Raw genomic sequence first — 113,790 nt, forward strand, 5'->3', positions numbered from 1 at the left:
CACACATTGTTCGAACGTCCATCAAGCATCGAACATCTTGAGCACCGAAGGCAGAAGCGAACGGAGCAGAAGGCAGCTCAAGGCTGCCTTCTGCTATGACACAGGTTTTACCGGACACTAGTGACGCAGAGCGTGGGAACTATCGCTGATCAGGGAAGCGGCGAGAAAGGCGTACGCCCATCGGCGCTCTGCAATTCCATCAGGTATTTACGGAAAATTTGCCCGAGCACCTGGGTGGCGGTTTCGAGATCTTCGCGGGACATTTTTTCGGAGACCTCGTCGGCCGTGTCCAGCGCATCTTCAGCACCGTTGACCGCGGCCATCTTCAGCACGATATACGCCTGAATGTTGTTGGCCTGCACGCCTTCACCGTGGAAGAACATGGTGCCGAGCTTGAACTGCGCCTGAGCGTGGCCTTGCAGCGAGGCTTTTTCGAAATAGCTCAGGGCTTGATTGAGGTCGCGCGGCGCATTCTTGCCGTCGTAGTAGAACTCACCCAACTCGTATTGCGCTTGCGCATCCCCTTCGTCCGCCGCTTTCTGGCAGGCGGCCAGTGCCTGCGTGACGTCTTGCGGCTGAGTATTGAGGGTGCAACGACCCATCGCCGGGATCAACAACGAGTTGCCGCCTGCTTGTGCATGCGCGAGCAGGGGCTGAAGGAGCAACAGGCAGCCCAAGGCAAGGGTGCGGCCGGTGCGGTTCATGGGAATCGACTTACCTCTGAAGGGCACGCGGACCCATCGAGGGATCCAATAAGCGCGCATTATGAAATAAGCAGGGCCAACCTTACAAAGTCTTTACTCGTTTTTCTGCTGCGCGGGGAATATATCGCCCACTTTAGGGGAGATTTTTAGCAGGAGCATCGGAAAAACAGCGTGGGTGTAGGTGAATGCTGACGCTGGCGATAGCCAACGTCAGCGGTACGGCGATTACTTCAGTGCAGCGAAGGCGCGCTCGGCAGCGTCCAACGTCAGTTTCAACTCGGCTTCACCATGAGCGATCGAGGTAAAACCGGCTTCGAACGCGCTCGGTGCCAGGTACACGCCACCTTCCAGCATCAGGTGGAAGAAGCGCCCGAACAGGGCAGCATCGCTGGCCATCACGTCTTCAAAGGTGACGATGTCGTCAGCGCCGCTGAAATAAAGACCGAACATGCCGCCAGCCTGGGTGGTCACGAACGGAATACCCGCGGCATCGGCGCGTTGTTGCAGGCCGTCGAGCAAGCGCGTGGTGTAATCGGTCAGCTCAGCGTGAAAGCCCGGACGGCTGATCAAACGCAGGGTGGTCAAACCAGCGGCCATCGCCAGCGGGTTACCCGACAGCGTACCGGCCTGATACACCGGACCCAGCGGCGCGATGCGCTCCATGATTTCGCGCTTGCCGCCGAAGCAGCCAACCGGCATGCCGCCGCCGATGATCTTGCCGAAGGTGGTCAGGTCAGGATTGACCCCGTAGTACGCCTGGGCACCGCCGAGGGCGACGCGGAAACCGGTCATCACTTCGTCGAAAATCAGCACCACGCCATGTTTGTCGCACAGCGAGCGCAGGCCTTCGAGGAAACCCGGCGCCGGTGGTACGCAGTTCATGTTGCCGGCTACCGGCTCAACAATGATGCAGGCCACTTCCTCGCCAACTTCAGCGAGCATCTTTTCCACAGCGTCGATGTCGTTGAACGGCAGGGTCAGAGTGTGTTTGGCGAATGCCGCCGGTACGCCGGCCGAACTTGGCACGCCTTGGGTCAGGGCGCCGGAGCCGGCCTTGACCAGCAGGCTGTCGGAGTGACCGTGGTAACAGCCTTCGAACTTGATGATGCTGTCGCGGCCGGTGTAACCACGGGCCAGACGGATCGCGCTCATGGTTGCTTCGGTACCGGAACTGACCATGCGCACCATGTCCATCGACGGCACCAGCGAGCAGACCAGATCGGCCATCTCGGTTTCCATCGCGGTCGGCGCGCCGTACGACAAGCCGTGTTGCAGCTGATTGCGCACCGCGTCGAGCACGTCCGGGTGGCTGTGGCCGAGGATCATCGGGCCCCACGAGCCGACGTAATCGACATAACGCTTGTCGTCTTCGTCAGTGACGTAGGCGCCTTCAGCGTGCTTGAAGAACAACGGCGTGCCGCCAACGCTCTTGAATGCACGAACGGGCGAGTTCACGCCACCGGGAATGTGTTTCTGGGCATTGGCAAACAGGGTTTCGGAACGAGACATGATCGGGCTCTCAAATCAGACTTTCAGTAATTCATTGAACGCGCGGGCGCGGCGGGTCACTTCGGCGGTGCTCTCGGCACCGAACAAGCCATGGACTACGGCGAGCAGGTCGACCCCATGGGCAACCAGCGGCGCGGCGTTGTCGAGGCTGATGCCGCCAATCGCGCAGATTGGCAGGTGAAGCGTGCGCTTGGCTTCGTCGAGCAGATCGAGGCTGCAGGTCGGCGCGCCGGGCTTGGTGTTGGAGTTGAAGAAGCGGCCGAAGGCGACGTAACTCGCGCCTTCTTTGGCGGCTTGCTCGGCCAGCGCGATTTGCGCGTGGCAGGTCGAACCGATGATCGCTTTGGAACCGAGCAGGGCGCGGGTCGGCGACAGCGGGCCGTCGGTCTGGCCAAGGTGCACGCCGACGTTGAGGCGCGCGGCCAGTTCAGCGTCATCGTTGATGATCAACTGCGTCTTGTAGCGCTCGCACAGATCGCGCAGCGCTTCGGCCTCACGCAGACGGCGGGCCTCGTCGCTGCTCTTGTCGCGGTATTGCAGCAGGGTGACGCCGCCTTCCAGCGCCGCCTCCACGTAAGACAGAAACTTGCCCGCCAGCAATTGGCTGTCGGTAATGGCATACAGGCCACGTAGTTTCATCGGGCAGACCTCACGACGTTACGAGCAGAAATCCAGCGGCAGGCGACGCGGGACGAACTGGCCTTTGCCCAGTTGTTCGGCATCGCGCAGGGTGCGCCAGGTGTAATCCAGAGCACTGCGTACGGCGCTGGCCAGGTGTTCGCCTTGCGCCAGTCGACCGGCCAGCGCGCTGGCCAAGGTGCAGCCGGAACCGTGATAGCTGCCCGGCAGACGCTGGCAGATAAACGTTTCACGCAGGCCGTCGCGGCTGTACACGCGGTTGTGGATTTCAGTTTCGTCGCCGTGGCCGCCGGTGATCAGCAGGTTTTTGACGAACGGCAGGAGTTTTTCAGCGCACTCGTCGGCGGTGCCTTCGGGCAGTTCGGCGAGGATGCGCGCTTCAGGAAGGTTGGGGGTGGCAATGATCGATAGCGGCAGCAGACGCTCACGCATCGCATAGCCGACCTCGTCCTTGCCCAGACGTCCGCCGCCGCCGGCGCGCAGCACCGGGTCGCAGACCACTGGCAAGTGCGGGTGCGCCGAAAGCAGTTCGACAACGGTGTCGACCATTTCCAGCGAACCGAGCATGCCCAGTTTGACCGCAGCGACTTCGGAGTCGTTGAGTACGGCATTGGCTTGAGCCAACACCCACTCACGGTCGAGGACGCGGAAGTCAGTGACGTTGACGGTGTCTTGCACGGTCAGGGCGGTGACGGCCGGAGCCGCATGGCAACCCTGCGCGAGCAGGGCTTCGATATCTGCCTGCAAGCCGGCGCCACCACTTGGGTCGTGGCCGGAGAGACAGAGGACAACGGGGCGGGAGCTGTAGATATTCATGGTGCGCGAGCTTACCACCAAAGCTGATTTTCGGGTTCAGTGCCTTTGTGCCTGGCCGATAACCTGGCAAGAGAATCCGACCGTACTGTCACAACCTGACCAACCCAACAGCTCTATCTCGATGCTTTGCTCTGGAACGCCCGTTCTAGAGCCTTTGTAGGAAAAGTTTCGATGGTGCTCAATGGCCATCAACGGCTATGCTAGTCTGGATCCAAACCAATAACAGGTAATACCGGTTTTACGTCTACTCAAAGGGAATGGGGGGCTTCCTGACACAACCGGACGAGCCACGCTGGGGCTTCAATGCGCTATTTGCTGATGTTGCTGTTCTGCTTGCCCCTTATGGCGAGCGCCGTCGAATTCGACGAATTCACCCAGAGCCTCCCTCTGGGCCGGTCGCTGCAAGTGTTCGAAGACCCGAGTGGTCAGGCGAGCATTGCCGATGTTCGCGCGCAGGCTGCCGCCGGCAATTTCAAAGCCCACGATAAAGACGCGCTCAATGCCGGTTACTCGCGCTCAGCGTTCTGGCTGAAGATCGACCTGCATTACCGTCCGAGCAATCCCTCTGCCCAGCGTACCTGGCTGCTGGAACTGGCGTATCCACCGCTCGATCATCTCGACCTGTACATGCCTGATGCAACTGGCGACTACCGCCTCGTCCGGCAAACCGGTGATGCCTTGCCGTTCGCCAGCCGCGAGATCCGCCAGAACAATTATTTGTTCGGCCTTTCATTCAAACCGGACCAACAGCAAACCGTGTACTTGCGACTGGCGAGCGAAGGCTCGATCCAGGCACCGGTGACGTTGTGGTCGAGCACCGCGTATCTCGAAGACCAACCGGTGCGCCTGTATGTGCTGGGCATCATTTACGGCGTGCTGCTGGGGATGGTGGTCTACAACCTGTTCATCTTCCTCAGCGTGCGTGACACCAGTTATCTCTATTACATCTTCTATATCGCTTCGTTTGGCCTTTATCAGTTGTCGGTGAATGGCGCTGCCGTCGAGTACTTCTGGCCGGATAATCCTTGGTGGGCCAACGCAGCCACGCCATTTTTCATCGGCTGTGCGGGGCTGTTCGGCAGTCAGTTCGCCCGCAGTTTCCTGCAGACCAAAAACCATAGCCGCTGGCTTGATCGCTTGCTGATTGCACTGATCGCGTTCGGCGCGCTGGTGGTTGGTTTGTCGCTGATGACCAGTTACGCGCTGTCGCTGCGCTTGGCGACGATACTGGCGCTGACCTTCACTGTGGTGATTTTCGCCGCCGGGATTCTGGCCTGGTGGCGCGGCTTGCGCGTGGCGCGTTATTTCATCATCGCCTGGTCGGCGTTCCTGCTCGGCGGCATCGTTAACACGCTGATGGTGCTCGGCTTGCTGCCGAACGTGTTCCTGACGATGTACGCCAGCCAGATCGGCTCGGCGATCGAGGTGGCGCTGCTGTCGCTGGCACTGGCCGACCGCATCAACGCGATGCGCGAGCAACAGGCGCAGACGCTGTACGACGCCGGTCAGAAGCTCGAAGTGCTCAACCAGCAACTGGCGCACAGCAACAAGCTCAAAGATGAGTTTTTGGCGACCCTGACCCACGAACTGCGCACGCCGATGAACGGTGTGATCGGTTCGCTGGAGCTGATGCAGACCGTCGAGCTGGATCCGGAGCTGGAGCAGTATCAGCAAACCGCCGCAGGATCTGCCCGCGACATGATGCGCATGGTCAACGGCATTCTCACCCTCACCGAGTTGCAGGCCGGAAAACTCAAGGCCTCGCCGGGCAGCTTCAGTCTGCGCGCAGTAGTTGAAGCGTTGCGCGTGCAGTTCGACGGCAATGCAGCGAGCAAGTCGCTGGACTTCAAGGTCGATGTGCTGCCAACCCTGCCGGATCGCCTGCACGGCGACAGCGCCAAGCTCGCGCAATGTCTGGAGTGTCTTCTGGATAACGCGATCAAGTTCACCCGCGTGGGTGGGCTGGCATTGCGGGTTACTGGTAAGCCGTCGACGGATAATCGTCTGGCGCTGTCGTTTGCGGTGATCGACACCGGTATCGGTTTTACCGATCTGGGCGAAGCGACGATGTACCAGCGCTTCTTCCAGCTCGACGGTTCGATGACCCGCGAATACGGCGGCCTGGGCGTTGGTCTGGCGATTTGCCGGCAGTTGGTCGAGTTGCTCGGTGGCAAGCTCACACATCGCTCGGAGCCCGGGCGTGGCAGTCGCTTCCAACTGGACGTCGAGTTTGAACTGCCAGTGGTCGAAACTGCGCCGATCTGCGCGCCTTCGCGCGATTGCGTGCGTGCACCACAGGATTGCACGGTGCTGCTGGTGGACGACAACAGTGTCAATCAACTGGTGATGCGCGGCATGTTGCTCAAGCTCGGTTTTCGCGTGCGTACCGCCGACAACGGCGCGGCGGCATTGGATTGCTTGCAACGAGAGACCTTCGACGCAGTGCTGATCGATTGTCAGCTACCCGCTCACGATGGCGCATCGTTGTGCTGCCAGATTCACGCCTTGCCGGGCTGCACGAATTTGCCGGTGTTCATGCTCGCACTGACCGCCGACCGAGAGCTTTGCACCACGGGAGCCCCGGTCGATTACCTGAACAAACCGGTGAAATTCGAGGAACTGCAATCCGCACTGGAGCGTCGGGTGCTGTCCTGTTGATAGGGTAAAAGCGCCGCCAATTCGGCGCGTATGACACTTTGATCAGTCTGGGGGCGGTGCTTAACTGACCGCTCCGGTTGATTCAAGGAGCCTGTCATGAACCTGCATCAGTTCGCCGAAACCCACGAAGTCACCAACCAGCCACCGTCGCTGGACGGCACCAACCTGTACCGCATCGACCTGCCGCTGCAGGAATGGTCGCGGCGCTTTGGTGCCGGGTGGGCGGAGTCGCGGATCGATGCCTACGGCGCGCTCGCCGGTGGTCCGTTGATGGAAGCCGGCTTCCTTGCCAACCAGAACAAACCAACGTTCGCCAGCCATGACCGTTACGGCCATCGCATCGATCTGGTGGAGTTTCACCCGGCTTATCACGAGCTGATGCGCACGGCGATCGAACACGGACTGACGTCATTGCCGTGGGCGCATCCACAGGATGGCGCCCATGTCGCCCGCGCCTCGATGACTTATCTGCACAGCCAGGCCGAAGCGGGCAGCGGTTGCCCGTTGACCATGACCTTCGCCAGCGTGCCGGCCCTGCGTTTGCAACCGAACATCGCTGAGCAATGGCTGCCGAAAGTCCTCGCCAGCGAATACGATCCGCGTAACGTCGGCATGGCGCACAAGGCCGGCGTGACCATCGGCATGGCCATGACCGAGAAACAGGGCGGCACCGACGTGCGCGCCAACACCACCAAGGCTTACCCGGTCGGCGCCAGTGGTCCGGGGCAGGCCTATGAACTGGTCGGGCACAAGTGGTTCTGCTCGGCGCCGATGTGCGATGCGTTTCTCACGCTGGCGCAGACCGACAAGGGTTTGAGCTGCTTCCTGCTGCCCCGTCATCGCCCGGACGACACGCGCAATCAGTTCTATATCCAGCGTCTGAAAAACAAACTCGGCAACCAGTCCAACGCTTCCAGTGAAGTGGAGTTTCGTGGCGCGCTGGCGTGGATGGTCGGGGAAGAAGGGCGCGGCGTGCCGACCATCATCGAGATGGTGGCGATGACCCGATTCGATTGCATGGTCGGTTCCAGTTCACTGATGCGTCAGGCGCTGACCCAGGCCAGCCACCACTGCGCGCATCGCAAGGTCGGCGGCAAACTGCTCAGCGAACAGCCATTGATGCAGAACGTGCTGGCCGATCTGGCGCTGGAAAGCGAAGCCGCGCTGGCGCTGAGTTTGCGCATGGGCAAGGCGCTGGATCATCTGGATGATCGCCACGAAGCGCAATTTGCGCGGCTGGTGACGGCGGTGGGCAAGTATTGGATCTGTAAGCGCGCGCCGGGGATGATCAACGAAGCAGCGGAATGCATGGGCGGTGCCGGGTATGTCGAAGAGAGCATTCTGCCGCGTCTGTACCGCGAGGCGCCGGTGAACTCGACGTGGGAAGGTTCCGGGAATGTGCAGTGCCTGGACGTGCTGCGCGCGTTGTCGAAAGAGCCGGGTGTGCTGGACGTGTTGTTCAGTGAGCTAGGCGATGGGCATGGTGACAAACGGCTGGCCGCGCATATTCAGCAATTGCAGGCGCAGTTCAAGGATACCAGCGACATTCAGTATCGGGCACGGCAGTTGACTGAGGACATCGCGCTCGGATTGCAGGCCAAGCTGTTGCTGGAAGCCGGCAACTCGGTGGTCAGCGATGCGTTCATTGCCAGCCGATTGAGCGGTGCTGGTCGCGTGTACGGCGCCTTGCCGCGTGGGCTGGACGTCGAAGCCATCGTCGCCCGCGCAACGCCACAGATTCTCTGACCCACCACAAATCCCTTGTAGGAGTGAGCCTGCTCGCGATAGCGGTGTATCAGTCGACATTTTTATTGAATGACCCACCGCATTCGCGAGCAGGCTCGCTCCCACAGGTGATCTTCATTGATTTAAAGATTTGGGTACACCCACAACGCCACTGTTCCCGTGACGCCACGATGCAGGCAAGATGAAGCTCTGCAAGTCAGAACACAGGAAGCTGATCGTGACCGAAGCGTTTATTGTCGTTCAAACCGCCGAACAAGCCGTGGACCGTCTGGCCGAGCTGCATGAGCGGGCCACCACTGCGCTGAACTCGGCGCTCAAGCGTTACCTCAAGGATCGCGTCGAGCCCGACGCTGCGCAGCGTGCTCTGTTTCGTTATCCCGAACTGCGTCTGACCTATCACTGCCAGGGCGAAGTCCCGCAGACCACCCGCGCTTACGCCAAGGTGCAACTGCCAGGCACTTACAGCGTCACCGTCACCCACCCGGCGGCGTTCCGCAAATACCTGCTCGAACAACTTGTGCCGTTGATGCACGACTTCACGGTGACCGTGGAAGTCGGCGTCAGCCAGCAGAACATTCCGTATCCGTATGTGGTCGAGCAGGGCGATGAACTGGCCGGCTCCGGCGTCACCGCTGCCGTGCTGGCGCGGGTCTTTCCGAGTACCGATCTGTCCGCCGCCACCGATGGCATCGCCGACGGCCTGTACGATTGGGAAAACACCGATCCGCTGCCGCTGGCCTTGTTCGACGCGGCGCGCGTGGACTTCTCGCTGCGGCGTCTGGTGCATTACACCGGCAGCGACTGGCGCCATGTGCAGCCGTGGATTCTGCTGACCAACTATCACCGCTACGTCGACCAGTTCATCGTCCATGGTCTGGAGCAATTGCGCAGCGACCCGCGTTTCGTGCGCATGGTGTTGCCGGGTAACGTGATCATCGAGAAAGGCATGGATCACGGCGAGGCGTCGGCGATTGCTGCCGGTGTGGTCTGGCACCGTTACCAGATGCCGGCCTATCACCTGATCGCCAAAGATGGCCACGGCGTGACCTTGGTGAACATCGGCGTCGGTCCGTCCAACGCCAAGAACATCACCGACCACCTGGCGGTGCTGCGTCCGCATTGCTGGCTGATGATCGGTCACTGCGGCGGTTTGCGTCAGTCGCAGACCATTGGCGACTACGTGCTGGCTCACGCTTACATGCGTCGCGACGGCATTCTCGACCGTGTGGTGCCGCCGAACATTCCGATCCCGGCGTTGGCCGAGGTGCAAATGGCGCTGCAGCAAGCAGCGGCGAATGTCACCGGCGAGAAGGGCGACGACCTGAAAAAACGCCTGCGCACCGGCACCGTGCTGACCTACGACGACCGTAACTGGGAATTGCGTTGGGCGCAGGAACGGCCGTTGATCAACCTGTCCCGCGCGGTGGCGGTGGACATGGAAAGCGGCACGATTGCCGCGCAGGGTTATCGCTTGCGGGTGCCGTACGGCACGTTGCTGTGCGTTTCGGACAAACCGCTGCACAGTGAAATCAAGCTGCCGGGTTCGGCCAACGCCTTCTATGAACGCGCGGTCAGTCAGCACTTGAAGATCGGCATCGAAGCGGTGGACCTGCTGCGCACCGAACTCAACTCGCTGCACTCGCGCAAACTGCGCAGCTTCGACGAACCGCCGTTCCGCTGATTTGTTGATGGCCATTTAACGGTCAGGCTACTAGCATTGGCAGCCCTGACCGTTAGATGTTCTTTTCGCCATGTCCCGTCCCCCGCGTCCACCTTCCCGCCGCCCCGGCGCGAAGCCTCCGTCTGCTTCCCCGCGCCGTGTTGCCAAGGCACCACCGGCCGAACCGAAACTGATCCTGTTTAACAAACCGTTCGATGTGCTGACGCAATTCAGCGACGGCGAAGGGCGGGCGACGCTCAAGGATTTCATTGATGTGCCCGGTATTTACCCGGCCGGACGCCTGGATCGCGACAGCGAAGGCTTGTTGCTGCTGACCAATGACGGGCAGTTGCAGGCACGTATCGCCGATCCGAAACACAAACTGGCGAAGACCTATTGGGTGCAGGTCGAAGGCGTGCCGACGGCCGAGCAGTTGCAGCGCTTGCGCGAAGGTGTAGAGCTGAACGACGGCATGACCTTGCCCGCCGAAGCGCGGCAACTGGATGAGCCTGAGCTGTGGCCGCGCAATCCGCCGGTACGCTTTCGTGCGACCATACCGACGTCGTGGCTGGAGTTGGTGATTCGCGAAGGACGCAATCGTCAGGTACGGCGCATGACGGCGGCGGTCGGGCTGCCGACGTTGCGGCTGGTGCGGGTGAAGATTGGCGACTGGACGATCGAAGGACTTGATCAGGGCCAGTGGAAGGAAGTGCCGGCGCGCTTATAGAGCGCCGGATTCGATCAGGCCGATCACCACACTCTTGATGATGAACGCGGCCACGCCCAGGCCCAGCACGAAAAACAGAATGAACGAGCCAAAGCGCCCGGCCTTGGACTTCTTCGCCAGATCCCAGACGATGAAACCCATGAAAATGATCAGGATGCTGACCAGACCGGTCATCATCCATTCTTCTAATAGTGCTGGATCCATTGGGTTTCTCCGGCGCGCATGGGGCTAAAAGGGCGCGGCGAGTATACGCCAAGGTGTGTGGGGTGGCATTGATCTGGGTCTGATCCGGAACTGTTGCCCTCACCCTAGCCCTCTCCCGGAGGGAGAGGGGACTGACCGGGGGATGCTTGAGAACTACACCGACTTGATCCAGAAGTTGTGAATCCATAATCGACTCAATCTTTCAGGTCGATGTATGACAGCAGACACCTCGGTCGGCCCCCTCTCCCTTTGGGAGAGGGCTGGGGTGAGGGGCTTTTGATCAGCTGCGCAGGTGAGTCAAGGGCAGTTCCGTGCTGTTGAGCACCTGATTCAGCACAAAACTCGACCGCACACTGGTCACCCCTTCAATCCGGGTGAGGTGCCCCAGCAACAGCTTCTGATAGTGATCCATATCCGGCACCACCACTTTCAACTGGTAATCCGCATCCACGCCCGTCACCAGGCTGCACTCCAGCACCTGCGGCAACGTGCGAATCGCCGCCTCGAAGTTTTCGAAACGCTCCGGCGTATGCCGGTCCATGCCGATCAACACATACGCAGTCAGGCTCAGCCCGAGCATCTTGCGATCGAGCAACGCGACCTGACGCGATATATAACCGTCGTCTTCCAGTTGCTTGACCCGGCGCGAGCAAGGCGAGGGTGACAGACCGATGCGCTCGGCCAGCTCCTGGTTGGAGATGCGGGCGTCGCGCTGCAATTCCGCCAAAATACTCAGGTCGTAACGGTCGAGTTTGCTCATCAATCTGTCCTTGGTTGTAACTATTGCGGCAGATTATCTATCCAGGGTTAAAAATTGCGCAAGTGGTGTTTATTTCAGCAATCTTCGCAATCCTCTGTCGCCGCCTCAGGCCTATCCTTATCACCAGAATCACTGCTCGGTAACACAGTCCACGCGGCCCGCCCTATCCGGCCTGCCGCGGCCGCCACCCCCACCGGGGTTGTGCCGGCCCCCGAGCTGCACACTGTCCAGAAGACGGCGTGAGGTGAGCCGACGTCAAAAGCGTCGAGCCAGGACGAAGTTCTCTAGAAGGGAGGCCGACGGGTCTCCCTTTTTTCTTGCCTGCGATTTCATGTCGGGCGCTCAATAAATAAGTTGCGCGACTGATAACCTGTTGCAGAACCCGGTGTGTGTATTCCCGGTCTTAGTGACAAGTCCTCTTACATTTGCAGGCCCCGCAGTGAGAAAAAGCATGAATTCGCGCATCTGGCGTCTGGCTGGTGTTGGTTTGCTGTGTGTGAGTGTCAGTGTGCAAGCGCTTGCCGATGAGCCACAGAATCGCGGCCCGGATGGCGGAGGCCACGGCCAGGATCATCAGGGCAACAATCAGGGCCGTGGCGGCAACAATCAGCCGCGCCCGCAGAACAATCCATCGCAGAATCAGCCGCAACAGAATCAACCGCGTCCACAGAACAACGAGATCATTCGTGGCGACAACAGCCGCCAGTTCGAGCACAACGGCAACAACAATGGCCAGTGGCAGAACCGCGATCAGAATCGCCCGGCCTACAATCCCAATCCGGTGCGCCAACCGCCACCGCCGCCGCAACTGCCGGCCAACAGCCTGCCGATCCAGCCACGGCCCGACGCCGTGCGCCAGACCCAGGAACCGCGTCAGGGTTACTACCGCGACGAGCGCCCGCAGAACGGCTACAACAACCAGCATTGGCAGACCAACAATCGGCCCAACGACAATCGCTGGCCGGGCCGTCCGGACGGTCACGGCAACGGTTGGGGGCCTGGCCCGCAATACCGGCCGGGGCACGTGATCGACCGCTTCCCGGATCGCGATTACCGCGTGCCGTATCGCGGGCAGGATTACTTCTTTTCCGGCGGTTACTGGTATCGCCCGCAAGGCCCGCGCTACATCGTTGTGCAACCGCCGCGCGGGATCCGCATCCAGTATTTGCCGGATTACGCCCGTGAAGTGTGGATCGGTGGTTCGCTGCTGTTCCTCGCCGCTGGTTCCTACTATGCCTATCAGGAAGCGACGCAGGATTACGTGGTGGTCGAACCGCCGGTTCAGCAGCAGCCGCAACCGCAGTCTCAAGGCTATGACGTTGAAGCGTACCCGGCCAACGGCCAGTCGCCGGAGCAGGTACAGCAGGACGGTTACCAGTGCTATCAGTATGCGGTGCAGCAAAGCGGTTTCGACCCGCGCACCGCGACCTATCAGCCAGCGCCCGAGGTGGTTCAGGCCTACCGGCAGGCTCAGGGTAATTGCCTGAGCAGTCGCGGTTATCAGGTCAGATAGAAGCAGCTGCGAGCGGCAAGTGTCGAGCTACAAGCTTGAAGCTTGCGGCTCGCGACTTGTAGCTGCTTTTATCGGGTCGGCGTGCACCAGCACTTCGGCTCGCGGGTAGGCTTTGTGAATGGCATCGGCGGCTTGGTCGCTGATGCCGTGCGCCACCGACAAGGTCAATTCCCCCGGTAATTCCAGGTGCAACTGCACGAACCAGTGGTTGCCGGAGATTCGCGTGCGCAAGTCATGCGCGCCCAACACGCCGGGCACACTGCACGCCAGTTCGAGCATGTGCTGGCTGACGTCGGTTGGCAGTTCCTCATCCATCAACACCGAAAAACTTTCCCGGGCGATCTGGATTGCACTCCACAGGATATAGGCCGCAATGCCCAGACCGAACCACGCATCCAGTTGCTCAAAACCAAACCCGGCGAGGATCAGCGCAAGCAGAATGCTGCCGTTGAGCAGCATGTCCGAGCGATAGTGCAGCGAGTCCGCGCGCACGGCGTTGGAGCCGGTCTGCTTGATCACCCGATGCTGCAACACCAGCAGCGCCGCCGTCAGCAGCAACGAAAACACAATCACACCGATGCTCAGCCACGGTGCGCCGATCGGCTCTGGCGTCTTCAACCGTTCGAACGCCTGAAACGCGATCAACACCGCACTGCCGCCAATGAACAACGCCTGCGCCATCCCCGCCAGCGATTCCGCCTTGCCGTGGCCATAACGGTGATCGTCATCGGCCGGGCGCAGCGCGTAATGCACCGCCAGCAGATTGAGCAGCGAAGTGACGCCATCCAGCGCCGAGTCGGTGAGGCCGGCAAGCATGCTCACTGAACCGCTCAGCCACCAGGCGATGGCTTTGGCGACGATCAGCGTGCACGCGACCGCCACCGAGGCGCGGGTCGCCAGCCGTAGCAGGCGAGCGTGTTCGGGGCTGGAGGTCATTGAACGTCCTTTTTAAGCGGCGGGTTGCAGGCCGAACATCGCCAATTGTTGAGTGCTGCCCTTGTGTTGAATCAGGCGCGGATCGTCCAGTGGGAAATCTCTGCCCAACTCGCTTTCGAGAATAGCCTGCAGCTTGTGATTATCGACCTGACCGTCCGGGCCGATGGCTTGCTTGAGTTTGGCCGGGTCGATCTGCGCGGTGTGGCCCGGTTCGAAATAGATCGCGCCGGTGGCAAAGTCGACAGCAAACGCGATCAGGCCGGGAATGATGTAGAACAGCAGGCCCACGGCATCGAGCACAGCAATCGCCGGGTCGATCTTGCCGTCGATCTGACCGCGCCGGTCCGGGTAGAAAATCGAACCGCACGCGGTGATTTGCGTGAGCAGGGTGGCGACCAGTACACCGCCGATCAGGCGAAAAGGTAAGCGCATGGGGAAATCTCCTGAGTCATCTGATAACGAAGCTTCGTCTTGTGAAGTTAAGACCCTGACGAACGCCAAGCAGTTCGCCGTTATACTCGCGGCTGGCAGGGCGTGCCCACAGTAAATTGCGGCCTCGTCTCACCCCTACCGAAATACGTTGAGGATTGAAGTTGTTTTCTCCAGATCGACACCGCGTGAAGGCTAATGAATCCTATCGGGGTTCGGCCCTCCGGGCTAAAGCTGTGAGCGCGCCATGCTGCGTTGCGGGACTTGGCAAGGAAACGACCCTTACCTGCGTCCCGCGCCTTGCCTGGCACGCTCACAGCTTTAACGCGACTCGCAATTTACTGTGGGCACGCCCTGGGGAGCCAGCATGATTTCTTTGCCGATCGACGAAGTTTTACCCGCCCTGCGTGAAGCCTTGGCGACGCGCCACGAAGCCGTGCTCGAAGCACCGCCCGGCGCCGGTAAAACCACCCGCGTGCCCTTGGCCTTGCTCAATGAAGCGTGGCTGGCCGGGCAGACCATTCTGATGCTTGAACCACGCCGTCTCGCCGCGCGCGCAGCGGCGGAACGTCTGGCCAGCGAGCTGGGCGAGAAGGTCGGTGAAACCGTTGGTTACCGCATTCGTCTCGACAGCAAGGTCGGCCCCAATACGCGCATTGAAGTGGTCACTGAAGGCATTCTCACCCGCCGCTTGCAGGACGACCCGGCGCTGGAAGGCGTCGGCTTGTTGATCTTCGACGAATTCCACGAACGCAGCCTCGACGCCGATCTGGCGCTGGCGCTCAGTTTGAACGGTCGCGAGCTGTTCCGAGCTGAACAGCCGCTGAAGATTTTGTTGATGTCGGCCACGCTGGAAGGCGAGCGTCTGGCCGGGTTGCTCGATGATGCGCCGATCCTGCGCAGCGAAGGCCGCATGTATCCGGTGACGATGCGCTGGGGCCGGCCGCTTCAGCCCGGTGAATACATCGACCAACGTGTCACGCAAACCGTGCTTGAAGCGCTGCACGATGAAACCGGCAGTGTGTTGGTGTTCCTGCCGGGGCAGGCGGAAATCCGTCGTGTGCATCAACAATTGGCCGACGCCATTGGTGAGCGCGGCGATGTGTTGCTGTGCCCGTTGCACGGTGAACTCGACCTCAACGCACAACGTGCGGCGATCGATCCGGCCCCGGCCGGTCAGCGCAAAGTGGTGCTGGCGACCAACATCGCCGAGACCAGTCTGACCATCAACGGCGTGCGCGTAGTCATTGATGCCGGGCTGGCGCGGGTGCCGCGTTTCGATCCGGGCAGCGGCATGACGCGCCTCGATACTCAGCGGATTTCCAAGGCCAGCGCCACCCAGCGTGCGGGCCGGGCAGGGCGACTCGAGCCGGGCGTTTGCTATCGCTTGTGGTCGCAGGATCAGCACGAACAACTGGCGGCGTATGGCAGTGCGGAAATTCTTTCGGCGGATCTCGCCAGCCTCGCCCTGCAACTGGGGCGCTGGGGTGTCACGCCGGGCGAACTGGTCTGGCTGGATGTTCCACCGGCGGCGGCTTATGCACAGGCGCAGGATCTGTTGCAGCGACTTGGCGCGCTGGAAGGCGAGTCTCTGACCACGCACGGTCAGGCCATGGCTGAATTGCCGGCGCATCCGCGCATCGGTCATTTGTTGCTGCGGGGGCAGGCGTTGGGTCTGGCGAACATGGCGTGCGACGTCGCCGCGTTGCTCGGCGAGCGGGATATCTTGCGTGGCGCCGGGGCGGATCTGCACAGTCGGCTGGTGCTGCTTTCTGGCGAAGAGCGTGCCGCCCGTGGTGCGCAGGGCGGGGTGCAGCGCGCTAAGCAACTGGCGCGGCAATATCGCTGTTATCTGCGTGGCAAGGCCTGCGAGCCGGTCAGCGATCCCGATCATCCGCGCTGGCTCGGTGCCTTGCTGGCGCTGGCCTATCCGGATCGCGTCGCGCAACAGCGGCGAGCCGGCGGCGCCGAATATCGTCTGGCCAACGGTCGTGCGGCGCTGTTCGCCGAAGCTGACAGCCTGATGAAAGAGCCGTGGATCGTCATCGCTGATCTTGGCAGCCGTCAGGGCCAGCGCGAAGAACGGATTTATCTGGCAGCGGATTTCGATCCGGCGCTGTTCGATTCGGTGCTGGCCGAACAGGTGCGCAACGTCGATCAACTGGATTGGGATGAGCGCGAAGGCGTGCTGCGCGCCGAGCGTCAGCGCAAGGTCGGCGAGTTGATCCTCAGTCGTGAGCCGTTGACCGGCCTCGATGAAAATGCGCGCAGTCAGGCGCTGGTCAATCTGGTGCGGCGCAAAGGTCTGGAGCTGCTGCCGTGGACGCCGGAACTGCGTCAGTGGCAGGCGCGGGTGGCGTTGTTGCGGCAGTTGGAATTGAACCATCAGGATGACAGTCAGTGGCCGGATGTAAGCGACGCGACGTTGCTGGACACCCTCGAAGACTGGCTGATGCCCTATCTGGGCAAGGTCTCACGGCTCAGCCATTTTGCCAGCCTGGACCTGTCGAGCATCGTACGCAATCTGCTGCCCTGGCCGTTGCCGCAAAAGCTCGATGAGCTGGCGCCGCATCATTTGAGCGTGCCGTCGGGGTCGTCGATTCGTCTGGATTACAGCGAGTTTCCACCTATTCTCGCGGTGCGTTTGCAGGAATTGTTCGGGCTGGCGGATACGCCGCGGATTGCCGGCGGGCGGCAGGTGGTCAAATTGCATCTGCTATCGCCTGCGCGGCGGCCGGTGCAGGTGACGCAGGATCTGGCCAACTTCTGGCGCAGCACCTATGCCGAGGTGAAGAAGGATTTGAAGGGGCGCTATCCGAAGCATTATTGGCCGGATGATCCGTTGGTGGCCGAGGCGACTGCGCGGATCAAGCCGCGCAAGTAGAGCTACCGGCGCGACTTGATCGGTGGGGGCGCTCAGTGGTTCAGGTTTCCCCGTAGAGGCCCTGCGCAGCAGTGCGTCGATGCTTGATGCCATGACAAAACCACATCAATCCGATCCACAGGGGAATCGCGTACACCGCGATGCGAATGACGGGGTCGAGCAGCATGACGCCGAGGATGAAGGCCAGGAATGCAAGGCACACATAGTTACCGTAGGGGTACCAGAGTGCTTTGAATAATGGCTTGCGCCCGGCCCTGTTCAGATGTTGGCGAAACTTGAAGTGGGAAAGGCTGATCATCACCCAATTGATCACCAGCGTCGCAACCACCAGTGACAGCAGCAGCTCCAACGCATATTGCGGGATTACGTAGTTCATCAGCACGGCAAACAGGGTCACAGCGGCAGACGCAAGAATCGAGCGTACGGGGACGCCGCGCCGGTCGATCCTGGTCAGGCTTTGCGGAGCATCACCTTGCTCGGCCAGGCACAGTAATAGGCGGCTGTTGCAATAAGTACCGCTGTTATAGACCGACAGCGCAGCGGTCAGCACTACAAAATTGAGAATGTGCGCCGCGGTGGCGCTGTCGAGCATCGACGACACCATAACGAAAGGACTGGCGCTGTAGGTGTCTCCAGCTGCATTGAGTGAGATGACCAGACTGTCCCACGGCATCAGCGACAGCAGCACGACAAGTACGCCGACGTAGAAAATCAGAATGCGATAAATCACCTGGTTGATCGCTTTGGGAATCACGGTCTGCGGTTTATCGGCTTCGGCCGCGGTGAAACCGAGCATTTCCAGACCACCGAAGGACAGCATGATGACCGCCATGGACATCGCCAGTCCGCCGAGTCCATGTGGGAAAAATCCGCCGTGTTCCCACAGGTTGCTGACCTTCGCTTGCGGGCCACCGTGGCCGCTGACCAGCAGATAGCTGCCCATGGCGATCATGCCGATCACTGCCAGGACCTTGATGATGGCGAACCAGAATTCGGCCTCACCGAATATTTTCACGTTGATCAGGTTGAGGGCATTGATCAGTACAAAAAAGACTGCGGCCGACACCCAGGTCGGAATATCGGGCCACCAGTAATGCACATATTTGCCGACGGCAGTCAGTTCGGACATGCCCACCAGGGTGTACAACATCCAGCAATTCCATCCCGACAGAAATCCGGCGAATCCGCCCCAATACTTATGGGCGAAGTGGCTGAACGAGCCTGCGACGGGTTCTTCAACGATCATTTCACCCAACTGCCGCATGATCAGGAAAGCGACGAAACCGCAAATCGCGTAACCGAGGATCATTGACGGACCAGCAGATTTGAGTGCGCCCGCCGAACCCAGAAACAGCCCGGTTCCCACAGCGCCACCCAGCGCGATCAATTGGATATGTCGATTTTTCAGGCCGCGTTTCAGTACGCCTGAGCGCGCTTCGGGTCCGCTCATTGGAATGGGCTCGCCTGAATTTTGCTGAGAAAACTTGCCGGGAGGCTTTCGCGGTTGAATGCGCCGCAGTGATGAAGCCGCTGTGCGCGCTGAAGGACTTCTTTTTCCGTGATCATTCGTGCATCTCGTCCTTGAAATTATTTCTCATGAATATCAATCGGTTGGCTTTTTTTCGCGGCCTTGAACCAGCGTGGCTGCGGGACAGAGCGCATTAAATCTATCGGAAGAAACATATTTCTATCTGTTGAATTTGTAAATAGGGGGTGATATCTAATGCACCGCAGAAGGACATGCCGACGATTACAGGGACGTAAGGAGTGAGAAGGTGAAGGGCAGCAATTCAACAGCACCATTTGATTTCGTCACCAGCGGACACGCTGATCCGAAGCACTTTTTTTCGCAGGCCGCGGATGACATTCGTGCGCGGTTGCTCGATGACGGCGCGGTGCTCATTCGCTCCGCCAGGCAGTGCAGGGATCCCGGCGTGTTTGAGGCAGCCATTGCTGCACTTGGCTTTGAAACCCGTGATTACGTGGGTGGAAGCTCACCGCGCTCGACTATTCAGGGCAAGGTGATGGAAGCGACCCGCACACCGCCAGACTGGTCCGTCATCCTTCACCAGGAAATGGCCTACGTAAAAAGCCCTCCCGAGATCATCGCATTCGTATGCGTTGAGCCTGCTGGAAAGGGCGGCGAGTCTGTCATCGGTGACATGCGCAAACTCGAACGTCTGGTGGATCCGGCAATGTTGCAACGACTGACGGAGCGCGGCCTGAAATTACGTAGAACGTTACCCAGTGAAGACCGGGTCGGTCTCAAGCCCGGCGTGAAAAAGAGTTGGCAGGAAACTTTCTCGACCCACCGTCAGGCTGAAGCCGAGATGCATTGCCGCGCCCGGGGATGGGACTTCGAGTGGAATGGCGCGGACCTGATCCTCTGGCAGGACTGTATTTCCCCGATGCGTGCACATCCCCTGACCAGCGCAAAAATCTGGAGCAATCAAGCGCATTTCTGGGGGGCGGCAGCCATGATCGAGTGGGCGCTTATCGACGGTCGGGAGCAGGACGCCCGTGAATTGATGACGGCGCAACGCGAAAACCCGCTACTGCTGGAGGCCATGTGCTTCGGTGACGGTGAACCGCTCCCGGAAGATCTGACCCTGGCGCTTTTCCACGCCGTGCGCGGGCTGGAACAGGATATCGATTTGGGCGAGGGCGACATCCTTCTGCTCGATAATTTGCAGTATGCGCACGGACGACGTGCATTCTCGGGTAACCGAACCATCAACGTGATCATCGGCAATTGGGCCGGTGACCAGTCATACGCCGTTCAAGGATGAAAAAATGACAATTCAGGAAAGGGATTTCGCCTCCGATAGCACGTTTGTACTGACTCCCGGAGTCGACGTATGCCTCAAGGACCTGATCGCGTTTGCCCAACCGGGGAAAACCGTGGTCGCTTCGCAAGCCACGCGACAGCGCGTCCAGGCCTCGAGAGAGGCGCTGGAAAATCTGGTTGCGCAAGGGGCGGTCATTTACGGCGTCAACACCGGCATGGGCGGGTTCGTGGATCACCTTGTGCCGCTCGAGAAAGCCCATGAGCTGCAATCCAACCTTATTCAAGGTGTATCGACGAACGTTGGTGAGCGCTTCCCCGACAGCGTCGCCCGCGCCACGATGTTCGCACGAATTGTTTCTTTGTCCCGTGGTAACTCGGCGATCTCGCTGGAGAACTTTGATCGATACATTGCCATTTACAACGCCGGGCTGATTCCTGAGATTCCCAGCAAAGGTTCCCTGGGCACCAGCGGTGATCTGGGACCGTTGGCGGCTGTTGCGCGGATGTTGACCGGTGACGGCTACGCTTACCTCCATGGCGTGCGCGTTCCGGCGGCGCAGGCGCTTGAACAGTTGCAGCTGAAACCGTTGCACTTGAGCTACAAGGAAGGACTGGCGCTGATCAATGGCACGTCCTGCATGGTCGCTGTCGCGGCGATGAACGTGGTCGAGGCGCGTCAGCTTCTTGAACAATACATCTCGATCTCGGCGTTCTCTTTCGAGTCACTGCAGGCCCGAGTACGTCCATTTCACCCTGACGTCCACAAGTTGAAACCGCATCTGGGCCAGCAGAAAATCGCCGAGACAATCTGGGACGATCTGCAAGGTTCGGAACTGGCGATCGATGACATTGAGCTCTCATCGCAGCTGAGTGCATTGCGCACCGACGCAGTTCGCCAGGAAGCCATGCCCATCGAGGATGCCTACTCGATTCGCTGCACACCGCAGATTCTGGGGCCGGTACTGGAAACCATCGAGTTCGTCGAGCGGATAGTGGCCAATGAACTGAACTCGTCCAACGATAATCCGCTGGTCACGCCGGAGAATGGCGAGGTGTTCCACAATGGCCATTTCCATGGGCAGTACATCGCTTCGGCCATGGATTATCTGACGATTTCGATGATCACGATGTGTAACCTTGCCGACCGTCGAATAGATCGTTTCCTGACGAAAGCCAACAGCAACGGTCTGCCGTCTTTCCTCTGTGCAGAAAATGGCGGTCTGCGTTTTGGCCTCATGGGCGGCCAATTCATGTCGGCTTCCCTGACTGCAGAAAACCGTTCGCTGGCCACACCGGTTTCGATCCAGACGCTGACCACCACGGCTGACTTTCAGGACGTGGTTTCCTTCGGCCTTATTGCCGCGCGTCGTGTGGCTGAAGTGCTGCAGAACACGCGCTATGTCATCGCCTTCGAACTGATCTGTGCAGCTCAGGCAGCAGACATTCGCGGTAGCGCCAAGCTGAGTCCGCGCGGACGTGCGTGGCATGCACAGGTGCGCGAGCTGATCCCTTATCTCGATCGTGATATCGCTCTGACCGGGTATCTGGAAAGTCTCGTAGCGCAGGTTCTCGGGGGGCATGGCCGATGAGTTCGCCGAGTGATAACCCTGTCTTGGCCGGGCAGGCTACGGTGCCCGTCGAGATGCCCGATGCTCGCTTGCATGCCAACGAAAATCCGCTGGGTGCATCGGCACTGGCGCTGCATCTGTGCACATCGATGCCTGCGCTTCTGAGCGAATACCCGGAGGTGACGTACAAGTCGCTTCGCACGGCCATCGGCGAGCGATGGAATGTTGATCCTGCGCGAGTGATGCCAGGGGCGGGGTCTGACGAACTGATCGATATTGCACTGCGCAGTCTGTTGAAACCTGGCAGCCGCCTCGTGGCTCAGCAGCACAGTTTCAAAATGTACAAAATCAGGGCCGAACTACTGGGCGCTGACTACAGTGAGATGGTTCCGGTTGCGGGTGAAGGTTACGAAACTGCGCTGAGTACGGCCCTGCAACAAAAACTGGACGTCGTGGTGCTGGTGAACCCATCCAATCCGCTGGGGGACTATCTGCCGCCGGCTGAGCTGCTGAGGCTGGTTGCCACCATCCCGGAAAGTACGACGGTCATCATCGACGAAGCGTACGCAGAGTTCGCCCCGGACCGGGAAAACTCGCCAGGTGTGCAGGTCGTCAATATTCGCAACAACGCAATATGCCTGCGAACGTTTTCCAAGGCCTATGGGCTCGCGGGTTTACGGCTGGGATGGGCCTATGCCAGTGCTGATCTGATTGCAGTGCTGCAAGCGCGTCGTGCGCCTTACAACGTCAGCGCGTTTTCCGCCCGCGCTGGAGAGTACGCGCTGTGGGACACCGAGCATCTGGAAAAAACGGCGGCACATTGCGTCGCGTGGGGGCAAAAGATCGTCCGTCTGTTCAATGCCTGTGGCATTGCGGCTAGAAGCCAGTACGTCAACTTTGTATTTGTCGAGTTCGAAAACACGCAGGAGTGCCAGGCGTTGCATGCCTGCCTGGCAAGTGAAGGTTTCCTGACTGCGCCGTTGACCGATTATGGCCTTGATCACTGCCTCAGGATCTCGATTGGCAGCGACATGCAAATGACTGGATTGTGTGATGTGCTTCGAAAACAGCTGCACACCGACAGTTCTCGACAGAATTGTGGCGGCTCGGAAATCCCAAGCGCTTCGCATCAGTTTGCAACACCCATGAAAGAGACCTGACTCGAGGTAAGAATGAGCGAAACACTGCCTTTGTTTCACGAAAACCCGTATCTGAAGCAGCTGGATTGTCGAGTCGATCTGCTTGAGCGCGACGACATGGGCCTGCCTTTTGCGCTCCTTGGCCAGACGGTCTTTTACCCGCAAGGAGGCGGTCAGCTCGGGGATCGAGGAGTGTTGAGCATTCCGGTCACGGAGGCAGGCTTCGCTTTGCCGGAACTCGAAATCGTCGCGACGAAGAAGCGCGACGATCAGATCCGGCATTACCTGAATATCAACGATGAAGCGTTTGCCTTGTTGAGCGCCCATGCAGTTGGCCAGAAGGCGACTGCATCCCTTGATTGGTCATTGCGATATCATCAGATGCGGATTCATTCAGCCATGCATTTGATCCACTGCATGCTTGAAGAAACGCTGGGGCGCTCGATTCCACACCCTGTACGTTCGCCGTTGAGTGACGCCGGGGGGGAAAATCAATACGAGTTTATCGAAGAGTTCGATGAAAACAGTTTGAGGCAGGCAACCGCTGCCCTGAACGCGTTTTGCTCTGCAAGTCATGAGATTCGTACGGAAGCGGATACGAGCAAGGGACATGGATTTCGTTGGTGGCAATGCGAAAACTGGTCAATTCCCTGTGGGGGAGTTCATGTGCGTAATACGCAGGAAATAGGCTTGGTAACTTCCAGTATGAAAATCAAGAAAAACACGACCCGGGTGATTATCACGCTGTCGGCAGAGGCTCAAGCGCTTGGAGAATAAACGAGCGTTTGGTGCGTTTTTGATGCAGCTGCGGATCGATGCCGGGCATCTGAAGATTTCGACGTTTCTCGAAGATGTCAATATTCCTTTCTCGGCTAATTACTACCGCGACGTAGAGGCAGGAAGAAAATACCTGAGCATCGATGCCGCCGTAGAATTGCATGATCACTTGGGTATCGATGTCGACAGTAAAGCCAGCTTTGATTATTACTGGCACTACTTCAGAGATTTGTTGCCGGGCGATGTGCATGAAATGTTATTTGGCAAAGGTGTCGAGGTCACCGATCTTTCTTCGAGAATCGAACTCAGAGAGCATGATTCGAAGATATTGCGTCGGGCATTGAGCCTGAGCCGCTACGAGCGGGAGTTCATCATTACCGAAGAGGTGATCAAGGCATTCGAAGAGAACTTCGAACTGCTGCCATTGATGACCTACCTCTATATGGTGGACAGCGCTGGCGTTGCGGAAATGCAGCTGGTTTGCCAGCAACTTGGCCTTGCTTATGATCAACGGACCGAAGCTTTTCTGAATCTTGTCTCCAAGGAGCGCGACGCCCCCCAAGAGCCGTTTGTCCGTCATGCGCCCACGCTGAGGATGCCAAGGTCTGTTGACGCATTGAAGTTGAAGGATATGTTCCTGCGCCATGAGGTGGAACGATCACTGCTCAAACCTGAAAAAAGTGAATACTTTGATGTTTCAGGTTCTTTCAAATACAGCTCGATGGTGACCCTGAAAGACGCGGAAATAGAGCAGATTCAGGATCGTCTCGTCGATCTGTTTTCCTTGATTGAAGTGCATAACAAATCAGGTACCCAACTTGAGGATTCAGGTGCTCAGCCTTACTTCTTCGGCCTGATTGTTTCGGGCCGTCCCGAATACGACGGGCGTGCAGCCCGAACCGCGAAAGAAGATAAAGAGTAATTATGGAGAGGACGGTATTCACCGTCCTCCCTGTGGGATGAACTGCGTCAGTCGACTGCTCAAAGGAGTGCGCGGGATGGCGCCGCAATGCGACCGATAAAAACAAATCGGACAGTGATCAGTTAAAACAGGGACGAGAGTAATGAATACGCAGGTAATTGAAAAACTGTGTCAGTTGTTTGGCCAGCGCTTACGGCTTGAACACAGCATCCGGCAACAATTCTGCCAGGCGCCTCCCGGCGTCCAGTTAAGCCCGCCCGATGCCGTCGTCACGGTTCGAAACGAGCAGGAAATCGTTGAGGTTGTGTCGCTCTGCCACGAATACGGCGTGGCAGTCATTGCCGCGGGAGCGCGCTCATCCCTTGAGGGGCAAATCAACGCGCCGCAGGGCGGCGTCTGTATCGACTGTTCCGAGATGAACGCAATTGTCGGCATCAATACGACCGATATGACCGCCACGGTTCAGCCGGGTGTCACCCGCGAACAATTGAACAGTCACTTGCGCGAAACGGGGCTGTTTTTTTCAGTCGATCCTGGTGCCAATGCTTCGATGGGCGGAATGGCTGCGACACGCGCCTCAGGGACCAACTCCGTGCGCTATGGGACGATGGCTGCCAATGTCAAAGCGGCACGCTGGGTAATGGCTGACGGAACGGTGGCGCAAATCGGCTCAAGAGCGCCCAAATCCGCCATGGGCCTGGATCTGCTGGCGATTGCCGTGGGTTCGGAAGGAACCCTTGGACTGTTCAGCGAGCTGGACGTCAGATTGCATCCGGTGCCGGAAGCGATTGTCGCTGGCGTCTGCTCGTTTGCCTCCGTCGATGATGCGGTGCAAACGGTGGCCAGTGCACTCGGCCAAGGCCTCTCGGTCGCACGCATCGAACTGTTGGATGTCACTGCCGTTCGCGCCTGCAACGCTTACTCTCCTTCGTTGAATTTGCCGGAAAATCCCCATCTGTTTCTTGAGTTCCACGGTGACACCTCAACCGTCGCCAGTAGCGTTGAAGGCTTTATCGACTGCGCGCATGAGTTTGGCGGCCAACTGAAAATCTCCCATCGGCTCGAAGAGCGCACGGCCCTGTGGAAGGCCCGGCATGACGCCTGGTGGGCATTTCATGCGTATTACAAAGGGCGCAAGGGGCTGGCCACGGATGTCTGTGTCCCGCTGTCATCCCTGAGTGCCTGCATCAGCGCTACCGTGGCAGACATCGCCGCTTCCGGGCTGGATGCACCGTTGATCGGCCACGTCGGCGACGGCAACTTTCACCTGTTGATCATGCTTCAGGAAGGTGAAGACGAAAGCGTGTCGATTCAGGCCTTCCTCAGTCGTTTGTCGAGTCGGGCATTGTCGTTCGGCGGAACCGTGAGCGGTGAGCATGGCGTCGGCGAGGGCAAAGTGAAATGGATGTCGGCCCAGCACGGCGCGGCGCTCGACTGCATGCGGGCGATCAAAGCGGCACTGGACCCAGCGAACATCCTCAACCCCGGCAAGATGTATCACCCACGCACTGTCGATGCTCAATAAGCATCTTTTTTTCATTTTTACGGACGGATATGAAAGATGCGCCATATTTTGATCGTTGGAATCAACAAGGTTTCCATCAAGTACGTTTGCGATGCGATCCGCAGCGTGGGTTTCGAGCCGATTCTGTCCGTTGACCCATCGGGTTTTCACGGCACGGCCAAATCTGTATTCGAGGGCGTCACCTGCATTCCAGGATTCAGTGATGCAGACGCCTTGTCTTCCTACTTGAAGACTCATGCAGAATTGGCAGGTCGGATTCACAGCATTACAACCTTCTTTGATGAACTGTTTCCCGTGGTATCGGCGATTGCCGAAGAGTTTGGTTTCAATGCGCCGCCAGCCGTATTTGCCAAATTGTCGTCCAAGGAATTCGTCGGGCGTTTGGTACCTGAACATGTTCCGGCCGAGTCCTGCGTTTCGCTGGCCGATGCAACCCTCGACATTCCTTGGTTGACGCCGGGTGTGGGCAACGACGTGGTGCTGAAACCCTCGGTTGGTTCAGGTGCGGTGGCCACGATGCTGCTGACTATCGCGGCGGATACCGACCCGGCCGAAGTGATCAGGTCAGCGATTCTGCAGAGTGGAATCGATCATCCTGAAAACATCACCTGGATTGTTCAGGCGCATTGCGTGGGCGATCTCGTCAGCATGGAAGGGTTTGCCCAGAACGGGCAGGTGACGTTCCTGGGCGTGTCCAAACGTGATCGTGTCGGTTTCACTGAAGTTGCCAACCGGTTTCCAGCCAATGGGGTAATCGCTTCCTCCGTGCGTTCGAAAATGGAGACGGCCGTGTGCGACCTGATCAAGCGCTCGGAATTCGATAACGGTTTCTTTCATTGCGAATTTATCGCCACCCCGGCCACGGCTTATCTGATCGACGCCAACATGGGACGTCTGGGTGGCGCAAGTATCGTCGAGCAAATTGCCTTGGCCTACGACCTGGCGCCGGCGACCGTGCTGCAACAGGTTGCGTTGCTGCCGTTGGGGTTGCTGGAAGGCACGCTTCACTACTCACCTGTCGAACAGTGTCGACAGACCTTGAGTTACTGGTATTGCCTGGACCATGAGGCCGTCGTGCAAGACTGGGAGATACCGCCACTGGCGTCCATTCATACGCCAATCGCCAATGTCGGCAGCCTGATCGTACCGATCGGTACGTCTGACTACGCATGGATCGGCATGCTGACCGGCTACGCCGACGTGGTCGTGGACGAGATCGCTCAAGTGCGCGTTCTGACTGATCGCGGCCCTAGAAGCCCGGTATTCCAATGATCTATTTCGTGCGGTTTCTTTCGTCTGCAGCCTGGAGCTGTTTCTACCCGTTCATGGCCATCTGGTTAAACTCGACCGTGGGCTTGAGCACCAGTGCTGCCGGCGTCGTCGTCGGCTTCGCCATTGTTTCAAACCGCATTGGCGCATTGGCCTTTCAAGGGATGCTGGACAAGGTTGACCGACGGCGGGAAATTGCCCTTGCGTTGTTCTGTGTGGCGGTCGCCGCGTGCTGCATGTTGCTGACGGCAGCGCTGGGGATCACCCACACACTGCTGTGGATCGCACTGGTGGTAGTGTTCGGAGTCGCGAATTCGATTGCTACGATTTCCCAGATTTCCTACATCGTTCAGTACTTTGGTGAGGCCGAGCATGAACGTGTTCTGTCCTACGAAAATGTCGCTGCCAACGCTGGCGCTGGCGTTGCGCCCTTTGTGGCGTCGTTGATTCTGGCCGGCGCGGGTTACTGGTTTGTCGCCTTGCCATTACTGTTAGGCGTGATGGCAACCGCGTCCACCACGCTGATTCCTCATGTGGCCCGGTCAGCGGGATTGCAGCCAGCGGGTAATGCCTCCTTGGCCGGACTGCCCGAGGCTTCGCCCAAGGTTGTTGCCTTCATGGCCATCAACTTTTTGACGATGATGGGTTATGCGCAGTTTTATTACGTGTTTCCTACCTACGCGACCGAACGCTTTTCCAGTGAGCTGGTGGGCATCCTGTTTCTGGTCGCCAGCGGCATCATCATTTTCAGCCAGGTTTACGTAACTGCGCTTTTTCAGCGGGTGTCGCGTTTGTCGCGGGTGATTGTCTCAAACCTGTTGATCGGCGCGGGTTGCCTGCTGTTGACCATTTCCTCGCAAGCTCAGGCGGTTCTGTTTCTGGTCGTGGTGTTCATCGTGATTGGCGAGATGATTTGTGGCCCGTTGTATCAGGCTCAAGCCGTGAAGATATGGCGCGGGCGCAGCTCTGTCGCGATGGCGGTGCAGACCTGTGTGTGGGGGGCCGCCGAAGCCACCGCTGCGGTGCTCGGACTTCTGGCCGTCGCGCAAGAACTCAGCTTTCTGTCCTTCCTGCTGGGATTTGCCGCCTGCGTCATCGCAGCCGTCGGCGCGTGGGTGTCGATGGCCATGAAGCGTCCGCTTATCGGCATTGAAATCGAGCAGAGGTCTGCCCAGACATCCTGAGGGTGGGAGATGCATTCAGTCGCCGGGTTTTGCTGTCGGTTGTTTTGCACGCAATCAGGAGAAAGCCCACTGAAACGTGCTCCGGTAGGAACTGCCGAAGGCTGCTCCTACACGGGATTATCTCGATTATGGGGCGGCGGGGAGCAGGAAGCGGGCGATCACCGGTAAATGATCAGAGATGCGCAAGGTGTCGTCCTGCCGCACCATCGCCTCGACCCGTTTGATCTTCGGGCTGTAGATCAGATAGTCGACCGTGCGATCCGGACCATTCAAGCCGGGATCGTTAGGGTAGTGGGTCAGCCATCGGGAACGGTCGATGCCGCCAGCTTCGTTGTTGGTCGGGATCATCGGGTACTTGTCCCACAGCAGGTGCAGTTCGCTGTCGGCGGAGTATGGCGCGCGTTGCTCGGCAGGCAAGCGACGATATTGACCCAGCGGCAGCAGATTGAAATCGCCACCGATCAACCACGGCAGGCCCTGACTTTCGTACTTGTCGAGCACTTTTGCCACGGCGCTCACTTGCGCCTGCAACGTGTCGTCGGGTTGCCTGGCACGCTCCAGATGGGTATTGAAAACGGTCAGTTGCCCGCCATCGCTCAGGGGCAGCTTGGTTGCGAGCAGGGCATCTTTTGGCTGGAACTGACGGCTGATGAAGTTGGCTGAGGCGACCGGCAATTGCAGGCGCTCGGCGTGTTCGATGCGGTAGCGGCTCAGGGTCGCCAGTTGTCGCCCGACACTGCCGAAAACATGAGCGTCGGGGACGAACTCGGCTTTCCAGTCAAACGCGCTGGCGCTGCACGGATACAGGTCGGCAACGCGTTCCTGCAATAACTTCAGCTGATCCTGGTAGTCGCTGGCCTTGGCGCCATCATCGAGTTCCTGCAACAGCACCACATCGGGCTGCTCGTCGCGGATCACCCGCGTCACTTCATCGAGGCTGAAGGCCATGTCTTCCAGGGTCGGCGCTTCATCGTTGCCCTGGGCCAGATCATTCCAGAACACGTAACGTTTGCCGGCCAGGTACTGCACGTTCCAGGTCATGACTTTCAGCGCCTGGCCCGGCACCAGCGTCGGTGGCTTTCCCGTGCAACTGACCGGCAGGGTTTCGCGGGCATCGGGGCGCCAGGTCAGGCTGAACATCAGCGCGCCGATCAACACGACGGCGAGCACAACAAGCAACAGGGTGTAGCGCAGTAGACGGGTCATGGCTCGGCTTATAGCGTTACAGAAAGTGGCCCCGAGCATACCTGACGGCTGTCTCGAAGCCCAAGCGCAGAGCTGTCAGACCGCTCTGTCACGTTTGTCAGGCAATTCGCTGATCAGCATGAACAGGCGAAACAACACTACGCTGGTGAACAGTTGCAGGAAGCTGTGGGCGCTGTCGATCAGTATGGCGATCACAGGATTCTGGGGCTCGGGGTACACCGCCAGTGTTGCGCCTTTGAGCAACCACAGCGGCGTCATCACACAGAGAATGCACAGCAGGATCCGCCAGAAATGCCCACGGGTCAGGCGCAGGCTTTCCTTCATCGCCTGCAAAGGCCCCATGCCGCGCAGCACCAGCAGGTATTCGCCGAACGCGAGCATCACCATCAACATCAGGCCCGGCAGGAAATACAGCGACAGGCCCAACAGAATCAGCAAGGTATTCAGCGCCGTGAGCAACGCGAAGCGCGGCCACAGAGTGGCAGCCATTGCCAGCAGATCACGGTTGCGCGGCGCCTCGCCACGGCTGCGCGCATCAAGGAACAGGATCAGCGCCGCGGTGTACAGCGGATACACCAGCAGACCGACGACGATACTGATCGCCGAGATGTTTTCCGGTCCGCTGGCGTGATCGACAATTTGTTGCAGGAACGCTTCGAAAATCACCAACGGCAGGCACAACCGCACGATGCTGCCCAAATGGCGTTTGAAAAAATACAGAGAGTCACGCAGTACTTCGAGGGCATTCATCAGTCGGTATCGCAGGTCGAAAACAGTGGCTCACTTTAACCGATGATGGCTGGCGCGACACAAACGTAAACATTCGGTAAAGGTCATTGAAACGTTTTGTCACCGTCTCCATTACATGAGAGCACCTCGGCCAACGTGGACGAGGGCAATGTTATCCCCGGCAATCTACGAGGTCGCCATGAACAGCGAAGAGCAAACCCTGATCGATGGACTGTTTTCCCGGCTGCAACAGGCCGAAACGGAGGCAGCCCCGCGCGACGCCCAGGCTGAGGCGCGGATCAAGGAACACCTGACCCGCCAGCCAGCGGCAGGTTATTTCATGACCCAGGCGATTCTGGTGCAAGAGGCGGCGCTCAAGAGCCTCGACGAGCAGAACAAGCAACTGACTCAACAAGTCCAGCAATTACAGGCCGAGCTGCAATCGGCCAAGGCGCAGAGTGCCGCACCCGCGCCGAGCGGCGGCGGTGGTTTCCTGTCGAGCATTTTTGGTGGCAGCCCACGTCCGGCGCCGACCCAGAGCGCTCCTGCCTCGACTGGCGGCTGGCGCGAACCGGCGCCGCAGCAGAATTACGCGGCTCCGGCGCCACAACAGAACTTCGGTGCAGCGCCGCCTAACTATGCGCAACAAGCCGCTCCGGCGGCGGGCAGCAGCTTCCTCGGTGGCGCCTTGAAAACTGCGGCCGGTGTGGCCGGTGGTGTGATGCTGGCGCAGGGCATCAGCAGTCTGTTCCATCACAACCAGCAGCCGGAAGAAATCGTTGAAGTGATCAAGGAAGAACCTGCGCAGGTTGCCGACCAGAGCAGCAGCGGCTGGGGCGATGATCAGCGTGTGGCGGACAATGGCTTCTCTGGCAACGACCAGGGCGGCTTCACCGACACCGACTACGGCAACGACAACTCCTCGTTCTTTGATGACGACGATTCCTTCGTCTGACTCACCATTCGTCCGGAGCCCCTGAGGGCTTCGGGCCGATTATTCGCGGAACCCTCCTGATGGCTGGCATACTGAGCGCCTTTTTCAGGCCCTGCGCCTGATCCCGCTTCGAGCGCTTGCGCGCCCACAGGAACTCCGGTGAAAAAAATCGCAGTGTTCGCCGACGTGCAGAACCTCTACTACACCGTGCGTCAGGCCTATGGTTGTCACTTCAACTACGCCGCGCTGTGGGCAGACATCAGCAAGGACGGGCAGATCGTCGAGGCCTACGCCTATGCGATCGACCGCGGCGACAGCAAGCAGCAGCAGTTCCAGCAGATCCTGCGCAACCTCGGTTTCACCGTGAAGCTCAAACCCTACATCCAGCGCAGCGACGGCTCGGCCAAGGGTGACTGGGACGTCGGCATCACCCTCGACATCATGGACGCCGCCGACCACGTCGACGAAGTCGTCCTGGCTTCCGGTGACGGTGATTTCGACATGCTGCTCGAACGCATCATCAGCAAACACGGCGTGCAAGCGGTAGCCTATGGCGTGCCGGGCCTGACCGCCAACTCGCTGATCCGCGCCGCCAGCCGTTACGTGCCGATCGAAGGCGCGCTGCTTCTAAAGAATTGATTTGACGGAGTACCACCCGGTTTGGAACGCATTGCAGTCATCGACTTTGAAACCACCGGCCTGTCGCCGAACAGCAACTGTCGCGCCACGGAAATCGCCGTGGTCATGCTGGAAAACGGCCGCATCGTCGAGCGTTACCAGAGCCTGATGAACGCCGGCGTCCGCGTCCCCGCGTTCATCGAACAACTGACCGGCATCAGCAACGCCATGCTGCGCACCGCGCCCTCGGCGGAGCAGGTGATGAACGAGGTCAATGAGTTTGTCGGCTGCACGCCGCTGGTCGCACACAACGCATCGTTCGACCAGAAGTTCTGGGACTTTGAGCTGGGGCGGATCAAGCGCACGCGGTTGCAGAATTTTGCCTGCTCTCTACTTTTGGCTCGCCGACTGATGCCCGCCGCGCCGAATCACAAACTCGGCACCCTCACCACTTTCGCGCGCCTGCCGCATACAGGTCAGGCTCACCGGGCCATGGCCGATGCCGAGATGGCGGCCAACCTGATGGCGCATCTGGCGGATGAGTTGCGGCACAAGCACGGTGTAAGCGAGCTATCGCATGACCTGCTGTGCAAACTGCAGAAAGTCCCGGCCGCGAAAGTCAGCGAACATCTGCAGCGCTATCGCTGATCCCCAATCCAGCACAAAACCCCTGTAGGAGTGAGCCTGCTCGCGATAGCGGTGTGTCGGTCAATATTTGTTTCGACTGATACTCCGCTATCGCGAGCAGGCTCACTCCTACATTGGATTTGTGGTGATCCGGACTATTTGCCGTTGCCTTCGATCTGGCCGAGCGGCACGCGTTTTTCGATGGCGCTCGACAACACAATCGACGTCTTGCTGAAGCCGAACTTCGCCACCCGATTGATCAACTCTTCAAGTTCCGTCATCGACCCCACCGCAGCCTTCATCATCACGCACGGATCGCCCGTCACTCGAAAACACTCGGTCAGTTGCGGGATTTTCACCAGTTCGTCGTAGACCTTCTGGCTGCCGTTCTGGTGCAGGCGCAATTCGATCATGCACTGGATCGGCAGACCGATTTTCGACAGATCGATTTTCGCCTCATACCCGGTAATCACTCCGGATGCCTCTAGCTTGGCTACGCGCTCGGCGACGGCGGGGGCGGAGAGGTTCACTTTGCGTGCGAGGTCGGCGTAGGACGCGCGGCCATTTTCGAGCAGGGCGCTGAGCAGCATGCGGTCGTATTTGTCCAAGGCCGGACTCCTGAAAATGCCAGACTTTCGAAATCGTGGTTTATTCCAGCGATCTCCGTGATTTCCAAAGTGTACCGGCGCTATAAACAGGTTTTGTAACTTATTTTTGCTCGTCAGCCTTTCTAGAATAATCCATCCCCTGAGCCAGACTTTCGAGTTGCCCATGCCTGCCTTGCGCCGTTTTTCCTTGCCGCTGATCGCCGCGTTTTTTGCGCTGTATGTGATTTGGGGGTCGACCTATCTGGTGATCCGCATCGGCGTCGAATACTGGCCGCCGCTGATGCTCGGCGGTGTGCGGTTCGTGATTGCCGGCAGCCTGATGTACGCCTTCCTGCGCTGGCGCGGGGCGCCGGTACCGACCTGGGCGCAGTGGAAAGCGGCGGGGATCATCGGGATTTTGCTGCTCAGTTTCGGTAACGGCGCGGTGAGCGTGGCCGAGCACACGGGTGTGGCTTCGGGTGTGGCGGCATTGGCGGTGGCGACGGTGCCATTGTTTACTTTGCTCTGTGGATATTTCTGGGGCGCGCGTAACACTCGGCTGGAATGGGCTGGGGTGGCGTTGGGGATTATTGGCATCGCCATGCTCAACATGGGTTCCAACCTGCAATCGAGTCCGATGGGCGCGGCGCTGCTGATTTTCGCGGCGGCGACCTGGGCGTTCGGTTCGGTGTGGAGCAGACATTTGCCGTTGCCGCAGGGCGCGATGGCCAGTGCGGTTGAAATGCTGGTCGGCGGTGTGGTGCTGCTGATCGGCAGCGCCGTCAGTGGCGAGCGTCTGCAAGCAATGCCGCCAGTTGAAGGCTGGCTGGCGCTGGCGTACCTGATCTTCTTTGGATCGATCATCGCCTTCAACTCTTATATGTATTTGCTCAAGCACGTGCGTCCAGCGGCGGCGACCAGTTATGCCTACGTCAACCCGGCGGTGGCGGTGTTGCTGGGGATTGTGTTTGTTGGCGAGACCATCGGGATCGAGGAAGCGCTGGCGATGCTGGTGATCATCAGCGCCGTGGTGTTGATTGGCTTGCCGCAGTGGCGCCGTCCGGCACAGCCGCCGATCGTAGCGCCGACAGCCGTTCGCGAAGAACAGCGTACGAATTAGGGTAAACTGCGCGGCATTGCATGCCCGCGTCATTTTTTCCTACGGTACTCCCATGACTTTCGCCACCCTTGGCCTGATCGAACCCTTGCTGCGCTCCCTCGAGACGCTCGGCTACCAGACCCCGACGCCGGTTCAGGCGCAAGCCATTCCGGCCGTGCTGGCTGGTCGTGACCTGATGGCAGCGGCCCAGACCGGTACCGGCAAAACCGCCGGTTTCGCCTTGCCACTGTTGCAGTTGCTGGCCATGGAAGGGCCGAAAGTCGCAGCCAATTCGGCGCGCGCGCTGATTCTGGTGCCGACCCGCGAGCTGGCCGAGCAGGTTCATGAGTCTGTGCGCCAGTACGCCGAAAACCTGCCGCTGCGCACTTATGCGGTTTACGGCGGTGTCAGCATCAATCCGCAGATGATGAAGCTGCGCGGCGGCGTCGATGTGCTGGTCGCCACGCCAGGTCGCCTGATCGACCTGTTCCGCCAGAACGCGCTGAAACTCGATCAGTTGCAGACTCTGGTGCTGGATGAAGCCGATCGTATGCTCGACCTGGGCTTCTCCGAAGAACTGGCGAACATTTACCGCATGCTGCCGAAAAAGCGCCAGACCCTGCTGTTCTCCGCGACCTTTTCCGATGACATCCGCCTGCTGGCCGGGCAGATGCTCAACGACCCGCTGACCGTCGAAGTCAGCCCGCGCAACGTCGCCGCCAACACCGTCAAGCAGTGGATCGTCACGGTGGACAAGAAGCGCAAGGCCGAACTGTTCGTGCACCTGATGCGCAAGAACAAGTGGAAGCAGGTGCTGGTGTTCGCCAAGACCCGCAATGGTGTCGATGCGCTGGTGGAAAAACTCCAGGGCCTGGGCGTGAATGCCGACGGTATCCACGGTGACAAGCCGCAGGCGACCCGTCAGCGCGCGCTGGATCGTTTCAAGCTCAGTGAAGTGCAGATTCTCGTGGCCACCGACGTTGCTGCGCGAGGTCTGGACATCGAAGATCTGCCGCTGGTGATCAACTTCGATCTGCCAATCGTGGCTGAAGACTACATCCACCGCATTGGTCGTACCGGTCGTGCGGGAGCAACCGGTGAGGCGATCTCGCTGGTCTGCGCGGATGAAGTGAACATGTTGTCGGCGATTGAAATGCTGACTCGCCAGACGTTGAAGCGTCAGAACGAGCCGGATTTCGAACCAGAGCACCGTGTGCCGGATACCGATGCCAGTGGTCAGGTGATCAAGAAGCCGAAAAAACCGAAGAAGCCGAAAGCTACGGGTGGTGGCGGCAAGCGCAATCTGGGCAAGTGGGTCGACAGCGGCGAGACGCAGGCGCCGGAGCCTTCGGTCAAGCCTGTGCGTAAGGTGCCGGTGTTTAATACTGGGCCGCGTAAGCGCAAGCCTTAAAGTCAAAAGCCCCTCACCCTAACCCTCTCCCAGGGGGAGAGGGGACTGATTGGGGGATGCTTGCGAAGTACGCCGACCTGATTCTTCTGTTGTGAATCCATAATCGACAGGGCCTTCGCCAGACACTTCGGTTGGCTGGCCGAATCCATAATCGACTCGGTCTTTCAGGTCGAGGTATGACAGCAGATACCTCGGTCGGCTCTACTGAAAGTGCTTTACCGAATCCATAATCGACTCGGTTTTTCAGGTCGACGGATGACGGCAGACACCTCGGTCGGCTCCCTCTCCCTCTGGGAGAGGGCTGGGGTGAGGGTTCAGGCAGACGCCTCGGACTTGAGCCACTGCACAATTCCCAACCCCGCCGCCCGGCCACTGGCAAAACACCCCGTCAGCAAATACCCGCCCGTTGGCGCTTCCCAATCAAGCATCTCCCCCGCGCAGAACACTCCCGGCAACGCCTTGAGCATCAAGCGCTCATCCATCGCCTCAAACGTCACGCCCCCGGCACTGCTGATCGCCTCGTCCAATGGCCGCGTTTTCACCAACGTCAGCGGCAGTGCCTTGATCGCCCGCGCCAATAACGCCGGATCGGCGAAGGTCGCCGCATCGCTCAGTTCACGCAACAACGCCGCTTTCACCCCATCAATCCCGACCTGACTGTGCAGATGCTTGGCCATCGAACGCGAGCCGCGTGGCTTGCTTAGCGCTGCCTGCAATTTATCCACAGGCCGGCCGGGCAACAGATCAATGTGAATAACCGCCGCGCCATACTGATTGATCGCCTCACGAACCGGCGCCGACAACGCATAAATCAGGCTGCCCTCAATCCCGGTCGCGGTGATCACGCATTCGCCCAAGCGCGGAATGTCGTCGTTCAAACCGATGGCGATATTTTTCAGCGGCGCGCCGGCGAATTTACTGACCATCAAATCGCTCCAGGCCTGCACCTCGAAGCCGCAATTACTCGGCTGCAACGGCGCAAGTTCTACACCGTGTTGCTCCAGAGCCAGCATCCACGCGCCGTCGGAACCGAGGCGCGCCCAACTGCCACCGCCGAGGGCGAGCAGGGTGGCGTCGGGTTTGACGGTGATTTCACCTTCCGGGCTGTCGATGCGCAGCGCACCGTGTTCATCCCAACCGAGCCAGCGATGGCGGGTGTGGATAACTACGCCACTGTCGCGCAAGCGTTTGAGCCAGGCGCGCAGTAACGGTGCTGCTTTCATGTCGGTGGGAAACACGCGGCCGGAGCTGCCGATAAAGGTTTCGATACCCAGATCATGAATCCATTGGCACAACGCATCGGCGTCGAAGCTGCGCAGCAGCGGGGCGATTTGCGGCGCGCGTTCGGCATAGCGCGAGAGGAACACCGGGTAGGCTTCAGAGTGGGTGATGTTCATACCGCCGACACCGGCGAGCAGGAACTTGCGGCCCACCGAGGGCATGCCGTCGTACAGATCGACGCGGATTCCGGCCTGGCTCAGCACTTCGGCGGCCATCAGGCCGGCGGGGCCACCGCCGATGATGGCGACGTGAGCGGGGGAGGAGGCGGAGTTCTGGGTCATGGCGTGCGCTGCGGTATGGCGGGATAAGGCGCGCATTCTAACAGCGCAAACCAATGTGGGAGATCCCTGTGGGAGCGAGCCTGCTCGCGAAAGCGGTGGGTCAGTCAGTTAAATGTTGAGTGCTCCGACGCCTTCGCGAGCAGGCTCGCTCCCACAGGGGGATTTTGGTGAACTCAGTATCTGGTTAAAAAATAGCCAGTGTTCTGTAGGTCGCAGTAGGTATGGCCTGCAAGGCGTTCCACTCAGGTTATCCACAGGCCGTTCCACAGCCATTGTGGGTAACGCAGCACAGCTCAATGACAACCGTGTGAATGCCAGACCCGCTGTGCGCTGTGATGGAGGATGCCGTGGCGACGGGCGAGGACGTGGCGGTCCTTGCTGTAGCCGCCGCCGATCACGCCCATCACCGGAATGTCGCGGCCCAAGCAATGGCGCATCACGCTTTCATCACGGGCAGCGACGCCTTCGTCAGTCAGTTGCAGATAACCGAGGGCGTCGTCCTTGTGCACATCCACTCCGGCGTCGTACAGCACCAGGTCCGGTTGATACAGCGGCAGCAGGTAATTGAGCGTGTCGTCGACCACCTTCAAATAATCGCCATCGCCCATGCCCTTGGGCAGCGGGATATCCCAGTCACTTTCCGCCTTGCGTGCAGGAAAGTTCTTCTCGCAGTGCAGGGAAACGGTAATCGCCTCCGGTGTGTCATGCAGGATCCGCGCGGTGCCGTCGCCCTGATGCACATCGCAATCGAAGATCAGCACGCGATTGACCCGACCGCTCTGCAGCAAGTAATGGCTGATGATCGCCAGGTCATTGAAGATGCAGAACCCCGCCGGATAGTCGTAGTGCGCATGGTGGGTGCCGCCGGCCAAGTGGCAGGCCAAGCCATATTCCAGGGCTTTTTCCGCCGCCAGAATCGAACCGCCGACCGCGCGCACCGTACGCCGCGCCAAGGCTTCGTTCCATGGCAGGCCGAGACGCCGCTGGTCTTCGCGGGACAACTCGCCGCTCATGTAGCGTTCGATATACGCACGGTCATGGGCGAGGGCGAGGATGTCGTTGGGGCAGATCTCCGGGCGGAGCAGGTCGGCATCGCGGGTCAGACCGCTGTCGACGAGGTGATCGCGCAGCAGGCGAAACTTGTCCATCGGGAAGCGGTGATCCGCCGGAAACTCGGGGCTGTAGTCTTCGTGGTAGATCAGCGGCAGTGGCATGGCGAATTCATGTAGGAACGTAGGAAAGAGTGAAGGATCCTACCAGCGATGTAGACTTGCGGCATGGAAACGGAGGGGCACGATGGAGCCGATACTGGAACTCGAAAGCGCGCGCTTGCTGATGCGTCAGTGGCAGGACGAGGATTTGCCGGCATTTGCCGCGATGTGCGCCGATCCTCAGGTGATGCGCTACTTTCCGGAACCGTTGAGCCGTCTGGAGAGCGCGTCGATGATCGGCCGTGTGCGCGGGCATTTTGCCGAGCACGGTTTCGGCTTGTGGGCGCTGGAGCGCAAGGACAGCGGTGAATTCATCGGTTTCACCGGGCTCGGCGTGGTTGGCTTTGATGCGCCGTTCACTCCGGCAGTGGAGATCGGCTGGCGTCTGGCCAAGGAACATTGGGGCCTGGGCTATGCCAGCGAAGCGGCGTGGACCGCTCTGCGTTGCGGCTTTGATCGGTTGGCGCTCAAGGAAATAGTTTCCTTCACCGCGCAATCCAATCTGCCCTCAGAGAAAGTCATGCAGGCGATCGGCATGCATCACGCCCCGGAAGATGATTTCGATCATCCGAAACTGGCCGTCGATCATCCGTTGCGCCGGCATGTGCTGTACCGCATCACTCGGGAACAATGGCTGCAAACCTTGCATGGATAAGCCGACACGGACGTTTACAATGGCCGCCATATCATTGGCCCGCGCCAGAATCTGAATCGGCCGCCGCAGCCAAGACTGCGCGGCATATAGCTTTGTGTGAGGAGAGTCTGAATGAGCCAAGTATTGGAAGATCTGGTCGACCTGCTGACCCTGGAACCGATCGAAGAAAACCTGTTCCGTGGCCGTAGCCAGGACCTGGGTTTTCGTCAGTTGTTTGGTGGTCAGGTGCTCGGCCAGTCGCTGTCGGCGGCCAGTCAGACGGTAGAAGAGGCGCGTCATGTGCACTCGATGCACGGTTATTTCCTGCGTCCGGGCGATGCCAAGTTGCCGGTGGTTTATTCGGTTGATCGCGTGCGCGATGGCGGCAGCTTCAGCACTCGCCGCGTCACGGCGATCCAGAAGGGCCATCCGATTTTCACCTGCAGTGCTTCGTTTCAATACGACGAGGCAGGCTTCGAGCACCAGAGCCAGATGCCGGTGGTGGTCGGCCCGGAAAACTTGCCGTCGGAGCTGGAGCTGTTCCAGCAACGCGCGCAACTGATTCCCGAGCACATGCGTGAAAAGCTGCTGTGCCCGAAACCGATCGAAGTGCGCCCGGTCACCGAAAAAGACCCGTACAACCCGCAACCGGCCGATCCGGTGAAATACGTGTGGTTCCGCGCCGACGGCGCATTGGCCGACATCCCGGCGCTGCACAAATACCTGCTGGCCTACGCCTCGGACTTTGGCCTGCTGACCACCTCGATGCTGCCTCACGGCAAATCCGTCTGGCAGAAAGACATGCAGGTCGCCAGCCTCGATCACGCGCTGTGGTTCCACAACGATCTGCGCGCCGATGACTGGTTGCTCTACGCGATGGACAGCCCGTGGGCCGGCAATTCCCGTGGTTTCTCCCGTGGCAGCGTGTACAACCGCGCCGGGCAACTGGTGGCTTCGGTGACCCAGGAAGGCTTGATCCGCCATCGCAAGGATTGGGCATGAGCCTGAAACAGGTGAAGCACTGGGTGTTCGACATGGACGGCACGCTGACGGTCGCCGTGCATGATTTTGCGGCGATTCGCGTGGCGCTGGCGATTCCGCCGGAAGACGACATCCTTACTCATCTTGCGGCATTGCCGGCCGATGAAGCGGCGGCGAAACACGCCTGGCTGCTGGAACACGAAAGGGATCTGGCGCTGGGTTCGACCCCGGCGACCGGTGCGGTGGAACTGGTGCGTGATCTGCATGCGCGCGGTTATCGCCTCGGCATCCTCACTCGCAATGCGCGGGAATTGGCGCATGTGACGCTGGATGCCATTGGTTTGGCTGACTGCTTTGCGGTGGACGATGTGTTGGGCCGCGATGACGCGCCGCCGAAGCCGCATCCGGGTGGCTTGCTGAAACTGGCAGACGCTTGGGACGTGCCGGCCAGCGAGATGGTGATGGTCGGTGATTACCGCTTTGATCTGGATTGCGGTCGAGCGGCGGGGGCGCGGACGGTGTTGGTGAATTTGCCGGATAACCCGTGGCCGGAGTTGACCGATTGGCATGCGAAGGATTGTGTCGAGTTGCGGCGGATGCTGCTGGCCTGAGATTTTTGCTGTGTGAAGGACGCCTTCGCGAGCAGGCTCGCTCCCACATTAGATCTTCGGTGCACAGAAATTTTGTGTAATGCATCAATCCAATGTGGGAGCGAGCCTGCTCGCGAAGAGGCCAGATCATCCACCGCACAACTTACTGTTCAAACAATGCCTTCTGCCCCTCCGGCGAGGTCAACATCCCATCACCGTTATGCCCGACCCCGGGCACTTCCACCAACCGCTGATTCACCCCTTCCGGGTGTCGGCGCAGCAAATAACCGAAGTACAACTTGCCACGCTCCAGGCGATACGCACCCTGCGCTTCGGCTTCACAACCCTTGTCCAGCGCCGGATGCTTGGGGTCGATGTCCTGCTGCCCGAGCAGATAAATCACCTCGCGTTTGATGTAACTGCTCTCGAGTTGCAACGGTGTTTGCCCACCGGCATAGACCGGCATGTCTGACAGACCGTACTTCCAGCGATTGAAGCCCGCGCACTTGGCGTGATCGAACGCCACCGGCCGTTGTTCATTGAAATAGGCATACGACGACGGATTCGCCACCACATAACGCAAGCGGATGCCGTTGGCTTTCAGCGCCGGCTGATCCTTGGCGAGCAGGGCATAGCGCTGCACCACCTGGCCGCCGCCGGAGTGGCCGAAGATCACAATCTGCTTCACGTCCGGAAACTGTTTGCGATCGCTGATCCGTCCGACGATCTCATCGAGTGCGGCGTAGGAGCTCAACGGATTCGGCCCTGTGGATAACCCGCCGCCCATCCACTCGTTGCCTTGCCAGCGCAGCAACGTGGCGGGGAGCGAGTACAGAGCGACATCACTTTCATTGAGAAACTGCGGGGCAATGACCAAGGTGTGCGTGGTTTGCCCTGCCAGCTCGGCCGCACTCTCGGCGCTTTTGCGATAGGTTTCCGCGTTGCGCAAGCGGCCATGAATGACGATCAGCACGCGCTCGATTTTCTCCGGCGCAGGACCAATGCCGACCGCCATTTCCCCGGCCTTGAGTTGCAAACGACCGGGGCTGATCGCATCGACACCGGCGGCTTGCGCAGTGCTGCCAACAATCAGTAACGCCAAAAGCCATTTATGCATTTACAGGTTTTTCGCCGCGAAGGTGTCGCACTGGCCGACCTGGCCCTGTGCGAATCCGGTTTTGAACCAGCGCACCCTTTGCGCCGACGTACCGTGGGTAAACGAGTCCGGCACCACACGGCCCTGACCCTGTTGTTGCAAGCGATCATCACCGATGGCGTTGGCCGCATTCAAGGCTTCTTCGATGTCGCCCGGTTCCAGCCAGTTCAAGCGCTTCTGTGCGCTGTAGGCCCAGACGCCGGCGAGGCAGTCGGCCTGCAATTCCTGGCGCACCAGCAAGCCGCCATCGCCTTCCATTTGCCGACCTTGCTGGCGGGCTGTCTGAATTTTCGCCGAGACGCCGAGAAGCGTCTGCACATGGTGTCCGACTTCGTGAGCGATCACGTAGGCCTGGGCGAAGTCGCCGGCAGCCTTGAAGCGTTGCGACATTTCCTGGAAGAACGCCATGTCCAGATAGACCTTCTGGTCCGCCGGGCAATAGAACGGGCCGGTCGCCGAGGTCGCCAGACCGCAGGCGGAATTGACCCGATTGCTGAACAGCACCAGGGTCGGGTCCTTATATTGCCGGCCAGCCTGCTGGAAAATCGTGCCCCAGGTGTCTTCGGTATCGCCAAGGATCGAGCGGACGAATTCGGCTTGCTCATCGTTGGCTGGCGGCGCCTGACGGGTTTGCGAGGTCGGCGCCGATTGTTGGGTGGATTGCCCGGCGAGCTGGCCGAGAATCTGCAACGGGTCTTGCCCGGTGATCCAGCCAATACCGACGATCAGCAGGATGGCCCCGAGGCTCAGGCCTTTGCCGCCGCCGAAGCGCATGCCGCCGCCACCGCCGGCATCATCACCACGGGCATCGACGACGTTGTCACTGCGTCGGCCTTTTTTCCATAGCATGTGGGAATCCTCTGTGTGTATCGGGTGGTGATGAGTGTTGCTGTTGTGTGAGTGTGGCGCCAGTCCGGTCGTCCGTCTATTGGCCACACGCAAACAGGCCCGGCTTCGTGCTGACGAGGTCGGGCCTGTTATTGACGGTCTGGCGCGCGGCAAATTCAATCGTGCGCAGGATTTCTATCGCTGGATTATCAATCAGCGATCAAACGCATCCCACTCCGGGGCGAAATCCGGACTGACCTGACGCTCGCGCTTCGACAGCGCGGCGATCAATGCGCGGTCTTCATCGTCGAGTTCGACCTGCAGAGATGCGAGGTTGGCCAGTTGATTGGCCCGGCTGCTGGCCTTGGGAATGGCTGCGACGTTAGGTTGATCTAGCAACCATTTCAATGCGACCAGGGTTGGCAGCACACCGTGCTTTTGCGCGATCTGTTGAATCTGCGGGATGTCCGAGACCTTGTTGCGCGCCAGCGGCGTGTAGGCCGTCAGTGCCATGTCGTGTTGACGGGCGTAGTCGAGCAGAGCGTTTTGGCCGAGCAGGACGTGGTATTCAACCTGAATCGCTGACAGAGCGATGCCGTATTCCTCGACGACTTTGCGCAGCAACGGCAGCGGAAAATTCGCCACGCCGATGTTGCGCGCCAGGCCTTGCTCCTTGAACGAGGCCAGCGTGGCGAGGGTGCTTGGCAAATCCCAGCCGGTGGTCGGCCAGTGGATCATGAACAGGTCGACGTAGTCGCTGCGCAAAGCGGTGAGGCTGCGATCCATGGAGTGGCGCATCGCGTCGGGTTGCAACTGGTCCCACCAGACCTTGGTGGTGACATGAATCTGTTCGCGCGGTGTCGGGGTATTCGCCAGTGCTTGTCCGACCGCGTCTTCGTTGTTGTAGGCCGCTGCCGTGTCGATGTGTCGATAACCCAGTTCCAGCGCTTGCTCCACGGCGCGGGTGCATTCGTCGCCGAGCATTGGCCAGGTGCCGAGGCCGAGTTTCGGCATGTTCAAACCTTGGGCATTAACGATGTGCTGCATGGTCGATCTCCTGTTCGAAAGCAGTCATGCCGGCAATGTGCCGGGCGGCGATGTAACCGAAAGTCAGCGCCGGGCCGATGTTGATACCGCCCGCCGGGTAGTGGCCGCCCATGATGCTGGCCATGTCGCCACCCGCAGCGTAGAGGCCGGTGATGGGATGTTCGTGGGCATCCAGCACTTGCGCGTGTGGGTTGACCTTGAGTCCGGCGAAGGTGCCGAAGCAGCCCGGCTGGACTTTCACGGCGTAGAACGGGCCGGTGTCTATTGGGGCAACGCAGGGGTTGGGAAGGTTCGCCGGATCACCCTGTTTGCGGTTGTAGGGTGTTGCGCCGCGACCGAACAACGGGTCTTCGCCATGGCGGGCATGGCGATTGTAGTTATCCACAGTCTGGCGCAAGCCGCTCGGGTCGATGCCGCAGGCGAGGGCCAATTCTTCAACGGTGTTACCGGTTTTCAGATAGCCGCTGCGGATAAATTCTGACACTGGCAGCGGAAACGGCCGCGATATGCCCAGTCCATAACGCCGTTGAAAGGCGCGCGTGCAGATCAGCCACGAGGCGACTTCTTCACCTTCCGGCGCAGCAGCGACCATGGCGCTGACGTAGTCGTAATAACCGTTGGCTTCGTTGACGAAACGCTGGCCGTTACGCAGAACCCCAATGATTCCGGGTTTGCCGCGCTCGATGATGTGTGGGAAGTGGCCGGTGCTGCCGTCGGCATGCGGCACTTGCGATACCGGCGCCCACGCCACGGGCGAAGCCACATCGGCATTGACCCGCGCGCCGACGCTTTCGCCCAGGCGCAAACCATCGCCGTTGACGGCCAGCGGTGGCAGCGCCAAGTGCTCATGGCCGGTCGGTGTGCGGGGGAACAGGGCTTTGCGCCGCTCGATGTCATTGGCAAAACCACCAGCGGCGAGCACCACGGCTTTGCGTGCGTGAATGCGGATTGGGCCTTTGTCTGTGTTGACCACAGCACCCGAGACGCGCAAGCCATCACGCAGCAGTTCCGTCACAGGCGCTGATTCCCAGAGCAGAACGCCAAGGTCTTCGGCGGACTTCGCCAGTCTTGCCACCAGCGCCACGCCGTTGACCAGTTGCATCGCCCGGCCATGCACGGCGAGGTCGAACAGGTGCCGAGTGAAACGTCGGGTTACGTGCCATGCAGCCTTGAACGAGCGCGTCAGATTGAGGAACGCCGACAGATCCGCCCCGGCCATGATTGGCATGCCCATGAAGGACGTTTCGCGCATGGTGGTACGAAGACGCTTGAGCAGGCGTCCGACTTTGCGTCCGTCATAGGGCGCAGCGATGACCGAACGGCCGCCGGTGCCGGCGCCCGGCGTGTCGCCATGAATGTCGGCAATGGCATTGCCATCGGCAAATTGCAGCGCGGTGTGCTGCTCGAAAAACGCGACCATGCGCGGCCCCGCTTCAAGGAAAGCGTCGATCATCGCCGGGTCGAAGTACTCGCCCAGTTCATGGCGCAAATAGGTGCGCGGTTGTTCGATGTCTTCGACGATCCCGGCCCGACGGGCCAGCGGATTGCACGGCACCCAAGCCCAACCACCGGACCATGCAGTGGCGCCACCGAACACCGGATCTTTCTCGACAACGATGACTTTCAAGCCATGCCACGCGGCAGTCACGGCGGCCGACAACCCGGCAGCGCCAGAACCGACGACCAATACGTCGCAGTCGATATCAGGGAGTTCGGCAGGCATCAAACAACGCTCCAGCGATAAAATATTTTGGAATTTGATTCCAGAAAATAACCAGTGCTGGTGTAGCGGTACAAGCCTTGACTCAACAAAGCGGGCGGTTATCGAATAACCGGTTCCAGATTTCGCTTTGCCGCTGATCTCTTCTAGAATCGGCGAAATTTCCTTTGGATGGTCCCATGGCCGGCAGTCAAATCGAACGGGTTTTCAGTGTGCTGGAAAGCCTCACCAGTGATCCGCGCGGGCTGCCGATGCAGACCCTGGCCGAGCAACTGGATATCCCCAAAAGTGCAACGCACCGCTTGCTCGCCGAGCTGATCCGTTTGGGCTACGTGCGGCAGAATCCGGAAACCTTGCGTTATCACTTGTCGACCAAACTGGTGGCGATGGGCTTTCAATACCTGTCGAGCAGCGGTGCCGACATCGTCCAGCCGGTACTCGACCGACTGGCGCAGGAAACCGGTGAACTGGTGCGTCTTGGCGTGATCGACGGCGAGCGCCAGACCTGGATTGCCAAGGCACAGGGCGCGCGTACCGGTCTGCGTTATGACCCGGACATGGGCCGTGATGCGCCGCTGTTCTACACCGCCTCCGGGCATGCGTGGCTGGCGTGCATGAGTGACGCCGAGGCGTTGTCACTGGTCGAGCGGCAGGCGGCGGAGGTGCCGGTGGGGATCGGGCCGAATGCGCCGCGCTCCAATATCGAGTTGCTGGAACGGCTGCGTCTGGCTCGTGAGCAGGGGTATGCCTGGGTCGAGGAGAGCTCGGCCGTGGGGACTTCGGCGATTGCGGCAGTGGTGAGGCATCCAGCGGATGGTCGGGTGATTGGTGTACTGAGTATCGCCGGGCCCAGTGCGCGGATGCCGGGGGCGCGGTTGCATGAGCTGGCGCCGCTGTTGCTGACCTTCACCGAAGAGTTATCTGCGGCAAGCCTGGCCTCAGAACTGTTTATCTAATCCGAATTCACGCAGTGCCCTTGTAGGAGTGAGCCTGCTCGCGATCGCGGTGTATCAGCTGGCATTAATGTTGGCTGACACACCGTGATCGCGAGCAGGCTCACTCCTACAGGGGATTTTTGTTGTCCACGAAGTTGTGCGGTGTTCGCACAGTTTTAGGATGGATGGGTGTTTGATTCTGGAACTCAGTTCTAAATTGTTTGCGGAGTGTTATTCCGAGAACAATCACAAGAGGACCGCGCCTTGAATTCGCCCCTTCGAATCGCCTTGATCGGCGCCGGCAACATGGGCCAGCAACATTATCGGCATCTGCAAACCCTCAGCGAAGCGACGCTGTGCGCCGTGGCTGATCCCGGGCCGCAAGCAGCAGCGCTTGCGGCTGAATGGGGTGTCAGGCATTTCGCCGATCATCGTCAGATGCTTGAGCTCATCCGGCCAGACGCGGTCATCGTCGCCAATCCGAATAATCAACACGTCAGCACCGCGCTCGATGGTCTGGCGGCGGGTGTGCCGGTGCTTTTGGAGAAGCCAGTCGGGGTGCACCTGGATGAAGCGCGCGAGCTAGTCGCGGCGGTCAAAAGCAGCGGCGTGCCGGTGCTGGTCGGCCATCATCGGCGTCACAATCCGCTGATCGTACGCGCCCATGAACTGGTGCAGAGCGGGGCGCTCGGGCGGCTGACCACGGTGACCGCACTGTTCCAGTTGCGCAAACCCGACAGTTATTTCGAGATCCCGTGGCGCCGCGAACCGGGCGCCGGGATGTTGCTGACCAACCTGATCCACGACCTCGACCTGCTTCGGCATCTGTGCGGTGAAGTGCGCTCGGTGCAAGCGATCACCGACAACGCCGTGCGCGGTTTCGCCAACGAAGACAGCGCAGCGGTGTTGCTGCAATTCGAGGGTGGCACATTGGGCACATTGAGCGGTTCCGACGCGGTCGCCGCGCCGTGGAGTTGGGAGCTGGATTCCGGCGAGAACCCGGTATATCCGCGCCAGGCCGATCAGCCGTGCTATCTGCTGGCCGGAACCGCCGGCGCCTTGAGTATTCCACAGCTCAAACGTTGGCATTACGCCGCTGATCAGGTCGACGCCGGTTGGCATGAACCCTTGCAGGTGGTGGAAGAGTCCTACAGCGGTGACGACGCTTTGCGCTTGCAGTTACAGCATTTCGTACGCGTGGCACGGCGTGAAGTCGAACCGCTGGTGAGTGCGGCCGACGCTGCGCGCACTTTGTCGCTGATCGAAGCGATCCGCGAGGCCGCCGCCACTGGCCGTGCCTGTGCCCCTGCACTGATCGAGGCTTGAACATGAGCGAACGAATCCTGTCCCTGGCCAGCCTCACCGTGCTGGAGTTGTCGCCACCGCAAATGGTCGAAGTGGCTGCGCGTGCCGGTTACAGCCATGTAGGCCTACGTCTGGAGCCAGCGACTCCTGAGGAATATCACTTCCCGTTGGTGGCCGATGCTGATTTGCGCCGTCAGACGTTGCAGCGCCTGCGCGATACCGGCATCCGTGTGCTCGACGTGGAAATCCTGCGTCTGAAGCCACAAACCGTCGTCGCCGAATTCGAGAAACTTCTTACGGTCGGCGCGGAATTCGGCGCCACCGAATTACTCGTCGCCGGTAACGATCCTGACGAGCGGCGGCTTACCGATCACTTCGCGGCCCTTTGCGATCTGGCGGCGCCTTACGGGTTGCACCCGCATCTGGAGTTCATGCCTTGGACTGATGCGCGCGATCTTCGACAAGCGCTGCGAATCGTCGAGAACGCTGACCGGGAAAACGCTGCGGTGCTGGTCGATGCCTTTCACTTTGATCGTTCGGCGTCACGTTTGGAGGATCTGGACAACATGCCGGCGTCGCGCCTGCGTTATGCGCAATTATGTGATGTAGCGGGGCCGAGGCCGTCAGACATGGCCGAGATCTTGCGTCAGGCGCGCAACGAGCGGCGGTTTCCCGGCGAGGGTGATTGCGATCTGCTCGGGTTGCTGCGAGCGCTGCCGACTAATATTCCACTGAGTCTGGAAATTCCCACGGTAAAACTGCTGGAGCAGGGCGTGAGCGGATTGCAGCGGGCGCAGATGGCGATTGATAAAACTCGAGCGTTGTTGGCGCGGCTTTAAGCGGTGCTGCGCACCTATCGCGGGCAAGCCCGCTCCCACAGGGACAGCGCTGTTCCTGTGGCGGCGCGACTTTCCTGCGAAGACTTCTGATCTTTTTGGCAACACAAGGAAACCCAATGACCGTCAGCACTCCGCTCTCCGGTGTCAACCAACCCTTCAAGGGGATCTTGCTGATTGTCGTGGCAACCTTCCTGTTCTCCAGTCACGACGCGCTGTCGAAATACCTGTCCGGTTTCTATCCGATCGTGATGGTGGTGTGGGCACGCTATCTGGTGCACACCTTACTCATGGCGGGGATTTTTCTGCCGCAGTCCGGGCTGCGCGTCCTACGTACCAAAAAGCCTTTATGGCAATTGGTCCGAGCACTTTGCCTGCTCGGCACCAGCCTGTTCTTCACCACCGCGTTGTTGTACATCCCGTTGGCGGAAGCGACGGCGGTCAACTTTCTTGCGCCAGTGTTGGTGACCGCATTGTCGGTGCCGCTGCTAAAGGAACGAGTGACCCGAGGTCAGTGGATCGCGGTGATCTGCGGCTTTATCGGTGTGCTGATCATTGTCCATCCCGGCGGTGAGTTGTTCACCCCTGCAGTGTTACTGCCGTTCTGTTCGGCGCTGTTTTTCTGCTTCTATCAATTGCTGACGCGCAAGCTCGCCGAAGTCGATAGCCCGACCACCAGCAACTTTTTTGCCGGGCTGTGCAACACCCTGGTGATGAGTGCACTGGTGCCGTTCTTCTGGCAGGTGCCGACCTTGACCCACGCCGGGCTGATGCTGGCGCTGGGCAGTTGCGGGATGACCGCGCATTTGTTTCTGACCCAGGCGTTCCGCCATGCCGCGCCGGCACTGCTGGCGCCGTTCGGTTATTGCCAGATCGTGTTTGCGGGGTTGTTGGGTTGGCTGCTGTTCAATCACACGCCGAGTCTGTTGACGATCATCGGCATTGCGGTGATCTGTTGCAGCGGACTGGCGGCGGCGTGGCAGCAGAGCCGCCGCTGAAGAGACCGCAACCCCCTGTGTAGGAGCTGACGAGTGAAACGAGGCTGCGATCTTTTGATCTTCAACATCAAAATCAAAAGATCGCAGCGTGCCGCAGCTCCTACAAGGGAGCCAGGTGTAGGCAGTTTACTCGGTGATGGTAGGAATCTTGCGCGGTGCCATGAAGTACATCCACGTCAGCGCAATGAAATACATCGCCGGAATCAGGGTGAACAACACGGTGTAGTTGTTGTTGGTGACGGTGAGGATATGGCCGACGATCTGGGTCATGAACATCCCGCCGATCGCTGCGCACATGCCACCGAAGCCAAACACCGTGCTCATCATGTGCTTGGGCGTGTAGTCCATCACCAGGCTCCAGATGTTCGCCGTCCAGGCCTGATGCGCGCCGATCGCCAGAGAAATCGCAGCCACCGCCACCCACAGATTGGCAGAGCCAGCCGCCATGACCACGCCGATGATGCAGCAGGCAAACAGGAACATCGACAGCAGGCGCGCCTTGATCGAGTTCATCCCGCGACCGATCAGGAACGAAGACAGAATGCCGCCACCGACGCTGCCGAAGTCGGCCGTGACGTAAATGATGATCAGCGGAATACCCATCTGGGTGACGTTGATGCCCAGGTTGTATTGCTGATTGAGGAACGGCGGCAGCCAGTACAGGTAGAACCAGAACACCGGCGCGGTCAGCGAGTAGGCGAGGGCGAAGGCCCAGGTGCCGCGCATGCGCAAGATTTTCGAGAACGGTACGCGGGCCTGTTCCGGTTCGACTTCTTGCTGGATGTAGTCCAGTTCGGATTGTTTAACGCTCGGATGATCTTCCGGGTTGAAGTATTTCAAGCCCCAGAACAGCAACCAGATACCGCCCAGTGCCGCCATGCACAGGAACGCCGCTTGCCAGCCCCAGACGTGCAGGACCAATGGCAGCAGCATCGGCGTGAACATCGCACCGACGTTGGTGCCAGCGTTGAAGATGCCGGTGGCAACCGCACGTTCGCCGGCCGGGAACCACAGGCGCGTGGTTTTCACACAGGCCGGGTAGTTGGCCGCTTCGGTCAGACCGAGGATGAACCGGCAGACCATGAAACCAACGGCCGAAGTCGCCAGGCCGTGGGCACCAGTGGCCAGGCTCCAGAGCAGCACGGCGCAGAAGAACACACGTTTGACGCCGACCCGGTCGATCAGGCGGCCCTGCAGGACGAAACCGATCGCGTAGCCGACCTGAAACCAGAAGTTGATGTTGGCGTAATCCATCGCCGTCCAGCTCATTTCCTTGGCGAGGATCGGCTGCATGACGCCGAGGGCGGCGCGGTCGATGTAGTTCAGGGTAGTGGCGAAAAACACCAGCGCCAGCATGCCCCAACGGGTCTTGCCGACAGCCATGGCGCCGCGGATCTTGTCGCCGATGCCACCCGTGGCAGTGCTCATGGCCGGAGCCATGCGGGAAGTCTGTGAAGGAATCATGTGTTCCACCCGTTTTTGGATTTGTTATTTGGTGTGCTTTTTACTTGCACGCTGCGACCGGCGGTTCAGATCCGGACTCAATGTGCAGTCGATGTTGGGCAGTGGACGAAAAATCGTCAATTCGCCAAACCGCCATTGTGTTCGATAATCGCACGCAAAACTAACCGGGTAGTACACTTTAAATTGCTGCGCGCGGGGATGCAGCCAATAATTTCCCTCACTATAAAAACCATCCTGTGTAGGCGCTGCCGCAGGCTGCGATCTTTTGATTTTGCTTTCCGCAATAAAGATCAAACGATTGCAGGCTTTCGCGGCTCCTACAGTAAAGATAAAGCGGCGCAGTCCGGGAGTTGAAACATGCAGCGTTCCATTGCCACCGTTTCCTTGAGCGGCACCCTGCCGGAAAAACTTGAAGCCATTGCCGCCGCCGGGTTCGACGGGGTGGAGATTTTCGAAAACGACCTCCTGTACTACGACGGCAGTCCACGGGAAATTAAACAGATGTGCGCCGATCTCGGCATCGCCATCACGCTGTTTCAGCCGTTCCGCGATTTCGAAGGCTGCCGCCGCGATCGCCTGGCGCGCAATCTTGAGCGCGCCGAACGCAAGTTCGACCTGATGCAGGAACTGGGCACCGATCTGGTGCTGGTCTGCAGCAATGCCTCGGCCGACAGCGTCGGCGATCAGCAAATTCTAGTCGATGATCTGCGCCTGTTGGCCGAGCACGCTGGCGCGCGCGGCTTGCGCATTGGTTACGAAGCGCTGGCCTGGGGCCGTCACGTCAACACTTATCAACAGGTCTGGGACATCGTGCGTCAGGCCGATCACCCGAGCCTCGGCGTATTGCTCGACAGTTTTCACACCTTGTCGTTGAAGGGCGATCCAAGCGCTATTGCCGATATTCCGGGCGAGAAGATCTTCTTCGTACAAATGGCTGATGCACCGATCCTGCAGATGGACGTGTTGGAGTGGAGCCGGCACTTCCGGTGTTTCCCGGGGCAGGGCGAATTCGATTTGCCGGGGTTCCTCGCGCCGATCATTCAAAGCGGTTACACCGGGCCGCTGTCGCTGGAAATCTTCAATGACGGCTTCCGCGCCGCGCCACCACGGGCCAATGCCGCTGACGGTTTGCGTTCGCTGCTGTATCTGGAAGAGAAGACCCGCCAGCGTCTGGAGCAGGAAACCAAACCTTTGGCCAACCGTGAAATTCTCTTCGAAACACCGAAGGCCAGTGAGTACAACGGCATCGAGTTTCTTGAGTTCGCCGTGGATGAAAGCCTCGGCGCCAAGCTGTCGAACTGGCTGGAGCGCCTCGGGTTCGTCAAGGCCGGGCAGCATCGTTCCAAGAGTGTGAGCCTGCTGCGTCAGGGCGACATCAATCTGATCCTCAACTCCGAACCGTATTCGTTTGCTCACAGCTTTTTCGAGGCTCACGGCCCGTCGCTGTGCGCCACCGCCGTGCGGGTCAAGGACAGCGCCAATGCGCTGGCCCGCGCCGTCGCCTACAAAGGTCAGCCCTATCGCGGACTGGTCGGTCCCAATGAACTGGAGCTGGCGGCAGTGCGGGCCCCGGACGGTAGCCTGATCTATCTGGTCGATGAACAGGCTGATGTCTACGGCACCGATTTCAATCTGCTGGCAGATGCGCCGGCCCGTGGCGGTCTCAAGCGTATCGATCACATGGCCATGGCGCTGCCGGCCGACAGCCTCGACAGTTGGGTGCTGTTCTACAAGAGCCTGCTGGATTTCGAGGCGGACGATGAAGTGGTACTGCCCGATCCGTACGGGCTGGTGAAGAGCCGCGCACTGCGCAGTCGCGACAGTTCGATCCGCTTGCCGCTGAACATCTCCGAGAACCGCAACACCGCGATCTCCCACGCGTTGTCGAGTTACCGTGGCTCGGGTGTACACCACATCGCCTTCGATTGTGACGACATCTTCGCCGAAGTCAGCCGCGCCAAAGAAGCCGGCGTGCCATTACTGGATATCCCGCTGAACTATTACGACGACCTTGCTGCGCGCTTCGATTTCGACGACGAATTCCTCAGCGAACTGGCGTATTACAACGTCTTGTACGACCGTGATGCGCAGGGTGGCGAGCTGTTCCACGTCTACACCGAGCCGTTCGAAGGGCGTTTCTTCTTCGAGATCATCCAGCGCAAAAACGGCTATGCCGGTTACGGCGCAGCGAACGTCGCGGTGCGTCTGGCGGCCATGGCTAAATCACGCAGTGGTGCAGTGCGCCAGGCGAAGTTGTAGGAAATTCGTAAACGCGGGATTAAACACAGGCCGCGCAGCTTCCTTCACTGTGCTGTGCGGCCCATAATCGCCGCCTGTGCAGTGATGGCCGTGAGCCCGCAATGACGATGAATACAGAACTTTCCGCAGCTTCTGAAGTTTCCGCTGTAGAGCCGCGCAAGAGTCGCAAGAACAACCCGGAAAAGACCCGCGAGAACATCCTGCAGGAGGCGATCGTCGAGTTCGTCCAGCAAGGCTTGTCCGGCGCTCGCGTCGACGCAATTGCCGAGCGTATCCACACCTCCAAACGCATGATCTATTACTACTTCGGCAGTAAGGAGCAGTTGTACGTCGAGGTGCTGGAGAAGCTTTACGGTGATATCCGCAGCACCGAAAACCGTTTGCACCTGGCCGAGCTGGCGCCGGTGGAAGCGATTCGCCGATTGGTCGAGTTCACCTTCGATCACCACGACCGCAACGTCGATTTCGTGCGCATCGTCAGCATTGAAAACATTCACAACGCTGAATACGTGAAGCGTTCCGATGCAATCAAGGCGATGAACAACACCATCCTCGATTCGCTCGGTGAGATTCTGCGTCGTGGCGCTGAAGAGGGTGTATTCCGCACCGGGCTGGACGCGCTGGATGTGCATTTGCTGATCAGTTCATTCTGCTTCTATCGCGTATCGAACCGGCACACGTTTGGCGAGATTTTTCAGATTGATCTGCCGGATGAAAGCGTCAAGCAACGTCATCGCGAGATGATTTGCGAGTCGGTGTTGCGCTACCTGCAGGCCTGACGCTGACCCCCTGTAGGAGTGAGCCTGCTCGCGATGGCGGTGTGTCAGGCAACTAATGTGTTGGCTGACAGGACGCCATCGCGAGCAGGCTCACTCCTACAGTGTTAACCATTCATGCTTTGAAAATGCGCGAGCATCCGCTGCGCATCCGGCACCACACCGCTGAACAATTCAAACGCCTTCACCGCCTGAAACACCGCCATGTTGCCGCCATCCAGCGTTCGGCAACCCAATGCGCGGGCGTTGCGCAGCAGCTCGGTTTCCAACGGGAAATACACAATCTCGGCCACCCACAATTCCTTGCGCAGCAGTTCGACCGGCACCGGCATGCCCGGCAGTTTGGCCATGCCCATCGGCGTGGTGTTGACCAGACCGTCAGCCAGATTCAGCGTACTCGGCAGATCCCGACCCGCCACCGCACGACCAAAGCCAAAATGCTCATTGAGATTATTCGCCAGGCTCTCGGCGCGCTCACTGTCGACATCGAAAATAGTCAGTTGCTGTACGCCTTCGCTCAATAATGCGTGGGCCACTGCCGCACCGGCGCCACCGGCGCCCATCTGGACTACGCGCTCGCGGGCGGCGTCTTTCAGACCTCGACGAAAACCTTCGGCGAATCCAAGGCAGTCGGTGTTGTGACCGACACGTTTGCCGTCCTTCAACACCACGGTGTTCACCGCGCCGATGCCCTTGGCTTCCGGTGACAGCTCATCGAGCAGCGGGATGATCGCCTGCTTGCACGGGAAGGTAATGTTCAGCCCGGTGTAGTTCATCCGCTCGGCCGCCAGCAGCAGGTCGGGCAGGGCGGTGCTGTCCATTTTCAGTTGATCGAGATCGATCAGTCGGTACAGATAACGCAGGCCTTGGGCATCGCCTTCGTGCTCATGCAGCGCTGGCGTGCGCGAGGCCTGAATGCCGGCGCCGATCAGCCCGGCGAGTATGACGTTAGAGCGAGACATGCGAGTTATCCCTTCAACCGCTGACTGAAATGTTCCAGCGCCAGGCGATAGCCATTGCTGCCAAAACCGGCCATCACCGCCGTGGCAATCGCCGAGACGAACGAGTGATGACGAAACGGCTCGCGGGCGTGGACGTTGGACAGGTGCACTTCAATCACTGGCAATTCACTGGCCACCAGCGCGTCACGAATCGCCACCGAGGTGTGCGTCCACGCCGCCGGATTGATCACGATCCCGGCGCAGCGACCACGGGCGGCGTGTATCCAGTCAAGCAGTTCGCCTTCGTGATTGGTCTGGCGAAACTCCACAGCCAGGCCGAATTCTTCGGCTGCTCGACCGCACAAGGCCGAGATATCCGCCAGGGTTTCGTGACCGTAAGTGGCCGGCTCGCGGGTGCCGAGCAGGTTCAGGTTCGGGCCGTTAAGCACCAGAACGATAGGGGGCATGAGGGGTAACTCCACTTATTGTTTTTGGCTTTGGCCGAGGGTTTCAGCCTGTGGAGATAAAATGTACTAGATGGTTACCATGGTCAATTGAACAAAAATGGACGTGGCTTTTTATGTTCGGTGATCGCACAGAAGCAATATTGATCGAGATATGACGACAGCTTTGCTTACGTTTTTTACCGGAGATTGACCGACTCATGACCCGTTCCGACGCTAGCCTCAAAGGCGGTGAAACGTCATGTGCTTTATCACCAGTCGTCGGATTTGAAAGGAATCTCGAATCCTGAAACTTTTTAACCTAACGGATGGGTTAGCATGAAGGTGTGCAGCTACAAAGGATTGTCGATCGTCATCATGCTGCGAGATGAACATTGCCCACCACACGTTCACGTGAATGCGGGCAGTTGGAGTGCCCGATTACAGTTCAGTTTCTGGCACAACGATATTGAGCTTTGGGACGTCGTGCCGCTTTCTCGTCGACCACCCTTGGCCGTGCTGGAAGGCTTGTGTCGATCCCTTGAGCAGCCTGCTCATCTGCGACGAGCACGCGGGATCTGGTGGTCGAAATTGCAAACTGTCTGTCTCGACAATAAATTGTGGGACAGCCATTCAAACGAAGTGTTGGGGATGAAACTCGTCACTGACACGACATACAGAGTGGGATCGGCGCGTTATCTGCCAGACGAGGGCAAAACTCTTCTGACATTGATAGACGCATTGGAAGGAGTGGAAATCGATTTATGAAGGTCATCAAAGCCAAGCCATCCGCACGTCGTCCCCTCACGGAGGAGATGATCGACGTCGCCATCCAGCAAGGGCAAGCACGCCGAACGAATAGCTTGCAGGCTGTCTCCGTAACCTTTGAGAAACCATCCCTGATCATCCGTTTTGAAGACGGCAGCGGTGTGTTGCTACCGGTGGATCGTTATCCAGAGTTCGACGGATTCAACGCAGCGGACTATGAAAGCCTGACAATCGGCTTCGCGGGCACTGCGCTTTGTCACGAGGGTAAAGACCTCGACGTTTCCATTGCCGGGATGATTTCGGCGAGCCCATCACTATTAGCCATGGCCGCTTCTGCCGTTGCTTCGCGCAACGGCCGTCAGAGCAGCGCGGCAAAGTCTGCAGCCGCGCGGGCGAATGGCAAAAAGGGCGGGCGTCCGCGTAAGGTCGATCCCGCTTAGTGAGCGCCCACAAAAAAGCCGTCAATCACGACGGCTTTTTCGCATCAGCTCCCCGCAATCAACGCCGGGTCAGCAACACACCCGATTCCATGTGATGCGTCCACGGGAACTGGTCGAACAACGCGCACTGGGTAATGCGGTGCGTGTCGTGCAACTGGGCGATGTTGGCCGCCAGGGTTTCCGGGTTGCAGGAGATGTACAGGATGTTGTCGAAGCGCCGGGTCAGCTCGCAGGTGTCCGGGTCCATGCCGGCGCGCGGCGGGTCGACGAAGACGCTGCCGAACTCGTAGCTCTTCAGGTCGATGCCTTGCAGGCGACGGAACGGGCGCACTTCGTTGAGCGCTTCGGTCAGTTCTTCGGCAGACAAACGCACCAGAGTGACGTTATCCACAGCGTTTTCGCTGAGGTTGCTCAATGCAGCGTTGACCGAGGTCTTGCTGATTTCGGTGGCCAGCACTTTGCGCACGCGAGTGGCGAGCGGCAGGGTGAAGTTGCCGTTGCCGCAGTACAGCTCCAGCAGGTCGTCTGTGCGATCGCCCAATGCTTCGTAGGCCCAATTCAACATCTTCTGGTTCACCGTGCCGTTCGGCTGGGTGAACGCGCCTTCGGGTTGGCGATAGCTGAAGGTGCGCCCGCCGACTTCGAGTTTCTCGACCACGTAATCGAGGCCAAGCACTTCGCGTTTGCCCTTCGAACGACCGATGATGCTGACGCCGAGTTCCGCAGACAGCTTGGTGGCTGCCGCGTGCCAGTGTTCGTCCAGCGGACGGTGGTAGCACAGGGTGATCATCGCATCGCCGGACAGGGTGGTCAGAAACTCCACCTGAAACAGCTTGTGGCTCAGTGCCGAACTGGCCTGCCACGCCGCCTTCAACTGCGGCATCAACTGATTGATGCGCAGGCTGGCAATCGGGAATTCTTCGATGAGGATCGGCGTGCGTTTGTCGTCCTGGGAGAACATCGCGTAATGCCGCTCGCCGCCTTCGCGCCACAGGCGGAACTCGGCGCGCAGACGGAAGTTCTGCAATGGCGAGTCGAACACGGTCGGCTCGGGGGCATCGAACGGCGCCAGCAGATCACGCAAGCGCGTGACCTTGGCTTGAAGTTGCTCGGCGTAGGCCTGGGAATCGAAAGTCATGCGTTGAACCAACCCAACTTGATCACGAACAGAATCGACAGAATCACCAGCGCCGGGTTCAGCTCACGTGCACGGCCCGACAGCAGCTTGATCGCGGTCCAGGCGATGAAGCCGAACGCGATGCCGTTGGCGATCGAGTAAGTGAATGGCATGGCCAACGTGGTGACCACAACCGGTGCGGCGACGGTGATGTCGTCCCAGTCTATTTCCGCCAGACCTGAAGTCATCAACACGGCGACAAACAGCAGTGCTGGCGCGGTAGCGAAGGCCGGAACGCTGGCCGCCAGTGGCGAGAAGAACAACGCCAGCAGGAACAGAATCGCCACGACAATGGCCGTCAGACCGGTACGCCCGCCAGCACTGACGCCGGCAGCCGATTCGATGTAACTGGTGGTAGTCGACGTGCCCAGCAACGAACCGGCCATGGCCGCGGTGCTGTCGGCGATCAGCGCACGACCCATTTTCGGCATGTGACCGTCCTTGCCCATCAGGCCGGCGCGCTTGGCGACGCCGATCAGGGTGCCGGAGTTGTCGAACAGGTCGACGAACAGGAAGGCGAAGATCACGCTGACCAGACCGATGTCCAGTGCGCCTTTGATGTCCAGTTGCAGGAAGGTCGGGGCCAGCGATGGTGGCATCGAGGTGACGCCGCCGAATGGGGTGAAGCCCATGGCGATGGACACGATAGTCACGGCCAGAATGCCGATCAGTACCGCACCGCGCACTTTCAGCGCTTCGAGGGCGACGATCAGGGCAAAGCCGAGGGTGGCGAGAATCGGTGCTGGCTGTTTCAGGTCACCGAGGCCGACCATGGTCGCCGGGTTGCTGACGACGATACCTGCGTTGTGCAGGGCGATCAGCGCGAGGAACAGGCCGATACCGGCGGCAATCGCCGAGCGCAGTGGCAGCGGAATGCTGTTGATGATCCATTCACGGATGCGGAAGATCGACAGCAGGAAAAACAGCACCGCGGAAATGAACACCGCGCCCAGCGCCACCTGCCACGTGTGGCCCATGTGCAGGACCACGGTGTAGGTGAAGAAGGCGTTCAGACCCATGCCCGGTGCGAGGGCAATCGGGTAGTTGGCGATCAGGCCCATCACCGTCGAGCCGATGGCGGCTGCCAGACAGGTGGCGACGAACACCGCGCCTTTGTCCATGCCGGTCTCGCCGAGAATGCTCGGGTTGACGAACAGAATGTAGGCCATGGCCAAGAAAGTCGTGATGCCCGCCAGAATCTCGGTGCGCACGTTGGTGTTGTGTGCCTTGAGTTGAAACAGCCTTTCCAGCATGTCTGCTCCCCGTGGCGCGCGTGGCGCCGTGAATGTATCGACCTCAACAGCAAAGCACAGACCGTCGCAAGCGCCTGGAAAATTGTGGTGGGCCGGAAAAAGCCGCGCATCATACCAGCAGCGTGAGGAATATGGCGGTTGTCGGTGTCGATCGTCGGCGAAGTTTTGCGTTGATGCCAACTGCGCCATACTGCGCGCTGATTTTTTCGGGGCGGGAAGCGCATGAGCAAGTGCTGGATGAAGGTTTTGGGTTTGATTGTCGTACTGATGGCCGGGATGTCGACAGCCTGGGCGGCATCGGCGCCACCGTTGACGCAAGTGAAAGTCATCAAGGTGCAATCGCCAGCCTGTGGTCTTGAAGACATCGGCGATGGGCAGACGCAGACCCAGTGCAATCACAGCGGACCGAACATCAAGGTTTACGTGCTCGAAGTCGGCTACGGCAAGAGCCAGCCTCAGGTCGCACTGGACGGTTTTGAAGTGAACGGCACACGTGCCCCGGTGTGTGCCTTTGATAACGGCAACCTGACCGAATGCACTCCCGGCAACAAAACCGTCGGTTCTCTTTATACCTTCGATCTGGCGGGCAAGCAGGAAGGCACCTTCACCTTCAGCAACACCTCGATCAACGCGCCACGCAACACGATGTCGACCCAGCTTTACATCAAGTAACGGCTGTTGCAGCGCGATCCGGTTGAAGCTGACTACGCTTCAAGTATTACCCAGCGGATAACGCCCATGACCTTTAGAGCCCTGATTACCCTCGCCGAGGGCATTGATGATCTGCAAAGCGTGACCCTGATCGACGTGTTGCGCCGCGCCGGCATCGAAGTGGTTGCCGCCAGTATTGAAGGACGACGCATGCTCACCTGCGCCCGCGGCACGCGCCTGACTGCCGATGGCATGCTGGTCGATGTGCTGGCGCAAACCTTTGACCTGATCGTCCTGCCCGGCGGCGCCGTCGGCGCACAGCACCTGGCGGCGCATCAACCGCTGCAACAACTGCTCAAGGATCAGGCCAGTGCCGGCCGCCTGTTCGCCGCCATCGGCGAATCCCCGGCCGTCGCCCTGCAAACCTTTGGAGTGCTGCGTCAACGACGCATGACCTGTTTGCCCAGCGCCAGCCATCAACTCTCGGGCTGTACGTTTGTTGATCAACCGGTGCTGGTCGACGGCAATTGCGTCACCGCACAAGGCTCAAGCGCTGCGCTGGAGTGTGCCTTGACGCTGGTCGAGCAACTCGGCGGCAAGGCATTGCGGGTGAAAGTGGCGGGGGAGTTGTAGGTCTGGATCGCTTCAGACCTTCACCTCTTCCACCGGCACATGCATCCGGTCCCGGTTCGCCAGCGTCGGGAACAACTTGATCCACGTCCCGGTCACCACCAGCGTGCCGATCCCGCCCATCACCACCGCCGGCACCGTGCCGAACCAGTGGGCGGTGACGCCGGATTCGAATTCGCCCAGCTGATTCGAAGCACCGATAAACAACCCGTTCACCGCGCTGACCCGGCCGCGCATTTCGTCCGGGGTTTCCAGCTGCACGAAAGACGCGCGGATGACCATGCTGATCATGTCCGCCGCGCCGAGCACCACCAGCACCGCCAGGGAGAACCAGAACGAGGTCGACAGGCCGAAGGCAATGGTCGCGACGCCAAACACCCCGACCGCGGTGAACATCACCCGGCCGACATTGCGCTCCACGGCAAATCGCGCAAGAAACAGCGACATCCCCAGTGCGCCGACCGCCGGTGCCGAACGCAGTAGGCCCAGACCCCACGGTCCGGTCAGCAGGATGTCCTTGGCGAATACCGGCAGCAGCGCCGTGGCCCCGCCAAGCAGTACCGCAAACAGATCCAGCGAAATCGCCCCGAGAATGTCCGGGCGACTGCGAATGAAGCGAATCCCCGCCAGCAATGAATCCAGCGTGGCTTTGCCTTTGTTCAACGGCGTTTGTCGCGCGGGCAGGTTGAGCATCAGGCTGCAGGCGATCACATAGAGCAGCACCGTCGGGCCATAGACCCAGACGCTGCCAAACGCGTAAAGCAAACCGCCCAGCGCTGGAGCGACGATTGTCGCCGACTGCTGCGCCGACTGCGCCGCCGCTACGGCCCGAGGAAATAGCGCGCTGGGCACAATACTTGGCAGCAACGCCTGTGTAGTCGGCATCTCGAACGAGCGCGCCGCGCCGAGCAGGAAGGCGAGGATGAAGATCATTTCGCGGGTCACGTGATCGGTGGCGCTACCGATGGCCAGCGCCAAGGCGATTAACGCCTGCAACGACTGACAGATCGCCGCCACTTTGCGTCGGTCATAGCGGTCGGCGACATGCCCGGTGTGCAGCATGAACAGCACGCGCGGAGCGAATTCGACCAGCCCGACCAGACCCAGATCGAGGACGTTGCCGGTCAATTGGTAGAGGTTCCAGCCAATCGCCACGGTGAGCATCTGGAAACCGCTGGCGGTAAAGATCCGCGCGAACCAGAAAGCGAGAAACGGGCGGTGATGACGTAACAGCAGGGGCTCTTGGCTGGGCATCTGAAGGCAGGTCTGGCTCGAGGGGAATGTCGAGGTTATCACCAGTCTGTAACAGGAAGTTGCTATGACAAAAAATTTAGTTAGCCAGACATCGATTTCCGCAAGCTTGCCGCAGGAAATGTCTGGCAGAGCATCGCGGCTGCAATGAGGCAACTTGTCACGCGGCAAACGACCACGCAGTTCATCGGCAAAAATGGGACTACTCTTTCAACGTTGCTTGATCCAGATCAAGACCCAAAAGGAATTGATCCGGTGGCCAGTTGGCCAGACTCCCTGCGTTGCGATGGTTGTTTAAAAAGAACGAATCAGAATTCGCCGCACTCCATATCCGTGGGGGCAGTGGGTGCAGGCCTCCGGGTCCGCAGCCGGTATTACCTGACAGAGGAAGCCATATGTTCGGTTTAGAGGCACTAGATCTCGCCCGAATTCAGTTCGCGTTCACCATCTCGTTCCACATCCTGTTCCCGGCCATCACCATTGGCCTGGCGAGTTACCTCGCGGTACTCGAAGGCCTGTGGCTGAAAACCCGTAACGACACCTACCGTGACCTCTACCATTTCTGGTCGAAGATCTTCGCCGTCAACTTCGGTATGGGCGTGGTCTCCGGATTGGTCATGGCCTACCAGTTCGGCACCAACTGGAGCCGCTTCTCGGACTTCGCCGGCGCCGTCACCGGGCCGTTGCTGACTTATGAAGTGCTCACGGCATTTTTCCTCGAGGCCGGTTTTCTTGGGGTGATGCTGTTCGGCTGGAACAAGGTCGGGCGCGGGCTGCACTTCTTTTCCACGGTCATGGTGGCAATCGGCACGCTGATTTCGACCTTCTGGATTCTCGCCTCCAACAGCTGGATGCAGACCCCGCAGGGCTTCGAAATCGTTAACGGTCAGGTGATTCCTACCGACTGGCTGGCGATCATCTTCAATCCTTCGTTCCCGTATCGCCTGATGCACATGGCGACGGCGGCGTTCGTGGCGACGGCATTCTTCGTCGGCTCCTCGGCGGCCTGGCACTTGCTGCGTGGCAAGGACAACCCGGCGATCCGCACCATGCTGTCGATGGCAATGTGGATGGCGCTGATTGTCGCGCCGATCCAGGCCGTCATCGGCGACTTCCATGGTCTGAACACGCTCAAGCACCAACCGGCAAAAATCGCTGCGATCGAAGGTCACTGGGAAAACCATGGTGATGAAGCGACGCCGCTGATCCTGTTTGGCTGGCCGGACATGAAAGAAGAGAAAACCAAATTCGCCGTGGAGATCCCTTACCTCGGCAGCCTGATCCTGACCCACTCGCTGGACAAACAGGTGCCGGCGCTCAAGGAGTTTCCGCCGGAAGACCGGCCGAATTCGACCATTGTGTTCTGGTCGTTCCGGATCATGGTCGGCCTCGGTTTCCTGATGATCTTCACCGGTCTGTGGAGCCTGTGGCTGCGCAAACGCGACACGCTCTACACCTCGCGCCCTTTCCTGTACCTGGCGTTGTGGATGGGGCCGTCCGGTTTGATCGCGATTCTCGCTGGCTGGTTCACCACGGAAATCGGTCGTCAGCCGTGGGTGGTTTACGGCTTGATGCGCACTGCGGATGCCTCTTCCAACCACAGCTTCATGCAGATGAGCATCACCCTGATCATGTTTGTGGTGGTGTATTTCGCCCTGTTCGGCGCAGGTCTCGGCTACATGATGCGCCTGGTGCGCAAGGGGCCGAAGATCAGCGAAGGCGCGGAAACGCCGGACGGTGGTCCAGGCAAGAAACGTACACCGGCCCGTCCGTTGTCCGCTGCCGACGATTCGGCCGATGCCGATCACGGCGACGACGACATTCGTGTGACCAAGGAGATTTGACTCATGGGTATTGATCTTCCGCTGATCTGGGCCGTGATCATCATCTTCGGCATCATGATGTACGTGGTCATGGACGGCTTCGATCTGGGCATCGGGATTCTCTTCCCGTTCATCCCCGGTAAAGTCGACCGTGACGTGATGATGAACACTGTGGCCCCGGTCTGGGATGGCAACGAAACCTGGCTGGTACTGGGCGGCGCGGCGTTGTTCGGCGCGTTCCCGCTGGCCTATTCGGTGGTGTTGTCGGCGCTGTACCTGCCGCTGATCTTCATGCTGATCGGCTTGATCTTTCGCGGCGTAGCGTTCGAGTTCCGCTTCAAGGCCAAGGATGACAAGCGCCACCTGTGGGACAAGGCGTTTATCGGTGGCTCGGTGGCAGCGACGTTCTTCCAGGGCGTGGCGCTGGGCGCATTCATCGATGGCTTGCCGGTGGTCAATCGGCAGTTCGCCGGTGGATCACTGGACTGGCTGACGCCGTTCACAATGTTCTGCGGCGCCGCGCTGGTGGTGGCCTATGCCTTGCTCGGCTGTACCTGGCTGATCATGAAAACCGAAGGCAAGCTGCAGGAACAGATGCATGACCTGGCACGGCCATTGGCTTTCGTATTGCTGGCCGTGATCGGTATTGTCAGTATCTGGACACCGCTGGCTCATCCGGATATTGCCACCCGCTGGTTCAGCATGCCGAACCTGTTCTGGTTCATGCCGGTACCGATTCTGGTGCTGGTGACGATGTACGGGCTGATCCGCGCCGTGGCGCGCAACGCCAACTACATGCCGTTCCTGCTGACGCTGGTGCTGATCTTCCTCGGCTACAGCGGCCTCGGTATCAGCCTGTGGCCGAACATCGTGCCGCCGTCGATCTCGATCTGGGACGCCGCCGCACCGCCGCAAAGTCAGGGCTTCATGCTGGTGGGCACGCTGTTCATCATCCCGTTTATCCTGGGTTACACCTTCTGGAGCTACTATGTGTTCCGCGGCAAGGTTACCCATGAAGACGGTTATCACTAAGCAAAACCCTGTGGGAGCGAGCCTGCTCGCGATGGCGTCGGCGATGGCGCCATCAATCTTGAAGAGGTTTGAAGAAAATGACTGGAAAACATTCCCTGCACGACATTGAACAAGCCGAAAAAAAACCGCTGTGGCAGCGGCTCGGCTGGTTGGCCCTGATCTGGGGCGGCAGTGTCGGCGCGCTGTTCATCGTCGCCAGCCTGATGCGCATGTTCATGAATGCCGCAGGCCTGACTACACACTGAATCATCCCGTCCCGGCGCCTTCGGGTACGGCTTTGCAACCCTCCTCACGGAGGGTTTTTTTTGCCTCGGGATTACTTGCGGGCCTTGAGAATCACGAATTTCGGTGTGGCGGCCACTTGCTCGACGCCGCGAAACAGCCGCGCCAGTTTGCTGTGGTAACCCAGATGACGGTTGCCGACGATGTACAGCGCGCCACCCACCACCAGCGCTTCGCGCGCCTGCTGGAACATGCGCCAGGCCAGAAAGTCACCGACCACTTGCTGCTGATGGAACGGCGGATTGCACAGCACCACGTCCAGCGATTGTGCTTCCTGGCCGGCCAGACCGTCGCCGGCACGCACGATCACCTCGCGATCGCCCAGCGCTGCGCGCCAGTTCTCGGCAGCCGATTGCACTGCCATGAACGATTCGTCGACCAGCGTGTACTGCGCATCAGGGTTTTGCAGAGCGCTGGCGATCGCCAGCACGCCATTGCCACAGCCCAGATCGGCGACTCGGGCACTGCCCAGGTTTTTCGGCAGATGCGGGAGGAAGGCGCGTGTGCCGATGTCCAGGCCTTCGCGGCAGAACACGTTGGCGTGGTTGAGCAATTCGATCGACGGCTCGTCGAGGCGATACCGCGAAGGGTAGGGCGAGACAGCCGGAGCTTTTGCTTCAGGTGTGGCGATCAACAGCCGAGCCTTTTTTACCGCCAGAGAGGCTTGTACCGGACCGATGTAGCGTTCAAGCAGATCACCGGCAGCGCGTGGCAGGTGTTTGACCATGGCCGCTGCGACCACTTCGGCGCCGGGTGCGAGCTGCCCTTGCAAGCGGATCAGTTGTTCTTCCAGCAGCGCGAGGGTTTTCGGCACACGGATCAGTACCCGGTCGAACGGCCCGACCAGTGGTTCGCTGGCGGGGATCCCGCGAATGGCGTCGAATGCCTGGCCATTGCGCAGCAGGTTTTTCTCCAGCCCCTGAAACCCCAGAAACGAGTCGCCGCTGCTGCTGACCTTGACCTTGCCGAGCAGGCTCGCCGCCAGCGCACCGAAACTGTCGTTGAGCACCAATACCCGCGTGTCGGCTGTCGGCTGCTGCGCTGCCAGATGGTTGAGCAGGTATTCATCGGCGGCATCGAACGCTTGCAACGGCTCGTTCTGCTGTTCGGGCTGGCGGATCAGGTCGAGTTGGGCGAAGGGTGTATCGAGCAAAGGCATGGGGCGGGGACTCAGGGTAATCGAGGGGTGTCCCGCGGCCAGCGGGAGCTTGCGGCGGAACCCGACCGAGTGCACTGCAACGCGAGGAAGACTGCGCCATCACTCAGGAAGGGCGTAAATGTTACGTTTTTTTCGTCGGAAATACCCGCAAGTTTTAATCCTTTACAAGGCCTCGCATCTAGATGATGCCAGCTCTGGCTGCCGCAATGACGGCAGAAATCTTGTTGCAGACGTTGAGCTTCTCGATCACGTTTTGTACGTGGTAGTTCACGGTGCGTTCGCTCAGGCTAAGAATCTTCGAGATTTCGTAGGCGGTCTTGCCCCCGGCGGATAACTGCAGAATCTCCAGCTCTCGGGAGGAGAGATGTGGCTGTCGGGTCTTGGCTGCCATGGGGAGCGTGCGGGCGAATAATTCGCTCAAATGACTGGCCGCATAAAAGATGTAGCCGAAATGCTCATACAACTCGAGTGGGCTGATCGGGCAATGCTTGCGCGCCAGGCTGAGAATGCTGCAAAAGCCGCTTGCTTCATGATGGAAAGATTGTGACCAGCCATGTTGCAGACCTTGTTCTTGCAAGCCCTGCCAAAGTCGCGGAGCGTTGGAAAACAGCGCTTCATTCCAGATCACCGGCATCATTGAGTGATTGCCGTGTGCTATTACCGGGTCAACTTCAGAGTAGTGCAATTGCTCATATTGTTCATTCCATTGGGTGGGATAGTTATTGATTTGCAGGGCATTGGTCTTTGTGACTTGCTGCGGTGAAGTGACTGATATTGCGAAGAAATTAAATCCCAGGTTTTCGGCAAATCTCAGCAGTATCGGGTAGGCAGTATCAATACCTTTGGCGAAAGTCAGTTGTTTTAACTGTGACTCCTTCCACGTTTCCATTAAAAGTGCTCCGTGCAATGTCTGGGGTGCTTGTTGGATCCAACGGGATTAGCACGCAAACGAGTGTAGGACGTTTCCTACTTTGCGTTTTGATTTTTTTGCTCTTAAAGGGAGGGGCAACTGCATAACGTGTTCTTAAGTACGTGGTGTTATATGTGACTTGTCATCTTGGCAGTTTTTATTGGCAAGTGACGTTTGACAAGACTTGTACAATTCTTGAACGGTAGTTGAATGCGCGCAATATCATTACGAATCAGTGGTGTTTAAGAGTGCGGCTTTGCGCGAAACTGGTGGCAATCGTTGAATGGAGTGCCCCATGACAGCCAGCGTAGAGAATTTCACCTGCCAGACCTTGCTAGACGTAAAACCCTTGACGCCCAGCCTGTTCACCTTGCGAACCACCCGTGACCCGGGATTTCGTTTTCGGGCCGGTCAGTTCGCCCGCCTCGGTGTGGTCAAGGCTGATGGCAGTACAGTTTGGCGTGCCTATTCCATGGTGTCCTCACCGTTCGATGAGCACCTGGAATTCTTTTCCATTGTGGTGCCCGGTGGCGAATTCACCAGTGAACTGAGTCGACTTGAAGTCGGAGATACGCTGCTGGTGGATCGGCAGGCGTTTGGCTATCTGACCCTGGATCGTTTCGTCGATGGCCGGGATTTGTGGCTGTTGTCCACCGGTACGGGAGTGGCCCCGTTCCTGTCGATTCTGCAGGACTTTGAAGTCTGGGAAAGATTCGCACGGATCATTCTGGTGTATAGCGTCCGGGAGGCGCGCGAACTGGCGTACCAGTCATTGATTGCGGGTCTGGCACAGCGCGATTATCTGGCGGAGCACATCCACAAACTGCAATTCATCCCGACCGTCACGCGAGAGTCACATCCTGGCGCGCTGGCTGGGCGGATTACCACGCTGATCGAAAACGGCGAGCTTGAGCGCGCCGCAGGCGTGGAGCTTTCGGCCGAACACTCCCGAGTCATGCTGTGTGGCAATCCACAGATGATTGACGACACTCGCGCCTTGCTGAAAAAACGGCACATGAGCCTCAGCCTGACCCGTCGACCTGGCCAGGTGGCGGTGGAAAACTACTGGTAAACAAACGGCGCCTCGCAGGCGCCGTTGTGTTTTGTGCCGAAGGTTCAGGGCTGTGTATTTTGTGCCTTGAGCAAATCGCGGATCTCGCCCAGCAATTCCTCTTCCTTGGTCGGAACCGGTGGCAGGCTAGGGGCCACGGCTTCTTCGCGTTTCAGACGGTTGATGGCTTTGACACCCATGAAAATGGCGAAGGCAACGATGATGAAGTCGAGCACAGTCTGCAGGAACTTGCCGTAAGCCAATACCACCGCCGGGCTGTCTCCCACTGCGGCCTTTAGCGTAATGGCCAGGTCACTGAAGTCCACCCCGCCGATCAGCAGGCCGATTGGCGGCATGATCACGTCGCCGACAAACGATGAAACGATCTTGCCGAAGGCGGCACCGATGATGATACCGACGGCCATGTCGACCACATTGCCTTTGACCGCGAAGGCCTTGAACTCACTTAGCACGCCCATAGGTTATTTCCTTGTTACAGATGAGTTTGGTGTACGCAGTGTAAATCAGCAGAACGCGTCCTGCGCGAAACACCTTCTTACAATGCCCGTTTTTATCGACACATCAATCGACGATTAGTTTGCAAAGTGCCACCAATCGCGCGCGTTATATCCTGTAAACCGCTGATGAGAAAGCCAATTTTGTCAATCATGGCGTTACGTTCTTTCTATTTATGTTCGACGTCGCAGGCCTCTAGCCTTGGGTTGGCGCATCTGGATGCGCCCCAAAACAACCAGAGGATCCTGATATGAACTCCGCACTTGGACTGGGGGCTTTTCCCCGTCGCCGTACCTTCGGTGTACTCACCGCCAGCTTGCTGACCTTCTCCGTTAACGCCGCGCCGCTGACTCGCGATAACGGTGCCGCAGTGGGCGACAATCAGAACTCGCAGACTGCCGGCGCCAATGGCCCGGTGCTGCTGCAGGATGTGCAACTGATTCAGAAGTTGCAGCGTTTTGACCGTGAACGCATTCCCGAGCGCGTGGTTCACGCTCGCGGTACCGGCGCCCATGGCACCTTCACCGTGACCAACGACCTCAGCGACCTGAGCAAGGCCAAGGTGTTCGCCGCCGGCCAGAGCACGCCGGTGTTTGTGCGCTTCTCTGCGGTGGTGCACGGCAATCACTCGCCGGAAACCCTGCGTGACCCACGGGGTTTTGCCACCAAGTTCTACACGGCCGACGGCAACTGGGACCTCGTCGGTAACAATTTTCCGACCTTTTTCATCCGTGACGCGATCAAGTTTCCCGACATGGTGCATGCGTTTAAACCGGACCCACGGACTAACCTCGATGACGATTCGCGTCGCTTCGACTTCTTCTCCCATGTACCGGAGGCCACTCGCACGCTGACCGAGTTGTATTCGAATTCGGGAACTCCCGCCAGTTATCGAGAAATGGACGGTAACGGCGTACATGCGTACAAGTTGATCAACGCCAAGGGCGAAGTTAACTATGTAAAGTTTCACTGGAAGAGCTTGCAGGGGATTAATAATCTGACGCCAAAGCAAGTCGCTAACGTTCAGGGTCAAGACTACAGTCATATGACCAATGATCTGGTGAGCAACATTAATAAAGGTAACTTCCCGAAATGGGACTTGTACATTCAAGTGCTGAAGCCACAAGATTTGTCCAAGTTTGATTTTGATCCATTGGACGCAACGAAGATCTGGCCGGGTATTCCTGAGCGAAAAGTTGGACAAATGGTGTTGAACCGTAATCCGGCGAATGTCTTCCAGGAAACCGAACAAGTGGCCATGGCGCCAGCGAATATTGTTCCAGGTATCGAGCCTTCCGAAGACCGTTTGTTGCAAGGTCGAGTGTTCTCTTATGCTGATACGCAAATGTATCGCCTGGGTGCCAATGCGCTGCAATTGCCGATCAATGCGCCAAAAGTTGCCGTGAATAATGGCAATCAGGATGGCGCGATGAACTTCGGCGCCAGCAACAGCGGCGTGAACTATCAGCCGAGCCGACTGCAACCCCGAGATGAGACGCCAGGTGCGCGTTACAGCCAGGCGGCGCTGTCGGGCAGCACGCAGCAGGCGAAGATCCAGCGTGAGCAGAACTTCAAGCAGGCCGGTGATCTGTATCGCTCGTTCAGCCAGCAGGAGCGCAAGGACCTGATCGACAGCTTCGGCGGCTCGCTGGCGACCACCGATGAGGAGAGCAAGCACATCATCCTGTCCTTCCTTTATAAGGCCGACCCGGAATACGGGACCGGTGTGACCAAAGTGGCCAAGGGTGACCTGAGCCGGGTCAAGACGTTGGCGGCCAAACTGGCCGACTGATCTTGACGCCGTGCAGAACGGGGCCTGATTCAGGCCCCGTTCTGCCCAAGGAGAGTGTTTATGCGTCCCTATGTCTTACTGTTACTCGCCTGCCTGTCCTTTACAGCCCAGTCCGGGCAAAGCCCTGAGGCGATCAAGGCCCAGTTGCAGGATTACTATTTCGATGCCGCCCGGCGCGGTGACGTGCCGATGCTCGACACCTTCATCGAGTCCGGCTATTCCCTCGATACCCGCGACAGCAAAGGCTACACCGCGCTGATTCTCGCGGCTTATCACGGTCAAGCGCCTGCGGTGGAGCGGTTACTCGCGGCCGGCGCCGATGCCTGTGCGCAAGATCAACGTGGCAACACCGCGCTGATGGGGGCGATTTTCAAAGGTGAATTACAGATCGCCCGCCGTTTGATGGCCACCGATTGCAGCCCCGATCAGCGTAACGGCGCCGGGCAGACGGCGGCCATGTACGCCGGATTGTTCAAGCGCCTGGAATTGCTCGATGGGCTCAAGGCCAAGGGCGCCGACCTCAATGCCGAAGACCCGTTGGGCAATAGCGCCGCGCGTCTGGCCAACGGCGAAATCCGCACCGCCGCGCCGCGCTGAGCGGTGGCTGCGTTATCATCGCGGTTTTTGCCGGGGGATCCAGATGGCCAAGGCCAAGCGCATGTACGGCTGCACTGAGTGCGGCGCAACCTTTCCCAAGTGGGCGGGCCAGTGCGGCGAGTGCGGCGCCTGGAACACCCTGACTGAAACCATGATCGAGAGCGGTGGTGCCACGGCGCCGACCGGCCGCACCGGTTGGGCCGGGCAGCAGGCGCAGATCAAGACGCTGGCCGAAGTCAGCATCGAAGAGATTCCGCGTTTCTCCACCGCGTCCGGTGAACTGGATCGGGTTTTGGGCGGCGGTCTGGTCGATGGTTCGGTGGTGTTGATCGGCGGTGATCCTGGCATAGGTAAATCGACGATCCTGTTGCAGACCCTGTGCAACCTCGCCAAGAGCATGCCGGCCCTTTATGTCACTGGCGAAGAATCCCAGCAGCAAGTGGCCATGCGCGCCCGGCGCCTCGGCTTGCCCCAGGATCAACTGCGGGTGATGACTGAAACCTGCATCGAAACCATTATCGCCACGGCCCGTCAGGAAAAACCCAAGGTGATGGTGATCGACTCGATCCAGACGATCTTCACCGAACAGCTGCAATCGGCACCTGGCGGCGTATCGCAAGTGCGCGAGAGTGCGGCGTTGCTGGTGCGTTACGCCAAGCAAAGTGGTACGGCGATTTTCCTCGTCGGCCACGTCACCAAGGAAGGCGCGCTGGCGGGGCCTCGAGTTCTCGAGCACATGGTCGACACCGTGCTGTATTTCGAAGGCGAGTCCGATGGGCGTTTGCGTTTGCTGCGTGCGGTGAAAAACCGTTTCGGCGCCGTTAACGAACTCGGCGTGTTCGGCATGACTGACAAGGGTTTGAAAGAAGTCTCCAACCCCTCGGCGATTTTTCTCACTCGCGCGCAGGAAGAAGTCCCCGGCAGTGTGGTGATGGCAACGTGGGAAGGCACGCGGCCGATGCTGGTTGAAGTGCAGGCCTTGGTTGATGACAGTCATCTGGCCAATCCGCGCCGGGTGACGTTGGGGCTGGATCAGAACCGTTTGGCGATGTTGCTGGCGGTTTTGCATCGCCATGGCGGGATTCCGACGCACGATCAGGACGTGTTCCTCAACGTGGTGGGCGGGGTGAAGGTGCTGGAGACGGCGTCTGACCTGGCGCTGATGGCGGCTGTCATGTCGAGTCTGCGCAATCGGCCGTTGCCGCATGATCTGTTGGTGTTCGGCGAGGTCGGCTTGTCCGGTGAAGTGCGCCCGGTGCCGAGCGGGCAGGAGCGTTTGAAGGAAGCGGCCAAGCATGGCTTCAAACGGGCGATCGTGCCGAAGGGCAATGCGCCGAAGGAATCCCCACCGGGCTTGCAGATCATTGCCGTGACCCGCCTCGAACAGGCCCTTGACGCCCTTTTCGAATAAACCACCGACCTCTGTAGGAGTGAGCCTGCTCGCGATAGCGGTACATCAGCCAACTGAAGTGTTGAATGTAAAAACGCTATCGCGAGCAGGCTCACTCCTACATTTGATCTGTGGTGGATTCTAGATTTCGATCAGGGCGCCCAGTTCGCGTTCCAGTTCGGCCTCATCCGCCAGATTCAACTCGATCAACCGTCGCAAGCGCTGGATCGATTCGAGGCTGATATGTCGGCAGACAAAGCCCAACTGGCCTTTTTCTTCATGGGCCAACTGCACATCCATCTCGATATCGACGTCATCGCTCAAATGAATGTCGACGAGAAAGTCCTGCGACTTGTCCCCCAGCCAAGGCTCCGGCCGCTCGATCAGCAGTCCCTTGAGCGACAGGTCGATCAGCTTGACCGGCCAGATGTACTCGCCCTGACTCAGCTCGGTTCTAGCATCGAACGCAATACGTTTGAAACGACGTCGATTGGCGGGGTGCTCGCTCATGGCGCAATCCTCATGAAGGTTCGCTGACTATAGACCGCGAATGCGGGCGCCAGCCAATCGCTAAAGCGTCTAGACCAACGTCGGGGTATGGCCTTTGGCGCCGTAAGCGCTAAACTCGGGGTGGCTGTCTTTCTTGTCCACCCTGGCTGGAATAATAAAATGAAAAATAATAATAGCCTGCTACGCCACTTACCCTGGCTAGTGCTGGCAATCGTAGGAGCGTGCGCCCTGGGCGTAGTGGCATTGCGCCGCGGCGAGGCGATCAACGCCTTGTGGATTGTGGTCGCCGCCGTGGCCATTTATCTGGTTGCGTACCGTTACTACAGTCTGTTCATCGCCAACAACGTGATGCAACTTGATCCACGTCGGGCCACCCCCGCCGTGCTCAACAACGACGGTCTGGACTATGTGCCGACCAACAAACACATTCTTTTCGGTCACCACTTCGCTGCCATCGCTGGCGCGGGGCCTCTGGTCGGCCCGGTATTGGCCGCGCAGATGGGCTACTTGCCCGGTACGCTGTGGCTGATAGCTGGGGTGGTGCTGGCGGGCGCGGTGCAGGACTTCATGGTTCTGTTCATGTCGACCCGGCGCAACGGCCGTTCCCTGGGCGACATGGTGCGTGAAGAAATGGGCCGCGTGCCCGGCACCATCGCCCTGTTCGGCTGCTTCCTGATCATGATCATCATCCTCGCGGTGCTGGCGCTGATCGTGGTTAAAGCGCTGGCCGAGAGCCCGTGGGGCATTTTCACCGTGATGGCAACCATCCCGATCGCGATGTTCATGGGCATTTACATGCGCTACATCCGCCCGGGTCGCATCGGCGAAATCTCCGTGGTCGGCGTGTTGCTGCTGCTCGGTTCGATCTGGCTCGGTGGGCAGATTGCTGCTGATCCGGTGTGGGCCAAGGCGTTCACCTTCACCGGCGTGCAGATTACCTGGATGCTGGTCGGTTACGGTTTCGTCGCTGCATCGCTGCCGGTGTGGCTGATTCTGGCACCGCGTGACTATCTGTCGACGTTCCTCAAGATCGGCACCATCGTCGCCCTGGCGATCGGTATTCTGATCACCATGCCCGAGCTGAAAATGCCGGCGCTGACCCAGTTCGTCGACGGCACCGGCCCGGTATGGAAGGGCGGTCTGTTCCCGTTCCTGTTCATCACCATCGCCTGCGGTGCGGTTTCCGGTTTCCACGCACTGATTTCTTCGGGCACCACGCCGAAGCTGCTGGATAACGAAACCAACGCCCGTTACATCGGTTACGGCGGCATGCTGATGGAGTCGTTCGTGGCGATCATGGCCATGGTTGCCGCGTCGGTGATCGAGCCAGGCGTGTACTTCGCCATGAACAGCCCGGCCGCCGTGGTCGGCAGTGATGTCGCATCGGTAGCGCAAGTGGTCAGCAGTTGGGGCTTCGCGATCACGCCGGAAGCGCTGCAGGCCGTGGCGCATGACATCGGTGAAACCACCATCCTGGCCCGTGCCGGTGGTGCGCCGACCCTGGCGGTCGGTATCGCGCAGATCCTGCACAGTGTCCTGCCGGGTGAAAACACCATGGCGTTCTGGTACCACTTCGCGATCCTGTTCGAAGCGCTGTTCATCCTCACTGCTGTCGACGCCGGTACCCGGGCCGGGCGTTTCATGCTGCAGGATCTGCTCGGCTCCTTCGTTCCGGCACTGAAACGTACCGAATCGTGGACCGCCAACCTGATCGCCACCGCCGGTTGTGTGGCGATGTGGGGCTGGTTGCTGTATCAGGGCGTGATCGATCCACTGGGCGGCATCAACACCCTGTGGCCACTGTTCGGTATCTCTAACCAGATGCTGGCCGGTATCGCGCTGATGCTCGGCACCGTGGTCCTGATCAAAATGAAGCGCCAGCGCTACATTTGGGTCACCCTGCTGCCGGCCACTTGGCTGCTGATTTGCACCACGACTGCAGGCTTCATCAAACTGTTCGATGCCAACCCGGCGATCGGCTTCCTGTCGCTGGCCAAGAAATACAGCGATGCGCTGGCCAATGGTCAGGTGCTGGCACCGGCAAAAAGCGTCGAGCAGATGCAGCACGTGATCTTCAACGCTTACACCAACGCAACGCTCACCGCGCTGTTCCTGTTCGTGGTCTTCAGCATCCTGTTCTATGCGCTCAAGGTCGGCATCGCCGCCTGGGGCAAAAAAGAGCGCACGGATAAAGAATCGCCATTCCAGGCTCTGCCGGATGCGTAACCAGAGGATTGCAGCATGTTCAATGACCTGAGTCGCCTCGGTAAATACCTCGGTCAGGCCGCGCGCCTGATGGTCGGCATGCCCGACTACGACACGTACGTCGAGCATATGCAAACCAAGCACCCGGACAAACCGGTGATGAGCTACGAGATGTTCTTCCGCGAACGTCAGGAAGCGCGTTACGGTGGCAAGGGTGGGCCGAAGTGCTGTTGAGCTGACAGCCTGCGGTTGATGCAATCCCCCCTGTGGGAGCGAGCCTGCTCGCGAATACGGAGTGTCAGTTGATGAATGATTTGACTGACACACCGCTTTCGCGAGCAGGCTCGCTCCCACATTTGTTTTTGTGTTGTTCATTGATTTTGTGAAGGGGATCTGTTTTGTCTTCTCCCATACCTGTAACGGTACTCAGCGGTTTCCTCGGCGCCGGCAAGACCACTTTGCTGCGCCATATTCTGAAAGCCGAGCACGGCCTGAAAATCGCCGTGATCGAAAACGAATTCAGCGATGCCGGCATCGACACTCAGTTGCTGGGTGATGAGCCGGTGCAAGTCATGACTCTGGCCAACGGCTGCGTCTGCTGCACCATTCACACCGACCTGACCAAGGCGCTGTACTTGCTGCTTGAGCGTCTGGACAGTGGCGAGATCGCCTTTGATCGTCTGGTCATCGAGTGTACCGGTCTGGCCGACCCTGCTCCGGTGGCACAGACGTTTTTCATCGACGAAGAACTGCGCGAGCGTTATCTGCTCGACGGCATCATCACCCTGGTCGATGCCGCGCACGCGGATGTACACCTGACCCAGACCATCGCCCAGGCGCAGATCGGTTTTGCCGATCGCTTGCTGGTGAGCAAGACCGATCTGGTCGATGAAGCCACGTTCAACGCGCTGAGCGGACGGCTGACGCGGATCAACCGTCGCGCGCCGATCCGTGTGGTCGAGCACGGCAGCATTGATCTGGCTGAACTGCTGGATGTGCGCGGCTTCAACCTCAACGCCGATCTTGGCGGTGGATTGAGCCTGCGCCCGGTAAGCAAGGCGCCGTCGATTGATCGTATTTCCAGTCTGGTGCTGCGTACCGATCAGCCGCTGGATATCGATCAGCTCAGCGAGTTCATGAATGAACTGCTGGAAGAACACGGCAAGCAATTGCTGCGTTACAAGGGTGTGCTGAACATTGCGGGTGAGGATCGGCGCTTGGTGTTTCAGGGCGTGTTGAAGCTTTACGGTTTCGACTGGGACACTGAATGGGCCGAGGGTGAGGCGCGGGAAAGTGTGATTGTGTTTATTGCTGATGAGTTGCCGGAAGAGAAGATTCGCGCTGGGTTTGCCAGGGTGGCTTCTGCCTGATGGGTTTGTAGTGTCAATGATGACGCCATCGCGAGCAGGCTCACTCCTACAGGGGAACGCGTTTCAAATGTAGGAGTGAGCCTGCTCGCGATAGCAATCTAACCTGCAACACAATGCTCAAGGTCTGAGCCCAGCAGGGTCTGCTCAAGATGATCCAGATGTTGATTCATCAGCATGCCTGCTTTGGAAATATCCCGAAGCTCCACTGCCTCAACCAGCGCCAAATGCTCCTGCCATGCGCAACAGCTATGCGTCTGGCACTGACTTCGCGCAATCGCCAATGATGTAAGCGGCACTAGACTGCCAAGAAAATGCGCTAACGGTGCATTCCCCGCCATTTGCGCCAATTGCAGATGAAACTCCCCGGACAAGCGAATCGCCGCACCCCGCCGATCCTGCGCGACAGCCTGACGTTCGCGCTCGATCAGCGTGCGAAGGTGCTTCAAATCGTCTGCCTGCGGACGCTGACAGGCCAGACGCACCAGCGTGCTTTCGGCCAGTCGCCGCGCATGCAGAGCCTGCCGTGTCTGCTCCCGATCGGGTGCTGCCACACGCGGTCGATGATTGGCGCGCAGCACAATGACCTGCTCAAGCGACAACTGCGTCAGCACCCGCCGCACATCGGCGCGGCTGGCGCAGAACATCTCTTTCAAGCTGTCCTCGGTAAATCGGCTGGTCGAATCGATGCGCTGTTCCAGAATCGCATCGAACAGTCGCGGATAAAGACCCTCTGCCGGTTCGCGGAGGCGGGAGAAGGGCAGGGGCGCAGTAGTCGATTGGGTTTGCGACGGTGAGGCGAAACTGTTCATGACCGGTCTCCCATTGGATCAGCGACTCAGGTTGTCTTCCGGAATATTCAACTCAATCCCCATCCGCTGACCTTCGCGCAAAATGTGCCGACGCATTTCGGCGCTGGCCTGGGCGCTGTTCTTGCTACGAATGGCGCGCACCACGGCTTCGTTTTCTTCCAAGCGCTCAGCCAGATGCTCCGGCGAATTGCGCAGCACCTCGGCGCTCTGCTTGAGGGCGTTGCTGGTCTGCTGCACCACGCTCTGGAAGATCGGATTCGACGTGAGCGTGAACAACTCTTCGTGGAAGGCGATGTAAGCGCTGACCCCGGCTTCGCTGTCACCGGCTTCAAGGGCTTCGCGCATGTCCATCAGGGTCAGGCGCAACTGGCCGACTTCCTTGCTGCTGATCGACTGCGCGACCAGGCCGACGATAAACGGCTCGAGGGTGTAACGCAGTTGCAGCACGTCCTCCAGGCTGGCGCCAGCCACCGCACTGTCGTGGCTCTGGCTGTCGCCGATTTGCGCATCAAGTACGACCACGCCTTTGCCCGGCATCGAACGGACGAGGCCGAGGGTTTCCAGAACGATCACCGCTTCACGCAGGCTCGGCCGGCTGATGCCCAATTGTTCGGCCAGTTCGCGCTGGCCCGGCAGCATGTCGCCGGAGCGCCACTGGCCACGGGCCAATGCGGCGCGCAGTTTTTCTACGACTGAGTTGACGACGGTTGATGTGGTAATCACTTGTCTCGCTCCATGTGCCTAAAGGGGCGCCGCAAACCGGGATCAAAAGATCGCCACTTGCGGCAGCGCCGATAGGGTTGAAATCAGAACTCCTGCTGGTGCGCAGGAGTTGCTGTTTTACGCGGCTGAAAGGTGTAGCCCTGCTGACCGCTGAGTACTTTGTTGGCGCGTTGCACGTCGATGTCTTTTTCCCAGCGGGCAATCGCAACCGTGGCGACGCAGTTGCCGATGAGGTTGGTGAGTGCCCGGCCGATGCCCATGAACCAGTCCACCGCCAGCACCAGCACCAGACCGACCACCGGGATCGCCGGAATCGCCGTCAGCGTGGCTGCCAGAATCACCAGTGCTGAACCGGGTATGCCGTGGGCGCCTTTGGAGGTAATCAGCGACACCAGCAGAATGGTCAGCAGATCGGTCATGGCCAGCGGCGTGCCGGTGGCATTGGCAATGAACACAATGGCCAAAGTCAGGTAGATGGAGAAACCGTCGAGGTTGAAGGAGTAGCCGGTGGGAATCACCAGACCCACGGTCGAGCTGCCGATGCCGAGGTGTTCGAGTTTGCGCATGATCTGCGGCAGCACCGCGTCGGACGAGGCGGTGCCCATGACGATCAGCAGTTCTTCACGCAGATACTTCAACAGCGGCCACATGCGCAGGCCGGAAGCGCGCATCACCAGACCGAGAATCACGCTGACGAAGGCGATGCAGGTCAGGTAGAACAAACCGACCAGACTGCCCAGATGCTGCAGGGAATCGAGGCCATATTTGCTGGTGGTGAAAGCGATGGCGCCGAACACGCCGATCGGCGCCAGACGCACGATCATGCCCATGATGCGGAAGATCACATGGCTCAGTTCGTTGATCAGTCGCGAGATCCCGGAAGCCGCTTCGCCGACCAGATTCAAGGCGCTGCCGAACAGTACCGAGAACAGCAGCACCTGCAGGATGTTGTTGTCGGCAAAGGCGCCGATCACCGAAGTCGGGATCAGGTCCATGAGGAACTGCGTGGTGGTGTGCATGTGCTGGCCGCGTTCGGCGAGATCGCCCATGTCGGCGGTCGACAGCTGCTCTAAATGAATATTCGCGCCGCTGCCAATACCGGTGCTGAAGGCGAACACCAGGCCTATCACCAAGGCGATGGTGGTCAGCACTTCAAAATAGATCACCGATTTGAGGCCGATGCGCCCGACCTTCTTCAGATCGCCGGCGCCGCTGATGCCGCTGACCACCACGCAGAACACGATCAGGCCGATGAGCATCTTGATCAGTTTGATGAAGCCGTCGCCGAGCGGTTTGAGCTGGGCCGAGTATTCAGGAAGGGTCAGCCCGCAGACGATGCCGAGCACCAGTCCGAGAACCACTTGGAGGAAGATTGAACGCGAGCACCATCTGAGCATGGGAGGAATCCTGGTCGGTGTCCTGGCTGCCGTGCGCTTAGGGCGCATCAGATTCAGGACTTAATTATTGTGGTCTTACCGGTATGTCCAGTGCGGGTGCAGTCTACGCTCGGTTTTTTCGGGATGACAAGTGAAAACAGCAAAATTGGCATGACCGGTCTGACCAGTGGCCATAGCCACGTGTAGGAGCTGCCGAAGGCTGCGATCTTTTGATCTTGTTTTTAAGATCCAGATCAAAAGATCGCAGCCTGCGGCAGCTCCTACACGGGAAATCAGGGGCGAAAAAAAACCGGCCAATCACTTGGCCGGTTTTTCATGCTGCGGACTTAACGTCGCAATTAAGCGCCGTATACCGGCAGTTTCTTGCAGATGGCTTTGACTTTCTCACGAACGGCGTCAATTACCGCTTCGTTGTTCAGGTCAGCCAGGATGTCGCAGATCCAGCCGGCCAGCTCTTTGCACTCTGCAACCTTGAAGCCGCGAGTGGTCACAGCCGGAGTACCGAAGCGCAGGCCGGAAGTGACGAACGGCGAGCGTGGATCGTTTGGCACGGAGTTCTTGTTCACGGTGATGAACGCTTTGCCCAGAGCGGCGTCAGCGTCTTTACCGGAGATGTCCTGCTTGATCAGCGACAGCAGGAACAGGTGGTTCTTGGTGCCACCGGAAACTACGTCGAAACCGCGCTCGATGAACACTTCGGCCATGGCCTGGGCGTTCAGCACCACTTGTTCCTGGTAGGCCTTGAACTCAGGCTGCAGTGCTTCCTTGAAGCAGATCGCTTTAGCGGCGATCACGTGCTCCAGCGGGCCACCCTGGGCACCCGGGAATACCGCGGAGTTCAGCTTCTTCTCGATGTCGGCGTTGGCGCGCGCCAGGATCAGGCCGCCACGTGGACCGCGCAGGGTCTTGTGCGTGGTGGTGGTCACGACGTCAGCGAAAGGCACCGGGTTCGGGTAGACACCAGCGGCAACCAGACCGGCTACGTGAGCCATGTCGACGAACAGGTAAGCGCCAACCTTGTCAGCGATTGCACGGAAGCGCGGGAAGTCGAGAATCTGCGAGTAGGCAGAGAAACCGGCGACGATCATTTTCGGCTTGTGCTCAACCGCCAGACGCTCGACTTCGTCGTAGTCGATCAGGCCGTTGGCGTCGATGCCGTACTGCACGGCGTTGTACAGCTTGCCGGAGGAGGAAACGCTGGCGCCGTGGGTCAGGTGACCACCGTGTGCCAGGCTCATGCCCAGAATGGTGTCGCCACCTTGCAGCAGGGCCAGGTAAACAGCGGCGTTGGCTTGCGAACCGGCGTGCGGCTGAACGTTGGCGTAATCGGCGCCGAACAGCTCTTTGGCGCGGTCGATGGCCAGTTGCTCAACGATGTCGACGTACTCGCAACCACCGTAGTAGCGCTTGCCTGGGTAACCTTCAGCGTACTTGTTGGTCAGGACCGAGCCTTGAGCTTCCATCACCGCTGGGCTGGTGTAGTTTTCCGAAGCGATCAGCTCAATGTGTTCTTCCTGGCGCTGAGCTTCTTGCTCCATGGCGGCAAAAAGGTCGGCGTCGTACTTGGCAATAGTCAAATCACGGCTGAACATGGCGGTCCTCAAGGATCGGGGGCAGAAAAGGGGGGCATTCTAACCCAACCGCTTTTAGAAGGGCTATGAAACACAATCAGGTTGTGGATAAGCGGGCTTCAAGCAGCAAGCCACAAGCGGCAAGTAAAAGCCGATTCGCTCTTGCTTGTCGCTCGCTACTTGAAGCTTGCAGCTTTCTTCATGTTTGATTGAACGGAGCTTTTAGCTCCTTCAATCAAACATGAAGAGCGCGTCATTACTGAACTGCGCCTCGAACCGTCCCGCCGGCATCGGCCGCCCGAACAGATAGCCCTGAACCTCATCGCAGCCATGTTCGCGCAAGAAGTCCAGCTGCTCATGGGTTTCCACACCCTCGGCGATCACCGCCAGATTCAGGCTGTGGGCCATGGCGATGATCGCCCGGGCAATCTGCGCGTCCTGCTCACCGGACGGCAAGCCATCGACAAAGGTGCGGTCGATCTTCAACACGTCGATCGGGAATTGCTTGAGGTAGTTGAGCGATGAGTAACCGGTGCCGAAGTCGTCGACCGCAATGCTCAGGCCAAGGTTTTTCAGCCCGGCGAGAATCTGCATGGCCTCGCTGACTTCACGCATCAGGATACTTTCGGTCAGCTCCAGCTCCAGACACGCCGGCGGCAGGCCGGTTTCGCGCAGGATCGTGGCGATCCGCGTGCCGAGCTGGCCGTCGGAGAACTGCCGCGCCGAGATGTTTACCGACACCTTCGGCACACGCACACGATTCTGGTGCCAGGTCTTCAACTGACGGCACGCCTCGCTGATCACCCAGTCGCCAACGTCGACCACCAGACCAAGCTCTTCGAGCACCGGAATAAAATCCCCCGGCGGCACCAGCCCGCGACGCGGATGGCGCCAGCGCAACAGCGCTTCAGCGCCGGTCAGGCGTTTGCCGTCGCCGCTGAATTGCGGCTGGTAATACAGGACGAATTCGTTCTGTTCCAAGGCATGGCGCAGGTCGCTTTCCAGCTCCAGACGCTCCAGCGCACTGGCGTTCATGTCGGCTTGATAGAACTGGAAGTTGTTCTTGCCGCGTTCCTTGGCGTGGTACATCGCGGTGTCGGCGTTCTTCATCAACTGGCTGAGTTCGTTGCCGTCCTGCGGACTCAGGGCGATGCCGATACTCGCGGTGACAAAGAACTCGCGGCCTTCAAGCACGAACGGTCGGACCAGGCTGCCGAGAATCTGTTCGGCGACATGAATCGCTCGGTTCAGCGCCATTTCGCGGCTGGAGCGATGTTGCAGCAGCAACGTGAATTCGTCGCCGCCCATGCGTGCCACGGTGTCGTCGTCGTCGACGCAGGCCAGCAGGCGCGTGGCCATGTCTTTCAACATACGGTCGCCGGCGGCGTGGCCGAGGGAGTCGTTGATCGGCTTGAAGCGGTCGAGGTCGAGGAACATCAGCACCACCCACGACTTCTGCCGTTCGGCCGATTGCAGTGCGGTGTGCAGGCGATCCTGGAACAGCGTGCGGTTCGGCAAATGGGTCAGGGCGTCGTAATAGGCGAGGCGGTGAATCCGCTGTTCGCTGGCCTTGCGCTCGCTGATGTCGCTGAAGAAGCACACATAGCTGGCCAGATCGCCTTCGTCGTCGAGCACGGCGGTGATGCCGACCCACGCCGGGTAATGCTCGCCGTTACGGCGCTTGAGCCAGACTTCGCCTTCCCAGGTGCTGTGCTGGTGCAATTGTTTGAGCACGTAGCGCAGATGCGCGTCCTGTTGTTCGTCGACGGTGAGCATGTTCGGCAACTGGTCGAGCACTTCGCTCACGGCGTAACCGCTGACGCGGCTGAACGCTTCGTTGGCTTGCACGATGTAGCCGGCCGGATCGGTGATGAGGATTGCCGAGGTGGAGTGCTCGAAAACCGTGGCGGCCATGCGCAGGTCTTTTTCGGCGCGGCGCTGCTGACTGATGTCGCGACCGACACCGAGTACGCCTTCGAACGCGCCATGCTCGTCCCATACCAGCACCAGACGCAGCTCGATCGGGATCTTGCGGCCATCGGCGCGCAGGCAGTCGAACAGGAACATTTGCGTCTGCACCTGATTACGCAACACCGCCAGTTGCTCGGGTTTGTCCAGCGCCTTGCTGACCCGATCCATCAGCGTGTAGATGCCGCTCAGTTGTTGCGGGTTGGCGATGGTCGATTGCCAGCCGTTCTGGAAAATCCACTCGGCGTCGTAACCCAGCACGGCTTGCACCGACGGGCTGACGTAGTTCAGCGAGAGCTTGCTGTCGGTGGAGAAAATCACGTCGCTGATGCTTTCGGCGAGCATGCGATAGCGCTGCTCGCTGTCACGCAGGGATTCACTCGCTTCGATCTGTTCGGTGATGTCCTTGGCCACGCCGATGATCCGCGTGACTTGATCGTGCTTGTCGCGCGCCAGAGCCTGTTCGCGAATGTCGAAACGCCGCCACTTGCCGTCGCGATGACGGAAACGCAACTGGCATTGCAGCAACTGACTGTAACCGGCGTGGCGCTGCAACTGGCGCGAGCGATGGTAGTAGTCGGCGTCTTCCGGGTGCAGCAGGATCTCCCAGAAGTACTCGCCCATCTGGTGCAGTTCGGTACGGTTGTAGCCGAGGGTCTGGCCGAGGTGGTGGTTGCTGAAAATCATCCGCTGGCTGATCACGTCCTGCACATACAGATGATCCGGCACGGTGCGCACCACGTCCGACCAGAAACCTTCGCGCTCGAGCAGCGACAGTTCGATCAGCTTGCGGCTGGTGATGTCGTTGATGCTGAGGATCACTGCTTTGTAGTCGTGCTGCTCGGTCGGCAGGCGCAACACCATCCACAGGTGCTGGTCGCGGCCATTGATGTCCGGCAGTTTGATTTCCAGTTCCAGCTGCTTTTGTTGCTGCAGCACGGCATCGAGGACTTGATTGCCGATCGCGCACTGGCGGTGCGGATGGCCGTCGATCAGCAATTGCCAGGCGTGCTCGCAGGAATTGACGTTGAGCAGTTGCAACGCGACCTGGTTGACCTCGGTGACGCGCAGTTCCTGCAACAGTTGTTGGCGCTGCTGCGGTTGGTCGAGCCAGGCCTTGAGCTGGTCGCTGGTCTGGATCTGCGCCTTGTCGAAGACCTGCTTGAGACCGGAAAGATCGAGCACGCAAAGGGCCACGCCGGTGCCTTCGAAAATGTCCTGATAACGCCGGCGGCCTTCATGCAACTGGCGCTGGCGGCGGCGCATATTCAACAGCGCAATCACCGGCAGCATCGAGAACGCCAGACCCAACAGGCATTTGCCGATAAACGCCGGGAGCAGTTCTTCGAGCACGCGCTGGCGGTCGAACAGGCCACGCAACTGCCAGTCGCTGCTGCTCAGCGGCACGGTCAGCACAGTGTTGGCCAGATCTTCTGGCGTGAGCACGCCGGGTTTGGCCGAGGGCAACGCTTCATCGCGACTGATGATTTGATGGTTGATGCGGTTTTCCACCAGCCACAGCGGACGCAAACCGGTATCACCCTGTTTGGTCAGCGAGTCGAAGAACGTCGGGGTCAGGCGCAACGCCCAATAGCCGCGGGTGCTGCCGCTAGCCTGATGGAGTAATAGATGCACCACCGAGCCGTCATCGGCGTTGCTGAAATAATGCGCCTGGGCGCGACTGCGGCGCACCAGTTCGGTCAGGTAGTTGGCGTCATCGCTGTCGACGGCGCTGTCGCTGATAATCCGCCCGGAAGGGCTGAGCAACGCCATGCTGCGCAGATCGGGCAGCGACTGCTGAAGCTTGCGCAGCAGTGCCTGCTGTTCGTCGGCTGATTGCGGCTGTTCGACGATCGGTAGCAGATTGAGGGCGATTTGCGCGTTCAGCGCCATGTTCAGGCTGACCTGTGAAGCGAGGTCGGCGGTGTAATCGATGGTGTACTGACGCTGGTTTTTCTGGGTTTCGCGCAATTGGTCGAGCAGTTGCCAGAACAGCAACGCGAGCAACAAAAGCACGAGTGTCGCCAGCGCACCCTTTAATGTACCGCGCAGGGACGAGCCGGGCGCCGGTGGGGTGCTGCTCACAGAGGCTGGCGGAGTGACATTGGACAAGCTGTAATCCTGCGGTTTGGCTGGACTGGCGCGACGTGCACTATAAGCCGGACGCCCAAAGGGCGGCTAGCATGCCTTGAGTCGTGGCGAAGTGCCAGCCCCGCGCGGCTGGACTGCCTTCCGTCATTAAGGTAGCTTTGCCGGTTACGCGGGAGCGTTCCAGCTCCTAGACTCAGACTTTTTCAGCGCGCACGCATTGATAACCATCAAGTGAACGACGCGCATGGTCTGGCCGGGCTTCGCCTGCGCTGCAATCATTCATCTGTCACTGACCCAAGGTTCTCCATGGCTCAATACGTCTTCACCATGCATCGGCTGGGCAAAGTTGTTCCGCCGAAGCGGGAAATTCTCAAAAACATTTCGCTGTCGTTCTTCCCCGGCGCCAAGATCGGCGTACTCGGCCTCAACGGTTCGGGTAAGTCCACGCTGCTGAAAATCATGGCTGGCGTCGACACCGAGTTCGAGGGCGAAGCCCGTCCGATGCCGGAGCTGAACATCGGTTATCTGCCGCAAGAGCCGCAACTTGATCCGACCAAGACCGTGCGTGAAGTGGTCGAGGAAGCGGTCAGCGTGATCAAGGATGCGCAAGCGCGTCTGGACGAGGTTTACGCCGCTTACGCCGATCCGGATGCCGACTTCGACAAGCTGGCTGCTGAACAGGCCAAGCTCGAAGCGATCCTGCAGGCCAGCGATGGTCACAACCTTGAGCGCCAACTGGAAGTCGCCGCCGATGCGCTGCGTCTGCCGGCCTGGGATGCGAAAGTAGAACACCTGTCTGGTGGTGAAAAACGTCGTGTGGCCCTGTGCCGTCTGTTGCTGTCCGCCCCGGACATGCTGCTGCTCGACGAACCAACCAACCACTTGGACGCCGATTCGGTGGCGTGGCTGGAGCACTTCCTGCACGACTTCCCGGGCACCGTGGTAGCGATCACGCACGACCGTTACTTCCTCGACAACGTCGCCGGCTGGATTCTGGAACTCGACCGCGGCGCGGGCATCCCGTACGAAGGCAACTACTCGGGTTGGCTCGAAGCCAAGTCCGATCGTCTGGCCGCTGAATCCAAGCAGCAGTCGGCGCACGAAAAAGCCATGAAGGAAGAACTGGAGTGGGTGCGCAAAGGCGCGAAAGCCCGCCAGTCGAAATCCAAGGCACGTCTGCAACGCTTCGAAGAAATGCAATCGCAGGAATTCCAGAAGCGTTCGGAAACCAACGAGATCTACATCCCGGCCGGCCCACGCCTGGGCGACAAGGTCATCGAATTCAAGAACGTCACCAAGGGCTACGGCGATCGCGTGCTGATCGACAACCTGTCGTTCGCGATGCCGAAAGGCGCCATCGTCGGCGTGATCGGTGGTAACGGTGCCGGTAAGTCGACGCTGTTCCGCATGCTGATGGGCAAGGAACAACCGGATTCGGGCAGCATCGAAGTCGGCGAAACCGTGCAACTGGCCTGCGTCGACCAGAGCCGTGATGACCTGGATGGCAGCAAGACTGTATTCCAGCAAATCTCCGACGGTTCCGACCAGATTCGCATCGGCAACTACGAGATCCCGTCGCGCACCTACGTCGGTCGCTTCAACTTCAAGGGCGGCGATCAGCAGAAGTTCGTCAAGGATCTGTCCGGTGGTGAGCGCGGTCGTCTGCACCTGGCGCTGACCCTGAAGGAGGGTGGCAACGTCCTGCTGCTCGACGAACCGTCCAACGACCTCGACGTTGAAACCCTGCGTTCCCTGGAGGAAGCCCTGCTGGACTTCCCGGGCGCCGCCATTGTGATCTCTCACGATCGGTGGTTCCTTGACCGTGTGGCCACCCACATCCTGGCGTACGAAGACGACTCGCAAGCGATCTTCTTCGAAGGCAACTACACCGAGTACGAAGCTGATCGCAAGAAGCGTCTCGGCGAAGCGGCTGCCCAGCCACACCGGGTACGTCACAAGAAACTGGCCTGATTCGGGTTGGTTGCATAAAGAGCGGAGCCTTCGGGCTCCGTTTTTTTTTGCCCGGTTCTTGTCAGCGGGACCGACGCGATCCCTTCGCGAGCAGGCTCGCTCCCACATTTGAAATGCATTCCCCTGTGGGAGCGAGCCTGCTCGCGAAAGCGGTATGACTTTTGGTGCAGATCTTAAATTTGGTCTCACCATTCAGGTGCAAAATCGGCTAAAAATCCTTCAGATTTATATCCTGTGCACCATTTAATTTCATAACTGCGACATTTTGCTCTGTTCCTGTGCGCATTTCGTTTGTTACAGTCCGGCCCAATCTCCTCCAACGACAATAAATTTGCCGAGACTTTTCCCATGATCGAATCCGTCGAATCCTTCCTTGCCCGCCTGAAAAAACGCGACCCGGATCAACCCGAATTCCACCAGGCCGTCGAAGAAGTCCTGCGCAGTCTGTGGCCTTTTCTCGAAGCCAATCCGCACTACCTGACCTCGGGAATTCTGGAGCGCATCTGCGAACCGGAGCGCGCCGTGGTGTTCCGCGTGTCGTGGGTCGACGATCAGGGCAAAGTCCAGGTCAATCGCGGTTTCCGCATCCAGATGAACAGCGCCATCGGCCCGTACAAGGGCGGCTTGCGCTTTCATCCATCGGTGAACATGGGCGTGCTGAAATTCCTCGCCTTCGAACAGACCTTCAAAAACTCGCTGACCTCGCTGCCCATGGGCGGCGGCAAGGGCGGCTCGGACTTCGATCCGAAGGGCAAGAGCGACGCCGAAGTCATGCGTTTCTGCCAGGCGTTCATGAGCGAGTTGTATCGCCACATCGGCGCCGACGTTGACGTACCCGCCGGTGACATCGGTGTCGGTGCGCGCGAGATCGGCTTCCTCTTCGGCCAGTACAAGCGCTTGAGCAACCAATTCACCAGCGTCCTCACCGGCAAGGGCATGAACTATGGCGGCAGCCTGATTCGTCCGGAAGCTACCGGTTTTGGCTGCGTCTACTTCGCTGAAGAAATGCTCAAGCGCCGCGAGCAGACCGTCGAAGGCAAACGCGTGGCGATTTCCGGTTCCGGCAACGTCGCGCAATACGCCGCACGTAAGGTTATGGACCTCGGCGGCAAGGTAATTTCCTTGTCTGACTCCGAGGGCACGCTGTACTGCGAAGCCGGGCTCAGCGAAGAGCAGTGGCTGGCGCTGTTGGAACTGAAAAACGTCAAACGCGGACGCATCAGCGAATTGGCCGCAGCATTCGGTCTGGAATTCCGCGCCGGTCAACTGCCGTGGTCGCTGCCATGCGACATCGCGCTGCCGTGCGCTACGCAGAACGAACTCGACGCTGAGGCTGCACGCACGCTGCTGCGCAATGGCTGCGTATGCGTGGCCGAAGGCGCGAACATGCCGACCACGCTGGAGGCTGTGGATATCTTTATCGAGGCCGGCATTCTGTTTGCCCCGGGCAAGGCATCCAACGCTGGCGGCGTGGCGGTGAGCGGTCTGGAGATGTCGCAGAACGCCATGCGTCTGCTGTGGACGGCGGGTGAGGTCGACAGCAAGTTGCACGCGATCATGCAGTCGATCCACCACGCTTGCGTGCATTACGGCGAAGAGAACGGGCGGATCAACTACGTCAAAGGCGCGAACATCGCCGGTTTCGTCAAAGTCGCCGACGCAATGCTCGCGCAGGGCGTGGTTTAAGCCGGTTCGATGCGGATCACTTCAATCACTTGATCGCCGGCGGGGCGCTGCCACAGCACCTCGTCGTTGAGTCGGGCGCCAAGCAGCGCCCGGCCCAGCGGTGAACCCCAATTGATCAGGCCCTTGCTCGCATCGGCCTGATCTTCGCCGACCAGTTGCACCCGGCGTTCGGTGTCGTGCTCATCGGCGTAGGTCACCCAACTGCCGATCTGCACTTTGTCTCTGGACGTTGCTGCTACGGCGACTTGTGCACTGCTCAGGCGCTGATTGAAATAACGCAAATCACGTTGCAGATCCGCCAGCCGTTGCTTGTCGGCCTGCTCACCTCTGGCCGATTGTTCGGCATGCAGGGTTTGCAGTTCGGCGACTTTCGCCTGCAACTGCGCCAGCCCTTGCGCGGTGACGTAATTAGGCTGCTCGCTGACCTGCCGTTCGACCGGCTGATCGGCTTGCGCGGCGGCGTTGTCTTCGTTGACGAATGCGCGACTCATGGTGTCCTCCTCATATGAGGTTTGGGCCATGCTCGCAGGCATTTGGTTTCACTGGATGTCCGGGAGCGACCTATTGCGAGCGATAAGCCCGCCCGGCGTCCTGGTCTTTCTGTTGCTGCCAGGCGCGCTCGCGCTCGTCCCAGTGTTCGTTGCGATACTCTTCGCGGCCCTTGTTTTCCAGCATGGCCTGACACTGGCGAAAACCGTCGGTCCAGCCTTCGGCGTACTGCTTGTCCTTGAGATAGCGCGGCACGTTCTTGCGAAACTCGCCGCTGATCGAACCGGCCGCCTGACGACCGCTGACACAACCATCATCGAAGCCGTCGGCGAAGGCAGGTGGATAACCCTTGGCGATCAAATCTTCATGGGTGGTCTGGCAACCGCCCAGCAACAGCACAACACCCAGCAAACCCGCACACCGCCACATCGCACTCTCCCGCGCCGGTTGTCCGGCTTATGGGGAAAGTCTAGAAGGGGATTCGTCGGGCGTTGGTGAAAGGCATGTGAGTAATTCGTTGAACAGCGCATTTCCCTTGTAGGAGTGAGCCTGCTCGCGATGGCGGTGTATCAGTCACAGCAACAGTGACTGATGAATTTCTATCGCGAGCAGGCTCACTCCTACAGGGGGGATGTGTTCAGGATCAGTAGTGATACCACTTCACTTCGAGCATGACCTCGGTTTCCGGCGTGGCGAGATGGCTGAACTCACGCTGCGCACTCAAACGCAAACCAAGGTTGCGCGACAACTCCCACTGCTGATTCAGACTCAGGCTGCGGCGCACTTCGCCATTGAAGAAGTAATCGCCCTTGGCCTCCAGACTGAGATTGCCCAGCGGGTTTTTCCACAACACGCCGGTATTGAAACCACCCGCCGGGGACACGAACTCGGCGAAGTCATTGTTGTGCTCAACGCGCACGGTGCCGAGGGCAAAACCCAGCACATCGTCACCCAGCGCCCACGTGCCGCCACCACCACCATTCACATGGCTGACCAGCGTTTCGTCATCATGCTTGCCCGGTACGCGCTCCAGCCCACCGGTGACCTGCCACGACAGCGGCTGCAGCAGCTCATTGCGCGGTGTCAGCGAACGAATCGTCGCCAGATCCAGTTGCTGGAACTGCCAGTGATTGCCCTCGTACTGACGCAACTTCATCTGCAGAATTTCGATCTGCGCGCCGAGCGGGAAGCTTTCGGCGTTGTCGTTGAGATCGTGATAGGCCATGCGCAAGCCGTATTCGCCGAACGCGCGATCACCACGGGTGCCGAGACCGGCTTGCCAGGTGCGTGATTCATGGCCGTCTTCCGGCAGGCCCGGTTGCGGAATTTCCAGCTCAGGCGCGGGGTTCTTGTTGATCGCCCGCAGCAGTTCGAAACTGCGCTGCGCCCGTTGCGGATCGCGTTCCTGGCCGTTGGCGCGGTAGCGTTCCAGACGATACGCCGCATCGATGATCAACGCCTGACGGTCGCGGGGCAGGGCTTTGAACGCCGGATCCTGCAACTGCTGCTGATCGGCGCTGACGTTAAGCACCCATTGCTGTTCGTCACTGTTCAATGGCTCGGCGCGGCTGAGCAGTTCGCGCTCGCGGGACGGACGATATTCAATGCTTTCCACCAGCCCGGCTTCTTTCACCGCTTTGACGGTGTCGGTGGGAATCGCGGTCAATGGGAATTGTTCGGTCAGGCGCAGGCTCGGCCGTGCCACCTGCAGCAACTCAAGCAGCCGATACGAACAGTTTTCGTCGAAGAAGAAATAGTCGAACTGGATCTGCTTCAGCTCCCACACATGCTCGACCATGCGCGCGGTTTCTTCTTGCGTCAGGTTGAGCCGGTATTCCCACAGATCACGGTTTTCCAGGCTGCGGTATTCGGAGAGTTTTTCCTGATACGGCACCAAAGCGAACAGTCCCGGATAGCCGCCCATCAAACCTTTCCAGGCATACAGAATGCTGTTGTCCGAACCTTCGATGTAGGCGCCGAAGTTGATTGCGTAGCTGAGCAGCGAGGTCTTGTCGGACTGCACGTCAGCCTGATCGATACGCAGCAGGGTGTGACCGAACATCGATGACGGACTGTTCAAGTAAGCCGCCGGGAAGATCATCACCGCGCTGTGCGGCGAGACATCCTTGAACCATTTCTTGTATTCGGCGCATGCCGGTGTCGGTAGATCGCTGAGATTGAGTTGCGTTTTCAGCCAGCGAGTACGCGCCGGATAAACACACTGCGCATGTTGCTCGCCAAGACTGGCCGGGGCGTACAGCGCTTGCACGGTGGCCGCCAGTTCATGATCGGGATGTTCATTGCCATCGGGCGCGAGAAAGAACTTCTTGTCGCTGACATAGCTGCGCCAGCCACCAAGCTTGGCGGTTTCGTAATGACCGAGGGAAATCCAGAAGCGGTCGTTGGCCAGTTGCTGCAAACGTTGAGGGTCGATGGTTGGCGCGGCGGACAGCGGGGCGCAGACACAGAGCGCCAGCCAGGCAAGGCGTTTGAGCATAGTCGGCAACTTGAACAGGAAAGAAATAAAGACCCAAGGAGGGCGGGCCGAAAAAACAAAACCCGCTTCCCGAAGGAAGCGGGCGAGGTCGAGCTTAAGCCTGAGTTGCGTACTTGGCCAGACGAGGGTCCGATTTCAGTACGGCCAGGGTGTTGGTATGCACGTCTTCAGCGGTCACGTCAGCCTTGCTGAAGATCTGCTGGAAGTGCTCGTGAGTCACGGCAGCGAAGTGCGCACGGTCTTCCGGCGCCACGCCCAGTACCACGGCGTAAGTCGTCAGCGCTTCGCCGTTGCCTTTAGCCATGTCTTCGGACAGCTCGTTCATCATGCCATTCATGGCAAACCAGGATTTGCCGCCGTAGGTCAGCGAAGCGTTGGTCGAGCAGCCGTTGGTGCCGGACGTCATCCCGAAGGTGGCGTTACCGGAAGTGCCGTTGGTGGTGGAAGCGAGGAAGTGAGCAGGGGTGCCACGCTGACCTTCGAACAGCATGTTGCCCCAACCGCAATCCGGGCCGCCTGGAGCTTGCGCCATTGCGTTGATGGATACAGCGGTGAAGAGAGTACCGAGAAGAATCCGTTTCATAGCTTTTTTCTCTTTGTGTGCATACCAATGGACAGGGTTCTGGCCCCCAAGCTCTGTACAAGACAGACCCAAACGAAGCCAGTGGGCCGGTATTAGTTCCAGCCGCGCAGTTTGGAGTTTAGGCACGTTCCAGGGGTTCCGTGGTTTTTTGCAAAATATTTGGAATAAACCCCGGTTTCAGGGGGCGGGCCGCAGGCTTGGCCGGTTGTCTATGCTTTGTAGTGTGGCGCGCCTTGCCAGTGGGGCACGGGCAGCGCCAGAATGCCGCTATCTGCCCCGCCTGATTGTTAAGGAAGCCCGATGCCTGATCCTGTTGCTGCCAGCTTGCGTCTCGCGCCCGAAGCGCTGACCCGTCCGTTTTCCGCTGAACAGTTCAGCTTCACTACCACCAATGATCTGGAGCCCTTTCGCGGTGTGCTCGGCCAGGAACGCGCGGTCGAAGCCTTGCAGTTCGGTGTGGCGATGCCACGCCCCGGTTACAACGTTTTCGTCATGGGCGAGCCCGGCACTGGTCGTTTCTCGTTCGTCAAACGCTACCTGAAAGCCGAAGGCAAACGCCTGCAGACCCCGGCGGACTGGGTCTACGTCAACAATTTCGACGAGCCACGCGAACCGCGCGCCCTGGAACTGCCTTCGGGCACTGCCGGTGCATTCATCGGTGACATCAACGGTTTGATCGACAACCTGCTGGCGACGTTTCCGGCAGTCTTCGAGCACCCGTCCTACCAGCAGAAGAAGAGTGCCATCGACCGCGCCTTCAACCAGCGCTACGACAAGGCGCTCGACATCATCGAGCGTCTGGCCCTGGAAAAAGACGTCGCCCTGTACCGCGACGCCAGCAACATCGCCTTCACGCCGATGCTCGATGGCAAAGCGCTGGACGAAGCCGAATTCGCCCAGTTGCCGGAAGCCGATCGCGAGCGTTTCCACGATGACATTTCCGGTCTCGAAGAGCGCCTGAACGAAGAACTCGCCAGCCTGCCGCAGTGGAAGCGTGAGTCGAACAATCAACTGCGCTCGCTTAACGAAGAAACCATCACCCTGGCCTTGCAGCCGTTGCTGTCGCCGTTGTCGGAGAAGTACGCCGAGAACGCTGCGGTCTGCGGTTATCTGCAAGCGATGCAGGTTTACCTGCTGAAAACCGTGGTCGAGCAACTGGTCGATGACAGCAAAACCGACGCCGTTGCGCGCAAGCTGCTGGAAGAGCAATACGCGCCAAGCCTGGTGGTCGGCCATCCGGTGAGTGGCGGTGCGCCGGTGGTGTTCGAGCCCCACCCGACTTACGAAAACCTCTTCGGTCGTATTGAATACACCACCGATCAGGGCGCGCTTTACACCACCTATCGCCAGTTGCGTCCGGGCGCCTTGCACCGCGCCAATGGCGGTTTCCTGATTCTTGAAGCGGAAAAAATGCTCAGCGAGCCGTTCGTGTGGGATGCGCTGAAACGCGCCCTGCAATCGCGCAAGCTGAAAATGGAATCACCGCTGGGCGAGATGGGCCGTTTCGCCACCGTGACGCTTAACCCGCAGCACATCCCGTTGCAGGTCAAAGTCATCATCATCGGTGCGCGGTCGCTGTACTACACGCTGCAAGACCTTGACCCGGACTTCCAGGAGATGTTCCGCGTCCTCGTGGATTTCGACGAAGACATCCCGATGGTCGACGAGAGCCTGGAGCAATTCGCCCAGCTGTTGAAAACACGGACTTCGGAAGAAGGCATGGCGCCGCTGACTGCCGACGCAGTAGCGCGTCTGGCGACTTACAGCGCACGACTGGCCGAACACCAAGGGCGTTTGTCGGCGCGCATTGGCGATCTGTTCCAGTTGGTCAGCGAGGCGGATTTCATTCGTCATCTGGCCGGCGATGAAATGACCGATGCCGGGCACATCGAACGTGCGCTGAAAGCCAAAGCCACGCGCACCGGGCGTGTGTCGGCGCGGATTCTCGACGACATGCTCGCCGGGATCATCCTGATCGACACCGATGGCGCCGCTGTCGGCAAGTGCAACGGGCTGACCGTGCTCGAAGTCGGCGATTCGGCGTTTGGTGTGCCGGCGCGGATTTCCGCCACGGTGTACCCGGGCGGCAGCGGCATCGTTGACATCGAGCGTGAGGTCAACCTTGGGCAGCCGATCCACTCCAAAGGCGTGATGATCCTCACCGGGTATCTGGGCAGCCGTTACGCCCAGGAATTCCCGCTGGCGATTTCCGCGAGCATCGCACTGGAGCAATCCTACGGTTACGTCGATGGCGACAGTGCGTCGCTGGGCGAGGCGTGCACGCTGATTTCGGCGCTGTCGAAAACCCCGCTCAAGCAGTGCTTCGCGATCACCGGTTCGATCAACCAGTTCGGTGAAGTGCAGGCGGTGGGCGGGGTCAACGAGAAGATCGAAGGCTTCTTCCGCCTCTGCGAAGCACGCGGCTTGACCGGCGAGCAGGGCGCGATCATTCCGCAGGCCAACGTCGCCACGCTGATGCTCGATGAGAAAGTACTGGCGGCGGTGCGTGCCGGGCAGTTCCACGTGTACGCGGTGCGTCAGGCCGACGAGGCGTTGAGTCTGTTGGTGGGCGAACCGGCCGGTGAGCCGAATGCCGATGGCGAATTCCCGGAAGGCAGCATCAACGCACGGGTGGTCGAGCGTCTGCGCGACATCGCCGAGATGATCAGCGAAGAAGACCTCAAGGAAGCCGAGAAGGAGTTGGCGCAGGAGGCTTTGGCCGAAGCCAAACCGGCTTAAGCCTGGCGCGGTCAAACTGTAGGAGTGAGCCTGCTCGCGATAGCGGAGTGTCAGTCGGCGAATAAGTTGCCTGGTTCACTGCTATCGCGAGCAGGCTCACTCCTACATTTGTTTTGTGGTGATCTTCGGGAAATCGCCACAACTCTGACGCCAATATTCACACAATGACCATTCGGCGCCTTCTGGTTCCATTCGGCTTGCGCAGCGGACTTTTCTTCTATTCTCAGCTCAAGGATATCGACAGTATCACTGGATCGAGCCAGTCCTCCCGTGGGGGCTGAATACCGGCTTCACCGAGGGTCGCCGCCATGTCGCGCAACCTCTGTCTCACCCGTCAGTGCCTGGGTCTGGTGACCCGAATCGAATGCGCCATCAAGCCGTTGGCTGGCGATAACGGCATGTGGACGCTGCTCTTCGCGGCCGGCATGGCCGGCGAACAACCTTCCGCCATTAAAGCCCAGGGCCCGTTTCATGGGCCGGTCGCCGCCGAATCGATACTCGACACCATCGTTGAAAGCCTGACCTTGCATGGCTACGAACTGGCCGACGATCCGCAGATCTGGAGCCTGCACCTGCAAGCTCAACTGCGACAGATCAACGGTGGCCGTGGCCGCAGTCTGAATTAGGATCTACGCCTGTAGGAGCTGTCGCGGGCTGCGATCTTCTGATCTGGCTCTTCAAGGCGCAGTCTCAGGCACCTGCGCCTTGTCGAGTTTGACCTCAAAGCCGTATTGCACGGTGGCAAGGTCAGTTCGCTGATAGGTTTCCACGTGGGTCGGGCGGCCATAAAAGTAATGCACGCCAAACAACGCCGGGCCTTCTGCGCTCGCATCGTGGCTGACCGAGAGGATCTGCTTGAGGTAGTTGCCACTGTCGTCTTTGACGAAGAATCGCCATTCGTTGGGCGGGAACAGTTTCAGATCCACCACCAATTGGTTGTTCTTGATCTCCAGGCCTTTGGGCAAGGATTTGGCGTCGTATGCCTGTTTGGCGACCGTGGCGAGAAACAACGGCATTGAGCCAACGGCAATCGCCGGGGTTTCCGGGAACAGGTTCAGGTCGTAAGTGATCGTCGCGCGCAGCGGATCGACTTGATAGGCCTCGGGCGGCAGTTCGATCGGTTCATCGAGCTTGCCACCGCGCTTTTCGGTAAAGAACGTGACCGGACTGACGCCCGGACTGAAGTCATCGCCCAGCAATTCATCGTTGAACGTGCGGCGATGGGAGAACTCGATGCGCGCGGCGCTCGGTTCTTCCACGGATTGATGGATGCGAATGCCGGCCTTCAGTTGTTCTTCGGTCAGGCTCGCCCCCTTGAGCCAGTTAACCGCCTGATCGTCGTACACCGTCACCGACGGATCCAGTGACTGGATGGTTTTCTCCGTGGTGTGCTGATTGAACGTGCGAATCGGCAGATCCAGCGGTTTACGCGTCACGGTCGCCGAGGAAAAATCCAGCACGCTGACTTCCAGGGTATCGATCGGGCCGTTGAAATAGACCTTGTTGTAGCGACGTGGATGTTTCTCCTCGAATGCCTGCTGCTCTTGCGTGAGCTGCTTTTCCAGCGTATCGCTCCAGCTCTTCTGCTGTTGCAGGTACGCCAGTTGTTTCTGGTAGAAGGCCACTTGCTCCGGGCTTTCGTTGATCGAGCCGGCGCGCACCAGATATTGCCCGGTTTTGTCCCGGGCCTGGACGATCAGCGGATTGAGCTGGGCCTCTGCGACCTCCGCTGCCAGTGGCAAGGTGTTGCTGAATTCGACTTCGGCGTAGTTGCTTTCAAGTTTCAGCAGTTTGACGCTGAGATTGTCATTACTGCGGGTCTGGCCGACGTCCTTTTGCGTCAGGTCGAAGCTGTACAGGCGACGCGGTGCAATGACTTCGATCTGGCCTTGCAGGCTGACCGGTTGCGGCAGGGACTTCTTGTCCACGTTCAGCCCATCAATGAACGGGTAGGTCACGGTCAGGTCATCGGGGTTGGTGACGTTGGAGCTGGAAGGGCTGAGCTGAATGCCAGGATCGGTTTCTGACCATTCCGGCTGATAGGCGATCACACGTTTGTTGCTCAAGGTCACTGACTGCCATTCCACGCCATGGGGGAACAGGAAGCCGCCGGGAATGTTCAGGTTGAACGGGAACACCGGTTGCAGATCGGTGAGGTAATCGGAGCTGGCGTCCTTGTGCAGCACGAACAGGCCATTGATAAAAGTGTCGACCAGGGTCTGCGGGGCAGGGTAGTGCTTGAGCACGGCGAGGGCGTCTTCGCCGTATTCGGTGCGCGGTGGATTGTCGCTGAGTTTGAGTTGCGCCCGTTCGAGCAGCAGCAGTGAGCCGCCGAGTTCGGTGATGGCGTCCTTGAGTTTCGAATCGGTGATGGCGTCCAGCGCCTGTTCGAACTTTGCGGTCTTTTCTTCAAGGCTGGCGACGTGCTTCTCGTCGCCGGGCGAGCAGCCGCTGAGCAACACAGCAAGGCATATTAGGGCGGTCGTTATTGGTAAGCGCACATCCATTTCCACGCGTCCTGTCTACAGTCACTGGGCTGTCAATGGTTTGGACACTAGCAGAAAAAAAATCACCCACACACGCAGGTGGCGGATTTTTCGGCGGTTTCTGGCTGTCATAGCGGGCTGTTATACTCGCCGCCATTTCCAGCCCCCTTGTGTGAGATTCAATGGAACGCTTTATCGAAAATGCAATGTACGCCTCGCGCTGGCTGCTGGCGCCGATCTATATCGGGCTGTCCCTCGGGCTGCTGGCGCTGGCACTGAAATTTTTCCAGGAAGTTTTCCACATCCTGCCCAACGTCTTCTCAATGGCTGAATCGGAATTGATTCTGGTGCTGCTGTCGCTGATCGACATGGCGCTGGTCGGCGGCCTGCTGGTGATGGTGATGATTTCCGGCTACGAGAACTTCGTCTCTGAACTGAACATCGATGAAGGCAAGGAAAAGCTCAGCTGGCTCGGCACCATGGACTCGTCGTCGCTGAAGATGAAAGTCGCCGCTTCGATCGTGGCGATTTCCTCGATCCACTTGCTGCGCATCTTCATGGACGCCAAGAACGTCGATCCCGAGCACTTGATGTGGTACGTGATCATCCACATGACCTTCGTCGTTTCGGCGTTCGCCATGGGTTACCTGGACAAGGTCACCAAGCACTGATCAACCGTTGATCGCTGCAAAAACACCGCCCGTCTGTTGCGAAACAGACGGGCGGTGTCGTTTGTGGCTTGTGCTTTGGTGTGCGCAGGCTTATCCCTGTAGAAGTCCTGACTCGCCACGTTGTGAGGTGCGTTCATGAACCTGCAAGAGTTGAATGCGTTTGCCATCGCCAGGAAGGTTGATGAGTTGAACCTGATCTCCATGGAAGGCGGGATCTATTTGCTCGAAGCACGGATGCATGGGGCGGCATATCCGTTGAGTGATCTCAAAGGCAATATGCTGACGCTACGCTCGGTTGAGCATGCGCGGGATTTGCTGCATGCCTTTCCGGTGTTGCCCTTCAACCTTGTACACACCTCGGTGCACGATGAAATGTGTGGCTTGGGCCCCAGTGGCGAGGAAAGCCTGAAGGTGCCGCTGGCCTGGCGTTCTGCCCTGTAGGCGTTGCGCGCCATCGCCGGAACATCTGTGCTAGTCTGCTCGCCCTTTTGGTTCCGGGCGCGCCGGGACGCGCTGTGCACGCACGGCAAGTCTTGTGGCCGTCCGCACAGCGGAGCAGTGTCATGTCCGAAGTAAATCTGTCCACCGACGAAACCCGCGTCAGCTACGGCATCGGCCGTCAGTTGGGTGACCAGCTGCGCGACAACCCGCCACCGGGCGTTAGCCTGGACGCGATCCTGGCTGGCCTGACCGACGCGTTCGCCGGTAAGGAAAGCCGTGTGGGTCAGGAAGAAATGTCCGCCAGCTTCAAAGTGATCCGCGAGATCATGCAAGCCGAAGCCGCTGCCAAAGCTGAAGCCGCTGCAGGCGAAGGCCTGGCTTTCCTGGCTGAAAACGCCAAGCGTGACGGCATCACCACCCTGGCTTCCGGCCTGCAATTCGAAGTGCTGACTCAGGGCGAAGGCGCCAAGCCGACCCGTGAAGATCAAGTGCGTACTCACTACCACGGCACACTGATCGACGGCACTGTGTTCGACAGCTCCTACGAGCGTGGCCAGCCTGCAGAATTCCCGGTTGGCGGCGTGATCGCTGGCTGGACCGAAGCCCTGCAACTGATGAATGCCGGCAGCAAATGGCGTCTGTACGTGCCGAGCGAACTGGCTTACGGCGCTCAAGGCGTTGGCAGCATCCCGCCGCACAGCGTTCTGGTATTCGACGTCGAGCTGCTGGACGTTCTGTAAGACCGGGCCTGCCTTGATGGCGGGCTAATGTAGGAGTGAGCCTGCTCGCGATGGCGTTTTTCAGTCGACTGATTTGTTGTCTGACCCACCGCTATCGCGAGCAGGCTCACTCCTACAGTTTTAAAGCGTTTCATAGTTCTATTTTGTGATGCAGTTCACTGGTCGGGCGCAACGCCCGGGCATAGCAGAACAGAAACAGATTGCGCACCAGCTCCTTGAGCACCAGCGGTTCGCTGGAATTCAGGCTGCTGACGTCCAGATCCCCTTGGTCTTGCAGCTCATGCAGGGCTTCTTCTTCAAGCACCGCACAGACCTCGCCGGTTTCCCGATGGAGGATTCTGAGGTAAGGATGTGGGCGGTCCAGCCAGGCGTCGATCAAATAAGTCATGGTTCTCATCTCCTTGAAAGGTTTCAATGAGAATAATTCTTATTCATCAAATAGCAAGCGTCTATTGGCGAATTCTGAAATTTTCCGGGTAAAGATTGCGTAAGGTCAAAACGGCTGGCGTTTGGCTATTGCTTGGTTTTGCTGGGGCGGAGCGGGGAGGGCGAAGCTCCATCCCACGGCAGGCGCGGGATGGATGACAGCGGAATCAGACCTTTCTGACGAACTCGGATTTGAGCTTCATCGGGCCGATACCGTCGATCTTGCAGTCGATGTCGTGGTCGCCATCGCACAAACGGATGTTCTTGACCTTGGTGCCGACCTTGACCACCAGCGAGGTGCCCTTGACCTTCAGATCCTTGATCACGGTGATGGTGTCGCCGTCCTGCAGGACGTTGCCGACCGAATCTTTCTTCACGGCATCATCGGACGCCACTTCGGCTTCGCCACTGGCGGACCACTCGTGGGCGCACTCCGGGCACACCAGTTGGGTGCCGTCTTCGTAGGTGTATTCGGAATTGCATTTCGGGCAGGGTGGCAACGTGCTCACTAAGGCTCCTTGGTAGAGATCGCTAAAAGTCGCACATTGTATAGGGTTTTAGCTTTTCAGGCAGTCAAAAGCAAAAATCGCAGCCCCGACAACCCCTGTAGGAGCTGCCGAAGGCTGCGATCTTTTGATCTTGCTTCAGCGATATCAGTGCGTACGCGCGACCGCAAACTCGCTCAGTTCAACCAGGGCATCGCGATATTCACTGGCCGGCAGTGCCTCAAGGCACTTGATCGCACGGGCCACGTAATCACGGGCCAGTTGTGCGGTGTATTCCAGCGAACCGGAAGCTTCCACAGCAATGCGGATGCTTTCCAGATCTTCGATCCCGCCTTTCTGGATCGCCTGACGCACCAGGGCAGCCTGTTCAGTCGTACCTTCGCGCATGGTGTAGATCAGCGGCAGGGTCGGTTTGCCTTCGGCCAGATCGTCGCCGACGTTCTTGCCCAAGGTCTCGGCGTCGCCCTTGTAGTCGAGCAAATCGTCGACCAGTTGGAAGGCCACACCCAGGTGATCGCCGAAGGTGCGCAGGGCTTCGCTCTGCTCGGCGGTAGCGCCGGCCAGTGCGGCGGCACTGTGAGTCGAGGCTTCGAAGAGCATCGCGGTTTTGCCGCGGATGACTTCCATATAGGTTTCTTCGGTGGTGCTGGCGTCGCGCACCTTGGACAGTTGCAACACTTCGCCTTCGGCGATGATGCGCGTGGCCTGGGACAGGATCTTCATCACCGGCATCGAGCCCAGTTCGACCATCATTTCGAACGAACGCGAGTACAGGAAGTCGCCGACCAGCACGCTCGGGGCGTTGCCCCACATGGCATTGGCGGTCGAGCGGCCACGGCGCATGCCGGACATGTCGACCACGTCGTCATGCAGCAGGGTGGCGGTGTGCAGGAATTCGATGGTGGCGGCCAGCAGACGCATGTCGTCGCCTTCGCGACCCAAGGCCTTGCCACACAGCAACACTAATAAAGGACGCAGACGTTTGCCGCCGGCCGAGGTGATGTAATCGCCGATTTTCGATACCAGCGGTACTCGGGAAGTCAGCTGCTTCTTGATGATGCCGTCGACGGCGCTAAAATCGTCCGCCACCGCGCGGTAGAAAGCTTGGGGTTGCATCAGCGAGAGTCGCTCCAGAAGGGTTGCGCGGCATGCTAGGACCCCCATCCGGACCTGTCAAGGCGCGATGGACGGCCTCTTGCGTGACTCTCGCAGCTTGCGTACAATCGCGCACCCTGAACTTCCTGGGCAGCACCTGCCTTACGCAATTGCAACAGGCCTTCCAGCCTAATGCAGCCATGCCAGCCAATACCTCTTCTTATAAAGAGCTGGGTGAGCAGGATTATCGGAGAAATACCATGTCTTATGCAGTAATCGTTACTGGCGGCAAGCAGTACAAAGTCGCCCCAGGTGAATACCTGAAGATCGAAAAACTGGAAATCGCTACCGGCGAATCCGTTACCTTTGATCGCGTTCTGTTGGTTGCCAATGGCGACGACGTGAATATCGGCGCTCCAGTTGTTGCTGGCGCTACCGTTGTGGCTGAAGTGATCTCCCAAGGTCGTCACGATAAAGTCCGCATCATCAAGTTCCGTCGCCGTAAGCACCACATGAAGCGTATGGGCCACCGCCAGTGGTACACCGAGATCAAAATCACCGGTATTCAGGCTTAATTTCAGCCTAATTCCTCACTAGGAGAATTGACTCATGGCACACAAAAAAGCTGGTGGTAGTACCCGTAACGGTCGCGACTCAGAAGCCAAACGCCTTGGCGTTAAGATGTATGGCGGCCAGAAAATCATTCCGGGCAACATCATCGTGCGTCAGCGCGGCACCCAATTCCACGCTGGCTACGGCGTTGGCATGGGTAAGGATCACACCCTCTTCGCGAAAATCGAAGGCGTGATCAAGTTTGAAGTAAAAGGCGCGTTCAACCGCCGTTACGTGAGCGTTGTCGCAGCTTAATTGCGCGATCGCTGGAAAAGCCCTGTCTCGCGACGGGGCTTTTTCGTTTGTGGGGTGAGTCTCTTGCAAAACTGTTTGTGTGGGCTGTCGGCGTGCGATACATGTCGTGTTTTGGGGTCGCTGCGCTCATTTTTGCAAGAGTCTTATGTCTTGATTGTTTTTCGGCTCGTCCGTATGGCGAGAGGCGTTGGTTATGAAGTTTGTTGATGAAGTATCGATTCGCGTAAAGGCTGGTGACGGCGGCAATGGCGCCATGAGTTTTCGTCGGGAAAAATTCATCGAAAACGGTGGCCCGAACGGCGGTGATGGCGGTGACGGCGGTTCCATCTACATGATGGCCGACGAAAACCTCAACACCTTGGTCGACTACCGTTACACCCGGCACTTCGATGCCGAGCGTGGTTCCAACGGCGGCAGCACTGACTGCACCGGTAAAAAAGGCGAAGACCTGATCCTGCGCGTGCCGGTCGGCACCACGGTGATCGACTCTGCTACTCAGGAAGTCATCGGCGACCTGACCAAGGCTGGCCAGAAACTGATGGTAGTGCAGGGCGGCTGGCACGGTCTGGGCAACACCCGTTTCAAATCCAGTACCAACCGTGCGCCGCGTCAGACCACGCCGGGCAAGCCGGGTGAGCAGCGCGACCTGAAACTGGAAATGAAAGTACTGGCTGACGTCGGTCTGCTGGGCTTGCCGAATGCCGGTAAAAGTACTTTTATCCGTTCGGTATCGGCCGCCAAGCCGAAAGTTGCCGATTACCCGTTCACCACGTTGGTGCCGAACCTCGGTGTGGTCAGCGTCGATCGCTGGAAGAGCTTCGTCATTGCCGATATTCCGGGTCTGATCGAAGGCGCTTCCGACGGTGCGGGTCTGGGTATTCGCTTCCTCAAGCACTTGGCGCGTACGCGTCTGTTGCTGCACCTCGTCGACATGGCGCCGCTGGATGACAGCAGTGCACCGGATGCCGCTGAAGTGATCGTCAACGAGCTGATCAAGTTCAGTCCGTCCCTGGCTGAGCGTGATCGCTGGTTGGTGCTGAACAAGTGCGATCAGATCCTTGAAGAAGAGCACGATGAGCGCGTCAAGGAAATTGTTGAGCGCCTGGAGTGGACGGGGCCGGTTTACGTGATCTCGGCGATCGCCAGGATCGGTACCGAGCGTCTGTGTCACGACATCATGCGTTACATGGAAGACCGCGCCGATCGCCTGGCCAATGACCCGGCTTACAAGGAAGAGTTGGCCGACCTCGATCAGCGCATCGAAGACGAAGCGCGTGCGCAACTGCAGGCTCTGGATGACAAGCGTGCCCTGCGCCGCAGCGGCGTGAAGTCGGTCCATGACATCGGCGACGATGATTGGGACGAAGAAGATGTGGATGACGAAGACGGTCCGGAAATCATTTACGTGCGTGACTGATTCGTTGCAGTAAACTTAAGCGCCGCTCAATCGAGCGGCGTTTTAGTATCTGGAAATCGCAAGTCACAAATAACGTCATGGGCGGCGCTGGGTCGCGCGGCCCTCAAGCTAAGGTTGAAGATGATGCGGAGCAAGGTGACAGGTGCGCAGCGTTGGGTCGTGAAGATCGGCAGCGCTTTGCTGACAGCTGATGGCAAAGGGCTGGATCGCGCGGCAATGGGTGTCTGGGTCGAGCAGATGGTGGCCTTGCATGAGGCTGGCGTCGAGTTGGTGCTGGTGTCCTCCGGGGCAGTGGCGGCCGGCATGAGTCGTTTGGGCTGGACCGCACGACCCAGTGCGATGCACGAGCTCCAGGCGGCCGCTGCAATTGGTCAGATGGGTCTGGTGCAGGCGTGGGAATCGAGCTTTGCCGAACATGGTCGGCACACTGCACAGATTCTCCTGACTCACGACGACCTGTCCGACCGCAAGCGTTACCTGAACGCCCGCAGTACCCTGCGCGCACTGGTCGAGCTGAAAGTCATCCCGGTGATCAACGAAAACGACACTGTGGTCACCGACGAAATCCGTTTCGGCGACAACGACACGCTGGCGGCGCTGGTGGCGAATCTGGTCGAGGCGGATCTGCTGGTGATCCTTACCGATCGCGACGGCATGTTCGACGCCGATCCGCGCAACAACCCTGACGCGCAGCTGATTTACGAGGCGCGCGCTGATGATCCGAGTCTCGATGCGGTGGCGGGCGGCACGGGTGGGGCGCTGGGTCGTGGCGGCATGCAGACCAAGTTGCGTGCGGCGCGACTGGCTGCGCGTTCCGGTGCGCACACTATTATCGTTGGTGGGCGTCTTGAGCGCGTGCTGGATCGTCTGAAGGCGGGCGAGCGTATCGGCACGTTGCTGTCGCCTGAGCGCGGCATGCTCGCGGCGCGCAAGCAATGGCTGGCCGGGCATCTGCAAACTCGCGGCACGCTGGTGCTGGATGATGGTGCGGTGTCGGCGTTGTCTCAGGGCAACAAGAGTCTGCTGCCGGTGGGGGTGAAGCTGGTTCAGGGCAGTTTCCGTCGCGGCGAAATGGTCGTCTGCGTGGCGCCCGATGGTCGCGAGATTGCCCGTGGCCTGGCCAACTACAGCGCGTTGGAAGCACAAAAAATCATCGGTCAGTCGTCGGATGCGATTGTCGGTTTGCTCGGATACATGGCGGAACCTGAGCTGGTTCACCGTGACAACCTGATTCTTGTCTAAGGAAAACTCGATGCGTTTGGCAAAAGGAATGTTGGGCTTGCTGATGGCGCTGCCATTGCTCGCCTCGGCCGAGGAAATCGGTCAGGTGTCGACGGTGTTCAAGTTTGTCGGCCCTAACGACCGTATTGTGGTCGAGGCTTTCGATGATCCGAAAGTCGAGGGTGTGACTTGCTACCTGTCGCGCGCCAAGACTGGCGGCGTAAAAGGCGGTTTGGGTCTGGCTGAAGATCGCGCCGAAGCGTCGATCGCCTGTCGTCAGGTGGGTCCGATCAAGTTCAAGGGTGATCTGAAGGATGGCGACGAGGTGTTCAAGGAGCGCACTTCGCTGGTGTTCAAGACCATGCAGGTGGTGCGTTTTCTCGACAAGAAGCGTAATACGCTGGTGTACCTGGTCTACAGCGATCGCTTGATCGAAGGCAGTCCGCAGAATGCTGTGACCGCCATCCCGATCCTGCCGTGGGTGCCCGTCCAGCAATAACACCGCAAATCCAACTGTAGGAGTGAGCCTGCTCGCGATGGCGGTTAGTCAGATATGTATTTGCTGACTGACACACCGCTATCGCGAGCAGACTCACTCCTACATTTTTTTGCGCTGGATTCACCAAATTTCAGGCATAAAAAAACCGACCCTAAGGTCGGTTTTTTTAATGACTACGTCGATTAAGCAGCTTCTTTCAGCGCTTTGACGTGGCCATTCAGACGGCTCTTATGACGAGCAGCCTTGTTCTTGTGGATGATGCCTTTATCGGCCATACGGTCGATAACTGGCACAGCCAGAACGTATGCAGCTTGAGCTTTTTCAGCGTCTTTTGCGTCGATGGCTTTAACTACATTCTTGATGTAGGTGCGAACCATGGAACGCAGGCTGGCGTTGTGGCTGCGACGCTTCTCAGCCTGTTTTGCACGTTTTTTGGCGGAAGGTGAGTTGGCCACCGTCGAGCTCCTCGAAAGACTTTTTAGGAAATAGCAAACAAAATAGGCCGCGAATCATGCCGATGAGTTGAAGTCTTGTCAAGGGCACTTGAAACGTTCCGCTAAGTGGTAGGTATAAAGAGGCGGGATATTTATTTCCGGCGCTTGACCTGTAAACTCGCGAGCTTTGGCTCTGTGCTGCTGCGGCGCGGAGTATCGCACAAGTAGGCGCTTTGTTCGCCTGCTGTTTATCGACAGGCACAAATTCCCTCAATGAATCTGCTCAAATCGTTGGCCGCCGTCAGCTCTATCACGATGCTTTCCCGGATTCTGGGCTTTGTTCGTGACACGCTGATTGCCCGTACATTCGGCGCCGGGATGGCGACGGATGCCTTCTTTATTGCCTTCAAACTGCCGAATCTATTGCGGCGCATCTTTGCCGAGGGCGCGTTTTCGCAGGCATTCGTGCCAATCCTTGCCGAATACAAAAGCCAGCAGGGTGAAGAGGCGACCCGAACCTTTATTGCCTATGTGTCGGGTCTGCTGACGCTGGTGTTGGCGGTAGTGACGGCGTTGGGCATGATCGCCGCACCCTGGGTGATCTGGGCAACGGCTCCGGGCTTTACCGATACGCCGGAAAAATTCCAGCTCACCTCCGATCTGTTGCGGGTGACCTTCCCCTATATATTGCTGATCTCCCTGTCCTCACTGGCGGGCGCGATTCTCAATACCTGGAACCGTTTCTCGGTGCCGGCCTTCGTGCCGACTCTGCTCAACGTCAGCATGATCGTGTTTTCGCTGTTCCTCACACCGTACTTCGATCCACCGGTGATGGCGCTGGGCTGGGCGGTATTGGTCGGCGGCCTGGCGCAGTTGCTCTATCAACTGCCGCACCTGAAGAAGATCGGCATGCTGGTGCTGCCGCGCTTGAATCTGCGCGATAGCGGTGTCTGGCGCGTGATGAAGCAGATGCTGCCGGCGATTCTCGGTGTTTCGGTCAGCCAGATATCGCTGATCATCAACACCATCTTCGCCTCGTTTCTGGTCGCGGGTTCGGTGTCGTGGATGTATTACGCCGACCGCCTGATGGAATTGCCTTCGGGTGTACTGGGTGTGGCGTTGGGTACGATTCTGCTGCCGACGCTGGCGAAAACCTACGCCAGCAAGGATCGCCACGAATACTCGCGGATTCTCGATTGGGGCCTGCGCCTGTGTTTTGTGCTGGTGCTGCCGTGTGCGCTGGCGCTGGGGATTCTGGCCGAGCCGCTGACTGTTTCGTTATTCCAGTACGGTCAGTTCAGTGGCTTCGACGCCGAAATGACCCAGCGCGCATTGATTGCTTACTCTGTCGGTCTGCTCGGGATTATCGTGATCAAAGTGTTGGCGCCGGGCTTTTATGCGCAACAGAACATCCGTACACCGGTAAAAATCGCAATCTTCACGCTGGTCGTTACGCAACTGTTCAACCTCGTTCTGATTGGTCCGCTGGCTCATGCCGGCCTGGCCCTGGCGATCAGTGCCGGTGCCTGCCTGAATGCCGGGCTGCTGTTCTATCAACTGCGCAAACAACAGATGTATCAGCCGCAGCCGGGCTGGGCCAAGTTCGGTCTCAAACTGGTTATCGCCGTGGCCGTGATGTCGGCAGTGCTGCTGCTTGGCATGCATTTAATGCCGGCGTGGGATCAAGGACACATGCTTGAGCGCTTCCTGCGTCTGGGCGCATTGGTCGCGGCGGGCGTGGTGTCCTATTTCGGTATGTTGCTGCTGCTCGGTTTCCGTCTGCGCGACTTCAACCGCAAGGCCTTGAGTTAAGGTTTTACCCTTTATAAACAGGCGCGGGCCGGCAGTTTTGTCGGCTCGTTCACTTTGCGTTACGGTGTTGCCTGTCGTCGACCGTCGGGTGTGGTTATAATCGACCACTTTATGAGCAAGAAGCGCGTTATGCAGCTGGTTCGAGGCCTCCACAACTTGCGCCCCCAGCATCGGGGCTGCGTCGCCACTATTGGCAACTTTGACGGTGTTCACCGTGGTCACCAGGCTATCCTGGCCCGACTGCGTGAGCGTGCGCTCGAGTTGGGCGTACCCAGCTGCGTGGTGATTTTCGAGCCGCAGCCACGGGAATTCTTTGCCCCCGAGACTGCGCCGGCGCGTCTGGCCCGGTTGCGCGACAAGCTGCAATTGCTGGCCGCCGAAGGCGTTGACCGGGTGTTGTGCCTGGCCTTCAACCAGCGTCTGAGCAAACTCAGCGCCAGTGAGTTCGTCGATACCATCCTCGTTGATGGCCTCGGCGTGCAGCATCTGGAAGTCGGTGACGATTTCCGTTTCGGTTGCGACCGCCTCGGCGATTTCAATTTCCTGCTGCAGGCCGGGCAGATGCACGGTTTCACTGTTGAAGCCGCGCAAACCGTCGAGCTGGACGGCATTCGCGTCAGTAGCACGCAGGTGCGTAACGCGTTGGCCGCCGCCGATTTCGCCTTGGCCGAACGTTTGCTCGGTCGCCCGTACCGGATTGCCGGTCGCGTGCTGCACGGGCAGAAACTGGCCCGGCAACTGGGTACGCCCACTGCCAACATTCAACTCAAGCGTCGTCGCGTGCCGTTCACCGGGGTGTACCTGGTGGATGTCGATATCGACGGCAAGACCTGGCCCGGCGTCGCCAATATCGGCGTGCGGCCCACGGTACAAGGTGATGGCAAGGCCCACCTTGAAGTCCATCTTCTAGATTTTGCCGGCGATCTGTATGACCGGCGTTTGACGGTGGTTTTCCACCAAAAGCTGCGTGAAGAGCAGCGCTTCGCCTCCCTGGAGGCATTGAAAACGGCGATCAATGCGGATGTCGCCACCGCCCGTGCACTAGCCGCACCTAGCGCCCATCGCTAATGAAGAGCCTTAAATGACCGACTATAAAGCCACGCTTAACCTTCCGGACACCGCCTTCCCAATGAAGGCCGGCCTGCCACAGCGCGAACCGCAGATCCTGCAGCGCTGGGACAGTATTGGCCTGTACGGAAAGTTGCGCGAGATTGGCAAGGATCGTCCGAAGTTCGTTCTGCACGACGGTCCTCCGTATGCCAACGGCACGATCCACATCGGTCACGCACTGAACAAGATTCTCAAGGACATGATCATCCGCTCGAAGACCCTGTCGGGTTTCGACGCGCCGTACGTTCCGGGTTGGGACTGCCACGGCCTGCCGATCGAGCACAAGGTTGAAGTGACCCACGGCAAGAATCTGGGCGCGGACAAGACCCGCGAACTGTGCCGTGCCTACGCCACCGAGCAGATCGAAGGGCAGAAGTCCGAATTCATCCGTCTCGGCGTGTTGGGCGATTGGGCCAACCCGTACAAGACCATGGATTTCAAGAACGAGGCCGGCGAAATCCGCGCCCTCGCCGAAATCGTCAAGGGCGGTTTCGTGTTCAAGGGCCTCAAGCCTGTGAACTGGTGCTTCGACTGCGGTTCGGCCCTGGCTGAAGCGGAAGTCGAGTACGAGACCAAGAAGTCCTCGACCATCGACGTGGCTTTCCCGATCGCTGACGAAGCCCAACTGGCAGCCGCGTTCGGCCTGCCGTCGCTGAGCAAACCTGCGTCGATCGTGATCTGGACCACCACCCCGTGGACCATCCCGGCCAACCAGGCGCTGAACGTTCACCCGGAATTCAACTACGCGCTGGTTGATGTCGGCGACAAGCTGCTGGTGCTGGCTGAAGAGCTGGTCGAAGCCTGCCTGGCGCGCTACAGCCTGGAAGGTTCGGTCATCGCCACCACCACTGGTAAAGAACTCGAGCTGATCAACTTCCGTCACCCGTTCTACGATCGTCTGTCGCCGGTGTACCTGGCTGACTACGTCGAACTGGGCGCTGGCACCGGTGTGGTTCACTCTGCTCCGGCCTACGGCGTGGACGACTTCGTGACCTGCAAGAAATACGGCATGGTCAACGACGACATCCTCAACCCGGTGCAGAGCAACGGCGTGTACGTGCCGTCGCTGGAATTCTTCGGCGGCCAGTTCATCTGGAAGGCCAATCCGGCCATCGTCGACAAGCTGACCGAAGTCGGTGCGCTGTTGCACACCACCGTCATCGAACACAGCTATATGCACTGCTGGCGTCACAAGACCCCGCTGATCTACCGCGCCACCGCGCAGTGGTTCATCGGCATGGACAAAGAGCCAACCAGCGGCGACACCCTGCGTGTGCGCTCACTCAAAGCGATCGAGGACACCAAATTCGTCCCGGCCTGGGGCCAGGCGCGCCTGCACTCGATGATCGCCAACCGTCCGGACTGGTGCATCTCGCGTCAGCGCAACTGGGGCGTGCCGATCCCGTTCTTCCTCAACAAGGAAAGCGGCGAACTGCACCCACGCACCGTTGAGCTGATGGAAGAAGTCGCCAAGCGCGTTGAAGTCGAAGGCATCGAAGCCTGGTTCAAGATGGACGCTGCCGAACTGCTCGGCGACGAAGCGCCGCTGTACGACAAGATCAGCGACACCCTCGACGTCTGGTTCGACTCGGGCACCACGCACTGGCACGTCCTGCGCGGTTCGCACCCGATGGGTCACGAGAGCGGCCCGCGTGCCGACCTGTACCTGGAAGGTTCCGACCAACACCGTGGCTGGTTCCACTCGTCGTTGCTGACCGGTTGCGCCATCGACAATCACGCTCCGTACCGCGAACTGCTGACGCACGGTTTCACCGTCGACGAAGCCGGCCGCAAAATGTCCAAATCGCTGGGCAACGTGATCGCGCCGCAGAAAGTCAACGACACCCTCGGCGCCGACATCATGCGTCTGTGGGTCGCTTCGACTGACTACTCCGGTGAAATGGCGGTTTCCGATCAGATCCTGCAGCGCAGTGCGGACGCTTACCGTCGTATCCGTAACACCGCGCGTTTCCTGCTTTCGAACCTGAGCGGTTTCAACCCGGCTACCGACATCCTGCCGGCTGAAGAAATGCTCGCACTGGATCGCTGGGCGGTTGATCGCACGCTGCTGCTGCAACGCGAGCTGCAAGAGCACTACGGCGAGTACCGTTTCTGGAACGTCTACTCGAAGATCCACAACTTCTGCGTGCAGGAGCTGGGCGGTTTCTACCTCGACATCATCAAGGACCGTCAGTACACCACTGGCGCCAACAGCAAGGCCCGTCGTTCGGCGCAAACCGCGCTGTTCCACATCTCCGAAGCGCTGGTGCGCTGGATCGCACCGATCCTCGCTTTCACCGCCGACGAACTGTGGGAATACCTGCCGGGCGAGCGTAACGAATCGGTAATGCTCAACACCTGGTACGAAGGCCTGACCGAACTGCCGGCCGACGTTGAACTGGGTCGCGACTACTGGGAACGCGTGATGGCGGTCAAGGTAGCGGTCAACAAAGAGATGGAAATCCAGCGCGCAGCAAAAGCTGTCGGTGGCAACCTGCAAGCCGAAGTGACGCTGTACGCCGAAGACGCGCTGAGCGCCGACCTGGCCAAGCTGAGCAACGAACTGCGCTTTGTCCTGATCACCTCGACGGCCAGCGTTGCGCCGTTCGTTCAGGCTCCGGCTGATGCGGTAGTGACTGAAGTCAGCGGCCTGAAGCTGAAGATCGTCAAATCGGCCTTCCCGAAGTGCGCCCGTTGCTGGCACTGCCGTGAAGACGTTGGCGTGAACCCGGAGCATCCGGAAATCTGCGGTCGTTGCGTCGACAACATCAGCGGCGCTGGCGAGGTTCGTCACTATGCCTAATGCCGTTGGCCGTTTTGGACGGTTGAGCTGGCTCTGGTTGAGTTTGCTGGTGCTGGTCATCGACCAGGCCAGCAAGTTCTACTTCGAAGGCAAGCTCGAAATGTTCCAGCAGATCGTGATCATTCCCGATTACTTCAGCTGGACCCTGGCTTACAACACTGGCGCTGCCTTCAGCTTCCTCGCTGACAGCTCCGGCTGGCAGCGCTGGCTGTTCGCCCTGATCGCAATTGTCGTCAGTGCGGTGCTGGTGGTCTGGCTCAAGCGTCTGGGCCGCAATGACACCTGGCTGGCCGTCGCGCTGGCGTTGGTGCTGGGCGGCGCGCTGGGCAATCTGTATGACCGCATTGCCTTGGGCCATGTGATCGATTTCATTCTGGTGCACTGGCAGAACCGCTGGTACTTCCCGGCGTTCAACTTCGCCGACAGCGCGATTACCGTTGGCGCGGTGATGCTGGCACTGGATATGTTCAAAAGTAAAAAGACCGGAGAAGCCGTTCATGACTGAACAGGTATTGGCTGAGCAACGCATCGGCCAGAACACGGAAGTCACTTTGCACTTTGCATTGCGCCTGGAGAACGGCGACACCGTCGACAGCACGTTCGACAAAGCCCCGGCGACCTTCAAGGTCGGCGACGGCAACCTGCTGCCGGGTTTCGAAGCAGCGCTGTTCGGCTTCAAGGCCGGCGACAAGCGTACGCTGACCGTCGAGCCGGAAAACGCTTTCGGCCAGCCGAACCCGCAGAACGTGCAGATCATCCCGCGTTCGCAGTTCGTCGACATGGAGTTGTCGCCGGGTTTGCTGGTTATCTTCAACGATGCGGCCAATACTGAGCTGCCGGGTGTGGTGAAAGAGTTCGACGACACGCAAGTGACCATCGACTTCAACCACCCTCTGTCGGGCAAGACGCTGACCTTTGACGTCGAGATCATCAACGTCAAAGCGATCTAACTGACTCTATGGAGTCAAATGTGGGAGCGAGCCTGCTCGCGAATGCTGACTGACATTCAACATAGATGTTGTCTGACACACCGCTTTCGCGAGCAGGCTCGCTCCCACAATGTTTTCAATCGTTTTCGCTATTTCTTGCGCGCAAGACACGAGGCACAGCATGCAAATCAAACTCGCCAACCCCCGTGGCTTCTGCGCCGGCGTGGACCGGGCGATCGAAATCGTCAACCGCGCCCTGGAAGTCTTCGGGCCGCCGATCTATGTGCGTCACGAAGTGGTGCACAACAAGTTCGTCGTCGAAGACCTGCGAAGTCGCGGGGCGATCTTCGTCGAAGAGCTGGATCAGGTGCCGGATGACGTCATCGTGATTTTCAGTGCTCACGGCGTCTCTCAAGCCGTGCGCACCGAAGCCGCCGGCCGTGGCCTGAAAGTATTCGACGCCACTTGCCCGCTTGTGACCAAGGTGCACATCGAAGTGGCGAAATACAGCCGCGACGGTCGTGAGTGCATCCTCATCGGCCACGCCGGACACCCGGAAGTCGAAGGCACCATGGGTCAGTACGACGGCAGCAATGGCGGCGCGATTTACCTCGTCGAAGACGAGAAAGACGTTGCCGAGTTGCAGGTGCACAACCCGGAAAAACTGGCTTTCGTTACTCAGACGACGCTGTCGATGGACGACACCAGTCGCGTCATCGATGCCTTGCGCACGCGCTTCCCGGCCATCGGCGGTCCGCGCAAGGACGACATCTGCTACGCCACGCAAAACCGCCAGGACGCGGTCAAGCAATTGGCCGACGAGTGCGACGTGGTGCTGGTAGTCGGCAGCCCGAACAGCTCCAACTCCAACCGTCTGCGTGAGCTCGCCGAGCGCATGGCCACACCGGCCTACCTGATCGACGGTGCCGAAGACCTGCAAAAGAGCTGGTTCGATGGCGTTGAGCGTATCGGCATCACCGCCGGGGCGTCCGCGCCGGAAGTGCTGGTGCGCGGCGTGATTCAGCAATTGCAGGCCTGGGGCGCGACCGGTGCCGATGAATTGGCCGGGCGCGAAGAGAACATCACGTTCTCGATGCCTAAAGAGCTGCGCGTGCGTTCGATCTGATACGTTTGGCTTTTTGACACAGCGCCTGCTCAGCTTCTTCGCTGCTCAGGCGCACGCGACCGGTCGCCGCCAGCACTATCTGGCGCTGACTGACCGGCTCGCGAGCCGAGCAGACATGTAATGTCCCTTCCTGAAACGCCCGCCCGGGCATCAGTGGTTGCCCCAGACTGCTGAAACGTACGTAACGACTCACCGACCAATTACCGACAATCGGCACCTGCGTGTCACTCACACTTTCTTGCAGCAGCGGATTGCTGCTGTCCTTCGGCCCCTGGCCGCTGATATCCAGAATGATCCGCCAGCCCTGACTCCAGTCGCCGTTGATGCCATGAATCACCACGCTCTGATTGCGCGTGATGGCCAGTGTTCGCGCGTTGCGAACACCGTCGAGCAGCGACTGCGCGGCTTGATCACGTTGGTTCGATTCCCTGAGCGTGGCAAATGCCGGACTGACCAGCAGCAGAACAATTGCGCCAATTGCCAGTCCCATAAGCAGTTCTATCAGGCTGAAACCCTGTTGCGGCATGAAAGCTCCCTCCGTGGAGTGTGATGAACGGCGCGCTCCGTGCGCCGGGCAGGGCAAATCAACCGACGCGGGCCGGTTGAATGTTCTAGCGTGTAG

The 113,790-nt window shown here is 59.3% G+C and carries 103 protein-coding genes; 60 read left to right on the forward strand and 43 right to left on the reverse strand.

The window, feature by feature from the left end; genetic code table 11:
- Positions 1-149 precede the first annotated feature (149 nt).
- The 4 genes from CKW17_RS22020 to CKW17_RS22035 all read right to left on the reverse strand — a co-directional run bounded on the left by CKW17_RS22020 (position 150) and on the right by CKW17_RS22035 (position 3,668).
- Entirely contained in the window at positions 150-704 is a 555-nt protein-coding gene (locus CKW17_RS22020; protein ID WP_003228518.1) for a tetratricopeptide repeat protein, read from the reverse strand.
- A 225-nt stretch (positions 705-929) separates the two neighbouring features.
- Complete coding sequence (gene hemL / locus CKW17_RS22025; protein ID WP_064390732.1) at positions 930-2,213, reverse strand: glutamate-1-semialdehyde 2,1-aminomutase; 1,284 nt, start codon at positions 2,211-2,213, stop codon at positions 930-932.
- A 15-nt stretch (positions 2,214-2,228) separates the two neighbouring features.
- The gene (gene thiE, locus CKW17_RS22030; protein ID WP_095121602.1) at positions 2,229-2,852 is read right to left on the reverse strand and encodes a thiamine phosphate synthase; all 624 of its coding nucleotides are present in this window, start codon (positions 2,850-2,852) and stop codon (positions 2,229-2,231) included.
- 18 nt (positions 2,853-2,870) lie between these two features.
- On the reverse strand, positions 2,871-3,668 hold the full coding sequence (locus CKW17_RS22035) for a hydroxymethylpyrimidine/phosphomethylpyrimidine kinase (protein WP_007909650.1): 798 nt from the start codon (positions 3,666-3,668) through the stop codon (positions 2,871-2,873).
- A gap of 303 nt (positions 3,669-3,971) precedes the next feature.
- On the opposite strand from CKW17_RS22035, the gene CKW17_RS22040 reads away from it, so the two are divergent.
- The 4 genes from CKW17_RS22040 to CKW17_RS22055 all read left to right on the forward strand — a co-directional run bounded on the left by CKW17_RS22040 (position 3,972) and on the right by CKW17_RS22055 (position 10,459).
- Positions 3,972-6,326: a hybrid sensor histidine kinase/response regulator gene (locus CKW17_RS22040; RefSeq protein WP_095121604.1), complete on the forward strand. Its 2,355-nt coding sequence runs from the start codon at positions 3,972-3,974 to the stop codon at positions 6,324-6,326.
- Between the two features lie 96 nt (positions 6,327-6,422).
- On the forward strand, positions 6,423-8,072 hold the full coding sequence (locus tag CKW17_RS22045) for an acyl-CoA dehydrogenase family protein (RefSeq protein WP_095121606.1): 1,650 nt from the start codon (positions 6,423-6,425) through the stop codon (positions 8,070-8,072).
- Between the two features lie 181 nt (positions 8,073-8,253).
- A complete protein-coding gene (amn, locus tag CKW17_RS22050) occupies positions 8,254-9,753 on the forward strand; it encodes an AMP nucleosidase (protein WP_176470107.1) in 1,500 nt (499 codons plus the stop codon).
- 70 nt (positions 9,754-9,823) lie between these two features.
- Positions 9,824-10,459, forward strand: coding sequence for a pseudouridine synthase (locus CKW17_RS22055; RefSeq protein ID WP_095121608.1), 636 nt, complete (start codon positions 9,824-9,826; stop codon positions 10,457-10,459).
- On the opposite strand, the gene CKW17_RS22060 is transcribed toward CKW17_RS22055, so the two are convergent.
- Both CKW17_RS22060 and CKW17_RS22065 read right to left on the reverse strand, forming a co-directional pair.
- The gene (locus CKW17_RS22060; RefSeq protein WP_007909655.1) at positions 10,454-10,663 is read right to left on the reverse strand and encodes a DUF2788 domain-containing protein; all 210 of its coding nucleotides are present in this window, start codon (positions 10,661-10,663) and stop codon (positions 10,454-10,456) included. The genes CKW17_RS22055 and CKW17_RS22060 overlap by 6 nt on opposite strands.
- Positions 10,664-10,943: 280 nt before the next feature.
- Positions 10,944-11,423, reverse strand: coding sequence for an Lrp/AsnC family transcriptional regulator (locus tag CKW17_RS22065; protein WP_007909658.1), 480 nt, complete (start codon positions 11,421-11,423; stop codon positions 10,944-10,946).
- A gap of 451 nt (positions 11,424-11,874) precedes the next feature.
- On the opposite strand from CKW17_RS22065, the gene CKW17_RS22070 reads away from it, so the two are divergent.
- Entirely contained in the window at positions 11,875-12,936 is a 1,062-nt protein-coding gene (locus tag CKW17_RS22070) for a DUF6515 family protein (RefSeq protein WP_095121610.1), read from the forward strand.
- Positions 12,937-12,963: 27 nt separating this feature from the next.
- On the opposite strand, the gene CKW17_RS22075 is transcribed toward CKW17_RS22070, so the two are convergent.
- Positions 12,964-13,872: a cation diffusion facilitator family transporter gene (locus tag CKW17_RS22075; protein ID WP_095121611.1), complete on the reverse strand. Its 909-nt coding sequence runs from the start codon at positions 13,870-13,872 to the stop codon at positions 12,964-12,966.
- A gap of 12 nt (positions 13,873-13,884) precedes the next feature.
- Positions 13,885-14,304, reverse strand: a complete 420-nt coding sequence (locus CKW17_RS22080; RefSeq protein WP_016986146.1) for a hypothetical protein — start codon at positions 14,302-14,304, stop codon at positions 13,885-13,887.
- A 364-nt stretch (positions 14,305-14,668) separates the two neighbouring features.
- On the opposite strand from CKW17_RS22080, the gene hrpB reads away from it, so the two are divergent.
- The gene (hrpB, locus tag CKW17_RS22085; protein WP_095121613.1) at positions 14,669-17,185 is read left to right on the forward strand and encodes an ATP-dependent helicase HrpB; all 2,517 of its coding nucleotides are present in this window, start codon (positions 14,669-14,671) and stop codon (positions 17,183-17,185) included.
- Between the two features lie 40 nt (positions 17,186-17,225).
- Here the strand turns inward: hrpB and CKW17_RS22090 are convergent, their stop codons facing one another.
- A complete protein-coding gene (locus tag CKW17_RS22090) occupies positions 17,226-18,635 on the reverse strand; it encodes an amino acid permease (protein WP_095121615.1) in 1,410 nt (469 codons plus the stop codon).
- A gap of 325 nt (positions 18,636-18,960) precedes the next feature.
- Between CKW17_RS22090 and CKW17_RS22095 the strand changes: the two genes are divergently transcribed.
- The 8 genes from CKW17_RS22095 (at position 18,961) to CKW17_RS22130 (ending at position 28,357) form a co-directional block, all read left to right on the forward strand.
- Complete coding sequence (locus CKW17_RS22095) at positions 18,961-19,974, forward strand: TauD/TfdA family dioxygenase (protein WP_095121617.1); 1,014 nt, start codon at positions 18,961-18,963, stop codon at positions 19,972-19,974.
- Positions 19,975-19,978: 4 nt separating this feature from the next.
- Positions 19,979-21,562 carry a phenylalanine aminomutase (D-beta-phenylalanine forming) gene (locus tag CKW17_RS22100; protein ID WP_095121619.1) on the forward strand — a complete coding sequence of 528 codons (1,584 nt, stop codon included), beginning with the start codon at positions 19,979-19,981 and terminating at the stop codon, positions 21,560-21,562.
- On the forward strand, positions 21,559-22,701 hold the full coding sequence (locus CKW17_RS22105) for a histidinol-phosphate transaminase (protein ID WP_256586277.1): 1,143 nt from the start codon (positions 21,559-21,561) through the stop codon (positions 22,699-22,701). Before CKW17_RS22100 ends, CKW17_RS22105 begins: the two co-directional genes overlap by 4 nt.
- A gap of 12 nt (positions 22,702-22,713) precedes the next feature.
- Positions 22,714-23,457, forward strand: coding sequence for an alanyl-tRNA editing protein (locus CKW17_RS22110; protein WP_095121624.1), 744 nt, complete (start codon positions 22,714-22,716; stop codon positions 23,455-23,457).
- Positions 23,447-24,379, forward strand: a complete 933-nt coding sequence (locus CKW17_RS22115; RefSeq protein ID WP_095121626.1) for a hypothetical protein — start codon at positions 23,447-23,449, stop codon at positions 24,377-24,379. Before CKW17_RS22110 ends, CKW17_RS22115 begins: the two co-directional genes overlap by 11 nt.
- A gap of 142 nt (positions 24,380-24,521) precedes the next feature.
- Positions 24,522-25,904, forward strand: a complete 1,383-nt coding sequence (locus CKW17_RS22120) for an FAD-binding oxidoreductase (protein WP_095121628.1) — start codon at positions 24,522-24,524, stop codon at positions 25,902-25,904.
- A 36-nt stretch (positions 25,905-25,940) separates the two neighbouring features.
- Positions 25,941-27,176, forward strand: coding sequence for an acetyl-CoA carboxylase biotin carboxylase subunit family protein (locus CKW17_RS22125; protein WP_095121630.1), 1,236 nt, complete (start codon positions 25,941-25,943; stop codon positions 27,174-27,176).
- Positions 27,173-28,357 carry an MFS transporter gene (locus CKW17_RS22130; protein ID WP_095121632.1) on the forward strand — a complete coding sequence of 395 codons (1,185 nt, stop codon included), beginning with the start codon at positions 27,173-27,175 and terminating at the stop codon, positions 28,355-28,357. Before CKW17_RS22125 ends, CKW17_RS22130 begins: the two co-directional genes overlap by 4 nt.
- A 126-nt stretch (positions 28,358-28,483) precedes the next feature.
- Here the strand turns inward: CKW17_RS22130 and CKW17_RS22135 are convergent, their stop codons facing one another.
- Together CKW17_RS22135 and CKW17_RS22140 are read right to left on the reverse strand one after the other, a co-directional pair.
- Positions 28,484-29,563 (reverse strand): endonuclease/exonuclease/phosphatase family protein, encoded by a 1,080-nt coding sequence (locus tag CKW17_RS22135; RefSeq protein ID WP_095121634.1) that lies wholly within the window; start codon positions 29,561-29,563, stop codon positions 28,484-28,486.
- 75 nt (positions 29,564-29,638) lie between these two features.
- A complete protein-coding gene (locus tag CKW17_RS22140) occupies positions 29,639-30,313 on the reverse strand; it encodes a YciC family protein (protein WP_095121636.1) in 675 nt (224 codons plus the stop codon).
- 178 nt (positions 30,314-30,491) lie between these two features.
- On the opposite strand from CKW17_RS22140, the gene CKW17_RS22145 reads away from it, so the two are divergent.
- The 3 genes from CKW17_RS22145 to CKW17_RS22155 all read left to right on the forward strand — a co-directional run bounded on the left by CKW17_RS22145 (position 30,492) and on the right by CKW17_RS22155 (position 32,492).
- Positions 30,492-31,247: a DUF2076 domain-containing protein gene (locus CKW17_RS22145; RefSeq protein ID WP_095121638.1), complete on the forward strand. Its 756-nt coding sequence runs from the start codon at positions 30,492-30,494 to the stop codon at positions 31,245-31,247.
- A 138-nt stretch (positions 31,248-31,385) separates the two neighbouring features.
- Complete coding sequence (locus CKW17_RS22150; protein WP_016986151.1) at positions 31,386-31,865, forward strand: NYN domain-containing protein; 480 nt, start codon at positions 31,386-31,388, stop codon at positions 31,863-31,865.
- Positions 31,866-31,886: 21 nt separating this feature from the next.
- Positions 31,887-32,492 carry a PolC-type DNA polymerase III gene (locus tag CKW17_RS22155; RefSeq protein ID WP_077574644.1) on the forward strand — a complete coding sequence of 202 codons (606 nt, stop codon included), beginning with the start codon at positions 31,887-31,889 and terminating at the stop codon, positions 32,490-32,492.
- Positions 32,493-32,626: 134 nt separating this feature from the next.
- Here CKW17_RS22155 and CKW17_RS22160 read toward each other — a convergent pair whose 3' ends face one another.
- The gene (locus tag CKW17_RS22160) at positions 32,627-33,079 is read right to left on the reverse strand and encodes an Lrp/AsnC family transcriptional regulator (RefSeq protein ID WP_095121640.1); all 453 of its coding nucleotides are present in this window, start codon (positions 33,077-33,079) and stop codon (positions 32,627-32,629) included.
- A 163-nt stretch (positions 33,080-33,242) separates the two neighbouring features.
- Between CKW17_RS22160 and yedA the strand changes: the two genes are divergently transcribed.
- Positions 33,243-34,178 carry a drug/metabolite exporter YedA gene (gene yedA, locus CKW17_RS22165; RefSeq protein WP_095121642.1) on the forward strand — a complete coding sequence of 312 codons (936 nt, stop codon included), beginning with the start codon at positions 33,243-33,245 and terminating at the stop codon, positions 34,176-34,178.
- Positions 34,179-34,230: 52 nt separating this feature from the next.
- Positions 34,231-35,568, forward strand: a complete 1,338-nt coding sequence (locus CKW17_RS22170; protein ID WP_095121644.1) for a DEAD/DEAH box helicase — start codon at positions 34,231-34,233, stop codon at positions 35,566-35,568.
- A 314-nt stretch (positions 35,569-35,882) separates the two neighbouring features.
- Here CKW17_RS22170 and CKW17_RS22175 read toward each other — a convergent pair whose 3' ends face one another.
- Positions 35,883-37,130: a TIGR03862 family flavoprotein gene (locus CKW17_RS22175; RefSeq protein ID WP_095121646.1), complete on the reverse strand. Its 1,248-nt coding sequence runs from the start codon at positions 37,128-37,130 to the stop codon at positions 35,883-35,885.
- 293 nt (positions 37,131-37,423) lie between these two features.
- Positions 37,424-38,344: a histone deacetylase gene (locus CKW17_RS22180; RefSeq protein ID WP_095121647.1), complete on the reverse strand. Its 921-nt coding sequence runs from the start codon at positions 38,342-38,344 to the stop codon at positions 37,424-37,426.
- An 82-nt stretch (positions 38,345-38,426) separates the two neighbouring features.
- On the opposite strand from CKW17_RS22180, the gene CKW17_RS22185 reads away from it, so the two are divergent.
- The 3 genes from CKW17_RS22185 to CKW17_RS22195 all read left to right on the forward strand — a co-directional run bounded on the left by CKW17_RS22185 (position 38,427) and on the right by CKW17_RS22195 (position 40,567).
- On the forward strand, positions 38,427-38,996 hold the full coding sequence (locus CKW17_RS22185) for a GNAT family N-acetyltransferase (protein ID WP_095121648.1): 570 nt from the start codon (positions 38,427-38,429) through the stop codon (positions 38,994-38,996).
- Between the two features lie 111 nt (positions 38,997-39,107).
- On the forward strand, positions 39,108-39,977 hold the full coding sequence (gene tesB / locus CKW17_RS22190; protein ID WP_008082985.1) for an acyl-CoA thioesterase II: 870 nt from the start codon (positions 39,108-39,110) through the stop codon (positions 39,975-39,977).
- Entirely contained in the window at positions 39,974-40,567 is a 594-nt protein-coding gene (locus CKW17_RS22195; RefSeq protein ID WP_095121649.1) for an HAD family hydrolase, read from the forward strand. The genes tesB and CKW17_RS22195 overlap by 4 nt, the downstream gene beginning before the upstream one ends.
- Before the next feature lie 142 nt (positions 40,568-40,709).
- On the opposite strand, the gene CKW17_RS22200 is transcribed toward CKW17_RS22195, so the two are convergent.
- From CKW17_RS22200 to CKW17_RS22215, 4 genes are all read right to left on the reverse strand, one after another.
- Positions 40,710-41,663, reverse strand: coding sequence for a hypothetical protein (locus tag CKW17_RS22200; RefSeq protein ID WP_095121650.1), 954 nt, complete (start codon positions 41,661-41,663; stop codon positions 40,710-40,712).
- Positions 41,664-42,551, reverse strand: coding sequence for a neutral zinc metallopeptidase (locus CKW17_RS22205; RefSeq protein ID WP_095121652.1), 888 nt, complete (start codon positions 42,549-42,551; stop codon positions 41,664-41,666).
- A 192-nt stretch (positions 42,552-42,743) separates the two neighbouring features.
- The gene (locus CKW17_RS22210; RefSeq protein ID WP_095121653.1) at positions 42,744-43,577 is read right to left on the reverse strand and encodes an aldo/keto reductase; all 834 of its coding nucleotides are present in this window, start codon (positions 43,575-43,577) and stop codon (positions 42,744-42,746) included.
- Complete coding sequence (locus tag CKW17_RS22215; protein WP_095121655.1) at positions 43,561-45,300, reverse strand: FAD-dependent oxidoreductase; 1,740 nt, start codon at positions 45,298-45,300, stop codon at positions 43,561-43,563. Before CKW17_RS22215 ends, CKW17_RS22210 begins: the two co-directional genes overlap by 17 nt.
- Positions 45,301-45,476: 176 nt before the next feature.
- Between CKW17_RS22215 and CKW17_RS22220 the strand changes: the two genes are divergently transcribed.
- From CKW17_RS22220 to CKW17_RS22235, 4 genes are all read left to right on the forward strand, one after another.
- Complete coding sequence (locus tag CKW17_RS22220; protein WP_095121657.1) at positions 45,477-46,253, forward strand: IclR family transcriptional regulator; 777 nt, start codon at positions 45,477-45,479, stop codon at positions 46,251-46,253.
- Between the two features lie 243 nt (positions 46,254-46,496).
- Complete coding sequence (locus CKW17_RS22225; protein ID WP_095121659.1) at positions 46,497-47,558, forward strand: Gfo/Idh/MocA family protein; 1,062 nt, start codon at positions 46,497-46,499, stop codon at positions 47,556-47,558.
- A 2-nt stretch (positions 47,559-47,560) separates the two neighbouring features.
- Positions 47,561-48,376 (forward strand): sugar phosphate isomerase/epimerase, encoded by an 816-nt coding sequence (locus CKW17_RS22230; protein ID WP_095121661.1) that lies wholly within the window; start codon positions 47,561-47,563, stop codon positions 48,374-48,376.
- 116 nt (positions 48,377-48,492) lie between these two features.
- Positions 48,493-49,371 (forward strand): DMT family transporter, encoded by an 879-nt coding sequence (locus CKW17_RS22235; RefSeq protein WP_034153813.1) that lies wholly within the window; start codon positions 48,493-48,495, stop codon positions 49,369-49,371.
- A 126-nt stretch (positions 49,372-49,497) separates the two neighbouring features.
- Here CKW17_RS22235 and CKW17_RS22240 read toward each other — a convergent pair whose 3' ends face one another.
- Complete coding sequence (locus tag CKW17_RS22240) at positions 49,498-50,835, reverse strand: MFS transporter (protein ID WP_016986167.1); 1,338 nt, start codon at positions 50,833-50,835, stop codon at positions 49,498-49,500.
- Positions 50,836-51,192: 357 nt separating this feature from the next.
- Here CKW17_RS22240 and quiC point away from each other — a divergent pair, with 357 nt between their 5' ends.
- Entirely contained in the window at positions 51,193-53,094 is a 1,902-nt protein-coding gene (quiC, locus tag CKW17_RS22245; RefSeq protein ID WP_095121663.1) for a 3-dehydroshikimate dehydratase QuiC, read from the forward strand.
- Between the two features lie 101 nt (positions 53,095-53,195).
- On the forward strand, positions 53,196-53,873 hold the full coding sequence (locus tag CKW17_RS22250; RefSeq protein ID WP_095121665.1) for a TetR family transcriptional regulator: 678 nt from the start codon (positions 53,196-53,198) through the stop codon (positions 53,871-53,873).
- Between the two features lie 104 nt (positions 53,874-53,977).
- Here CKW17_RS22250 and CKW17_RS22255 read toward each other — a convergent pair whose 3' ends face one another.
- Both CKW17_RS22255 and aroQ read right to left on the reverse strand, forming a co-directional pair.
- A complete protein-coding gene (locus CKW17_RS22255; protein WP_095121666.1) occupies positions 53,978-54,832 on the reverse strand; it encodes a shikimate dehydrogenase in 855 nt (284 codons plus the stop codon).
- Positions 54,833-54,837: 5 nt separating this feature from the next.
- A complete protein-coding gene (gene aroQ, locus CKW17_RS22260; protein WP_064118766.1) occupies positions 54,838-55,278 on the reverse strand; it encodes a type II 3-dehydroquinate dehydratase in 441 nt (146 codons plus the stop codon).
- A gap of 315 nt (positions 55,279-55,593) precedes the next feature.
- Between aroQ and CKW17_RS22265 the strand changes: the two genes are divergently transcribed.
- Both CKW17_RS22265 and CKW17_RS22270 read left to right on the forward strand, forming a co-directional pair.
- Positions 55,594-56,022 (forward strand): DUF4160 domain-containing protein, encoded by a 429-nt coding sequence (locus CKW17_RS22265; RefSeq protein WP_095121668.1) that lies wholly within the window; start codon positions 55,594-55,596, stop codon positions 56,020-56,022.
- Positions 56,019-56,462 (forward strand): DUF2442 domain-containing protein, encoded by a 444-nt coding sequence (locus tag CKW17_RS22270; protein ID WP_095121669.1) that lies wholly within the window; start codon positions 56,019-56,021, stop codon positions 56,460-56,462. Before CKW17_RS22265 ends, CKW17_RS22270 begins: the two co-directional genes overlap by 4 nt.
- A gap of 58 nt (positions 56,463-56,520) precedes the next feature.
- On the opposite strand, the gene trmA is transcribed toward CKW17_RS22270, so the two are convergent.
- Together trmA and CKW17_RS22280 are read right to left on the reverse strand one after the other, a co-directional pair.
- A complete protein-coding gene (trmA, locus tag CKW17_RS22275; RefSeq protein WP_095121671.1) occupies positions 56,521-57,600 on the reverse strand; it encodes a tRNA (uridine(54)-C5)-methyltransferase TrmA in 1,080 nt (359 codons plus the stop codon).
- Positions 57,597-58,892: an NCS2 family permease gene (locus tag CKW17_RS22280; protein WP_095121672.1), complete on the reverse strand. Its 1,296-nt coding sequence runs from the start codon at positions 58,890-58,892 to the stop codon at positions 57,597-57,599. Before CKW17_RS22280 ends, trmA begins: the two co-directional genes overlap by 4 nt.
- Positions 58,893-59,114: 222 nt before the next feature.
- On the opposite strand from CKW17_RS22280, the gene CKW17_RS22285 reads away from it, so the two are divergent.
- Complete coding sequence (locus CKW17_RS22285; RefSeq protein WP_095121674.1) at positions 59,115-59,564, forward strand: DUF4879 domain-containing protein; 450 nt, start codon at positions 59,115-59,117, stop codon at positions 59,562-59,564.
- 66 nt (positions 59,565-59,630) lie between these two features.
- Entirely contained in the window at positions 59,631-60,176 is a 546-nt protein-coding gene (locus CKW17_RS22290) for a DJ-1 family glyoxalase III (protein ID WP_095121676.1), read from the forward strand.
- A 12-nt stretch (positions 60,177-60,188) separates the two neighbouring features.
- Here the strand turns inward: CKW17_RS22290 and CKW17_RS22295 are convergent, their stop codons facing one another.
- Positions 60,189-61,427, reverse strand: a complete 1,239-nt coding sequence (locus CKW17_RS22295; RefSeq protein WP_095121678.1) for an MFS transporter — start codon at positions 61,425-61,427, stop codon at positions 60,189-60,191.
- A 392-nt stretch (positions 61,428-61,819) separates the two neighbouring features.
- Here CKW17_RS22295 and CKW17_RS22300 point away from each other — a divergent pair, with 392 nt between their 5' ends.
- From CKW17_RS22300 to CKW17_RS22310, 3 genes are all read left to right on the forward strand, one after another.
- Positions 61,820-63,268 carry a cytochrome ubiquinol oxidase subunit I gene (locus CKW17_RS22300; protein WP_095121680.1) on the forward strand — a complete coding sequence of 483 codons (1,449 nt, stop codon included), beginning with the start codon at positions 61,820-61,822 and terminating at the stop codon, positions 63,266-63,268.
- A 3-nt stretch (positions 63,269-63,271) separates the two neighbouring features.
- The gene (cydB, locus tag CKW17_RS22305) at positions 63,272-64,279 is read left to right on the forward strand and encodes a cytochrome d ubiquinol oxidase subunit II (RefSeq protein WP_007909749.1); all 1,008 of its coding nucleotides are present in this window, start codon (positions 63,272-63,274) and stop codon (positions 64,277-64,279) included.
- 77 nt (positions 64,280-64,356) lie between these two features.
- Positions 64,357-64,524: a DUF2474 domain-containing protein gene (locus tag CKW17_RS22310; protein WP_095121682.1), complete on the forward strand. Its 168-nt coding sequence runs from the start codon at positions 64,357-64,359 to the stop codon at positions 64,522-64,524.
- 71 nt (positions 64,525-64,595) lie between these two features.
- Here CKW17_RS22310 and CKW17_RS22315 read toward each other — a convergent pair whose 3' ends face one another.
- Entirely contained in the window at positions 64,596-65,720 is a 1,125-nt protein-coding gene (locus tag CKW17_RS22315) for a class I SAM-dependent methyltransferase (RefSeq protein WP_095121684.1), read from the reverse strand.
- A gap of 178 nt (positions 65,721-65,898) precedes the next feature.
- Complete coding sequence (locus CKW17_RS22320; RefSeq protein ID WP_095121686.1) at positions 65,899-66,609, reverse strand: autoinducer binding domain-containing protein; 711 nt, start codon at positions 66,607-66,609, stop codon at positions 65,899-65,901.
- A 316-nt stretch (positions 66,610-66,925) separates the two neighbouring features.
- Here CKW17_RS22320 and CKW17_RS22325 point away from each other — a divergent pair, with 316 nt between their 5' ends.
- Positions 66,926-67,702, forward strand: coding sequence for a ferredoxin--NADP reductase (locus CKW17_RS22325; RefSeq protein WP_095121689.1), 777 nt, complete (start codon positions 66,926-66,928; stop codon positions 67,700-67,702).
- Between the two features lie 44 nt (positions 67,703-67,746).
- Here CKW17_RS22325 and mscL read toward each other — a convergent pair whose 3' ends face one another.
- Positions 67,747-68,160 (reverse strand): large-conductance mechanosensitive channel protein MscL, encoded by a 414-nt coding sequence (gene mscL / locus CKW17_RS22330; protein WP_095121691.1) that lies wholly within the window; start codon positions 68,158-68,160, stop codon positions 67,747-67,749.
- 287 nt (positions 68,161-68,447) lie between these two features.
- Between mscL and katB the strand changes: the two genes are divergently transcribed.
- From katB to radA, 3 genes are read left to right on the forward strand one after another with little or no spacing between them, the layout of a single operon-like run.
- Positions 68,448-69,989 carry a catalase KatB gene (gene katB, locus CKW17_RS22335; RefSeq protein ID WP_095121693.1) on the forward strand — a complete coding sequence of 514 codons (1,542 nt, stop codon included), beginning with the start codon at positions 68,448-68,450 and terminating at the stop codon, positions 69,987-69,989.
- Between the two features lie 60 nt (positions 69,990-70,049).
- Positions 70,050-70,586, forward strand: a complete 537-nt coding sequence (locus CKW17_RS22340; protein WP_095121695.1) for an ankyrin repeat domain-containing protein — start codon at positions 70,050-70,052, stop codon at positions 70,584-70,586.
- Between the two features lie 43 nt (positions 70,587-70,629).
- Entirely contained in the window at positions 70,630-71,997 is a 1,368-nt protein-coding gene (gene radA, locus CKW17_RS22345) for a DNA repair protein RadA (protein WP_007909773.1), read from the forward strand.
- A 120-nt stretch (positions 71,998-72,117) separates the two neighbouring features.
- Here radA and CKW17_RS22350 read toward each other — a convergent pair whose 3' ends face one another.
- On the reverse strand, positions 72,118-72,486 hold the full coding sequence (locus tag CKW17_RS22350) for a PilZ domain-containing protein (RefSeq protein ID WP_095121697.1): 369 nt from the start codon (positions 72,484-72,486) through the stop codon (positions 72,118-72,120).
- Between the two features lie 159 nt (positions 72,487-72,645).
- On the opposite strand from CKW17_RS22350, the gene CKW17_RS22355 reads away from it, so the two are divergent.
- The 3 genes from CKW17_RS22355 (at position 72,646) to yjiA (ending at position 76,061) form a co-directional block, all read left to right on the forward strand.
- Entirely contained in the window at positions 72,646-74,712 is a 2,067-nt protein-coding gene (locus tag CKW17_RS22355) for a carbon starvation CstA family protein (protein WP_095121699.1), read from the forward strand.
- Positions 74,713-74,727: 15 nt separating this feature from the next.
- Positions 74,728-74,925, forward strand: coding sequence for a YbdD/YjiX family protein (locus CKW17_RS22360; RefSeq protein WP_003228401.1), 198 nt, complete (start codon positions 74,728-74,730; stop codon positions 74,923-74,925).
- A 164-nt stretch (positions 74,926-75,089) separates the two neighbouring features.
- Positions 75,090-76,061, forward strand: coding sequence for a GTPase (yjiA, locus tag CKW17_RS22365; RefSeq protein ID WP_095121701.1), 972 nt, complete (start codon positions 75,090-75,092; stop codon positions 76,059-76,061).
- A 98-nt stretch (positions 76,062-76,159) separates the two neighbouring features.
- On the opposite strand, the gene CKW17_RS22370 is transcribed toward yjiA, so the two are convergent.
- From CKW17_RS22370 to morA, 5 genes are all read right to left on the reverse strand, one after another.
- Positions 76,160-76,870, reverse strand: coding sequence for a GntR family transcriptional regulator (locus tag CKW17_RS22370; RefSeq protein WP_095121703.1), 711 nt, complete (start codon positions 76,868-76,870; stop codon positions 76,160-76,162).
- Between the two features lie 18 nt (positions 76,871-76,888).
- On the reverse strand, positions 76,889-77,593 hold the full coding sequence (locus CKW17_RS22375; protein WP_095121705.1) for a FadR/GntR family transcriptional regulator: 705 nt from the start codon (positions 77,591-77,593) through the stop codon (positions 76,889-76,891).
- Positions 77,594-77,676: 83 nt separating this feature from the next.
- The gene (locus CKW17_RS22380) at positions 77,677-78,990 is read right to left on the reverse strand and encodes a C4-dicarboxylate transporter DctA (protein ID WP_095121707.1); all 1,314 of its coding nucleotides are present in this window, start codon (positions 78,988-78,990) and stop codon (positions 77,677-77,679) included.
- A 338-nt stretch (positions 78,991-79,328) separates the two neighbouring features.
- Complete coding sequence (gene glyA, locus CKW17_RS22390) at positions 79,329-80,582, reverse strand: serine hydroxymethyltransferase (protein ID WP_077574612.1); 1,254 nt, start codon at positions 80,580-80,582, stop codon at positions 79,329-79,331.
- A 210-nt stretch (positions 80,583-80,792) separates the two neighbouring features.
- Positions 80,793-84,641 carry a cyclic di-GMP receptor MorA gene (gene morA / locus CKW17_RS22395; RefSeq protein ID WP_095121709.1) on the reverse strand — a complete coding sequence of 1,283 codons (3,849 nt, stop codon included), beginning with the start codon at positions 84,639-84,641 and terminating at the stop codon, positions 80,793-80,795.
- Between the two features lie 285 nt (positions 84,642-84,926).
- On the opposite strand from morA, the gene ettA reads away from it, so the two are divergent.
- Positions 84,927-86,591, forward strand: a complete 1,665-nt coding sequence (gene ettA / locus CKW17_RS22400; RefSeq protein WP_095121711.1) for an energy-dependent translational throttle protein EttA — start codon at positions 84,927-84,929, stop codon at positions 86,589-86,591.
- A 348-nt stretch (positions 86,592-86,939) separates the two neighbouring features.
- Complete coding sequence (gdhA, locus tag CKW17_RS22405; protein WP_095121713.1) at positions 86,940-88,277, forward strand: NADP-specific glutamate dehydrogenase; 1,338 nt, start codon at positions 86,940-86,942, stop codon at positions 88,275-88,277.
- Here the strand turns inward: gdhA and CKW17_RS22410 are convergent.
- The 4 genes from CKW17_RS22410 to CKW17_RS22425 form a co-directional block, all read right to left on the reverse strand.
- Complete coding sequence (locus CKW17_RS22410; protein WP_095121715.1) at positions 88,274-88,768, reverse strand: GreA/GreB family elongation factor; 495 nt, start codon at positions 88,766-88,768, stop codon at positions 88,274-88,276. The two genes, gdhA and CKW17_RS22410, sit on opposite strands and share 4 nt — an antisense overlap.
- Positions 88,769-88,838: 70 nt before the next feature.
- Positions 88,839-89,195, reverse strand: a complete 357-nt coding sequence (locus tag CKW17_RS22415; RefSeq protein WP_095121717.1) for a hypothetical protein — start codon at positions 89,193-89,195, stop codon at positions 88,839-88,841.
- Between the two features lie 214 nt (positions 89,196-89,409).
- Positions 89,410-91,263, reverse strand: a complete 1,854-nt coding sequence (locus tag CKW17_RS22420) for a DUF4105 domain-containing protein (RefSeq protein WP_095121719.1) — start codon at positions 91,261-91,263, stop codon at positions 89,410-89,412.
- A gap of 94 nt (positions 91,264-91,357) precedes the next feature.
- Complete coding sequence (locus CKW17_RS22425; protein WP_007909797.1) at positions 91,358-91,846, reverse strand: DUF3015 domain-containing protein; 489 nt, start codon at positions 91,844-91,846, stop codon at positions 91,358-91,360.
- Positions 91,847-92,146: 300 nt separating this feature from the next.
- On the opposite strand from CKW17_RS22425, the gene CKW17_RS22430 reads away from it, so the two are divergent.
- Together CKW17_RS22430 and CKW17_RS22435 are read left to right on the forward strand one after the other, a co-directional pair.
- Entirely contained in the window at positions 92,147-94,585 is a 2,439-nt protein-coding gene (locus tag CKW17_RS22430) for a Lon protease family protein (protein ID WP_095121721.1), read from the forward strand.
- A 308-nt stretch (positions 94,586-94,893) separates the two neighbouring features.
- On the forward strand, positions 94,894-95,211 hold the full coding sequence (locus CKW17_RS22435) for a hypothetical protein (protein ID WP_095121723.1): 318 nt from the start codon (positions 94,894-94,896) through the stop codon (positions 95,209-95,211).
- Positions 95,212-95,262: 51 nt separating this feature from the next.
- Here CKW17_RS22435 and CKW17_RS22440 read toward each other — a convergent pair whose 3' ends face one another.
- Positions 95,263-97,092, reverse strand: a complete 1,830-nt coding sequence (locus CKW17_RS22440) for a hypothetical protein (RefSeq protein ID WP_095121725.1) — start codon at positions 97,090-97,092, stop codon at positions 95,263-95,265.
- A gap of 161 nt (positions 97,093-97,253) precedes the next feature.
- Between CKW17_RS22440 and CKW17_RS22445 the strand changes: the two genes are divergently transcribed.
- From CKW17_RS22445 to CKW17_RS22455, 3 genes are all read left to right on the forward strand, one after another.
- The gene (locus tag CKW17_RS22445) at positions 97,254-97,742 is read left to right on the forward strand and encodes a TIGR00645 family protein (RefSeq protein ID WP_007909801.1); all 489 of its coding nucleotides are present in this window, start codon (positions 97,254-97,256) and stop codon (positions 97,740-97,742) included.
- A gap of 135 nt (positions 97,743-97,877) precedes the next feature.
- Positions 97,878-98,183, forward strand: coding sequence for a DUF6482 family protein (locus tag CKW17_RS22450; protein WP_095121727.1), 306 nt, complete (start codon positions 97,878-97,880; stop codon positions 98,181-98,183).
- Between the two features lie 122 nt (positions 98,184-98,305).
- Complete coding sequence (locus CKW17_RS22455; RefSeq protein WP_008078561.1) at positions 98,306-98,923, forward strand: FKBP-type peptidyl-prolyl cis-trans isomerase; 618 nt, start codon at positions 98,306-98,308, stop codon at positions 98,921-98,923.
- Between the two features lie 130 nt (positions 98,924-99,053).
- On the opposite strand, the gene CKW17_RS22460 is transcribed toward CKW17_RS22455, so the two are convergent.
- From CKW17_RS22460 to CKW17_RS22470, 3 genes are all read right to left on the reverse strand, one after another.
- Entirely contained in the window at positions 99,054-99,311 is a 258-nt protein-coding gene (locus CKW17_RS22460) for a hypothetical protein (protein WP_034153845.1), read from the reverse strand.
- A 205-nt stretch (positions 99,312-99,516) separates the two neighbouring features.
- Complete coding sequence (locus tag CKW17_RS22465; protein WP_016986200.1) at positions 99,517-99,858, reverse strand: zinc ribbon domain-containing protein YjdM; 342 nt, start codon at positions 99,856-99,858, stop codon at positions 99,517-99,519.
- Positions 99,859-100,002: 144 nt separating this feature from the next.
- Positions 100,003-100,971: a polyprenyl synthetase family protein gene (locus CKW17_RS22470; RefSeq protein WP_095121729.1), complete on the reverse strand. Its 969-nt coding sequence runs from the start codon at positions 100,969-100,971 to the stop codon at positions 100,003-100,005.
- A 239-nt stretch (positions 100,972-101,210) separates the two neighbouring features.
- Between CKW17_RS22470 and rplU the strand changes: the two genes are divergently transcribed.
- The 5 genes from rplU to CKW17_RS22495 all read left to right on the forward strand — a co-directional run bounded on the left by rplU (position 101,211) and on the right by CKW17_RS22495 (position 104,954).
- Positions 101,211-101,525, forward strand: a complete 315-nt coding sequence (rplU, locus tag CKW17_RS22475; protein WP_003176051.1) for a 50S ribosomal protein L21 — start codon at positions 101,211-101,213, stop codon at positions 101,523-101,525.
- A 34-nt stretch (positions 101,526-101,559) separates the two neighbouring features.
- Positions 101,560-101,817, forward strand: coding sequence for a 50S ribosomal protein L27 (gene rpmA, locus CKW17_RS22480; protein ID WP_003176049.1), 258 nt, complete (start codon positions 101,560-101,562; stop codon positions 101,815-101,817).
- Positions 101,818-102,010: 193 nt separating this feature from the next.
- Complete coding sequence (cgtA, locus tag CKW17_RS22485) at positions 102,011-103,234, forward strand: Obg family GTPase CgtA (RefSeq protein WP_095121731.1); 1,224 nt, start codon at positions 102,011-102,013, stop codon at positions 103,232-103,234.
- A gap of 123 nt (positions 103,235-103,357) precedes the next feature.
- Positions 103,358-104,476: a glutamate 5-kinase gene (gene proB / locus CKW17_RS22490; protein ID WP_085689726.1), complete on the forward strand. Its 1,119-nt coding sequence runs from the start codon at positions 103,358-103,360 to the stop codon at positions 104,474-104,476.
- A 10-nt stretch (positions 104,477-104,486) separates the two neighbouring features.
- Positions 104,487-104,954 carry a CreA family protein gene (locus CKW17_RS22495; RefSeq protein ID WP_095121733.1) on the forward strand — a complete coding sequence of 156 codons (468 nt, stop codon included), beginning with the start codon at positions 104,487-104,489 and terminating at the stop codon, positions 104,952-104,954.
- A 182-nt stretch (positions 104,955-105,136) separates the two neighbouring features.
- On the opposite strand, the gene rpsT is transcribed toward CKW17_RS22495, so the two are convergent.
- On the reverse strand, positions 105,137-105,409 hold the full coding sequence (gene rpsT, locus CKW17_RS22500) for a 30S ribosomal protein S20 (protein WP_003228351.1): 273 nt from the start codon (positions 105,407-105,409) through the stop codon (positions 105,137-105,139).
- 252 nt (positions 105,410-105,661) lie between these two features.
- Here rpsT and murJ point away from each other — a divergent pair, with 252 nt between their 5' ends.
- From murJ to ispH, 6 genes are all read left to right on the forward strand, one after another.
- A complete protein-coding gene (gene murJ / locus CKW17_RS22510) occupies positions 105,662-107,200 on the forward strand; it encodes a murein biosynthesis integral membrane protein MurJ (RefSeq protein ID WP_095121735.1) in 1,539 nt (512 codons plus the stop codon).
- Between the two features lie 129 nt (positions 107,201-107,329).
- Positions 107,330-108,268 carry a bifunctional riboflavin kinase/FAD synthetase gene (ribF, locus tag CKW17_RS22515; protein ID WP_176470108.1) on the forward strand — a complete coding sequence of 313 codons (939 nt, stop codon included), beginning with the start codon at positions 107,330-107,332 and terminating at the stop codon, positions 108,266-108,268.
- A gap of 13 nt (positions 108,269-108,281) precedes the next feature.
- A complete protein-coding gene (gene ileS, locus CKW17_RS22520) occupies positions 108,282-111,113 on the forward strand; it encodes an isoleucine--tRNA ligase (RefSeq protein WP_095121739.1) in 2,832 nt (943 codons plus the stop codon).
- Positions 111,106-111,618: a signal peptidase II gene (lspA, locus tag CKW17_RS22525; RefSeq protein ID WP_007963824.1), complete on the forward strand. Its 513-nt coding sequence runs from the start codon at positions 111,106-111,108 to the stop codon at positions 111,616-111,618. Before ileS ends, lspA begins: the two co-directional genes overlap by 8 nt.
- Positions 111,619-111,625: 7 nt before the next feature.
- Positions 111,626-112,063: an FKBP-type peptidyl-prolyl cis-trans isomerase gene (fkpB, locus tag CKW17_RS22530; protein WP_175555644.1), complete on the forward strand. Its 438-nt coding sequence runs from the start codon at positions 111,626-111,628 to the stop codon at positions 112,061-112,063.
- Between the two features lie 160 nt (positions 112,064-112,223).
- Complete coding sequence (gene ispH, locus CKW17_RS22535) at positions 112,224-113,168, forward strand: 4-hydroxy-3-methylbut-2-enyl diphosphate reductase (protein WP_034153853.1); 945 nt, start codon at positions 112,224-112,226, stop codon at positions 113,166-113,168.
- Here the strand turns inward: ispH and CKW17_RS22540 are convergent.
- Positions 113,140-113,694 carry a GspH/FimT family pseudopilin gene (locus CKW17_RS22540; RefSeq protein WP_095121741.1) on the reverse strand — a complete coding sequence of 185 codons (555 nt, stop codon included), beginning with the start codon at positions 113,692-113,694 and terminating at the stop codon, positions 113,140-113,142. The genes ispH and CKW17_RS22540 overlap by 29 nt on opposite strands.
- Positions 113,695-113,790 lie beyond the last annotated feature (96 nt).

It is taken from the genome of Pseudomonas sp. Irchel s3f10, assembly GCF_900187515.1.
In the GTDB taxonomy this organism is placed as follows: Bacteria; Pseudomonadota; Gammaproteobacteria; order Pseudomonadales; family Pseudomonadaceae; genus Aquipseudomonas; species Aquipseudomonas tensinigenes.

Excerpts from the sequence above, each read along its gene's own strand:
- CKW17_RS22020 (WP_003228518.1), bottom strand. The coding sequence starts at position 704 with ATGAACCGCACCGGCCGCACCCTTGCCTTGGGCTGCCTGTTGCTCCTT.
- hemL (WP_064390732.1), bottom strand. The coding sequence starts at position 2,213 with ATGTCTCGTTCCGAAACCCTGTTTGCCAATGCCCAGAAACACATTCCC.
- thiE (WP_095121602.1), bottom strand. The coding sequence starts at position 2,852 with ATGAAACTACGTGGCCTGTATGCCATTACCGACAGCCAATTGCTGGCG.
- CKW17_RS22035 (WP_007909650.1), bottom strand. The coding sequence starts at position 3,668 with ATGAATATCTACAGCTCCCGCCCCGTTGTCCTCTGTCTCTCCGGCCAC.
- CKW17_RS22040 (WP_095121604.1), top strand. The coding sequence starts at position 3,972 with ATGCGCTATTTGCTGATGTTGCTGTTCTGCTTGCCCCTTATGGCGAGC.
- CKW17_RS22045 (WP_095121606.1), top strand. The coding sequence starts at position 6,423 with ATGAACCTGCATCAGTTCGCCGAAACCCACGAAGTCACCAACCAGCCA.
- amn (WP_176470107.1), top strand. The coding sequence starts at position 8,254 with ATGAAGCTCTGCAAGTCAGAACACAGGAAGCTGATCGTGACCGAAGCG.
- CKW17_RS22055 (WP_095121608.1), top strand. The coding sequence starts at position 9,824 with ATGTCCCGTCCCCCGCGTCCACCTTCCCGCCGCCCCGGCGCGAAGCCT.
- CKW17_RS22060 (WP_007909655.1), bottom strand. The coding sequence starts at position 10,663 with ATGGATCCAGCACTATTAGAAGAATGGATGATGACCGGTCTGGTCAGC.
- CKW17_RS22065 (WP_007909658.1), bottom strand. The coding sequence starts at position 11,423 with ATGAGCAAACTCGACCGTTACGACCTGAGTATTTTGGCGGAATTGCAG.
- CKW17_RS22070 (WP_095121610.1), top strand. The coding sequence starts at position 11,875 with ATGAATTCGCGCATCTGGCGTCTGGCTGGTGTTGGTTTGCTGTGTGTG.
- CKW17_RS22075 (WP_095121611.1), bottom strand. The coding sequence starts at position 13,872 with ATGACCTCCAGCCCCGAACACGCTCGCCTGCTACGGCTGGCGACCCGC.
- CKW17_RS22080 (WP_016986146.1), bottom strand. The coding sequence starts at position 14,304 with ATGCGCTTACCTTTTCGCCTGATCGGCGGTGTACTGGTCGCCACCCTG.
- hrpB (WP_095121613.1), top strand. The coding sequence starts at position 14,669 with ATGATTTCTTTGCCGATCGACGAAGTTTTACCCGCCCTGCGTGAAGCC.
- CKW17_RS22090 (WP_095121615.1), bottom strand. The coding sequence starts at position 18,635 with ATGAGCGGACCCGAAGCGCGCTCAGGCGTACTGAAACGCGGCCTGAAA.
- CKW17_RS22100 (WP_095121619.1), top strand. The coding sequence starts at position 19,979 with ATGACAATTCAGGAAAGGGATTTCGCCTCCGATAGCACGTTTGTACTG.
- CKW17_RS22105 (WP_256586277.1), top strand. The coding sequence starts at position 21,559 with ATGAGTTCGCCGAGTGATAACCCTGTCTTGGCCGGGCAGGCTACGGTG.
- CKW17_RS22110 (WP_095121624.1), top strand. The coding sequence starts at position 22,714 with ATGAGCGAAACACTGCCTTTGTTTCACGAAAACCCGTATCTGAAGCAG.
- CKW17_RS22120 (WP_095121628.1), top strand. The coding sequence starts at position 24,522 with ATGAATACGCAGGTAATTGAAAAACTGTGTCAGTTGTTTGGCCAGCGC.
- CKW17_RS22125 (WP_095121630.1), top strand. The coding sequence starts at position 25,941 with ATGCGCCATATTTTGATCGTTGGAATCAACAAGGTTTCCATCAAGTAC.
- CKW17_RS22130 (WP_095121632.1), top strand. The coding sequence starts at position 27,173 with ATGATCTATTTCGTGCGGTTTCTTTCGTCTGCAGCCTGGAGCTGTTTC.
- CKW17_RS22135 (WP_095121634.1), bottom strand. The coding sequence starts at position 29,563 with ATGACCCGTCTACTGCGCTACACCCTGTTGCTTGTTGTGCTCGCCGTC.
- CKW17_RS22140 (WP_095121636.1), bottom strand. The coding sequence starts at position 30,313 with ATGAATGCCCTCGAAGTACTGCGTGACTCTCTGTATTTTTTCAAACGC.
- CKW17_RS22145 (WP_095121638.1), top strand. The coding sequence starts at position 30,492 with ATGAACAGCGAAGAGCAAACCCTGATCGATGGACTGTTTTCCCGGCTG.
- yedA (WP_095121642.1), top strand. The coding sequence starts at position 33,243 with ATGCCTGCCTTGCGCCGTTTTTCCTTGCCGCTGATCGCCGCGTTTTTT.
- CKW17_RS22170 (WP_095121644.1), top strand. The coding sequence starts at position 34,231 with ATGACTTTCGCCACCCTTGGCCTGATCGAACCCTTGCTGCGCTCCCTC.
- CKW17_RS22175 (WP_095121646.1), bottom strand. The coding sequence starts at position 37,130 with ATGACCCAGAACTCCGCCTCCTCCCCCGCTCACGTCGCCATCATCGGC.
- CKW17_RS22180 (WP_095121647.1), bottom strand. The coding sequence starts at position 38,344 with ATGCCACTGCCGCTGATCTACCACGAAGACTACAGCCCCGAGTTTCCG.
- CKW17_RS22185 (WP_095121648.1), top strand. The coding sequence starts at position 38,427 with ATGGAGCCGATACTGGAACTCGAAAGCGCGCGCTTGCTGATGCGTCAG.
- tesB (WP_008082985.1), top strand. The coding sequence starts at position 39,108 with ATGAGCCAAGTATTGGAAGATCTGGTCGACCTGCTGACCCTGGAACCG.
- CKW17_RS22195 (WP_095121649.1), top strand. The coding sequence starts at position 39,974 with ATGAGCCTGAAACAGGTGAAGCACTGGGTGTTCGACATGGACGGCACG.
- CKW17_RS22200 (WP_095121650.1), bottom strand. The coding sequence starts at position 41,663 with ATGCATAAATGGCTTTTGGCGTTACTGATTGTTGGCAGCACTGCGCAA.
- CKW17_RS22205 (WP_095121652.1), bottom strand. The coding sequence starts at position 42,551 with ATGCTATGGAAAAAAGGCCGACGCAGTGACAACGTCGTCGATGCCCGT.
- CKW17_RS22210 (WP_095121653.1), bottom strand. The coding sequence starts at position 43,577 with ATGCAGCACATCGTTAATGCCCAAGGTTTGAACATGCCGAAACTCGGC.
- CKW17_RS22215 (WP_095121655.1), bottom strand. The coding sequence starts at position 45,300 with ATGCCTGCCGAACTCCCTGATATCGACTGCGACGTATTGGTCGTCGGT.
- CKW17_RS22220 (WP_095121657.1), top strand. The coding sequence starts at position 45,477 with ATGGCCGGCAGTCAAATCGAACGGGTTTTCAGTGTGCTGGAAAGCCTC.
- CKW17_RS22230 (WP_095121661.1), top strand. The coding sequence starts at position 47,561 with ATGAGCGAACGAATCCTGTCCCTGGCCAGCCTCACCGTGCTGGAGTTG.
- CKW17_RS22235 (WP_034153813.1), top strand. The coding sequence starts at position 48,493 with ATGACCGTCAGCACTCCGCTCTCCGGTGTCAACCAACCCTTCAAGGGG.
- CKW17_RS22240 (WP_016986167.1), bottom strand. The coding sequence starts at position 50,835 with ATGATTCCTTCACAGACTTCCCGCATGGCTCCGGCCATGAGCACTGCC.
- quiC (WP_095121663.1), top strand. The coding sequence starts at position 51,193 with ATGCAGCGTTCCATTGCCACCGTTTCCTTGAGCGGCACCCTGCCGGAA.
- CKW17_RS22250 (WP_095121665.1), top strand. The coding sequence starts at position 53,196 with ATGACGATGAATACAGAACTTTCCGCAGCTTCTGAAGTTTCCGCTGTA.
- CKW17_RS22255 (WP_095121666.1), bottom strand. The coding sequence starts at position 54,832 with ATGTCTCGCTCTAACGTCATACTCGCCGGGCTGATCGGCGCCGGCATT.
- aroQ (WP_064118766.1), bottom strand. The coding sequence starts at position 55,278 with ATGCCCCCTATCGTTCTGGTGCTTAACGGCCCGAACCTGAACCTGCTC.
- CKW17_RS22265 (WP_095121668.1), top strand. The coding sequence starts at position 55,594 with ATGAAGGTGTGCAGCTACAAAGGATTGTCGATCGTCATCATGCTGCGA.
- CKW17_RS22270 (WP_095121669.1), top strand. The coding sequence starts at position 56,019 with ATGAAGGTCATCAAAGCCAAGCCATCCGCACGTCGTCCCCTCACGGAG.
- trmA (WP_095121671.1), bottom strand. The coding sequence starts at position 57,600 with ATGACTTTCGATTCCCAGGCCTACGCCGAGCAACTTCAAGCCAAGGTC.
- CKW17_RS22280 (WP_095121672.1), bottom strand. The coding sequence starts at position 58,892 with ATGCTGGAAAGGCTGTTTCAACTCAAGGCACACAACACCAACGTGCGC.
- CKW17_RS22285 (WP_095121674.1), top strand. The coding sequence starts at position 59,115 with ATGAGCAAGTGCTGGATGAAGGTTTTGGGTTTGATTGTCGTACTGATG.
- CKW17_RS22290 (WP_095121676.1), top strand. The coding sequence starts at position 59,631 with ATGACCTTTAGAGCCCTGATTACCCTCGCCGAGGGCATTGATGATCTG.
- CKW17_RS22295 (WP_095121678.1), bottom strand. The coding sequence starts at position 61,427 with ATGCCCAGCCAAGAGCCCCTGCTGTTACGTCATCACCGCCCGTTTCTC.
- CKW17_RS22300 (WP_095121680.1), top strand. The coding sequence starts at position 61,820 with ATGTTCGGTTTAGAGGCACTAGATCTCGCCCGAATTCAGTTCGCGTTC.
- cydB (WP_007909749.1), top strand. The coding sequence starts at position 63,272 with ATGGGTATTGATCTTCCGCTGATCTGGGCCGTGATCATCATCTTCGGC.
- CKW17_RS22310 (WP_095121682.1), top strand. The coding sequence starts at position 64,357 with ATGACTGGAAAACATTCCCTGCACGACATTGAACAAGCCGAAAAAAAA.
- CKW17_RS22315 (WP_095121684.1), bottom strand. The coding sequence starts at position 65,720 with ATGCCTTTGCTCGATACACCCTTCGCCCAACTCGACCTGATCCGCCAG.
- CKW17_RS22320 (WP_095121686.1), bottom strand. The coding sequence starts at position 66,609 with ATGGAAACGTGGAAGGAGTCACAGTTAAAACAACTGACTTTCGCCAAA.
- CKW17_RS22325 (WP_095121689.1), top strand. The coding sequence starts at position 66,926 with ATGACAGCCAGCGTAGAGAATTTCACCTGCCAGACCTTGCTAGACGTA.
- mscL (WP_095121691.1), bottom strand. The coding sequence starts at position 68,160 with ATGGGCGTGCTAAGTGAGTTCAAGGCCTTCGCGGTCAAAGGCAATGTG.
- katB (WP_095121693.1), top strand. The coding sequence starts at position 68,448 with ATGAACTCCGCACTTGGACTGGGGGCTTTTCCCCGTCGCCGTACCTTC.
- CKW17_RS22340 (WP_095121695.1), top strand. The coding sequence starts at position 70,050 with ATGCGTCCCTATGTCTTACTGTTACTCGCCTGCCTGTCCTTTACAGCC.
- radA (WP_007909773.1), top strand. The coding sequence starts at position 70,630 with ATGGCCAAGGCCAAGCGCATGTACGGCTGCACTGAGTGCGGCGCAACC.
- CKW17_RS22350 (WP_095121697.1), bottom strand. The coding sequence starts at position 72,486 with ATGAGCGAGCACCCCGCCAATCGACGTCGTTTCAAACGTATTGCGTTC.
- CKW17_RS22355 (WP_095121699.1), top strand. The coding sequence starts at position 72,646 with ATGAAAAATAATAATAGCCTGCTACGCCACTTACCCTGGCTAGTGCTG.
- CKW17_RS22360 (WP_003228401.1), top strand. The coding sequence starts at position 74,728 with ATGTTCAATGACCTGAGTCGCCTCGGTAAATACCTCGGTCAGGCCGCG.
- CKW17_RS22370 (WP_095121703.1), bottom strand. The coding sequence starts at position 76,870 with ATGAACAGTTTCGCCTCACCGTCGCAAACCCAATCGACTACTGCGCCC.
- CKW17_RS22380 (WP_095121707.1), bottom strand. The coding sequence starts at position 78,990 with ATGCTCAGATGGTGCTCGCGTTCAATCTTCCTCCAAGTGGTTCTCGGA.
- glyA (WP_077574612.1), bottom strand. The coding sequence starts at position 80,582 with ATGTTCAGCCGTGATTTGACTATTGCCAAGTACGACGCCGACCTTTTT.
- ettA (WP_095121711.1), top strand. The coding sequence starts at position 84,927 with ATGGCTCAATACGTCTTCACCATGCATCGGCTGGGCAAAGTTGTTCCG.
- gdhA (WP_095121713.1), top strand. The coding sequence starts at position 86,940 with ATGATCGAATCCGTCGAATCCTTCCTTGCCCGCCTGAAAAAACGCGAC.
- CKW17_RS22410 (WP_095121715.1), bottom strand. The coding sequence starts at position 88,768 with ATGAGTCGCGCATTCGTCAACGAAGACAACGCCGCCGCGCAAGCCGAT.
- CKW17_RS22415 (WP_095121717.1), bottom strand. The coding sequence starts at position 89,195 with ATGTGGCGGTGTGCGGGTTTGCTGGGTGTTGTGCTGTTGCTGGGCGGT.
- CKW17_RS22420 (WP_095121719.1), bottom strand. The coding sequence starts at position 91,263 with ATGCTCAAACGCCTTGCCTGGCTGGCGCTCTGTGTCTGCGCCCCGCTG.
- CKW17_RS22425 (WP_007909797.1), bottom strand. The coding sequence starts at position 91,846 with ATGAAACGGATTCTTCTCGGTACTCTCTTCACCGCTGTATCCATCAAC.
- CKW17_RS22430 (WP_095121721.1), top strand. The coding sequence starts at position 92,147 with ATGCCTGATCCTGTTGCTGCCAGCTTGCGTCTCGCGCCCGAAGCGCTG.
- CKW17_RS22435 (WP_095121723.1), top strand. The coding sequence starts at position 94,894 with ATGTCGCGCAACCTCTGTCTCACCCGTCAGTGCCTGGGTCTGGTGACC.
- CKW17_RS22440 (WP_095121725.1), bottom strand. The coding sequence starts at position 97,092 with ATGGATGTGCGCTTACCAATAACGACCGCCCTAATATGCCTTGCTGTG.
- CKW17_RS22445 (WP_007909801.1), top strand. The coding sequence starts at position 97,254 with ATGGAACGCTTTATCGAAAATGCAATGTACGCCTCGCGCTGGCTGCTG.
- CKW17_RS22450 (WP_095121727.1), top strand. The coding sequence starts at position 97,878 with ATGAACCTGCAAGAGTTGAATGCGTTTGCCATCGCCAGGAAGGTTGAT.
- CKW17_RS22455 (WP_008078561.1), top strand. The coding sequence starts at position 98,306 with ATGTCCGAAGTAAATCTGTCCACCGACGAAACCCGCGTCAGCTACGGC.
- CKW17_RS22460 (WP_034153845.1), bottom strand. The coding sequence starts at position 99,311 with ATGACTTATTTGATCGACGCCTGGCTGGACCGCCCACATCCTTACCTC.
- CKW17_RS22470 (WP_095121729.1), bottom strand. The coding sequence starts at position 100,971 with ATGCAACCCCAAGCTTTCTACCGCGCGGTGGCGGACGATTTTAGCGCC.
- rplU (WP_003176051.1), top strand. The coding sequence starts at position 101,211 with ATGTCTTATGCAGTAATCGTTACTGGCGGCAAGCAGTACAAAGTCGCC.
- rpmA (WP_003176049.1), top strand. The coding sequence starts at position 101,560 with ATGGCACACAAAAAAGCTGGTGGTAGTACCCGTAACGGTCGCGACTCA.
- cgtA (WP_095121731.1), top strand. The coding sequence starts at position 102,011 with ATGAAGTTTGTTGATGAAGTATCGATTCGCGTAAAGGCTGGTGACGGC.
- proB (WP_085689726.1), top strand. The coding sequence starts at position 103,358 with ATGCGGAGCAAGGTGACAGGTGCGCAGCGTTGGGTCGTGAAGATCGGC.
- CKW17_RS22495 (WP_095121733.1), top strand. The coding sequence starts at position 104,487 with ATGCGTTTGGCAAAAGGAATGTTGGGCTTGCTGATGGCGCTGCCATTG.
- murJ (WP_095121735.1), top strand. The coding sequence starts at position 105,662 with ATGAATCTGCTCAAATCGTTGGCCGCCGTCAGCTCTATCACGATGCTT.
- ribF (WP_176470108.1), top strand. The coding sequence starts at position 107,330 with ATGCAGCTGGTTCGAGGCCTCCACAACTTGCGCCCCCAGCATCGGGGC.
- ileS (WP_095121739.1), top strand. The coding sequence starts at position 108,282 with ATGACCGACTATAAAGCCACGCTTAACCTTCCGGACACCGCCTTCCCA.
- lspA (WP_007963824.1), top strand. The coding sequence starts at position 111,106 with ATGCCTAATGCCGTTGGCCGTTTTGGACGGTTGAGCTGGCTCTGGTTG.
- ispH (WP_034153853.1), top strand. The coding sequence starts at position 112,224 with ATGCAAATCAAACTCGCCAACCCCCGTGGCTTCTGCGCCGGCGTGGAC.
- CKW17_RS22540 (WP_095121741.1), bottom strand. The coding sequence starts at position 113,694 with ATGCCGCAACAGGGTTTCAGCCTGATAGAACTGCTTATGGGACTGGCA.